Source organism: Aliamphritea ceti (assembly GCF_024347215.1).
Taxonomy (GTDB): domain Bacteria; phylum Pseudomonadota; class Gammaproteobacteria; order Pseudomonadales; family Balneatricaceae; genus Amphritea; species Amphritea ceti.
In genome coordinates, this window is record NZ_AP025282.1 from 1,727,488 (window position 1) to 1,842,830 (window position 115,343).

The window sequence follows — 115,343 nt, forward strand, 5'->3', positions numbered from 1 at the left end:
ATGCCTGTCAATCCGGTTACCGGGATATGCAGCTGGCCAGTTCGTACAATGAGGATTACCACATCTTCCAGACCACTAAGGAAGAAGAAGTGATCCGCGCGATGCGCAATGGAGTATATGGTGCGGGTATTGCGGTTGAGTGTTCCAAAGGTGAAGCGTCTGCCGGTCAGGAAGAATTGAACGTTAAATATGATAAAGCTTTGACGACTGCGGATCAGCATTCAATTGTTAAGAATGCCTGTAAAGAAATCGCCTGGCAGCACGGTAAAGCTGTGACTTTCATGGCGAAGTGGCATAACGATGCGGCGGGCAGCTCTTCCCATGTGCATCAGTCTTTGTGGAGTAATGACGGACAGCCACTGTTTCTTGATGAAAGCCGCCCACACGGTATGTCTGAGCTGATGTGTCATTACCTGGCAGGCTTGCTTGCCCATGCCGATGATGTGACCTGCTTACTGGCACCTTATGTAAATTCTTATAAGCGTTTCCAGGAAGGTACGTTTGCACCGACTAAAGCAGTCTGGAGCCTGGATAACCGTACGGCGGGCTTCCGTTTGTGTGGTGAAGGTACAAAGGCAATCCGGATTGAGTGCCGTATTGGTGGTGCTGATCTTAACCCATATATGGCGCTTGCCGGACAACTGGCGGCGGGCATTGCAGGTGTCGAGCAAAAAATGGAACTGGAACCTGAATTTGTTGGTGATGCCTATGCAGGCGAGAATGCCAGACAAGTGCCAAATACCTTGCGCGCTGCAGCTGAAAAGATGAACGAATCTACTATGCTGCGGGAAGCTTTCGGTGATGATGTGGTTGATCACTATGTGCATGCTGCCCGCTGGGAACAGAAAGAGCACGATAAGCGTGTGACCGACTGGGAAGTGTCCCGCGGATTTGAACGGGCTTAATCTGAACAGATAACCGGTTTGTTGTCGCTGCTGCCTGTGAAGGGCTTTTTAGAAAAGCCTTTAGCTGAACGTTATAAAAAGCGTCGTGCTAAAAAAAGGGGCATTCGATCTTCAGGCAGTCTGTTCTTAGGGGAGCAACAAGGCTGTTATGCAGGTTGTGGCGACACTTGTGTTGAGAATCCAGACTGTAGATGCTTTTTTGAAACTGCTTTTTCGAAGCTTATGCTCAGAAGACGTGTTTAAAAAACTTTCAATAAAAGCCATTAATACAAGCCATCTGACAAGCGCTTTGTCTGAGATGACAGAGTCATAAATTTGAGTAAATGATGATGAACAAAATCCAAAGTGTTTCGCCGGTTGATGGCAGTGTTTATGCTGAACGCCCGGTTATGGATACGGATCAGGTTGCCGCTTTATTTGCGCGTAGCAAGCTGGCACAGAATAGTTGGGCACAGCTAAGCGTTGCTGAGCGTTGTACCTACTGTACCGCTGCGGTTGATGCGATGGTTGCTATGACTGACCGAATTGCAGAAGAGCTGGCATGGCAAATGGGACGCCCAATCAGCCAGGGCGCTGGTGAAGTGCGTGGTCTGGAAGAGCGGGCCCGTTACATGATCTCTGTTGCAGAAGAGTCATTAAGCCCTGTTGATCCGGGTGATAAGCCTGGGTTTGCCCGTAAAATCAGCCGGGAACCGCTGGGCGTCATTATGACCATTGCGCCCTGGAATTTCCCTTTCATGACGGCGCTGAATTCAGTGATTCCTGCGCTGTTGGCCGGTAATGCTGTCGTGCTTAAGCATGCCGCCAATACATTGTTAGTTGCTGAACGTATTCAGGATGCTTTTGATCAGGCGGGTCTGCCGGAAGGCGTTTTTCAGCATATCGTGCTGGATCATAGTGCCACTAGCGAACTGATTAGTTCTGGCAATGTGGATATGGTGTGCTTCACCGGTTCAGTTGGTGGTGGTAAAGCGATGGAACAAGCCGCTGCCGGGCAGTTTATTCCGCTGGGGCTGGAACTGGGCGGTAAAGATCCTGCGTATGTACGTGCTGATGCCAATTTGCCTTATGCCATTGAGAATCTGGCAGATGGCGCTTTCTTTAACAGTGGCCAGTCTTGCTGCAGTATCGAGCGAATCTATGTGCACGAGAGTATTCATGACCAGCTGGTGGCAGGTCTTGCCGCAGCAGGTCAGGCTTATGTGTTGGGCAATCCTCTGGAAACCACCACTAATCTGGGGCCGATGATTAAGCCAGCCGCTGCCGATTTTGTCCGTCAGCAAATTACAGATGCCGTAACTGCCGGTGCTCAGAAGCATGTGGATACCAGCCAGTTTGAATTGGATCAGCCGGGCTCTGCTTACATGGCGCCACAGGTATTGTCGAATGTTACCCATGAAATGTCGGTCATGACAGATGAGAGTTTTGGCCCGGTTGTCGGTGTCATTAAAGTGTCTGGTGATGACGAAGCGATAGCTTTGATGAATGATTCTGAGTTTGGCCTGACTGCCGGTATCTGGACGGAAGATCTGGCTGCGGCGGAACGTATCGCACCACAACTGGAAACCGGCACTGTGTTTATGAACCGTTGTGATTACCTGGATCCGGCGCTGGCATGGACCGGCGTTAAAGATACCGGCCGCGGTTGCTCACTTTCGACACTGGGTTTTGATGCACTGACCCGGCCTAAGAGCTTCCATTTCAAAACGTCTACAGATTAACGGCGGGTGACCAATGAAATCATTTGATTACATTATTGTCGGCGCCGGTTCGGCCGGTTGCGTCGTTGCAAACCGCCTGACGGCGGATCCTTCGGTCAGTGTTTGTCTTATAGAAGCCGGCGGCAGTGACAAAAGTCCTCTGGTGAAAATCCCGGCCGGTATCTTTGGGCTGTATGGCAATAAGAAGTATGACTATACCTTTGAAGGAGTGCCGCAGCGCCATCTGAATAATCGCACTATGATGGTTAACCGGGGTAAGGCCCTGGGGGGCTCCAGCGCAATTAACAGTATGGTGTATATCCGTGGTAACCAGAATGATTATGACGGTTGGGAAAGCCGGGGTTGTAAAGGTTGGTCCTATGCGGATGTATTACCGGTTTTTAAAAAGCTGGAAGCGAATCAGAATGGCCAGAGTCGCGACTTTCATGGCACAGATGGCGAGCTGCATGTCACCAAACCGCAGGACCCAAATCCGGTTGGGCGGGTATTTGTTAAAGCGGGGCTAGCGGCAGGATTGCAGGAAAATACCGACTTTAATGCTGACACTCAGCTGGGGCTGGGTATTTATGATGTAAAGCAACGTAGTGGTCAGCGTGAAAGCAGTTATACAGCATTTGTTGAGCCAGTGCTGTCGCGACCTAACCTGAGCATTATGACGCATACCGAAGTGCTATCGTTACGTATCGACGGCGATAAGGTAACCGGGCTGGATGCTGAAGTTAACGGTGCAGCTGAACAGATTCAGGCTAACAGAGAAGTCATTCTTTGCGCCGGAACTATCGTTTCACCACGTATTTTGCTGGCGTCAGGGATTGGTGATCAGGCTCAGCTGCAAGCGCTGGGTATTGAGTGTAAGCAGCACGTACCTGGAGTAGGGGAAAATCTGCAGGATCATGTGGACAGCATGGTAACAGTACGTTCAGCAAAATCCGACACTATAGGTATCTCTGCCGCAACGTTGTTACCTCATATTATTCCGGCTCCGTTTAAATACTGGTTAAACCGTAAAGGCTGGTGGACCACTAACTACGTGGAAGCGGGTGGTTTTGCTAAAACCCGTCTGGCGGAAGAAGCTGAGCCGGGTTCAGCCGATGCTGATCCGGATATACAGTTTCACTTTACGCCGTTGTATCGCAGTCATCGGGGCAAAAAGTTTGAATATGGCCATGGTTATTCGGTCTTTACCTGTGTATTGCGTCCGCGCAGTGCCGGTACGGTAAAGCTGGCAAATGATGGTACCCGTCGTAACGTTCTTATTGATCATAATTTCTTTGCAGATGAACGTGATCAGAAGGTGCTGGTAGAAGGGGTTAAGAAAGCACGGGAGATTCTGGCATCCCCTGAATTTGATCATTTACGGGGTGAAGAAATGGCGCCCGGAAAACATATCCAGACCGATGAAGAAATACTCGAATACCTGCGAGACACCACCACTACGGTTTATCATCCGGTTGGTACCTGCAAGATGGGAATCGATGAGATGGCAGTGGTTAATCCTGAAACTTTAAAGGTAAAAGGTATGCAGAACCTGCGGGTTATGGATGCTTCGGTAATGCCAACGCTGATCAGTGGTAATACATCGGCACCTTCGATGTTAGTGGGTGAGAAAGGTGCTCAGATGATTCTTAGCGAAAACGCTTAAATACGATTAAGTTTTACAACCGCGTAGGCATAAGCCCTCGTTTGATCTGGAGTTGTTGCCGGATCAGCGAGGGCTTTTTATTGGCTAGAGTTTTTCGGTGTGGTTGGGTTTATTACTTAGCAGATGTGACCTGCTTGATGCTACTGACTAAGCGGTCGAAGTAAGGATTCCAGGTAAGTCGGGCGTGGACCTTATCTGCTTCCTGATAACCCCAGTTGGAATACCAGAGGTCATTGCTGTCTGGGCAGAGCTTCTCTGCGGCTTCGGTCTGGCCGTTTTCACAGATTCTGTGGCTGCCGTTGCGGCCGTAGAAGGGGTTATTGGCGGCAAATAAAAGTGACATATGTGAGAAGTTGCTGATCTGCAGCTGGGGCAACCGACTGGTCAGTACTTCAATACGGGAATCCGTAGTTTCAGTCGTTTCACCAAACCAGAACAGTTTACTGGCCGGATTATTGAAGCGCTGTTCAAACAGGCTTTTTACTGCTTCTGAATCCACTACGCTGTCATCGGCGCTCAGGGCGATGAGTACCGGTTTATCATAAGTATTCTCTACAAGTTGCTGCCGTACTTGCCGGGTTGTGTAGTAATACTGGGTTGCGCCGTTGGTGGTCAGTGAGCCGTAGCGGGTGTAATTGCCGTCCGATGATTCCTGGTCCAGCCAGTCACTCAACAGGTTTACCACGGGTAATAAATGGGTCATGGCGGACTCCGGCACAATTGCCGGGGAGAACAACAACAGGCCGCTGATGTCATCATTACTCAGTGCCTCTGAGGTCACCAGATTAGCACCGGTTGAGAAACCGCCCAGCCAGACTTCACCGACCTGTTGTTGTAATAGCCGGGTATGGTGGCTGACCGCTTCCTGCCATTCATCGGAGTCCGCCAGCATCAAATCTGCAGGCCTGCTGCCGTGTCCGGGTAATAATAGTGTACGTACCAGAAATCCTTGTTTACTCAGTTCTGCGCCAATATCACGGAAGAAGAAGGGCGAGTCACCTAAACCATGTACCAGTAAAACAGCTTTTTGAGGTGGCTGGCCATCTGCCGGAGGCAGTTCATAGGGCATGTTGGCGTTCAGCTCTGCCTGCTTATCCGCCGAAACAAATACTCGTTGTTGTTCCAGCCAGGTGCGGGTATCGCTCAGGTAGCTCTGAAAGTCTGATTGGCGGTGTTCTGGCAGCGCTGCTGACGCAGTATGTAAAGGGTTTTGATTACTCACCTGACTACAGCTTATAAGAAGCAACAGTGTGGTAAGCAAGGTGATCGATTTTAGCATTGTCGTATCCGGGATTAAGTACCTCCCTTTGTACACTATATGAAGTAAAAGGATTGTTAAGAAAGGTTAACTGCCACAACCAATATCTGCATAACTACATATTATTCTGGTGATTATAGATCGTGTATTAATACGCTATTTTATTCATAGCAGATCATATGTTACTGAATGGTTGAAATTAGCGGGTAGTGCGTCCGGCTCTCTTGATTTGTTACTACAGGTATATTGTCAGTTTACTTTTAAGATCATTGTTAGCTAATAGTACTGCAGTTAAGCTGATTTCATTAGATTTAACAGGCACGGCTACAGGTATTAGAGGTGAGATATCATGCGAGCGAAACATATAGTAAGCGCTAATGCTGAAACACAAACCACTCCCAAAGGTGAAACGACAGTGTTTCTGGCAACAGCAGAAGATACTAATGGGAGGGTTTCAGTTTTTGATAGCCAGCTACCTAAAGGTAACAGCGCCCCCTGGCATTATCACGAGACTGATGATGAAATTTTCTATGTAGTATCAGGTGAAGTTGAGTTTGGAATTAATGATGACGAGGTTATTGCCCGGGCGGGGGATCTTGTCATCGCAGGCCCAAAGGTGCTGCGTCGTTTTAAAGCTTTGACTGACAGTCATTTGGTAGTCATTAATGCTCCTGGTGGACCTTCTGAACGTTTTTTACGTGATATATCAGGCTTGCAGGGCGTGGTAACAGAAGAAGATAACCAGCGTTTTATTGTTGAATACGGGATTCACATTGTTGATAAAGAATAAGTGATAGCCAGAGTCCGTGATGAGTCGTGTAGTTACTGATCTCTGAAGCAATAAAAAAGGCCGCTATATATGCGGCCTTTCTCATTTAGTTGCTAACTTACCAGCGTTAGCATGTCGCATGGATTACGCGGAATATTGCTCTTCGTAATCGGTGTCATCCTCATCATCCGGCATAACTTCAGCGGATTCTTCGGCAGGCTTGGTCGTGCCTTTTTTGTTAGTTTGAATATCGCGAATTTTGGCAAGTTGTTTATCGATCTTGCTACTTAGCGCATCCAGAGCCGCGTACAGATTTTCGTGGCTGGCTTTGGCGAACAGATCTTTGCCTGTGGCATGGACAGTAGCTTCTACTACTTCCTCTTTGCCGTTTGATTTTTCAATAGTGACTTGCGCGCTGGTAATAACGTTGTAGCGCTTTTGACTTTCGTGTAACCAACTTTCTATCTTTTCCCGTGTAGAGTCTGAAACTTTGTCGTTGCGATTAGTGATGTTTATATTCATATATAACCCTTACTGCAAAAAACTCGGACACTTCTTCACCTGTTACAGAGACATCCTTTCTGACAGGCTCACTTACAGAATGCTCCGATTAAAAATAATTGCAATAGGACCAGTGGTCAAAATGTGTAATTTTTCTTACAAAACAACGCAGATCAAGGAAATGGATGGTTTCAAATGTAAAAAATAATTAACAGAGGAACTCTCGGTATTAGGCTGGGTCAACATATGATTAGACCTTTCGTTGAGCGTTTATTCTGGGTGAAATTAGTCTGGAAGAACACGTATTGATAGTAAGCAGTCAGGTATAGAAAAAGTATTCTGTCAGAATTTCTTCGCAATACTTTCAATTCTGTTTGGCATGCCTCTGCCGTTATTCCACCAGCGGTTAGGGTTTTCGTTCTCAGGGTTATAGGCGGCCCGGCTGGCCCAGTCTTCCCGTAGAAAAATTACCGGTTCTTCGTAGTGATGAACCTGATGGATGACATCCATTACCTGTTCGAGAATGTCTGTATCCCGTTCAATTGAGATTTTGAGTTCCACCATTGGATAGGTTTCGGTGCTACCAGCTTTATACCCTGTTGCATGGGTTGTCGTTGTCGAGCCTTCTTCAGGTTGTGAGGTTTCCATCGCCTGAGCTGAAATACTCGCGTTACGCTGATAGCGGCCATAACTTAACGGATAAACTGTCATAACCGCGTCGAGAATCTTATCAACATCCTCGATTGGAGTTTGAATCTCAAGTGTCCATACTGGCGTAAAGCGACCTGATTTTGCTTTGTATTCTTCTAAACCCATCATTCGTTTTGCCTACTAATTTACCGGTTGGTTCCTACTATTGCCTTCCTACTTTACTTAACCAGGCAAGAGCAGAGCAAGGCTGTATATAGCTGCTCTGCTTGTTATATACGGGGGGCGCGAATACATTTTTTGTTGAAACGGGTTTAGCTATTAGGAATTCATGCGGTTACTTATAAGCGCCGGAAGCATAGTGCAATTCATAGCTATGGCTATAGATTTCCAGAATATTACCGAATGGATCCTCCATATAAATCATTCGATAAGGTTTTTCATTGGGAAAGTAATACCTCGGTTTAGCCATACGTTTTTTGCCTCCAGCCAGCACAATTTTTTCTGCCAGTCCTTCAACATCAGGGTCCTGAACGCAGAAGTGAAAAATGCCTGTTTTCCAATATTCAAAATTGTTTTCAGGACTTTTCTGATTCTTAAACTGAAATAATTCCACGCCTATCCGGTCACCTGTAGAAAGGTGTGCGATCCTGAATGTTCCCCAGCCTGGTCCGAAAACATCGGTGCACATTTCGCCGATTGCGCTGTCATCTTCTGTGATCTCGGTTGGTTCCATAATTAAATACCAGCCCAGCACTTCGGTATAAAATTTCACAGCAGCGTCGAGATCCGGAACGGAAATTCCAATATGGGAAAATGTCCGGGGATAAGGGGATGGCAGACTCATGATACTGACTCCAAATATTAATTTTGAAAGCAGTCTATAAAGTCACTGTGTTAATATGAAATTATCATTGGTGATTGAATTGATAATAAAACGTTATGATAAATCCTGTCTATTTACGTACTTTCATGCGTCTGGTTAAAACCAGTCATTTCACCCGAACCGCGCAACAGCTCAACATGACACAGCCTGGTGTTAGTCAGCATATTAAAAAGCTGGAGGCACAGCTGGGTAAGGCACTGCTTAGCCGACAGGGTAAAGGGTTCGAATTAACTGCAGCGGGGGATATCCTTTATCAGTACGGAATAACACAGGCAGAAGCCGAATCCGAATTACTGAATTCAATCGGTGAAGATGATAGTTATTCAGGTGACTGTAAACTGACGTGCTCCGGTTCAATGTCAATGTTGTTGTATCCACAGCTGCTTAACTTTCAACAGCAATATCCTGATCTTAGTATTAGCATTGAAGCAGCGCCGAATGCAGCGATCATCGAGCTAATCAGAGCAAATAAGTCTGATATAGGTCTGATGACTCAGCCTGTAAATGATCCCACACTGAAGCAGGAGCTGGTTGGAGAAGATTCTCTATGCCTGGTGCTGCCCAAAGATGCGAAATCAGGTTGGCAAGATTTGATGGCGTTAGGCTTCATTAATCACCCGGATGGGCATCACTATGCTATTCAGCTTTTAGAAGCGAATTATACGGACGAATATCAGGGCATGAGACACATATCCCAGTCAGGTTATATCAATCAGCTAAGCCAGATTTTGTTACCGGTATCACAGGGGCTAGGCTTCACGGTTATACCTCAGTCATCTCTTGAGGCGTTTCCTTATCCGGATAAAATCTGCTGTGCCAGACTGTCCACGCCTGTGAATGAAAGTGTTTATCTTGTGACAAAAAAGCATCGCGAATTACCTAAACGGTATAATCTGATTCGTACGCAGATCAAAGCGTTGATTCGTTAGCAGCGGTAAGAGCTTTTGATAAACAGACTTGAGATTAAATGAGTGATTCATCTCAGAATGCTGTTGTTTTAACAGTTAAAATTCTTAACAGCAGAATACTGCCTATGGCACTATATCTGTGTGTAATCAGTCTTCAGGAATAGATCAATGGCAAAGGATTCTTCACGGGGAGTATCGACCTCGGCACTGGCCCGGGCGCTGGATAAAACCAGCAAGCAGATGTTTGCTGAACTGGCGGCTTTAGGCTGGATTCGTCGTGAGGATGATCAGTGGCAGTTAACCAAGAAAGGCGAATTTGAAAAGGGCCGTTATCATAACAGTGATAAGTTTGGCACTTATATCGTATGGCCTGACTCAGTGCTGGAGCACCCGGCGCTGGTTAAATTTGAAGCCCGCTTACTGAGCCACAATGATCTTGCTGATCACTTCAGTTATGACGCCACGATGATGCTGAGGTTATTTGCCGAGCTAGCATGGATTAAGCCGCATTTGCATGGCTGGCAGGTAACCGCTGCCGGCAAGTTACAGGGTGGATCACAGCATGAAGATAAGGATTCAGGTGTACCACAGGTGTTGTGGCAGAAAACACTGCAAACTAACTCTGTGCTTGAGCAACGCTTAAGAGTAGCGCTGGGAGGAGACACAACAACCGATGATCAGGAAGCCGTTCGAACACTGGATGGTCGCTGGGTGGCTGATAAAGGTGCAGCACTGATTGCTAACTGGTTATATCTGGCAAATATACGCTTTACTACTCATATGAGCATTCCGGAATTACCGGATCAGTATGCTGATTTCTTTCTGCCGGAAGCAGGCTTATATCTGGAATACTGGTCAGAATCGCTTACCGCCCATCAGCTGGCGCAAAAAATGACCCGTAAAAACCATTACGCAGCTCAACAGTTAAATATCGCTGACTTACGTAATGATGATCTGTCCCATCTGGATAAACATCTGACAAAGTTGCTTCTACAGCAGGGAATTGCGCTGTAAAAGGCTGTTTTTGCCTGCGACTAAGGTCGAATTTTTTCAGATCTGTTTTGTAATAATCTTTTGTTTAACAATGTCTTAGGTGTTATCCCCTGATAGGGGTATACCCTGATTTGTTGGTGTCGCGGGATAATATGCTGGTGACCGGGCATTAGCCCACAACGGCCCTAAGCCATAACGACAATAACAAAAGGATCACCGACGTGAAGAGAAGAGATCTGCTAAAAGTGGCTGCCACTGGTATGGCAGCAGCCCCATTGGCGATGGCAACCGGTTCTGCCCAGGCAGGAGATAAAGTTCGCCTGCGTATGCAAACTTTGTATGGCACAGAAACCGATGACCTTTATAAAGCGTTTGCGGATGACGTGAAAACCAGCTCGAACAAAAGCGTTCGTATCAGCCGTTTCCGTGGCGGTGAATTAGTTTCTAATGATCAGATGCTTGAAGCTGTTTCTAAAGGCACACTGGATATGTGTCAGGGCTATGGTGGTTACTGGGCTGGCCAGCTGGATATTGCCAAGATTGAATCTGGTATACCGGGTGCCTGGACGAGTTTCGATGAAGCTATGTATCTACACAAAGCAAAAGGTCTGACGGATCTGATTGCTGAAGCCTATGCGGAGAAAGGCGTACATTATTTTGGGCCAGTTTTTGGCGGGCCTTATGATTTGCTGACGACTAAGCCGGTAAACAGTCTGGCTGATCTGAAGAATATGAAGATTCGTGCTACTGCGACGGTGGCATCTGTCCTTGAAAAATTTGATATTCCTACCGTATATCTGCCGAGTCAGGAGCTTTATGTCGCTCTGACAACCGGTGCTATTGATGGTGTGATTTATGGCGGTTCTCTGGAATATAAAGCACTTAAACTGCATGAAGCGGCGAAACATTACACTTACCTGAACATGATCAATCCAGGCTATGCTGATGGCATGTTGATCAATAAAGCGAAGTGGGATTCCCTGAGTGATGACCAGCGTAAAGTGCTTGAACTAGCCTATGCCAAGCATGCTACTAATATGCATGCCTGGAATGTGAACGGCTGCATGGATGTGAACGGTGAAGGTATTTTTGAATTTGCTTCGTTGCCTGCTGAAGACTCCAATGCTCTGACCGCTGCTGCTATGTCTGTTTGGAAAGATGAAGCAAAGAAATCTGAGCGCAACAGTAAAGCAATTGCGGCATTAACGGCGACTGCTCAGGCGGCTGGCCGGGTGTAAGTCTGGGTGGCAACAATAAGACGTACTGGCAGGAAATGAACGCAGGAAGCGAAAGGATTAGCAGACGCTAAAAGATGCACAAAGGATTGTGATAGCCGCAGGGATGCGGCTTTTTTGCGTCTGTTATGCCTGCTTATTCTTTTTGCATACCTTAGGCCACTGGCCCGTGTTAAGCCGGAGCAGTTGCAGCATATCATCGAAAACCAGATGCGCGCCGGCATCGCTTAAGGCTTGCGGGTCGATATGTTCAGCGTAACCAAATACCGTCATACCGGCATTAATGCCACCCTGTACGCCCGGAACACTGTCTTCAATGACAAGGCATTTTGCCGGGTCTGTAACTCCCATAGATTTAGCAGCATGCAGAAATATATCCGGGTGGGGTTTGCCTTGCTTAACATCGGAAGTGCTGAATAACTTTCCGTCAAGGAAGGGCAACAGGCCGGTTTTTCCCAGTGTGATGTGCATTTTTTTATAGGAACCGCCTGAGGCAACACAATAGGGTAGCTGTAACCTTTCAAGCACGTTTCGGGTGCCAGATATTGCTGTTACAGAGCGGCGCAGAGCCGTTTCTATTTCCTGTCGGTAACGTTGCTGTAAGTTGGTTGGTGGTGGGTGTCCGAGCATATCTGTGACAATCTGCACACACTGTTCGGAGGAGCGGCCTACAAAGGTGCTGAACATTTCCTGCAGGCTTAAATTCAGCCCGCAGCTGTCCCGCAGGATTTCTGCGAACACTTCATTGGCAATACGCTCGCTGTCTACCAGTACTCCGTCACAATCAAAGATGACCAGCTCAAAAGTATTCATATTTTGTTCCTGTCGATTGCTGCAAGTTATTGAATACACACTACATGTTTGAATCACCCGGCTATATAAGGTTCCGGGACAGCGGTATTTATTATTGGGGATTCAGTGGGGCAGGTGAGGGCGGCATAAAAATGGCTGAAGGCAGCATAAAAAAGGCCGCGATGATCGCGGCCTTTGGATAGTCTTCAAACAGTATCAGTTACTTCTTGCTGATACGGTCTTCCCAGAATTTAGCATTCTTGATGCCCAGTTTCTTAGGATCGAAAGTGTATTCAGTTACACCGGCTTTACGCTGTGCTTCATAATCTTTCAGGGCTTTAATCGCAGGGCGAGCCATGAAGAAGATGATCAGGATACCGACGATGTTCAGCCAGGCCATCATGCCTACACCTACGTCACCCATACCCCATGCCAGGTTGGCAGTTTTTACAGAACCGTAGAAAGTTGCCGCCATGATAACAATCTTCAGCAACATGCTCAGACCAGGAATGTGTAATGTGCGCTGGATGTAAGCAATGTTGGTTTCGGCAATATAGTAATACGCCAGAATCGTTGTGAACGAGAAGAAGAACAGTGCAAAAGCAACGAACGGGCTACCGATACCTGGCAGAACGCTTTCAATAGCGGTCTGAGTATAGGCAGGGCTGTTAGCTGCAATATCTGCTGCCAGGTTCTGAACCAGGAAGGCATCGCCGGCACCGTGAACGTTGTACGCACCTGTGATCAGAATCATCAGCGCAGTAGCAGTACATACGAACAGAGTATCGATGTATACAGAGAAAGCCTGTACCAGACCTTGCTGAGCAGGGTGCTCAACTTCAGCGGCAGCAGCAGCGTGAGGGCCTGTACCCTGACCAGCTTCGTTGGAGTAAACACCACGCTTAACACCCCAGCCGATAGCAGCACCCATACCAGCCATTGGTGTGAAGGCATCTTCAAAGATCATACCGAAAATGCTTGGCAGCATGTCTACGTTCAACAGCACAATAACGGTAGCAATGATGATATATGCCAGTGCCATGAAAGGAACGACTACCTGAGTAAAGCTGGCAATACGCTTAACGCCACCGAAGATGATGAAGCCAAGAACCAGAACAACAGCAGTACCGGTTAGGATCTTAGCGAAGCTCAGAGTACCGATAGCAGTTTCGATCATCGCACCAGAACCGAAAGAGGTTTCGATAGCGTTGCCGATACTGTTGGACTGAACACCCGGCAGGAATACACCACATGCCAGGATAGTAGCGATAGCAAAGATCCATGCGTACCACTTCTGCCCCATCGCTTTTTCGATGTAGTAAGCCGGACCACCACGGTATTCGCCGTCCTGCTCTTCTTTGTAAATCTGTGCCAGAGTTGATTCTGCATAAGCAGTAGCAGCGCCCAGAAAAGCTACAACCCACATCCAGAATATTGCACCAGGACCACCGAAACCGATCGCTGCAGCAACACCTGCAATGTTACCGGTACCAACACGGCCAGACAGGGAAACTGCCAGTGCCTGGAAAGAAGAGATACCCTTATCAGAGCTCTTACCGGAAAATAGTAAGCGCCACATTTCGCGGACCAGGCGAACCTGTACGAAGCGGGTCATGATGGAATAAAAAAGACCGGCACCCAGGCAAAGGTAAATCAGCGCCGGGCTCCAGATAATGCCGTTCATAAAATCGACAAATTCTTGCATTGAGACAAAACTCCAATATTTATTATTACTGGCCAGGAGGCTGTATTCGCGGTCAGGGCACTTGACGGCAAACGCCGAAAACTGGCGGAGAAAACCGCGGCCATTCTAACGCTTGTATTGTGGAGGTTTTATCCGAAAGAAGTTTTTATACGGTCTTATTGACTATATATAACTGTTTTTTAAGTCTTTATTACTAAAGTGATGAGTTTTTGAGCGAGGCTTGTCTGAGAAAGGTTAAAAGTAAGATCAGACGGAAGTCTATATAGCGGACAAAGAGGTGTATTTAGGATTTAGATTATAAAGTGCTTATATATCAAAGAGGAAGCAGCCTTCGTGGGATTAGATTTCACTATTTGAAAAAATGAGGCGTCAAATGTAACAAACCCGAAGCAGGCAATTAGCCTGCTTCGGGCTTGAGGACATCTTTCTTTCAGAGATCAGTCGTGTGCAGATTACTGATCAGTTAATCGCCAGACGTACTTTTTCTGCAACTTCAGGGCTTACCCACTTGGTCCAGATCTCTTCATGTTTCTCGAGGAAGTAGATCGCGCCGTCGGCACCGTCTGCCTGATTATCGCTCATATATACCAGTACTTTACCTACCTCGTCCGAGGTGTAGGCACGTTTGTTGATATATTCCATCACATCAGGGTTCTCGCCTGCGAAGCCGGTAGTCACAATCGTGTTAACTGTTGTCGGTGTGAAATTAGTACGCTCAGGCGTGTCACACTCTTCTTTAGCGATACAGCTGTTCCAGTGTTCATCGTTGATTTCAGCATCGGTAGTCAGACGCTTCAGTTCGTATTTGCTCAGCACTGAAGATGGCTGCCAGTAATAACCGAACCAGCCTTCTTCACGGTCATAAGATTTAGCAATAGTGCCATCCAGACCCGCAGCTGAACCAGGGTCCAGGGCGATGAAGCCAGCTTTTTCAAAGTTGTAGGCGCTAGGCTTAGTCAGGTTTGTATTGGCAATCTGGCACGTCCAGCCAGATGGGCAGTTTACAAAGGTACCTTTGCCTGGGTTTTCTTTATTCGGGAATAGTTCTGGGTGAGCCAGTACATCATCTATGCTGTTAATTTCCGGGTAATCATCAGCGATGCTTTTAGATACATACCAACCGTCAGCAGCATCTGCAATCAATTTAGTTGCAACGATAACCTGACCATTTTCTTCAGCGGTCTGCAGGCGCTCACGTACGGCGTTAGACCAGAATTCCGGCGCAATATGCGGACGGCCTTTTGATTCCATTGATGCCAGAGTTGTAGCTGTTGCACCTGGTGCCAGGTCGACACTGCAGCCATAGCCTTCTTCCAGAATGATTTTATCCAGGTTGGCAGCGAATTCTGCTGATGCCCAATCCATTTCTGCGACGACAATGTCTCCGCATTCTGCCATTGCCATTCCGGATGCCAGGGCGAGGGTGACAGCAGCCACTGATTGCTTCAATAGGGTCATAAGTACTCCGTTGCTTTTTTTATCATTATGCTTTTGCGACCTGCAGTGGTTTTCGAACTGAAAGATCGAATCTGCAGGCAGTATTACAAAGCTATCAGTACTATTTCGTCAGAATGCGTATAGGTTTTGACTTATTCCGACTGGCTGATGCCGTGTGATGAGCCCTAGTATTAGGGATTAAGTGAGCTAGCCGCTTGAACAATTCCGCTGCTTTGTTCTACCTGAGCGCCATATTTTGCAGTTTATTTAATGTTGCTTAACGTATTGAAGTTACGGTAAAAAATTATCTTATGGACTGTTGTTTATTTTCTGACGGGCAGTGCATAACGATGGGGCTTCTCAGCTGCGCATTAGATTGTGGAATATCTGAATGAGTATTCGGCAGATGTGTCAGGGGATAATTGAAGCTATTGCCAGGCTGTACTAGATTTTCAGTAACTTATGAATTTGGAAACAACTATGTCTGACCGTAATACATTGAGTATTACCGATATAAGCGGTTTGGTAATTTTACTGTTACTTTCGGTCAGCAGTTTATCGGGCTGTCGCTTTGGCTGGCTACCCTTGCAGGAAAAACCACCAGAGCAAGTTGCGACAACTGCGACTATCAGCAGCGCTGAATATTACTACCGGCTGGGATTAAAACACACCCGTGATGGTGAAGAGCAAGACTTGGTAGCGGCTCGTGATGCATTTCGACAGGCTGCAGAAAAAGGTCATGTGGAGTCACAGTATTTACTGGCGCTGGCGTATTTTAATGGTCAGGAGGGCAATGCCAGTCAGTCGCAAGGTTTTTACTGGCTGGAGCAAGCTGCGCAGGGAGGGCAGGCTGAAGCTCAGTTTCGCCTGGGGGGCAGGTATCTGAATGGCATTGGAGTAGCTGGGGAAGAATCCTGGGGAGTTCAGTGGATTGCCCGAGCTGCTGATCAGGGTCATGCACAGGCTCAATATCAGTTAGGTGTAGCTTATGCAGCAGGGTTGGGCTGGTCAGCAGATTTGGTGGAAGCATGGTCTTGGCTGGCGTTGGCCGAGCGTAACGGAGAAAAGTCTGCTGCTGTTTTATTGTCAAAGATAGAATCACGTTTATCTGTCGGACAATTAGCGGAGGCTAAAGTATTACGCAATAAATGGCGCCGTGTGAGTAAAGAGAATAGTTTACCCCGGGCTCAGGTCCGGTTTATTCAGCATAGTCTGAATCAGCTGGGATTTGCTGCAGGTAACGCTGATGGTTGGGTTGGACCTGTTACAAGGCAGGCCATCGGTAATTTTCGTCAAAGCTATAATGTGAGTGGTACAGGTAGCCGCATAAATACTGGGTTATTAAAAAGTTTGCGTCAGGCATTGCTGAATGGATAGTAAAAGGCGAAATGTTTGACGTATAGAGATACTGGCCAGCGGTTGACTGGCTATGTGTTTAACTCTGGTTATCTGAAGCAGTTCCGGCTAATAAGCTATCTAACTGGCAGGTATGGGATCATCAGGAGTTATATCTGAATCTATATCCGAGCTTATACCAGTGCTTGTACCAGAGCCGTTATCAATCGTTTCCGGCGGGTTTTTAATCGTATCAACTACTGCATTCGGTGATGTAATACCCAGCAGGTTATTAACGGCATCTAGCATTTTATTCTCATCGTCCAGAGATTTATTGCTGGCACCTTCCAGAGTTGTCTCGGCAGCCCGTGCGAGGGTGTCGATAGAAGCTGGGTCAGTTATGCCATCATCAGGAAGATCTCTGGCAATATCTGCCAGTTCCTGCTGCAGCGCTTTACGTTGTTGGTTGGTTAAATCAGGATCATCCAGTTGGTCAAGAATACCATCTATGTCCGCCGCTTCCTGTTCCGTCAGAGATGTTGCCAGGGCAAGTCTTTCATACGTAGCAATTTGGCCTACCCGTGAATGAGCTGCTGCATTTTTTCTGGCAGTTGCCGATGCATGTGCAGCATTAAGGCTACCTTTTAGCTTATCCGCAGAGCTTTTGTTTTTAGCGGATGCAGGGGTAAGGCTTTTAGTATTTCCATTCAGGCCTTTGCCATTCTCGGCGCTTTTGCCATTGTTGCTTCCGCCATTGTTTCCTCCAGTACCATTGCCTCCTCCGTTGCCACCACTGTTTCCGCCGCCGTTACCATTTTTTGCAAAGGCCTGGCTGTGAGTATCAATATTGGGAAGCTGGTCCAATGCCAGTGGCGTGAAGATCAGAGCAGAAGCGAGCATTATCTGACCGAAGAGTAGTTGCTTTACCGGTAGTTGCATTGCCGGTTCCTCTTTAAATTCTATCGGGGGACTTTAAGTTTAGCAGTGCAGAGGAAGAATGGAGCGTGCATAAAAAAGGCAGCTCAGGGAATGAGCTGCCAACGTAGGAGAGATAAATCTCTACTTTCAACGATCGGTTGGGTTTAGTTGTTAACGTTCAACAAATGCCCGTTCAATAACATAGTGACCCTGTTCACCCTGGCGTGCTTCATGGAAGCCCATGCTTTCGAGGATCTTACAGGTATCCTTGAGCATGCTTGGGCTACCGCAAAGCATGAAGCGGTCGTGTTCCGGATCCAGATCAGGTAAGCCCAGATCTTTGGTTAATTTGCCAACAACCATGAGATCAGTCAGGCGGCCGTTGTTACGGAATTTCTCCCGGGTAACAGTCGGGTAGTAGCGTAGCTTTTCTGACACCATCTCACCCAGAAACTCATCCTGTGGTAATTCGTTTTCAATGACATCTGTATACGCCAGTTCTGACAGGTAACGTACACCGTGCGTCAGGATGACCTGGTCATATGCATCGTAGATCTCCGGATCTTTAATAATGCTCATGAAAGGTGCTAAACCTGTACCGGTACTGATCAGGTAAAGGCGCTTGCCTGGCAGCAGGTTGTCATTAATCAGTGTGCCGGTAGGCTTACGGCTAACCAGAATCTGGTCACCCACATTGATATTCTGCAGCTTAGATGTCAGTGGGCCGTCCTGTACTTTAATGCTGAAAAATTCCAGACGGTCTTCATGGTTTGCGCTGGCAATACTATAAGCACGCATCAGTGGACGGCCTTCATGTTCCAGACCAATCATCACGAAATGACCGTTCTTGAAGCGAAAGCCAGGATCACGGCTGGTCGTGAAGCTGAACAAAGTATCGTTCCAGTGATGAACGCTGAGGACTTCTTCGGTTGCTATGTTTGCCATTGCTGATTCCTATATAAGATGTTTCACAAGTGCTGCGCTGATTTGCGCTCATGACCTGGTGTGAATTATCTATAATTAAAAGTTATAAAAATCGTATTCCTTATTTCTTGTTAACGATAGTATGCCTGTCTATGATATTGGTAAAGACGATAATTCAGAAAACTTATATCGGTAAAACCGCATATGAAATATACCTTACGTCAGCTGGAAGTATTTTTGGCCGTTGCTCACTTTGACAACATTACAAAGGCAGCACAGAGTCTGGCAATGTCACAGTCGGCTGTGAGCGGCGCATTGCGGGACCTCGAGCAACAATTTGATATGCAATTGTTTGACCGTGTGGGCAAACGTTTACAGATCAACGAACTCGGCCGGGCACTACGTCCAAGAGTAGAAGCTCTTCTGGAACGTGCCAAATCATTACAGCAGGAAATGGAACAGCATCAGGCTGTAGGTGAGTTGAGAATCGGCGCGACCCTGACGATTGGTAATTATTTAGCCGTAGGGTTAATGGCCCAGTATATGGCCGAGCATCCGCAGGCGCGGCTGGATTTACAGGTAGCTAACACCACCACGATTACTAAACGGCTGGTGAATTTTGATATTGATATTGGCCTGATCGAGGGTGAGGTACAGCATCCGGAGTTAGAAATATTGCCCTGGCAAAATGATGAGCTGGTGGTGTTCTGTGCTGCCGGTAATCCCCTGGCGCAAAAGATTCGTATGAGTGATACGGATTTACTACAGGCAAACTGGATTCTCAGGGAGCAGGGCTCAGGTACCCGACAGACTTTTGACCGGGCGATGCATGGTTTGCTGCCGGAGCTGAAAGTAACGCTGGAACTTGAGCATATTGAAGCGATAAAAGGTGCAGTAGCAGCAGGTTTAGGTTTGGGATGTTTATCGCGCATTGCATTACAGGAAGATTTTGCGCAGGGCAGGCTGGTACCGTTACAGGTAGCAGGCAGAGATCTGAACCGGCGTTTGTATCTGATGTTGCACCGGCATAAGTATATCAGTGCGGGGATTGAACACTGGATGCAGCTATGTCGGCGCCAATAGCCAAGTTACATTAAGCGATTAACCACAGAGATCACTGATATAAAAAAACCGGTAATAGTGCCGGTTTTATTTATCGTGTTTGAACTACATCAGTTCATTACGCCTTAGCGTTACGTGCCTGCTGTTCTTTACGTAGTTGTTCTTTTTGCTCACGACGCTGAGCGATAGTTTCCAGTGCATCGGCACCCAGGTGTGCTTCACCACGGGTTTCAGCCAGTTGCATTTGCTTTTGACGTTCAATGAAACGTTCACGCTGAGACGGGTCTTGCTTATCATAACATTGGTGACAGCTGACGCCCTGCATGTATTTGTCGCTTTGCTTGTCTTCTTCTGTAATAGGTAAACGACAAGCGTGACACTGATCGTAGACACCTTTTTCCAGCTGGTGGTTTACGGTGATGCGGTTATCGAAAACAAAGCATTCACCCTGCCACATGGTTTCTTCTTCAGGCACTTCTTCAAGGTACTTCAGAATGCCACCTTCAAGATGGTAAACCTCATCAAAACCCTGTTCTTTCAGGTAAGCGGTGGATTTTTCGCAGCGAATACCACCAGTACAGAACATGGCAACTTTCTTGTTCTTTTCCGGATCAAGATTGTCTTTAACGTACTTAGGGAATTCACGGAAGGTTTCTGTTTCCGGATTGATAGCGCCTTCGAAAGTGCCAACCTGTACTTCGTAATCGTTACGGGTGTCGACCAGAATAACGTCAGGGTCAGAAATCAGAGCATTCCAGTCCTGTGGCTTAACGTAGGTACCAACCACTTGCTTTGGATCGATACCTTCAACGCCCATGGTGACGATTTCTTTCTTCAGTTTTACCTTAGTGCGGTAGAACGGATTGGACTCATCGAAAGATTCTTTATAGACAGTATCAGCTAGTCGCGGGTCGTTTTTTAACCAGGCTAAGAGTGCATCAATACCTTCCCGGCTGCCGGCAACTGTTCCGTTTATACCTTCTTTGGCAAGTAATAAGGTACCGCGGATACCATTGTCTTCCAGTAACAGGCGAAGCGGTTCACGGATTTCCTGGTAATCTTCCAGAGTGGCGAATTTGTAGAGCGCACATACAACAACTTGTGACATGATTTTCCTCTGCGGGCCGGAGCGTAAATCCGGAGCATTTATGTAGTGTATAACCAGTGCCTGGCAGGTGACTGCCATTAAGCACAGGTTTGTCCGAAACGAACTGGGCGGCATTCTAATCAAAAAGTCTGCGACTGTAAAAGCACCTCTTTCCATTTATCTTCTGTTCAGTCTGGAGTGTCTATACTGTGGCATTTTCTTCAATATTTGTTTAGATCATATGTATTTATTCAGATGATGTTTTGGTGCAAATGGAATAGCTTGATACCATGCGCGACATTCCAGGGGATTCACTTAAAGAATGAGTGTTTAGATGCAGGTATTAGTAGTAGATGACTCCGCTTTAGTGCGGGACATAGTTACCAGCATTGTTGTGGAAGCAGGTTACCCGCAACCGTTACTGGCTAAAGATGCCCGTGAAGCGCGGATGCATATCAAACGATCAGTCGTCGATCTGATCTTAATGGATATTCAGTTGCCGGGTATTGATGGCTTACAGCTGACCCGTCAGATTCGTCGTAATCTTAAAGATGATCACTGGATTCCGATTATTTTTCTGACAATTAAAGATGATGCTGATTATCTCTCTGAAGCCATTGATGCCGGTGGCGATGATTATCTTGTAAAACCGGTTAATAAAGTTGTGTTACTGGCGAAGATACATGCGATGTCGCGTATCTCGAAAATGAAAGCAGCACTGGACGAAACCAACTTACAGCTCAGTAGGCTAACTCAGATTGACTCCCTCACAAATACCATTAACCGACGGGGCTTTGATGATGCGCTAAAGCATGCCTGGCGTTTGCATCGTCGTAATAATGAAGAATTGTGTTTGTTGTTTCTGGATATAGATGGTTTCAAAATCTACAACGACAGCTATGGCCATCAGCAGGGCGACCGCTGTTTACGGCAGGTATCTGAGTTATTTAAAAGCTGCCTGCGTAATGAAAGTGATTTACTGGCACGTTATGGCGGTGAAGAATTCGTTATTCTTTTACCTAATACACCATTACGTGCCGCAGAAAAATTGGCACAGAAAGTCCTGAATAGATTACAACAAGAGAATATCAGCCATCCGAATTCTGATACTGCGCCGTATATTACAGTCAGTATTGGTATCAGTACTACGCGTGATGGTGCAGTTACAGGCCAAAAATTACTTAGCCAGGCTGACCGGAGCTTATATATGGCTAAATCAAACGGCCGTAATCAGTTATGCTGCTATGAAGATATTGAGCAGTTAATGGTGGATTCTGATACATGAGCAAGGCAGGGCTAATTGCAGCTGTAATTGAACGGTTGGAAGCTGATCTGGAGGTTTGTCAGCAGGCGGCTAACGAAGCACATCAGGCAGCGACCCATGAAGAGAGCGTTGCAGAAAATCAGTACGACACGCTGGGGCTGGAAGCTTCTTATCTGGCCGAAGGGCAGTCACGCAGAGTGTCTGAAATCCAGCATGAAATGGCAGCCTGGCGAGGTATACCTGAAGCGGAAGTGTATGAAGATGACCCAGTTATTTCGGGCTGTTTGATAGTACTCGAAGCGCTGGACTCAGGAGAGCAGCGGGTATTATTACTTGGGCCGGCTGCTGGCGGGATGAAATTGGCATTTGCTGAGCTGAGCGTCACAGTGGTGACACCTGAAGCACCGCTTGGCGCGCAACTGATTGGTAAGTTCGTCGGGGATTGCGTAATGATAGCCGCTACTGAGTTTGAAATAATTGAGATTCAATAAGAGCTGATTATTCCTTGCAAGCCAGCGTATAATGCCGCCAGTAAATAGCTCAGAATTTAGGATAAATAATGAAAATCACTAAAGATACGGTTGTACAGTTCCATTACAACCTAACCGCTGCTGATGACAGCGTGCAGGAAAGCAGCCGTGAAGGTAACCCGATGGCTTATCTGCATGGTCATGACAATATGATTAGCGGTTTGGAAGCGGCGCTGAATGACCGTGAAACAGGTGATATCTTTTCTGTGACGCTGGCACCTGAAGATGCCTATGGCAAGTTTCTGCCAAATTGCGAACAGATTATTCCGAAGAAACATTTGCAAGGTAAGAAGAACTGGCGTCCGGGCATGGTAGCAACAGTGCAAACAGATAAAGGTCTGCGTCAGGTATCTATCGTAAAGGTTGGTATGTCTAAAGTAACGGTTGATAACAATCATCCGCTGGCGGGTAAAACACTGACGTTTGAAGTTGAAGTGATGGATGTACGTGAAGCAACAACAGAAGAAGTTTCCCATGGCCATGCCCATGGTGTAGGCGGCCATCAGCACTGATAACTCTCGATGCATAGTTGAAAACAGCGCCTGATGGCGCTGTTTTTGTATCTGGGCTGGTAACGTTAACGAGGGTATAGCACTGTGTATCAAAGTGCCCGTTGCTGGTGCCACTGTTGTGTAGCGTTGATATCCAGGTCGCTGATGATCTGCTCGGCAGTTAATAACTGCAAGCTCTGGTAGTCAGGCTGACCGGTTATTTCTGTCTGCACTGATGCATGGCTGTTATCAGCGCGGCGGTATTCAAAATAGACAAAACAGGTTTGGCTGCCGTTACGTTTACCCGGGGTAAACCAGACTGCCAGATTGCATTGTTGTGCCGGATGCCAACATAAAACAGGTTCACAGGCGGCTAGCTCATGATCTGCATTAAGCTGAGATGGTCGTGCTGAATAAATATGTGCTTCAAACATGGATCTGCTCCCATTTTCATGAGAACTGACGTGTGCGGGGTACTTACCTGATTCTTTGTCGGTATGACCACATCGCCCGGAAATTCCGGGTTACCACCTTGCCCAGGTTGGCAGGTTGGCGAGGACGTCAGCCCTTCTCTTGATGTAACAATTATGTGGCGGTAAATGTAGGGTATTTTTAGCCAGGTTGCAACGATAAGTTGGTTATAAAAGCAGCAGGTTTTTATGGCTTGCTGAATTAAGAAGCGGGGCTTTATGCCAATGTAGAAACTGTTCCGGTAACTCAGACCGGAACAGTTAGTTATGCATTTGAATGTTAAATACTGTACTTAAGTTTTAAGCATCAAAGTGAATGACGCTACGAATGCTCTTGCCCTGGTGCATCAGATCAAAGGCTTCATTGATTTTTTCCAGCCCCATTGTGTGGGTTATGAAGTCATCCAGCCGGAATTCACCCTGCAGGTAACGCTCGACGTAATCTGGTAATTCTGAACGGCCTTTTACACCACCGAATGCTGATCCGCGCCATACGCGTCCTGTTACCAGTTGGAACGGACGGGTTGATATTTCCTGGCCAGCGCCGGCAACGCCAATGATGACGGATTCGCCCCAGCCTTTATGGCAGCATTCAAGTGCAGAGCGCATTACCTGAGTATTGCCTATACACTCGAATGAGTAATCTACGCCGCCGTCGGTCATTTCAACAATCAGGTCCTGAATAGATTGCTCATGTTCCTTCGGATTAATACAGTCAGTTGCACCCAGTTTACGCGCCAGTTCGAACTTAGAGGTATTGATATCAATCGCGATGATGCGGCTGGCTTTGGCCATAGTTGCACCAATAATCGCTGATAACCCGATGCCTCCCAGACCGAACACAGCAACAGTGGCGCCGGCTTCCACTTTTGCTGTGTTGATCACTGCGCCCATGCCGGTAGTAACGCCGCAACCTAACAGACAGATTTCTTCCAGTGGCGCTTCAGGGTTTACTTTAGCCAGCGAGATTTCAGGTAAAACTGTGTATTCAGAAAAGGTCGAACAACCCATGTAATGATAGATAGGCTGGCCATCCTTATAAAAGCGGGTGGTACCATCTGGCATCAGACCTTTACCCTGAGTTTCACGTATTTTCTGACAAAGATTGGTCTTGCCTGACAGACAATATTTACATTCACCGCACTCTGGTGTGTACAGGGGAATGACGTGATCACCAATAGCAACACTGGTGACGCCTTCGCCAATCGCTGTAACAATACCGCCGCCTTCATGGCCAAGTACCACCGGGAAAATACCTTCAGGGTCGTCACCGGAAAGGGTGAAAGCATCGGTATGACAAACGCCACTGGCAATCACCTTTACCAGCACTTCGCCTGCCTGCGGCGGCATAACATCTATTTCTTCAATACTTAATGGTTGGTTGGGGCCCCAGGCAACGGCGGCTTTAGATTTGATCATGGTGTCAGACATAAGAATAGCTCTTGATTATTAAATGATGTGATCATTTTAATTGTTTCTTATTGAGTGATAATCTGGCTATTTGTTAAATAACTTTTACTAGTTGGTAATAATGAGTAACTGGGAAGGCGTATCTGAATTTGTTGCTGTGGCAGAGCAGGGCAGTTTTACCCTGGCTTCACAGCAGCTGGGAATATCTACAGCACAGGTAAGCCGACAGGTAACTGCACTGGAAAAGCGCCTGGCGACCAAACTGTTCTACCGGACAACCCGTAAAGTATCGCTGACGGAAGCCGGTGAAGTTTATTATCAGCATTGCCGTCAGGTATTAGATGGGCTGGAAGAAGCTGAGCGGGCGTTGAGTCATTTGCAAAGTACGCCCCGTGGAAAGCTTAAGATCACAGCGCCGACTACCTATGGGGAAAGTAAGATTACTCCCTTACTGAATAACTTCATGATTCGTTATCCTGAGTTAGAAGTGCATTGCCGGCTGAGTAATCAGAAGGTGGATTTGGTTGAAGCTGGGTTTGATTTGGCGATACGGCTGGGGCAGTTAGAAGATTCAAGTATGATGGCGAAACGTCTGGCAACCCGGAAGTTACACGTCTGTGCAGCGCCTGAATATATAAATAAATACGGCGAGCCGGATAACCCTGAACAATTGGCTGAATATAACTGCTTGCAGGGAAACCTGGGGTACTGGCGTTTTGCAGACAATGGCCTTGAGAAAAATGTCCGGGTAACAGGTAGCCTGCATTGTAACAGCGGTCAGGTATTACTAGATGCCGCGCTGAAAGGTTTGGGGCTTGTTCAGTTACCGGATTATTACGTTCAGCGCTTTATGGAGCAGGGCTTGTTGAAAGAATTACTCATCAAGTATCAGCCTGCTGATGAAGGTATCTGGGCGTTGTATCCACATAACCGCCACCTATCCCCTAAGGTGAGGGTTCTGGTTGATTACCTCAGCGAAAAATTGGGCTGATATTCAAAAGGATTAAAAGATATCTGCATCCCAGTGGGGCATAGTTCTGCCAAGTTTTTCACTGGCGAAATCCAGAAATGCCCGTACTTTAGCGGGCATATAGTGACGTTCAGGATAAACCGCATACATGGTTTTAGCTGGCATGTGGTAATCCGTAAATAGCTGAATAAGTTTACCTTCCCGAATATATTCGCCCGCCGCGAAAGAGGGCAGGCGGCCAATTCCTGCACCCAGCAAAATTGCTGCTAACAAAGCCTCACTGTTGTTTACTTTATAGTTACCTGAAACTTTCACTTGAAGAGCAGATAGCGTCTGTAATGGTGCTTTTTCAGGCGTAAATTCCCAGTGGCTGGCTTCGGCGGAATAGCTATATAGCAGGCAGTTTTCATCCGCCAGGTCGGCCGGCGACTCCAGTTGGGTCTGGAACTTATAATCCGGTGCGGCACAAATAACGCTGCGTAACGGGGCAAGTTTGCGGGCAATCAGCGTCGAGTCAGGCAACTGTGTTGCTCTGATCGACAGATCAAACCCCTGTTCAATTATATTCAGGGTGTTGTCGTCCAGTACCAGGTCTACATGCACCTGAGGGTAACGTTGCAGAAATTCCGGAATCAGTGGCGCGATATGTAAGCGTCCGAATGACATGGGGGCGTTAATGCGCAATAAGCCTCTGGGCTCTCCCTGTAGCTCACTGACAGCATCTTCTGCCTGCTGTGCTGCCCGGGTTGCCTGTAATGAATACTCATAATAACGCTCACCCGCTTCCGTCAGGCTCAGTTTACGTGTTGTACGGTGGATCAGGCGCATGCCTAATTGTGCTTCTAGCTGAGTGATGCGCTTACTGACGGCGGATTTCGATATGTTCAGTTCACGGGCAGCAGCAGAAAAACTCGCGTTTTGTGCCACGGCGACAAAAATGGGAATCGCGTTGAAGTTTTCCATATGTTGTTGCGCCTGAGGATCTATTGTTGAATTTAACTCAACTAAGAGTCTATTTTTACCTATATTGTTTGTCAATTGTCAGGCTATTAGAGTGGGTTACAGCATTCTTAAGTCTGAAAGGAGTAAGCAAAATGGTGCGCTTTGAACATGCCAATCTTGTCGTTAAAGAGATTCAGCCAACGCTGGATTTTCTGTTAACGGCATTTCCTGAGTGGCAGCTACGGGGTAGCGGTCAGGGGAAATGGGGAACCACCGAAAGACACTGGGTTCATGTAGGGGATGATGAGTATTACATAACCCTGAATGACAGTGCGGAAGGAGATATTCGTGAGATAGGTGGCATTCAGCCGGGGCTGGCGCATCTTGGCTTTGTAGTCGATGACCTGGAAGCACTGGTTGAGCGTTTATGGCAACAGGGATATACCATCGATATTCTTGGTATGCAGCATCCTTACCGAAAAACGGTTTACTACACAGACCCTGCAGGCTTTCAGTTTGAATTTTTAGAATACTGCAGTGACCAGCCCGAACAACGCAATCAGTACGGCGGAGAAACCGGTTCATTCAAATTCAATGTACGTTCATTACAGGGAGAGTCAGCATGATGAATACAGAAAAGGCTGATGCAGCAGTTCAGGCACTTTATAAAGCCGTTGACCGTAAAGATGCGAATTATCTGGCTGAAGTATTGGGGGATGAGGTACGTTTTCAACTGGGTAACTTTCCGACAGTGGCGGGCAAGGCTGAAGTGCTGGATGCCAATCGGGGATTTTTCAACAGTATTGAATCGATGCGCCATAGACTGGACAAAACCTGGCAAGTGGGTGAAGAGACCATTTGCTGCGGCGAAGTGAATTATGTGCGGCTGGATAAAACAACATATCAGGCACGTTTTGCTACTGTGCTGCGTTGGCATGAAGGTCTGATTGAAGACTATCAGGTGTATGCTGATATATCTGAGCTATAAGTTACGCACCGGGCTATAAGTCAGATCTTGGGTTAAAAACTGATACGCCGGACAATTGTCCGGCGTACGATATGAATGCAGTGCCGAAATGACCAGCAATATTAGGTGCTATTCGAGCGTGCTGAGTACCAGTTTTATTTCACTGCGAACCGCTTCAATCTGAGTGACTACCGTACTTGTCGCAGTCTGATCGTATTCAATTTTGTCCCATTTTTCTGACCAGGTGTCTTTTAGTTCAAGTGCTTCTTCTTTTACGCTGTCTTTGGTCAGCATACTTAAGTCTGCAATCAGGCCTACTTTGACCCAACCTTTACGCGGATTGCCGGCGACCTGATCCTGATCATAATGCAGTGCGTAAATTTGCTGTTCCAGGTTAGAAAGCTCCAGCAGTATCTCGAAGCACGCAGTACGGATGTTGCTATTTTCTTCAGTTACTTCCATCCGCCAGACGTTATAGCTGAAGCCCAGCAGGGCAAACAGCATGCTGAATATGGCTGTCATCTGATAGATTTTAAACTTGTGTGCTTCCATCATAATTCCCGAATACTCTGCCTGTGTTTGATGCTTTGTTGTCTGCTCTGTGTATCTGAATCTATTATCGCTTAACCGTTAGTTAAGGCTTTAAGGTCAGGGTATCGCCCCGTTGCGTTAACTCCAGATGCTTTAAAAAACTCATACCCAGCAATACGGTTTCATCGTCCATATAAGGGTTAATGTTAGCTCTTACATTGCTCTGCGTAATACTGCCCAGGCTGATGGAATCTAAAGTAGTTATCTGGATATCTATTGTACCGTTAGCGGTCTGCACTTTGCCCCATGCCTGTCCCTGTAAACCAATTTTGTCAGCCAGTGATTCAGGTATGCTGACATTTGTGGCCCCTGTATCTAGCAGAAAAATAACCGGCTGCTGATTAATAAGCCCTGGCGCGACGTAATGCCCCTGTCTGTTACGGGTAAGTACAACGGATTTGCCTGCTTGTTGCTGGCTGTGTAGCTCTTTATTGGGGTTATATTGTGATTCCAGCACATTATCAAACAGCAGATAGAGGACGCCCAGCAGGCATATCCAGCTGAGATAGAAAAAGGACTTTGCCAGTCCTCTGCGAGGCGCATCCTGTTGGTTCATTGTCATTCCGTCGAGTGATTGTGACTATACAGTGGCTTTCATCTTACTATAGCTCGTGAAGCCCGCAACTGTTTGATAGTTAAAGGCGGAGTTAAGTTCAAAACGGGAGTAAGCTGAAAATTCCTCTGATATGCAAAGGGGCTGTTGCATCCTGACCGAAGGCTGTTATACTGCGCGCCGTACCTCAATCGAGGTGGCCATTTACCCAGCGACTATGGGTGAAACTGGTCTGTTATGGCGGTCCTATTGGTCCTCCCGCAATGATAAGTCGTGAATCTGGTCAGACCCGGAAGGGAGCAGCCACAGCGATGGGTTCATGTGCCGGGATGTGGCTGGTGGGACCGCCCCCAATTACCTTAATTGGTTGTTTTCCTTAGGATTATCTCTGTTATACACGCAAGTGGTACAAACAGGTGGTACATCCAGATGCCTAAAGCTCCTTCCTATTTGTTGTTTTCCAGACATTCCGTTTGGTATTTTCGCGTGGCTATTGCTCAGAAAGTAAGTTTTTAGTTTGAGTGTTCTTCTAATCTCATAAACGTTGTAACGAGATGAGATATTTTTTCTGGAGCATCTTCAGGACTATAGTGACCTACATTTCGTAAACGATGTACTTCTCCATTTGGAAAGGCTTGCTGAAACAAGGGGATAAAGTATTTTGAAGAGAGGGTACGGTCTGCTTCTCCCCAAATTGCTAGAGCGGGCTTCTTCGCCAGATTTTTTAGAGTTGTTGAATCAGGTTTTTCAAATTCATGTTTGCCTAAAGCAAACCCTTTTGCCCATCCAATAGCGCCTAAAGTATGCTCTGGTTTAATAAACGCAGCTCTATATGCATTTAACCAAGTGTCTGAAATTATTTCATTTCTTTCGAATCCATTAAGTTTCAGTGTCGAAAGTATATTGTAATCTAACTGACTTAATACTTGCTCGAGTACACCTTCGTTTTCAGCTTTCAATATCCACTGAAACCAAGGGGATTCAGAAGCATTCGCTATGATTTTTTCCATAAGGTCGGGTTGCCCTAAAGGAGTGGGGCCGTTTATCGATACTATTCGCTTAATCCTTTCCGGATGTCTAATTGCCAGGCCCATTCCTACCGGACCACCAAAATCATGCATAACTAATGTAATGTTACGTAAGTCTAATTTGAGAACCAGTTTCTCAATATTATTAATATGATCCTGTAGCCAGTAAGTTCTATCATCAGGTACATCGCTTTTACCGAATCCCATATGGTCTACAGCAACAACACGATTTCTTTCTTTCCAAAATGAAATTTGATGGCGAAAAAGGTAACCCCAAGTAGGCTCACCATGTAACAAAAGCATCGTATCAGGCCCTGTACCTTCATCGATATAATGCATCCGAAAACCTGAAATATCGGAGTACCTTGCACGAAATGGCCAAGTCCCATCGAAAGTTTCATCTTCGAGTGTCGTGTTTTTATTGGTAATCATGAGTTTTTCGCCTCTGGTATTTTGTGCATGAGCGTCCAAAGTAGTTGTTAATAGCAATAGCTTCAGGATGAATACACATGTTGTTTTGAGTGTTAAAAGCCGATCCATTTCAACCTCCCGATTGATTGATTTTTAATCTAATATATGTGTCTTTTTTGTTCTGATAAACTCATCAATACAAGAAACATTTATGTGTAAAACGCAAAGGTAAAAGGTATGGATAGCATATTAGGTATGCGGACATTTATACGGGTGGTTGATACTGGAGGGTTTTCTTCTGCTGCACGCCAGGCGGGTATAGCCCCGTCGTCAGTGTCACGGCAAATAAATGAATTAGAGAAGGCTTTAGGGGTGCAGTTGTTTCAGCGGACGACCCGAAAACTAAGTCTGACGGAAGCAGGGTATGTTTACTACGAAAGAGCTTGCCGTATTCTTACCGACATTGATGAGACTCTTCTGGCGGTCTCTCAAACTGAAGATCCATCAGGGGTATTAAAAATAACAATGCCAACAGGCATAGGAAAAGCACTCATTATTTCAGCGTTACCTAAGTTCATGAAACAATATCCAGACATCAAAATTGTAATGTCCATGTCTGATCAGTTAACAAATATTGTAGAGCAGGGTGTTGATGTTGCTATCCGAATTGGGCAATTAAATGATTCTAGTCTTAAGGCTAGAAAGATTGGCGAAAGTCGCAGAATCGTATGTGCTAGCCCTGAATATCTTGAGCGGGAGGGCATGCCTAAACACCCTAAAGATCTTGAAAAGCATAACTGCCTCACCTTTCGTAATTATCCCGGTCAAAGTGTGTGGGAATTTAGAAAAGCGAACAATATACAAGAGGTAAAAGTCTCTGGGAATTTCTTCGCTCATAATGCGGATGCTTTAATTGCAGCTGCTATTTCAGGATTAGGTTTGATTTTACTTCCAAGCTGGAATGTAGAGTTAGAATTACATCAGCAACATCTCAGACAAGTTTTACCTGAATATAAAACAGAGCCTCATTTTAGCCCTGTTTGGGCATTGCATTCACATCAAAGAAAGACGCCACCTAAAATTAGTGTTTTTATAGATTTTTTAATCGCTCACTTATCTGAAAATAAGATACCTTTCTAAGTTATTGCTTCAAAAAGCTTATTCAAGCCTGCTGCCAGTCCTGGCTTGTTGAATAAGCACATGATTATTTTTGCACGGTATAGCTGCATGTCAGCCAGATTCAATTGCAGTTTCTAACTGCAGATTAGTCGTCAGCGATATAGAAGCTAATGGTGACTTGCCGGTTTTCGGCAGACTTATGCCAAGGGTGGTCTTCGATGTGCTGGTGGATACGCTTAAGTAATTCAGTGATTCCAGCAGTTGGATGTACTTTGGGCAATATTGCGCGGCCAGAGCCGCGCCTTGAAAACTTAAGAATTAACTATTCTTTGTCCAGGAGAATTGTACAAATGGCTTATCCAATGGTGTATCTGCGAAATGGTTGACGTAATTACTCATCACTTTTTGAGCCATACCTAGTGTGATTTCCAGTAGTTGTTGCTGGGCGTAGCCTGCTTCATAAAATGTTGTTATCTCCTCTTCAGACAACCTGCCACGTTTTCGTAGCATAGCCAGCGTCGTATCCTGGAGTGCCTGTAGTTTTGTTGTCGGCATTGGGGCACCGTTTCTTAGGGCATCAGTTAGAGCAGGATCCACTTTCATCATGTGGGCAATGCCAGTGTGAGCGGGAACACAGTAGTGGCATTCATGCTCGACATTGATGGTCTGCCAGACCACGGTTAATTCTTCGGCATCAAACGAGGTGGCTTGAAATAGCTCATGTAATAGTTGGTAGCTTTTTAGTAGTACAGGGGATTCGGCCATTACCGCGTGAAGGCCCGGGATCATGCCGAAAGCTTGCAGAGATTTCTCCAGTAGCGGTTTACTCTGTTCTGGGGCTGATTCAAGGGTATGAAAGGTAAAAGTACTCATGGTCTCTCCGGTTTAACACCTAATTTCAGGGCTTACAGGTTGTAAGTTTTATTACCTTAGCTGGCTTTGAACGATCGTTCAAGATATTCTTGAACGAATGTTCAAGAGTGTTTAGAGAATCGCAATATGGTAGTAACTACAAAATATGATCGTCAGGATGCAATTGAGAGGGCGACAGATCTGTTTTGGGAAAAGGGCTTTCATGCAACGTCCATGCGTAATATTCAGCAAGCTATCGATATGCGCCCAGGAAGTATCTATGCCAGCTTCGGTAGCAAGGATGGTCTGTTTAAAGAGACTTTGCAGTATTACGCTCATAATACCCAGGAACGGATACAAGCTTATGTAGAGGCGGCAGAGTCGCCGCTTAAAGGGCTAAAACTGTTTATTCAAGATTCTGTTATTGGCTGTCAAGAGTCGACACCAAGTGGTATGTGCATGCTTGTTAAAACTGTCTCAGAACTGACTCAGGACAATGCTGATTTATTAGCCGAGGCAAAATTGCTGATTAGAGAGATTGAAGCAACTTTTGCTGAAGTACTAGTACAGGCTCAAGCATGCGGAGAGTTGGATCAGGCTGGAGTTCCAGAGCGAATGGCGCGCTACCTGCAAGTGCACCTTATGGGGCTACGTGCTTACGTTCGGGCTAACGATGGTGACGACCAGATAAGCGAACTGATCGATGATATGTTTGAGAATTTAGGCTAATGAACCCAGATTAAGGTCTTTCTTCTCGTTCATCGATCTATTTCTATTGCTCGTGTAATTATTCGCATCAAATTCAGAAGTTTTTTGGTTCTATTCAACGGACTAGTAAGTGGTGGTAATTATGCGTTCGAATGGCTTTATCGAGTGATATCCCTTGGTGCTGATGTAAGGTAATTATTCGTAACTCAATGTTTCTTGAACAGATGGATAATACTTGAAGTGGAGAGTTAGTTCATTGTCATGAAATGATCAAAGATCAAAATTTGCTGCTCTTATCCGGAGAAAGCATACAGTTTCATATGCAGTTTTTAATGGCTTTTTATCGGCCTGCTTCGTTCATTTAGTGATGATCAGGTGTAAAAGTCTCGGATAACTACGCAACTAATAATAGGATTTCTGAAGGGCCTCATGGCAACAGTTCCGGATGAGGAGTACCACTTAAGCTGCTCAGAAAAGCGATAATCAAACGCACATTCTTAGTTGAGATTTCCAGGCCGAGCTGGTGACGCCCCATCAGAGTAACAGCTTGCTCCAGTGTCTCGATGGAGCCGTCATGGAAGTAGGGTGGGCTGTCTGCGACATTGCGTAAAGAAGGCACCCGGAACACCTGGCGATCATGTTCTTCTCCTGTGCTGTTGTAGCGACCGAGGTCACTTAATGTATTCTTCGCATTGTTGTAATTGTAAGGGTTGATAACACCTATTTTTTGTAACAAGTTCCCGCCAACTTTCTTACCCTGATGGCATGACACACAGCCGTAGCGTTTAAATAATTCATAGCCGAGTACCGCATCTTTACTGATAGCTTGCTGATTGCCCTGCAGATAGGCGTCGAAGGGTGATGGTGTTGTTAAGGCCAGTTCATATTGCGCAATGGCAACAGCTATGTTGGTTTGGGTGATCCCGTCGGGGTATAGCTGCGTAAATTGCCTGACATAATGAGGTTGATTCTTTAGCCGTTTAACCAGTTTAGGCCAACTCAATCCCATGATGTTTTCTTTGAACATCAGGTTACTGATTTGTTTTTCGACCGATGAAATCTGACCTTCCCAGCCAAGTGGGTAGTTATTAGAAAGGTTGAATATAGAGCTAGGGTTGTAACGGCTGAAGCTGCCGTCATTTTGTTGGGCTTTTGCCTGGGGAATGCTGCCGCCATGATCAAACCGGTGACAACTTGCACATGACATACTTTGTTTTGCTGAAAGCATCTTATCGAAAAACAGTTGTTTGCCTAACAGCATCTCAGCATTGATTTCTGCTGGCCATTTAACAACAGTGATCGGTTCCTGCGCATACAGCTTCGCAACTAAACTTAGCTGTAAAATTAGTATCCATATCAGAGGAATCCAGATGACTCTATGAGATAGCAGATTTCGTTTCATTATGATCAAAAATTACCCTACGAACGCTTATCGCCAGCTTAAGTTTGTGTATCAGTAATTGCCACTGTTCAGGTAACCAAGTTGGTAAATTTGCTTGAGAAGTTATGTTCAGCTTTTCTGATTACGCAGTTACTGTTGCGAAGATATCTCAATTTATCCGGCCTTAGCAGGCAGATTCAGTGCCCGAAACCTTGTATGTTGGGTTAGCTGTAAATGAAATGAGAGTTGGTGAACATTAGGTATGTGTAGACGGGTATGTTCTTAAGTATCAGTTTTATTCCTGCAGCCATTCACAGGATTCTTCAAACATTTCTTCAAGCATATAGCTTATTGAGGTTTTTACCGGTTTAGCTGCCCCTATGACCGACAATTGAAAGCTATGTCCCTGGCGCAGGAATACATGGGCAGTTGGATAGGCTTTGGATAGCCTGCGTTTCATTTCTGTATCCAGCTTTTCAAAACCACCATCAGGCAGATACATTTTGTTTACTGTCATTTCTATAAGCATGACAAATCTCCGGGCGATACAAAATTACTGTTTATTTATACACTGTATGTATAAACAGTTCAATATTGTCGTGGTACATGAGTTTAGAGTAAGCACCGAGAACTTAGTGGCAGGCTTCACCATATCAATGTGTTTAAGTTCGGAGTTTCCAGCTGTGCTGGTGTAATTCGAAGTAGCGTAGAGGGAGGGCTGAAAGCGATGGCCCGCAAGGGGGGGGCAGTGTTGGGTTTTATGTGTCCGGGTGTGTCTGGCTTTTAGAACCAAGAACAGTCAGCTTCTGTTCTTGGTTTTTGGCATTCTTTCCAACTAGCACAAACGGGTAACATGACAGTGCAAGTAATGTGTTGTTCTAACTCAGGCAGCGATCTCGGCTAATGAGCATACCCGGTTACGGCCCTCATTTTTTGCCCGGTATAGCTGCATATCAGCCAGATCCAGCTGTTTTTCTAACTGCTTATCAGAATAGTCGTCAGCAATACCAAAGCTCATGGTTACTTGCAGGTTTTCGGCAATCTCATGCCAGGGATGATCTTCGATGTGCTGGCGTATGCGATTAATTATTTCAGATGCTTTATGCGGACCGGTATTTGGCAGGGCCAGTACTATTTCTTCACCGCCATAGCGGGCGAGAAGGTCAGTGGCGCGGATTTCTCTCTGGAGAATTTCAGCGATTTTCTGGAGGACCGCATCACCGGTTGCGTGGGAGTAGTTATCGTTGATTTTTTTGAAGTGATCAACATCCCCAAGAACCAGGGTAAAAGGCGCCTGATGGCTGATAGCTGCTGCCTGTGTTGAACTGGCCTCTTCATTGAAAAAACGTCGGTTATACAGGCCTGTCAGTTCATCCCGGATGCTCAGTTCTTTCATTTTCTCGGCTTGCCTGGCAATAAGGGCCCGGGATTCTTCCAGTTGTCTGTAGGTTTTAACCAGTTGATCATTCATGCTGTTGAATGATTGGGAAAGCTGGCCGATTTCGTCTCTGGAGTTCACCGGTACCTGTTGTTCGAGATGACCTTCAGCCATCCGGTTAACTGCACTTGTAAGGTGCTGCAATGAGTTGGCCATTCGGTTGGCACCCCAAATACCTAAGGGGAGTATCGCTGCTAAGGCTGCAAATATTGAAAACAGCAGGGTTTCTTCAAGCGCATGAATAAACTGCTTCTCATTGTCTGACAGAGGGAGTTCACCATCAGCGATAGCGTAGGCAACGGTTTGGTTATTCATCTGAATGCTTTCAGGTTCATCCAGATCTTTGATGTTGACTGAGTCGCCAATCCTGAACCCTGCACCGGGAATAATGACGTGGCCATTTTGGTCAAAGAGAGCAACTTCTATTGGATGTGGAGATATTCCGGCGGCTTGCTCTGCAAGTTGATTGTCAGGTGAAGCAGAGAATGCGCGGGCATCTGCAGCAGTACCCCAGGAGTTTTGTTCCTGGATGTAATGCGAAATTGATTGTTGGTAGGCCACTGCTTGTTTTCGTAATGCACCTTCCAGCATTTCATGCTTAACCATGTGAGGTGTGGCAAACATTACAGTCGCGCCGACCAGGAGGCAGGTGAGTGTAAGAGCACTGATGAGTTTGAAGCGAATAGACAGCATAACTACCTGCTTTAATCAGATGATTTCAAACGATTTAAGCAGTTCAGTGGCAGCTTAACCATTCAAAACCTAACACAATGGGGAGTTGGAGCAGGGGCAAAATACTAAATGATTATGCCTTTCTTACTGCAACTCCGGTTACTGGTGCTATTACTTAGCGTCTAACTGAGGGATTAATGAGAAATTCCAGTACTGGGATTCCTGTTGCGTCTCAGGTTCGCTGATTGTGCCGGCTGTACCATAGAAATCCAGATCAGACTGAAAAGCTGTTTTCTGCCCGCCATCGTTAGGGAAGGTGCTTTCAGCGATCATTTCCTGCATATATTGCAAAATCTGATCGTCTTTCAGGTCGGGTAGCAACGCGTATTTGTTGCGTTGCTGAAGCACAAAAGCTGGATTGCTGTTTAGGGCCTGCCATACAGACAGCAACTCAGCGGTGAGTGTTTTCAATTCATTTTGATGGGTCTTAAGAAATGTTTCGTGGGCATATAAGGCCTCATCCGATGCGTTAATGTTGGGAATTGGCAATACCTGAAAGGGTGAGTCGGGCATCGATAACAGTCTGTTCTTGCGCTCGGTATCGACCACAGTGGCGTGAATCCGGCCATTCAACATGGCGTTAGTACGCACGCCAGACCCTGGCAGGTAAATCATTTTGCTGTATTTGATACCGTGCTTTTGCGCCATCATGTTGACGAGTGCTTCAGTTCCGGAGCCTTCGCCGTGGGAATACATTTCCACACCATCGAGCTCGCTCCAGCTTTTGTAATAGCGGGTATCGATAACCGGATGGAAGCGCAGCATGCTCAGCTGATAAAACATCCGGATAGGGGCTTTGTCTTGTTGGATTTTTTGGTACGGAGTACCCATGCCTACGTCGGCATGCTGGTTAACTATACTGCGAAGTGCCATGCCTTCAGAGAGCATGTAACTGACTTTGACATCTATGCCTTTCTCTTTGGTTCGTTCGATGGCAATAAGGGCGGGCAGCATATCAACACCAGGCAGATCATTGAGTGCGACCCGGATTGTGTTCTTTTCTGGTGCAGCCTGAACAAAGAATCCTGTCAGTAAAAATGACAGTACGAACAACCTAGTTATTTTCAACATCGTATATTTCTCTGGTAGAAGCTTATCCGTTAAGGATATTACAAAAAGAGTATATACTGCACGTCGAGCCAAGGTATTCTAGGCTTTTAAGCACATCTTATATTTGTTACCGAGGGGTAAGGGCTAAGTGAGTACTTCTCTTCAGCGCAAATTTGTATTGCCGATTTCTGTTGGGGCAATTTTGCTGATCATTTGCGCTGCGGTAACCACGCATCTTGGATTATTGCCGGACCTGCGGTCGCAACTTCATAAACGCGCCGAGCTGATGTTAACCACTATTCGTGCAGCATCAGAAATCAACCCACAATACCAGGACCTGCGTCTGGCGCTGGAAGAGATTACCTTACAGACATCCGGGGTTTACGGTATTACGTTGGCGACGCTGAATCCGACGATTATCTGGGCTTCCAGTACTCACCCGGATGCAGAGCTGAATAAGCATACCGCTGACATGCTAGCTCTACTGGAGAGTAGTGCTGAACAGCATTTATTTGGCGATTTTATTCAGAAAAATGGCGATGTCATCGTTGTTTCTCCCTTACGCTTATTTAAAAAGACACCGGCTCAGGAACTGGAGAGCTTTGCTGATCTGGTTTTGCCTACAGGGGTTGAGGTATCCAGTGCCTATACACTTCAGTCTGATGATTATGAAGGTATTTTGTATTTACGCTTTAACTGGGCGGAAGTTGAAGAGTTAGCCTACAAAGACCTGGTTAACGATGTGCTTGCTATAACAGCCGCTATTGTATTGATGCTAGTACTTTCAACTGTGACTGTTTATCAGGTAATTCTTAAACCGCTGAACCTTATTGCGCAGACAATTCGCTCGCAAAATACAGGTGAAACAGACGCCCGTACCAAGCAACTGACTGATGATGAAATAGGTGTATTAGGTCAGTCGATTAATGAAATGCTGGATGCGCTGAATGCACGGGATAAGCTGCTAAAGGCTGTCGTGAATCACCTGCCTGTCGGATTTGCACTGAATGATATCGATGGCAAAAGCCTTATCCGGAACGAAGCTTATAAAACTTCTTATCAGTCACCTTCGCTGAATGAAGAGGTCCGGGGAAGTGTTCTGGACAAGCAGGCGAGGTTGCAACAGCAGGTGATCTCTGTCGGTGAAGCTGCCAGATATGAAGAGCAACTGCAGAGCGCTGATTCAGATCGTCATTATGAAACAACAGTGTTCCCTGTATTCAATAGCAAAGAGGATATTGAATGGGTAGGGACGCTCTGTTTCGATATTACCGAAAAGAAAGAACGTGAGCTGAAACTGACTCAGCTCTACAAAGCGGTTGAATCGGTGAAAAGTGGCATTGTTATTTGCCTCTATGAAGATCCGGGTTTCCCTATTATTTATGTGAATCAGGCTGTTACAGAACTGACTGGCTATGAGCCACTGGAGTTATTGGGTAAGAACCCAAGGGTTTTCGGTTCCAGCAGCGCAGACCGGGCCAGCCTGGATAAGATCAGTCATGCGATAAAAACCAAAACGCCTTGTACTGTTGTTATTCAAAATATTCGTAAAGATGGCACGCCGTTCTGGAATGAATTCACGCTGTCGGTGATTACCGATAATAACGGCAAAGCGACCCATCTCGTCGGTGTTCAGAATGATGTGACTGAGCGCATCAATGCGGCCAGAAAAATTGAGCATCTGGCGTATTTTGATCCGTTAACAAATATCCCTAACCGGAATCTGTTTAATGACCGTCTGACACAGGCACTGGCAGAAGCAAACAGGGAAAATAAGCATGTAGCTGTCCTGTATGTGGACCTGGATGGCTTCAAAGCTGCTAATGACACTTTTGGACACAATATTGGTGATCAGCTGCTTAAAGAAGTTAGCTTGCGGATGAAGCAATGCATTAGGGATGAGGATTCTCTGGCGCGTATGGGCGGCGATGAATTCACGATTCTGATACCTAACCTCAGTCCAGAAGAAGAGCTGGTTAACCTGCCGAAAGTGGTTAACCGTATAAGAGAGCAGCTCAGTACACCGTTTGAAATTGCCAGTAATATTATCCATATTTCCGGCAGTGTCGGGATTAGCCTTTATCCGAAAGATGGGCGTACTGCCGAAGAGCTGTTGATCAGTGCTGACCATGCCATGTATTACGCGAAAGAAAGCGGCAAGAATACTTTCCGTTTCTTCCAGCCAGAAATGAATCGGGTGATTGAAAAGCAGCAGATTCTTGAGTCTTCATTGCGGGAAGCTGTACATGGCAAAGCTTTCTGTCTGCATTATCAGCCTCAGGTAAATTTGAAAACAGGCGCAGTTGAAGCTGAGGCGCTGATTCGTTGTGAGCATCCGGCTCTGGCTGATTTATCTCCGTCGGTCTTTATTCCTGTGGCTGAGCAATGCGGTTTAATTGATGAAATCGGTGTTTGGGTCATAGAACAGGCGTGTGCTGATTTAGCCGGTTTCATTGAGGATGGTTCCAAAATCAATACCGTCTCAATTAATATTTCGCCGCATCAGTTTAAGCGACATAACCTTACCGAAGTGATTCAGCGTTGCCTGAAACAATATCAGCTTGCCCCCTCCGGGCTGGTCGTGGAAATTACCGAGAATGTGATTCTCGATGATTATAATACCGCCCGTGAACATCTGAATGAGTTGCGGGATTTAGGCGTCAGTATTGCTATTGATGACTTTGGTACAGGCTATTCTTCTCTGACCTATCTGAAGCAGCTACCTATTGATACTTTAAAGATTGATCAGCACTTTGTTCAGGGCTTGCCTGAAAACTCAGATGATGTACATATCGTTAAAGCGATTGCCGGGCTGGCGAAGGGCATGGGACTTAACTTGTTAGCCGAAGGTGTGGAGACTGAAGCGCAACTGGCCTTTATTCAGGATCAGCTGGATTGTTATCTGGTGCAGGGTTTCATTATTTCTCAACCACTTGATAAAGCCAGTCTTAAAGCATCAGACTTCTATTTATAATCTTCTGATCGTTTCAGTATTACCTTTATCACTGGCTTCAGCTCATCCTGTCTGAGCAGGGATGAGCTTGGTCAGGCTGTAGGTTTGTTAATAGTAACGCCTGCCTGTTCAGCCATTAGCCGTCATAAATGTCTTGTCGTTGTAGCTTTCTAAATGCAGCTTTTCTTTGATGTCGTCACGGATTTCCGGGCTATCGATAGAGAACAGGCTGCACTGCTGCAAAGCCTGCTTCATGCTGACACCGTCATCAATTTTTTCTAACACGGCATGGGAACAAAATGGCCGGTGATCTAAACCACCTGAGATTGCCATTGTCAGCCCGGGGAGCAGATCAATACGGGTGCGATTGGCAGGGTAATAAATACGTTGCCCCCAGTTATTCAGCGTCAGGGTTTCAATATCGGTAAAGACTAAGCGGTCACGAATTGCCTGAACGAAACCATGGTAGCGAACATTAAAGTGACGGGTTTTGTCTTTGTCTTTGTAGGGTAGGCGCTCGATAGATTTAGTCAGGGTGACGTTATCTTTCTCGTAAACACTGATCAGAGCCCGTAAGACTTTGCCTGGGTTAGATGGTGAGCAGTAATAGTCATGATAGAGGCCATGATAAGGCTTGAGGATTTCCTGGGACTTATCTGAGCTTTGCATTGCACTGTTGAACAGCTCCTGCAGTGGCTGAGCACCGGTATCCGGTTGCGCGACACGAGGCTTATGGTTTACCAGTTGCTTGAATTCTTCGGGTGGCAAAAACAGCTCGTCTTCTTCGAGCCCAAAAAAATCATTAATTTTACGCAAACTGCTAAGCGAAGGGCTACTTTGTCCACCGAGGTATTTATTGAATTGCTGGCGGTTGATCTTGGCCAGCTTAGTTACCTGGGATATTGAAGAATAGTATGAGCACAAGGTACGTAAATTAACTGCCAGATTATTTGTCACTAAGCCTGCCTCTGCTAAAAAATTTTCGCCAGTGTTGCCTACAGATCTCTTCCTGATTATCGCGATACAACGAAAAGATCTAACTAAACTCGTTAAAAACTAGCGTCATCTAGCGTCATGTTACAAATGAATCTCCCTCGCGTCAAATAGCGTCAGTTATTTGCCATTCGCGAATATCTGGCTCAAAAAACAGCGGATATACTCAGTCAAATAGTCCTTAAGTCGTAACAGTTATCTATGGCTTATGCTGATGAATATTCATAATAATAAAAAGGTTTTACCGCTATGCGTATAGCTGTCGCCAGCTTCCAGCACGAAACGAATACGTTCTCGCCACGGCCTACTGAGTTTGCTGATTATCTGCAGGTAGATAGCTGGCCGGGTCTGTTACTGGGAGATGAGGTCTGTGAAGTACTGGCTGGTCTGAATATTGCCAGCGAAGGTTTTATGCAGGCAGCGCGGCAACGTGGCCACAGCATCGTGCCGGTTAACTGGTGTTCCGCGGAACCCGGCGGCAAGGTAACCGATTTAACCTTTGAAAAAATTATGCAATTGCTGCTCGATGGCCTGCATCAGGCTGGGCCATTAGATGCAATCTTTCTTGATCTGCATGGCGCTATGGTTAGCGAAAGCTATGATGACGGCGAAGGCGAAGTCTTGCGACGTATCCGGGCAGTGTTTGGCAATGACTTACCGATCGTTGCCAGCCTGGATTTTCATGCCAACCTCAGTGAAGCTTTTGTCGAACAGATTAATGGTATGGCGGTATACCGGACGTATCCTCATCTGGATATGGCTGAGACGGGTGCCCGATGCGTCAATTTGCTGGAGCAACAACAAAACCAGCAGTTAGGCTGTAAAGCCTTTATTCAAATCCCTTATTTAATTCCTTTATCTTCGCAGCATACAGGCTCTGCGCCGAATGTTGCCTTGTTCGCCAAACTGGCTGAGCTGGAAGCCTTAGAGGGCATCAGCAATATCGAGTTTGCGATGGGTTTCCCTCCGGCAGACATCCCGGACAGTGGCGCAAGTATCACTGTATTTGGCAGTAATCAGCAGCAGGTTGATGCGGTATGTCAGCGCTTTTATGCAGAGGTGATGCAAGCTGAAGCGCTGTTTACCGACAATCTTATGACAACGTCTCAGGCACTGAATCTGGCCCGCAGCTTACAGAGTTCAACACCAGTGGTGTTAGCCGATGTTCAGGACAACTCAGGCGCAGGGGCCAGTTCAGATACGACTGGCGTACTGGCAGATTTAGTGGCTGGGGAAGCACAGAAAACTGTAATTGCTGTACTGGCTGACGCCAGCGCAGCAGAGGCTGCTCACCGGGCTGGTGTCGGAGCGACTGTTGAGCTGGCTCTGGGAGGCCGCAGCGGAGTGGCGGGTCTTGGCCCTTATCAAAGTCAGTTTGAAATACTGGCGATCGCCGACGGTAACTTTACCTGTATTGGTGAAATGTATATCGGCTGCGAAGTGAAGATTGGTCCGATGGCACTGTTACGTGTTGCCACCGCTAATTGCGATGTTCAGATTATTGTCAGCAGTGAGCGCTATGCCTGTACTGATCTGGCGGTGTATAGCCACTTAGGTATAGACCCGCTTGACTATGCTTTATTAGTAGTTAAAAGCACCGTGCATTATCGCGCTGCGTTTGAACCGATCAGCGAACATATTTTGTCTGTAGCTGCGCCGGGTATTCATCCTTGTCAGCTAAGCAAACTGGATTACCAGAAATTGCGCAGCCATGTACGCCTTGGACCCTCCGGGCCAACGTATATTGCCGCATCAGGCCTGTAGCGACAGAGAATCTCTGGCGTATAAGGCAACCGGGCTCTAGAAAATCAAATTAATAAATACAATAAATATGAGGAGTGTCATTCGATGGCTATAAACAAAATTCAACAGGGTCTGCGGTTGTCGCGCAGAACGCTATTGATAGCCGGGACTGCAATTGGTTTAAACCTGATGGTGCCGTTCAGCATGGCGGCGTCTGATGAAATACTGCAGAGCCGCAGTTATGTGGATATCACATCACTTGATCCGTCTAACTATCTGAACGCGGTTGATGAAGATGTTATGGGCGCGATCTATAGCAAGCTGATCTACTTCAAACCGGGTAACAAGTGGGAGTGGGAGCTTCAGGCAGCTGAGTCGATTGAACAGATTGATGCTACGCATATTAAGTTCAAGCTTAAAGAAGGCATTAAGTTCAGTAATGGTTTTGGCGAAATGACCGCCGAAGATGTGAAATTCTCCTTCGAACGTGCGGCCTTTGGTGAAAACCCTGCGGCTGCAGCCGACTGGGGCGGCGCGCTGGAAGAGGTTGAAGTAACCGGCAAATATACCGGTGTGATCGTGTTGAAGAAACCGTATCAGCCACTCTGGAACCTGGCCCTGAGCTATGCGGCAGGTAACATTATTTCGAAAAAAGCTTATGAATCAGTTGGCAGCTTCACTAATCAGCCACCAGCGAGTTCTGGCCCTTACGTTGTTAAAGAATGGCGTCCGAAGCAAAAAGTGATTCTGGAACGTAACCCTGATTACTACGGTGAACCTTCAGCGTACAAAGAGATTCATATCAACCAGATTGATGATGAAAAAACCGCTGAAATCGCCTTTGAGTCCGGCAATCTGGATGTTACCCGAATCAGTATGAGTTCAGTACAGAGCTACCGGGAAACGCCGCCAAATAACAGTCAGTTGCAAGTATTTCCGTCGCTGTTCTATGTGTGGTTAGGCATTAACTTTGAAAATCCTAAACTGCAGGACCCGCGGGTACGTCAGGCAATTCAATACGCGACGGATGTGCCATCTATTCTGCAGGCGTCTTACTTTGGTGAAGCTGAAGCGTCTACCGGTATCATCGCGCCAGGCTTACTGGGACACCGTGAGCAGTCTCTGATCCCACCGAATGCTGATATTGCCAAGGCTAAAGCCTTACTTGCCGAAGCGGGCGTGAATAATCTTGAGTTAACGCTGGATGTGTTGAACAAAGCAACTAACGTTACTACTGCGCAAATCATTCAGGCACTGTTGTCGCAAATCGGTATCAAGGTGAACATTAACCAGCATGAAGCTGGTTCGTTCTGGACCCTGGGTTCTGAGAAAGCCGGTGAGCGCTGGAAAAATATCGAGCTGATCTTAAACCGTTATTCAATGGTGCCGGATCCTTACTACGCGACGGTTAACTTCATTACTTCACAAAAAGGTAAGTGGAACTGGGAGCGTTTCTCCAGTGCTGAGTTTGATGAGTTGAATGAAGCAGCCCAGGCTGAACTGGATCTTGAGAAGCGTAATCAGATGTACCAGCGCATGCAGGATCTGATGGAACAGTCCGGTTCTTACCGCTTTATTACTCATGAAGCTGAGCCGCTGGCTATTCGGAATACAGTTGCTGCCGGGTTACGTCCTGATGGCCGTCCGCTGTATCGCCACTTCAAACCTGCTAATTAATCTGTTTTGGGCCGGTAGCTAGTGGTGGCTGGTTACCGGTTTTTTTCTAATCTGACTAATACATGTTCTCGATTAAAAGCTCTGTAATAAAAAGCTCTGTAAAAAAGCTCTGCAAATAAGAGCTCAGCAACAAACAGCCTTACGGCATGAATAATAAAAAATAACGAAGGTTAGCCTATGTGGTTATTTCTACTGAGACGCAGCGGATTAGCTGTACTGATTGTGATGTTAGCAGTCAGTGCGCTGTATCTGATGATCCACGCAATTCCTGGTGATCCCGCCAGTATCATTCTCGGCCCGCGGGCCACCGATGAAATGAAGGCAGCACTGTACATTAAGATGGGCTTAGACCAGCCGGTATATGTTCAGCTCGCCAGCTTCTTTGCCAATATTCTCCAGGGTGATCTGGGCTACGACGTATTCAGCCAGAGAGATGTAAGTGAAATAGTTTTTGAGCAACTGCCCTGGACCTTAGCACTGATTTTTAGCGCAGTGACCTGGGCGGCGTTAATCGGGATTCCGCTAGGCTGCTATTCAGCGCTGCATGCAAATACCTGGTTTGACACACTTACCGGTATTCTTTCGGTCGGTACAATCGCGATTCCTTCCTTCGTTGTGGCCATATACAGCCTGCTAATTTTTTCAGTAACTTTACAGTGGTTACCAGCCATTGGCGCCGGTGAGCAGGGCGACATCCTAAGCCAGCTGGAACATTTGATTCTGCCTGCGTTTGCAGTGGGCTTAGGATGGGTTGGGTATATCTCACGACTGGTGCGTGCTTCTATGCTGGAAGTTATGGGCAGCAACCATATTCGTACAGCAAAAGCTTTTGGCCTGCCATCCCGTTGGATTACCTTCCGCTATGCCTTGCGGTTAGCCATTTTACCGACCGTGACCTTACTCGGTGTTGGCATCGGTTACCTGTTATCCGCCTCACTATTTGCCGAAATCGTATTTGCTCGTCCGGGTATTGGTAAGCTGATTTTCGATGCCGTGAGCACCCGGAATTATCCGGTTGTGATGGGCGCAGTGCTTGTGACAACAGGCTTGTTCGTGATCGCCACAACGCTGGCGGATTTTGTTAATGCGCTGTTAGATCCGCGTATTCGTGCTGGCCGCTAGGAGGTTATATGAATCAGCTTACTCAAACTAGCGACGAACAGTCGACAGAAGTAGCCGTTGCACCGCAACCGCTGAAGGAAAAAAGCACCCTAAGCGTATTGTTGGATACCTTACGTCGGTTGGCTAAACAGCCGCTGGGTTTATTGGGCCTTATTCTGGTAAGCAGCGTAATTTTCAGCGCTTTGTTTGCGAGTGTTATTGCTCCTTATGATCCGGTTGCGCTGGATATTATGAACCGTCTGCAAGGCCCGAGCAGTGCGCACTGGTTAGGCACCGATCAACTGGGACGGGATACTTTTTCGCGGGTTTTATATGGTGGCCAGATTGCTCTGCAAGTTGCGCTTTCATCAATCGCGCTTGCCCTGGGTTTTGGTTTATTACTTGGCCTGCTTGCCGGTTTCGGACCGCGCTGGCTGGATAATCTTATTCTGACCCTATTCGATATGGTGCGCTCTTTCCCAACCATTATCTTCGCATTGGCGGTTGTTACCTTAACCGGGCCAAGCATCAGCACCATAGTGCTGGTGGTTGTGGTGACTTCGATTCCTATTTATGGCCGGGTAGTGCGTACCCAAACTCAGGCTCTGGCACAGCAGGAATTTATTCTCGCTGAGCGGGCAATGAATGCCAGCATGCCGCGTATTTTGTTCAAACATATGCTGCCTAACGTCATCGGCCAGTTACTGATTCTGGCGAGCATGGATATTCCTATCGTTATTACCATCGAGGCAGGTCTGAGCTTCTTAGGTCTGGGTATCCAGCCACCAACGCCAAGCTGGGGTTCAATCATCAACGATGGATATTCGTTTATCCGTAATACACCCTGGCCAATTATTGCTGGTGGTTTGCCGCTGATCATTACCACGCTGGGCTTTACCTTCTTAGGTGAGTCATTGCGGGATATCTTCGATCCTAAATTACGTAAGGATGTATAACCATGGCTGATAATACGATGTTAAATACAGCCGTTACGGGTCATACAGCGGCAGCACAGGACAATATAATTTCAGTAGACAACCTGAGTGTGAAGTTTGAAGTCGCAGGTGGTTTTGTTTCTGGCCTTAAAGACGTAAATGTATCTGTGCCGCGTGGTCAGATAGTTGGTGTAGTCGGCGAGAGTGGCAGCGGTAAATCAACCCTGATCTATACGCTTACGCAACTGATGGCCGACAACGCGATTGTTGCAGCTGGCAGTGCTGAAATGGATGGTGAAGACTTGCTGAAGAAGTCTCCCAAGCAAATGCAGAGTTTGCTGGGTGACGATATTGCGATGATCTTTCAGGACCCGATGACCAGCCTGAATCCGGTATTCAGTATTGAAAAACAGATGACGGATATTCAGTATCGGTTAGATCTGCCTTATCAGGAAAAACGCCAGCGGGCGATTGATGCGCTGGACCGGGTAGGTATTCCTAATCCTGAGTTAAGACTGCCACGTTACCCCCATGAGTTTTCCGGTGGCCAGCTACAGCGAATCTCAATCGCAATGGCGTTAATGGCAAAGCCTAAAGTATTGATTGCCGACGAGCCAACAACGGCGCTGGATGCCAGTTTAGAAGTACAGATCATTGAGTTGCTAAAAGAGCTGCAAACCGAGATCGGTTGTTCAATGATCTTTGTGTCCCATCATCTGGGAGTCGTCGGTACCTTATGTGATTACACCGTCGTGATGTATCACGGTGATGTGGTTGAGCAGGGGCCAACCCGTGAGGTGTTTAACAACCCTCAGCATAGCTACACCAAGCGTTTGCTGGCCTGTGATCCGGCGCGGATCAAAGAGCGAAGTAAGCGTTTGCCAACCATGAACTCAGACGGTACTGAGCAAATTGTCATACCGGAAGGTAGCTATCTGGCCAGCCAGTTAAATCGGGCTCAGTCGGAAACTAAAACAACTGCTGCCGGAGAAAACGGTGCACTGCTGCATATCGATGATCTGCGTATTCGTTTTCCGATGCAGAGCAAGCTGGCGGCAATGTTCAGTGGTAACAAAGATCCTTATCTGCATGCGGTTAAAGGCGTTAGTTTAACGCTGGATCGCGGTGAAACGCTGGCCATAGTGGGTGAGAGTGGCAGCGGTAAAACCACTGTCGCGCAGGCGATTCTTGGCCTGAATCAGCCGTGGTCCGGGGCGATTCATTTTCAGGGGCGGGATTTACTCAGTTTGTCTGCAAGGGAGCGGGGCAAAACCCGCCGCGATATCGCGATGATGTTTCAGGACCCGATCAGTTCTCTGAGCCCGCGAATGAAAATATCAGACTTGATTACTGAGCCTTTGGTGATTCATGGCCTGCCGTTTGATTCACGGGAAAAAGAAGCTCGTCGCTTACTCGAGATCGTTGGCTTGCCAGTACACTTTGCCGAGCGTTATCCACACCAGCTTAGTGGTGGTCAGGCGCGGCGTGTCGGGGTGGCCCGGGCACTGGCGCAGTCACCAAAGCTAATTGTTGCTGATGAGCCAACTGCTGGTCTGGATGTGTCCGTTCAGGGGGAGATTCTTAATCTGCTTAATCAGCTACAGGACGACTTGGGTATCGCGATTCTGATCATCACCCATAACCTCAACATAGTACGGCATGTGGCAGACCGTACTCTGATCATGAATATGGGCGACATTGTCGAGCAGGGTGCAACCGAAACCATCTTTGCTGACCCGCAACATGCGTACACCAAACAACTATTGGCCGCCAATATTCACGCCGATCCCGAGTGATGCCTGGTACTGCCAGTTAATGTGTTTTTAGCTGGCAGGTTGTGGCGAATCTCTGCGTTTTATATCGAGAATTAATGAATGTCTGATACGGCAAAAATTTATGCGGCGCGCAAAATCCTCACGCTGAATCCGGATTGCCCTGAAGCAACTCATGTGGCGGTTAGCGAAGGGAAAATACTGGCCATGGGTACTCTGGAAGAACTGTCTGCCTGGGACTTACCTATTGATGAACAGTTTGCCGATAAAGTACTGATGCCCGGGTTTGTTGAAGCTCACGGCCATGCTATGTGTGGTGAGAGCTGGCGTTATACCTATTTGGGCTTTGATGACCAGTTCGACCCTGCTGGTTATCGCTGGCCGGGGGTAGTCAATCAGCAACAGGCTATTCAGCGTTTGCAGGCTGCAGAAGCTCAGCTGACTGATCCAAATACACCGCTGATCGCCTGGCATTATGACCCGATTTTCTGGCGTAACAGAGATCAGCTGCTGGACCGTTGGGCGTTGGACCAGGTTTCTGTCACCCGGCCAATTATGGTGATGCACGCCAGTGGACACGTGATTAACGTGAACTCTACGTTACTTAGCCTGGCCAATCTGGATGACAGTGTCGAAGTAGAAGGGCTGATCAGAAATAGCCATGGGCGCTTAACCGGGGAGCTGCGTGATCTGGCTACCCAGTTTGCCGTGCTACGGGTTGTGGGTAATCCGCTAATTGGCGAAGTAGATCTGGATATCCTCCAGCAGTATGCCCGGCTGGCAACTAATGTAGGTGTGACCACTGCGAGTGAGTTATATGCCTCTCTGGATGATGAGTCACTGCAAAGCTATAAAGCTGCGGCTGGTAGCAGTGAGTTTCCGTTACGTGTGTATGCTGCACAAAATGCCGAGACTTTAAGCATAGAGCAGGGCATTGAACGGCTGCAGCTGGCGCAGGCTGCCAGTAACGACAAACTGCATTTAGGCAGCTGTAAGCTGATTGTGGATGGTTCGATTCAGAGTTTTACCGCACGGCTGGAATGGCCCGGGTATCATAATCAGGCTAGCAACGGCGCATGGAAACAGCCGCCGCAACTGATGGCGCAAATGATTCGCCAGTATCATGAAGCAGGCATTCAGCTACATATCCACGTAAATGGTGATCAGGCAACAGAGCTGGTGCTGGATATTCTGGAAGACGTATTGGCAGACAGCCCCCGTGCTGATCACCGGCATACACTGCAGCATTGCCAGATGGCCAGTGAAGCCCAGTACCGGCGAATGGGCAGGCTTGGTCTTTGCGTGAACCTGTTCTCTAACCATTTGTATTACTGGGCAGATCAGCATGCGGCACTGACCGTAGGGCCAAGCAGGGTCAAGCGAATGAATGCCGCCGCCAGCGCGCTTAAGCATGGTGTACCGCTGGCGATTCATTCAGATGCTCCGGTAACACCGTTAAATCCGTTATTTAGTGCCTGGTGCGCGGTTAGCCGTACCAGCAGAAACGGCGTGGTACATGGCGATGCGCAGAAGATAACTGTGTTGCAGGCGTTACATGCACTGACCTTGGGCGCGGCCTATACACTCAAAATGGATCATCTGGTGGGCAGTATAGAAGTGGGCAAGTTCGCTGACTTTGCGGTGCTGGATGCGGACCCGTTAGCGGTGGATGTGCAGCAGTTAAAAGATATTCAGGTCTGGGGCACGGTGCTGGCCGGTGTGCCACATCAGGCCGCGCAGAGAGTTAAGAGGTAGTCTGATGACCGAGAATAATCAGTCAGCCCGGCGGGTACCATTTACGGTTATTGGTGGCTTTCTTGGCGCGGGCAAAACCAGCCTGGTGAATCACCTGTTAGCCAATGCTGAGCAGCGTTACGCGGTATTAGTGAATGATTTTGGTGCGTTGAATATTGACGCAAAGCTCATCCAAAAACATCAGGGCGATACTATCTCTCTGGCCAATGGTTGTATCTGCTGCAGTCTGGCAGCAGGTTTCAGTAAAGGATTGGGACAAGTATTAGATAAGCTGGATAATTTTGATCACGTCATAGTTGAGGCCAGCGGCATAGCCGACCCTGCCCGTATTCAGGATATTGCCCGTATAGAGCCCAGGCTGGAAGCACGCGGGAATCTGGTAATGCTGGATGCGAAACAGTTATTACAGCAAGCGCAGGATGATCATATAGGCAGTCTTATTCATCAACAGATTGCCGCTGCAGATCTGCTACTGGTGAATAAACAGGAATTGATTACGTCGACAGAAAAACGCGCATTGCAGCACTTCCTTGAAGCACTCAGTAACGTACCGCAGTGTTTTACTGACTGGGGACAGATAACACCGGAACAGGTATTGGGATTAGTACCTTCGCCACGAAAGCTGAGGCCCTTACTCACAGAAGCGAAGAATCACGGTTTGTTTAATCAGATTCTCAGTACGGATAAGCCGCTTACCAGCACCGAGTTTACAACCTGGGTGTCCCGTTTATCGAAAGATATTTTGCGGGCTAAAGGGGTGGTACATTTCTCCGATAAACCGGGCGCATGGCTATGGCAAAAAGCTGGCGATCAGGAACGGCTTACCGGCTATACAGGTAATGTTTCGGAAAATCTGGGCTTAGGCTGTGAGCTATTACTGATAGGTAAGCGCCGGGAGACCTTGCCTGTGAGTTTTAGTGGCTAGCTGCGTGTGCGTCTGAACGATTATTCCATATCACCAGAGCAATTAATCTAAGGGTAAAAGCTAACCTCCTCTTTATAGATATGTATGCGTAAATTACTACTGGTTAAGCCCTTAGGTTAACACTTATATTCAGGGTTAAATTAACTGCCAGGCTGACGGTTAGACTGACTGTTATGAGAGTCACTAAGTTATCAAATTCAACCATCTGGACCATAGGTTTTTATGAATCTGGCTGTAAAATGAACAGCATAAATGGCGGTTAATAGAGTCAACTTTATGATTAGCCCCGGTTTGTCCGTTCATTTTTAGGAGGCTTTATGGAATATCCAGTTTATAACGACGCGTCAGAGATCGTGAGTGTTTGCCCGGAATATGCGGCACAGAACGATTACCATGCAATGTACTCCAGTGTATTTTCGGGAATTGTTACCGATCCTAAACTGATGACCATTCCGGTGGATGATCATCTGGTACATCGTGGCGACGGCGTTTTCGAAGCTTTCAAAATGGTCGATGGTAAAGTCTTCCTGCTGGATGAGCACCTGGCACGTCTGGAGCGATCTGCAGGGGATATCTTTCTCGAGCTAAGGCACAGCAAAGAAGAGATGATCGCCATCTGTAAGCAGCTTACAGAGGTCAGTGGCCTTAAAGACATTCTGTTCCGTTTATATGCATCACGTGGCCCGGGTGGTTTCACGCCTAACCCGTATGCCTCTGTGGGCCCGCAGTTATACCTGATCGCTTCCGCGTTACGTAACCCTGCACCTGAGTTGTATGAAAACGGCGCAAAAATCGGTTTCAGTCAGGTTGAGATAAAGAGCGGCGGTTTGGCGAAAGTTAAAACCTGTAACTACATCTCTAACGTGCTGATGGCGAAAGAAGCGGTGGATCAGAAGCTTAACTTCATGATCAACGTGACCGCCGACGGCTTGCTGGGTGAAGGCCCAACAGAAAACATTGCGTACCTGAATCAGGATAACGAACTGATCTACTCAAGCTTTGATCACACCTTACGCGGTACTACTTTGCTGCGCTTACAGGAGTTGTCAGGTGAGCTTCAGGCAGAAGGCCTGATCAGTGGTATGCGTGAAGCTAAGCAAAGCGCTGATGAACTGTATAACGCCAAAGAAGTGTTCATGATTGGCACCACGCTGGATGCCTTACCGGTTGTAGAAGTTGCAGGGAAAGTTGTTGGCGACGGTAAGCCTGGCCCAGTCTCTAAGTTGGCCCGTAAACTACTGAAGAAAGACCAGCAGGAAAACGGCACTGTGCTGTAAGCCTGCTAATTCCTGTTAAAAAAGCCGCTTAGTTAAGCGGCTTTTTTGTGTCTGGTATTTTTGTGAAGCTGTAAAGGCTACTAAGCTTATTAAGATGATACGGATGAATACCTTCATAGGTGCTAATGGATTTGGGGAATAGCAATGAAATTAATAATGCTGTCTATGTGTTTGTTAATGACTTTTTATGCCAGTGCAGCGCAAATCATAACTTATGATACGAAGTACAAAGGGCTGCAGGTAGGTAGAGCGACAATCGCAGATGTAATATCAGTGTTAGGTGAACCTCAAGGAAAAAAGGCGAACAGCAATAATGTTAAATATATTTTTGACGGGGTGCACATTACTATTCAGGACAGTACCGGCCGAATAAATACCATCATCATATACGATCGCCGGTATGTGGATGAGAACGGATTAAGGGTTGGCGCCTATAAACAAGATGTTGAGTATGCTTTAAATAAACGTATCAGCTCTCCAGCTATAACGGACCATAAAAACGGAATTGTTTATTGGTTCAAGAAAAACAGAGTATCCAGAATTGTGCTTGCGTATCAGTCGCTGTACAGAGAATCCCCTAAAAAACGTGTTTTCAAACCTGAAATTACTATCTAAAACATGTTGCTCTGATGCTCACATAAAATATTTTTGAGGTCAGAGTAACTTTTTTGAACGACAGAAATAGATCACTGAATCAAACTAGCTGGCCATTAAAGAGGTTTCCTGAGAGGGCTAAACAACCCGTTCCAAATACTGATGTTCTTCTAACCAGCTTCTGAGTGTTTCTATTGGCATAGGTTTAGCGATGAGAAAGCCTTGCTGAATATCACAGTCGGCCTGCCATAGGCAGCGGCTTTGTTCGGTGGTTTCTATGCCTTCTGCGACAACCTGAATGCTTTGGATGTGGCAGAGGTCGATGAGGGCTTTGGCGAGATGGCGGCGTTCTGCCTGGGTGATGCGCTCGACTAATTGTTTATCGAATTTAATGACATCTACCGGGTAGTCCACCATTTGCATCAGGCTGGTGTAGCCGGTACCAAAGTCGTCGATGGCGATCTTAAAACCCAGCTGGCGCAGGGACTCAAGCCAGCGAATAGCATTGGAGCTTTGTTCCATAGCGAAGGTTTCGGTGATCTCCAGCATGAAGTTGCCGGGTGTTACTGAATGGCTTTTGCAGAGCTCTGTTAATTTGTTAATAAAGTTTTCTGAATGCAGCTCAGCGGATGAAATGTTGATTGAAACCTGTAGTTGCTCACCAAGAATACTTTGCAGCTCTTTGTAGTCTTTAAAGGTTTGTTCGATTACCCACAGGTCGATCATTTCGAACACGCCGGTTTCTTCTGCAATGGGAATGAATACGGCGGGGGATACCTGGCCTATGTGTGGTGAGTTCCAGCGGAGCAGGGCTTCACAACCTTTTACGCGGTCAGTCTGATCGATGACCGGCATGTAATTGAGGGTTAATTCTTTATCCAGATCGATATCTTTGAGCAGAGCTTCTATTTCTTTGAGCTGACGGTCGCCTTTAGCGAGTTTGTTGGAGTAGAGCGCGAGGCGATTTTTACCGGCTTTTTTGGCCTGGTACATAGCCAGATCTGCATTGGATATCAGTTGGGTAATACTGCTGCCGTCTTGCGGAAAACTGGCGATGCCGAGACTGGCGGTAACAGCAAAATGTCCACGTTCAAAGTTGAAGCCATTGGCAAAGAGTTTTAGCACTTTGTTGCTTATCTGGGTGGCGCTGTCGCTGTCATGTTCCGGCAGCAAGATAATGAATTCGTCACCGGAGAGTCGGTACACAAAGCTCTCACCTGAATGTTTCAGATTAATGGCGATTAAGTGATTAAATTTGGCAGAAATGGATTTGAGCAGTTCGTCGCCAATTTCATGGCCATATTTATCATTCACGAATTTGAAATTATCGATGTCTATGTAGACGATACTGAAACGGGTGTTCTGTTTGTCGGCTTCGAGTAATAGTTTTTCTGCTGCTTCATGGAAGCCTACCCGGTTTGGCAGTTGCGTCAGGGCATCTATTCTTGCCTGTGAAAAACTCTCCTGAAATGCCTGATTGAGTTTTTCATATAAAGCATGGAATTTTTGTCCCAGTCTGCCGACTTCGTCAGCAGAGTGAGGGAAGTCAATGTTCTGCTTTTTCTGGGCGATAACGTCGGTTAGCTGTTGGTCTAGCTGCACGATAGGGTTCGTAATGAAGCGACGGATTAACAGCTGCAGCAGAAGGAAGGTAACGAGTATGCTCAGCGAGATGATTGTAAACAGGCGAACTTTTACCTGATTTAACAGCGATGCGAAGTAATTCTCTGAGGGTTGAATCAGCAGAAAATAGTTATTCGAAAGTTTAACAATTGCATGTAAACCTTCTGGTGGTTTCTCCAGTGGCGCGTCAATGCCGAAGTAACGTAACTCAGCCTGATATTCTGCTTTGGTTTGGGCCAGCAATGTTTCGAACTTCCCGGGGCTGATGGTCGCAATGACTCGATAAGTGCTTTCTGCTTGCAGCAGTGTTGGCGAGAGCAAGGTTTTTGAGTCAATCGCTACACCTTGCTGTATGACAGATTTTTCAGCTGTTGGCGCTTCTGTGTAGGTATGATCCCAGACTTTAACCTGTTTCTGTTTAATCATTTGCTGGGCAAGTGCCACCTGTTCAGAACGTACTTCTGCAAAGGGGTCGGTACTGTTTTCAATATACAGACTGAGGCTGTTATCAGTGTCAAATATGCTGAGAGAAGCAAAGGTCTGCTGGCCCCTCCTGACACGGCTGATAGAGGCTTCCAGATGGCTGGTAAGCATTCTCTCGCGATAAATGTTGTTAGGGTTACGTAAATATGAGGCGAGGACATTGCCTTCAATCAAAGAGGTCAGATAGGTATCGAGAAAGCTGTTATACGATGTAAAGGTGAAGCCTATCAGGCTGGCACGCTGTTCAAGGCGGTTGTTCTCAAGCTTATATAATGATTCGCATTCATGCTCATAGATTATCCAGGCTATCATCGCATAGCTCACGATGATGACGGGTAGGATCAGTAAACTAGTGCGTTTTCCCAGATTCATAGATATTTACAACAGCGTTGGTAATGCGAAGACGTAACTTTATGGTTGGATTACTGAGTTCCCGGTAGAGCTGACTTCTGTTAATGATTTCGTTAGCGGGGAAAACTTCAGGATTATCCCTGAATTTTGCAGGTAATAGCTTTTTAGCGGCGGCATTAGGTGTAGCAAAAAACAGTTCTTCAGCGTTTTTGGCAGCTATATCAGGCTGATTAATAAAATCCATAAACTTTAGGGCGAGTGCCTGGTTTTTTGACGTGCTGGTAACGGCCAGACAATCTACCCACAGCACAGTGCCTTCTTCAGGTACGGCATATTTCCAGAGATTTTCCTTGCCTGCTTTCTTGTTCATTGTGAACTGGTCGCCACCGTATACCATTCCCATGTGTAGCTGATCTGAGTTTGGGCTATTGCCCAGATAGGTAATAGGGTATTCGTATGTCAGCACGTGGGAGGCTTGTCGTCTGAGTGCTGAAAATGCCTGTTTCAGTTCACTCTCTGTTTCGCTGTTCAGAGAAAAACCCTGGGCAAAGAGAGCCGGGGCAAGCATATCAATATGATCGTTCATCATGCTGATATGGCCCTTGAGTGCTTCACTGGGCTCAAGGAGGTCTTTCCAGGATGTCGGGGCTTTTGAAATAATATCTGAACGATAGGCGATGCCCAGTGTGCCCCATAAATACGGCACAGCATAGTTGCCACATCGTTCGCGCCAGAATGGTTCTACATTAGCCAGAGAAGGCACGTTGGTTTCATCTACTTTAACCAGACGACCTTCTTTGCCGAAGCGATTGCTGACGGTTTCATCAATAACGGCAAGATCGATCTGGTTGTCTACTGAGTTGAGCAGAACTGCATCGCGGGTTTCGTCATTATCAATGAGCACGGACTCTATTCTGTGGCCTTGTTCCTGCCACTGACTTATCGCGTTTGTACCGAGATAAGCATCCCAGTTTAACAGGCGTAAAGTGTCTGCCTGAGCTGGCAAAGTGATTGCCATGATAAGTGATACAGACGTGATGCTGAGTCGCATATAGTTTCTCATGAGTTAACAGCTAGACATTAGCACCGATAACAGGCAAGTGCCCAAAAATATCTAATAAGTCGTTAGATTCATACTATCGTATTCTTGGCTTATAGCACGTAGCGGACTTCCCAAATTGAGGATAGGCCAGATATGTTCGCGAAAGTTGTTTTAGCTTGGGAAGACTGCTTAATGCAGGTGAGGGCATTCATTGAGAAGGGGGTAAAGGATAAGGAAGTAGAAGAGGGGATTTACAGGCTAAGGCTTAAACTCAGGCTATCCGCTGTGGGATAGCCCGAGAGCTGATGTTAGTTAGCCTTCTGAAGAAGGCACCGGATCAGCTTGCCTGGGTAAGGCTCTGTGTTGCAGAAAAGTTGTTCGCTACCTGGTTATAGGTTTCGGCGGATTGCTTCATAAGTGCTTTCATTCGTTCCTGGGCACTTACTTTACCGTCCTTGTTTATATCCATTGGATTATATGCGGACTTCTTTTTTGATGATCCGGTACTACTGCCGGATATGGCATCAGCACCGCCACCTCCACCACCAGAACCCCCTCCGGAACCGCCACTCATAGCTGCTCCCTGCGCGCTACTCCCTTGCGGTGGGTTTCCATATACTTTGTCTACAACGCTGTGGAAAGCATCGTCTGCTTTCGCCAGGCGCTCTATCTGTTTGTCGTTCAGTGGCTGGCCGTTAGCCTCCTTTTCTATTTCCGTGGCGATGCGGTTAAACTCTTTACCGGCGTCGGTAATTTCTTTCGCGCCTGCTGTACCGGCTTCAGATGCAGCTGAAAGCTGTTCTTTTACGCCGTTGAATATATCGTTCAGCAGTTCTTTATCGGAATACTGATTGCTGCCACTGCCTGATTGTTCAGACAGTTTTAGAGCCTCCCGGGACAGCGTAAGCTGAACAGAAGGTTTGGCAGCAACGGTTTCATTGGCTGCTGAGTTAGCAGGCAATGCCGTTTTATTCAGTGACGATAAGAGTTTCGCGTTTTCGGTATAACTGATTTGTGCCGTATTAATATTCATTTTGACAGTTCCCAAATCTGCTAACTATTAATGCACTCTTCATGAGTTTTAGTTTTGCACTATCTGCCTGGCCGTAAAGCCATGCGGATAATTCCTCATGTATAAAAGCCTTAACATGTCTGGCTTACAATCATCCCTTACAAACGCTTACAAAACGTTACTCCTGCTTACCGCAAAGGGTGCAATTTCTGCAGTTTCTAACGGGTAAGTGGTTGTGTTATTGCCATTTTATTGCTGTTGAAAAGGCATACTGTCCGGTGGGCCAGTGATTATGTGGATAGCTATAATCGTTGGACTCAAACAGCCTGATAACCACCGGTAACTTCTGTCTTAATTGTGTCCGGTTTTTGATGCGCATCTCATCTGAATAGAGATCCGCTTTTGATTCCAGATAGGCTGCAGCTGACAGGTAATGAAACTCCATCGCTTTACATTCATCATCACAGCTTGGGTCGTCGTAATGGTAATAGCCCTGGCGTTCTGCCTGTTGCCATTGTCTGAATAAAGCGCTGGGCTGGTGAACAGAGACACCGAACAACTCTGGATATACCTGCATCCATCCCGCATTAATCAGTAAGTGATGTAGTTCTTCCTGTGAGGCATCTCGCCGGTTATAGCCTGGGTTCGTTTCAGTGGCATATAAGTCCTGAAGTACTCTTCCGCTCTGAAATGCTGTTTCGAGTGCATCAAACTGTTTATCTGAGAAATCATCAGGCGCCATGACAAGCGTTGCCCGGTTTTGCTGTAATGCTTTAATCACTTTGCTTTCATCGGCCCGACCGTCAAGGTCGTTATCCAGCCATGCGGCGGCAACATTGGCGGCGTGCTGTATTTTGTCTTCAGGTGTGTCTGCTGTGGCACAAATCTGAATAGCTTCGAAAATTATGACCGACTGAGTAAGAAAGCTTGCCGGGCACTTAGCGGTGGCGTTTGCGGTTGAAACCGGAAGATAAAAGAGACTCAGGAGCAGTAAGCTATGTATTGAGTGTAAGAGTGTTTGCTGTGATATTTTGCCGTGCATGGCTGCTGTTCCTGAAGGTATCTGTTGTGGTCACCTGCAGCCGGCATTAGGTTTAGGATGCAGGTGATCATCTTACTCAGATCATTTCAGAAAAGTTGTAAGGCTTTGTAGCCGGCTGATATGTGGCATTGCTGAATAGTTAAATTGGGTATTTGAGAGTAAGTTAGTCCACTGGTACCTGATCTCTTTCATTCATGCCGTAATCCCGCAGTATGCTGGCAACCCGCAGGCGATAGTCGGCGAAGAGATGGTGCCGGCCCTGGTGCTGGGCGTCATGATGGTGCATTTCATTACGCCATCCTTTGACGGCAGCTTCATCTTCCCAGAATGACAACGAGAGAATTTTTTCGGGGTCATTCAAGCTCTGAAAACGTTCGATGGAGATAAACCCAGGCATACCGGTCAGATGCGTATACAGTTCAACGGCAATACTCAGGTATTCATCTTTGCCGCTGGTTTTAGGTGTTACTTCAAAAATTACCGCGATCATATGTTTTGTTCCTGTTGCTTGTGTTGTTCTGACTGTTGATCAGGGTGCTGATGACGAATGAATGTATCGGGAAAGTATGTGCCGGGGACCGCTTTAAGAAAGCTGCGACGTTCTTCCAAAATAAATTGATGTGTCATCGCATATTCAAAATTGTCGCGGCCGGTATTGTCAGCTTTGAGGCGATGACGGTAACTTTCGTAATCGGCCAGACTGGCAAAACTGATCAAGCCAAACGCCTGGTTATTGGTACCTTCATGTGGCATGAAATACCCCAGTAACTCACCGCCACAGTCGGGAATTATGCTGCCCCAGTTTTCTGCGTACTGTGCAAACTCCGCTACCTTTGCCGGATCGATACGATACTCAATAAAACAGGTAATGGTCATGTTTGTGAATGCTCTTATCTGGTTATGGAATGATCCTATTGATTTGGCAGTCATTTTAGGATGTTAAAAAATGCCCGCTTCGATAGCGGTCGAACTATGCTGGCATTTTCTGGGTTACACTTCGGAGCATAAAGACAGAGGGGGAATAGCTGTGCAGCCGGATATATCACAGATAGCAGCGCTGATAGGTGAAAGCGCCCGCAGTAAGATACTGACAGCGCTGATGGGTGGGCGTGCACTGACGGCTACTGAGCTAGCAATTGAAGCGGATATCATGCCGCAAACAGCCAGTAGCCATTTGGCAAAATTGTTAGCGGCCGAGTTAATTGTGGTACGTAAGCAGGGCCGGCATAAGTACTTTCAGCTTCGGGATGCACAAGTGGCTGAAGTGATTGAGAACTTGTTGAACCTGGCAGCTACTACGACACCAAGGGTAAGCACAGGCCCGGGTGACCCAGCGCTACGTCAGGCACGAATATGTTATGACCATCTTGCCGGCGAATATGGTGTGGCTCTATATGATGCACTGGTACAACAGGGCTTTATTCTGGACCGGGGTGAAGAAACCATATTAACGCCAGCGGGTAAGAACTGGTTTGAGTCCGCTGGTGTGGATTTCTCTACTTTCCTGAAGCGCAGGCCTGTATGTAAATCCTGTCTGGACTGGAGTGAGCGTCGTAATCACCTGGCGGGTTCGTTGGGTCAGTGGCTATTAGATGATGTATTGAATAGAGGTTGGGCCAGCCGCTTACCGGATTCCAGAGCGATCATATTTTCGGCGGCGGGACTTAAAGCATTCACTGCTCATTACCGGGTCACCTTTCTGGACAGTGTTGCTTAATGCGATGCTATGACGGGAGTTAGAAAAACTGTGGGGTTATAAAGCCTGTGAAGTTGTTTTCCGGCTGATTTGAGTGGAGAGAGTTTAAAGGTGCCTGCTCCTCGCGTGTCGGACCGTTATATGTCTACGTGCATGCAGGGAACAGGACTTGTGTTAGTTTTTACTTTTATCTAAGCGACTCAACGTCGGTGTCGGTTGGTTGAACGCAATGCCAGTATCAAACTGCCAGCGAAACAACATAGCGCGGCAAGTACTAATCCCAGCCGGTCGGGCTGGATATAAAAAATCATAAAGCCGGTGGCAATGTAAGCGAATGGCAGCAATTCATAAACATTCTCGGGTAAATTGAACAAGGCGTTCATTGCCCGGGTTTTTATGTGGCTGTGGCCTTTCTTTGCTTTGATACGCTGATCCCGACGGAACACAGAACGGCGTACCCAGATCATTGCACCTGCGCAGTAAAACAGTGCGCCGGATACCAGCGCCAGTGAATTATCAATCCAAAAAATTATGCCTATGGCTATCAGTAGATAAGCAATAGGTAAGGGTTCATAAATAGGTTTAGCTATGACCATGGCATCCTCCCTAATTGTCTGCGATTCTCGCTTTAGTATTCGCATATTATGATCACTGAACTGGCCTGATAACTGCCGGTTGAGCTGCTTGATATGCAATAAGCTTAGTTGGGATAGTGCTGCTGACTGGCAATATGAAGATTTTTCAGCCTGACTGAATCACCACCGTAAACAGGCAGAAGTGGTGATTCAGTGCTTAACACGTTGGAAGCTAATGACTTTAGCTGTCATGGTGTTGGGTAAGTGGCGTGCTGCAGATGTTTATTTAGTTGACGAAATTTCCTGACTACACCGGTTTGCAATGAGTTTTTTAAACAAACTTTGGCTGCTCACCAGAATAATGCCGCTCATGACCAGTACCGCACCGGATATAAAGCTTTGCTCTAGTGATTCGTCGAGAATCAGCACGCCGAATACAATGCCAAACATGGGGGTCATAAAGGAGAACACACCCAGTTGTGAAGCTACATATTCTTTAAGCAGCCAAAACCAGACCAGAAAACTTATGAAGCAAATAATGATGCCCTGGAATACCAGGCTGCCGATGGCAATTTGCGTCCACTGAACGTCTGTTCTGCCGGATATAAGTGTGGCGGCGAGCAACAGGACAAAACAGACCAATAACTGGTACATCAATGTCTGGCTGGCCGGCGTCGATGACAGTGACGAGCAGCGAATCAGGACTGTCGTCATGCCCCAGCAGAAACCTGCCAGCAGACCATACAGATCGCCGATAATCATATCGCTGGCGGCTAAGTCAGAACCTGCGTCCCGGCCGAGAAAGGTAACCGCAATACCTGAAAAGGCCAGCAGGATACCTGCCCACTGCAATAGACTCAGCCTTTCTGCAGGCAGCTTTATATGCAGGCCCAGTGCCGCGAATATAGGGGCGCTGTAAAGAAACACGGCAATGTGTGAAGCGGTTGTATAACGCAGGCCTTCTCCCACCAGAAAGAATTCAGATGAGAACAGGAATCCGGCAAGTAGTCCTGGCTTCCAGGTGTCTGCAATATTCATTTGCTCTTTACGCCAGAGCATAAACAGGCCGAGTAACACTGCTGCAATACCTGAGCGCAGGCAAATTTGCAGTACAGCTGCGATGTCATCAGAGGCCATTTTAATAGAGACCTGCTGCATACCCCAGGTCATACACAGGAGCATCATCAGACCAATGGCACGGCCATCAACGGGCAGACGGGTATTCATAATATTTTCCAAACTGGCAATAACATGGTTGTTGATTATCTGCCTGGAATTTATTATTGATATAGTGAATTAGTGACAAGTTATCCTGCATAAATGTCAGTCAGCAGATTTTGTTTATAAGGAGCAAGTCCATGGCAGAAATCGGCAGCACGCATATATACGCCACACCTTTTCCGGATGAGTTACCGGCGCCGCTGTTTTATCGGGCAGAGGATATGCTGGCGGATTCGAGTTATCCGGAGCACAGCCACACCTGGGGCGAGTTTGTGTATTCATTTTGTGGTGTGATGGAGGTAAAGCTTGCTGATGGCCACTATATGGCACCGCCACCTTATGGGGTTTGGTTGCCACCACATACTGCCCATAGGGGACAGAACCGTGATGCCACCCTGTATTGTTCGGTGTATCTGAGTGAGCCTTTTTTACAGGGTATGCCTAAGGTGCCTTGTGCGCTGGCGGTTTCACCTATGGTGCGTTCTGTTCTTGAATACTTGCGGGACAACTTTCAGGGGCTGCCTTTATCCGCGGAAGATGAGCGCTTATTGCTGGTGCTACGCGACCAGCTTGCGCGGGCCGAGTGCGCCGGTAGTTATCTGCCTGATACGAACGATCCTTTACTGAGTAAGGTTTTAAATCAGCTAGAGGCTTGCCCGGGGGATAACCGTTCGCTGGCTGAGTTGGCGAAATGGGCGAATACTACTGAACGAACTCTCATTCGCCGTTGCAAGCAGGAACTGGGTATGACGTTTACCGAGTGGCGTCAGCGTTTACGTACCATGGCAGCGTTGCCGTTACTGGCTGCCGGGCAAACGGTAGAGACAATTGCGTTTGATCTTGGCTATAGCAGCGCATCGGCGTTTATCGTGATGTTCCGCAAGCTGATGGGCATGACGCCGGATGAGTTCAGGAAAGGGCAGGAGTAAGGATATTGTTATTAATATCAGTGTGATACTGCCTTTTTGGAAGAAAAAGTGTTTAATGTCGGCAAGATAAAAACGAGGCTGAGGTATGTAAATCTTTAGCTTCAATATTTGCGGAGAAAGGGATGAACTGCGAAGTTTGCGGATTAAAGATCAGGATTAACTGGGGCAGTGGACATGTTGCTTTGTGTGAAGAACACAGCGATTGTGCTGATGAGTTAGAGCAGGCAAAGCTCGCTTATGCTGCACATTTCGCTGAGGACGATGGCACGCCTGCTTTAGCGTCTCGCTGGACGCGGTTATGTGCTGCTTTTATAGACGGAATTATTATTATGGCTGTGACTTTGCCGTTTATGTTTTATCTTGATTTTTGGGGGGTGATTGCCGAGCAGCAAGTTGTTCCTGTTGAGCTTTCGATCAAGGTAGCGCTTTTTAGTTGGGCAATGTTCTTTTTAATTCACGGGTATTTGTTAAAGAAAAAAGGCCAGACAGTCGGCAAAAACATTATGGATATTGCGATTGTTACCACTGACGGCCATAAGCCTGAGTTTTTTTCTTTAATCATCCGGCGCTATTTTCCTGTTGCTTTGGTGAGTTACATTCCTTTTATTGGGCAGTACTTATCATTGATTGATAACCTGTTTATTTTCCGGAAAGACAAGCGTTGTGTACACGATTTAATTGCCGGGACTAAGGTAATCGAAGTGCTGAATAATAAGAAAATCAGCATTGCAGAGCCTCAGGAAATTACCGGCGCTGTCAGCTGATGGGTATAACACCGGATGAATTGAGGAAAGGGCAGGGGTAAGTCTGTTTCACATGTATAAAAAAGCCGCTGTTGTAAGCGGCTTTTTTGGGTTTTTGGAACACATTTTGAGCAAACGTATTTAGCGGTTACGCTGCACGATGCCCATCATTTTGTATGTCAGCAGTGATGCGGCGAAATCGTAGGCGTGGAAGCCTTCGATTGGTGCGAACTCCATGATATCGAAGCCAATAATTTTGCGCTGTTTAGCAACTGACTCGAACAGGTTCAGGGTTTGATACCAGCCCAAACCGCCGGGTACAGGTGTGCCGGTGGATGGAAATACGGATGGGTCCATGCCGTCGATATCCAGGGTGAAGAATACCTGTTCAGGAAAGTCTTCAGGCAATTCGATGCTCTGAATATTTTGTGGGACTAATTCGTCGCCGTCCTGAAAATAGACACCGTGCTGTTCACGGATCCGCATTTCTTCTTCGCAGTAAGCACGGATACCCAGCTGATACAGAGGGATGCCCATATCCACGGCACGTTTCATTACTGATGCATGGCTCAGAGGGTCGCCTTCGTAGGCTTCGCGTAGGTCTGCATGGGCGTCGATCTGAACAATACCGAAGTCCGTAAAGCCAGCTTCCCGCAGGCCTTTTACAACGCCGTAAGTAACTGTATGTTCGCCACCAAATACCACCGGCATGGAACCGTTTTCGACAGCCTGTTTAGTGGCGGCGGCAATATTCTCTATTACCTTTTCCGGCGCTACAGTACAGTCGACGGGCTCGCTGGTGTAGATACCTTCGCTGCAGGGTTTGCTTTTACCATCCCATTCTTCCAACTGCCAGGATGCTTTCAATATTGCTGAAGGCCCTTCATTGGTGCCGCCGCCGTAGGAAACGGTTTTTTCGTAAGGAACCGGTATTACATGAAATGCGGCCTGTTGAGGGTCAGGTTGCTCGATTTCTGAACCAAGGAATATCGGGTAATCGTCCGGGTTGTAGCTCATGTCAGATGTCTCTTATATGTGTATCAGGCCAATCTTATTAGTGAAAGTCGCTTAGTCAACTTCCATTAGGAGAGCCGCTGTTTAAAGTCCTGATAGCTAAATGTTTTAACTGTTTTTAGTTCGTCAGTGTCTGAGTTCCACAGTACCAGTGCTGGTAGCTTAGTGCCGTTGAAGGTGCTGGTTTTGACCATAGTGTAGTGTGACATATCTTCAAACAGCAGTCGCTGACCGATCTCGAGTGGTGAATCGAAGCTGTAATCATTGATGATGTCGCCAGCCAGGCAGGTCAGGCCGCCAAGGCGATAGGTATGGGCTTTTTCACCATTTTCGCCAGCGTGCATGATATCCGGACGGTAAGGCATTTCCAGTGTGTCTGGCATGTGACAGGTTGCGGAGGTGTCCAGCAGTGCCTGATCCATCTGGTTATGAATGATATCCAGTACTTCACAGCAAAGAACGCCAGTACCGATTGCAACCGCTTCACCGGGTTCCAGATATACCTGAACATTGTATTTGGCTGAGAAGGCTTTGATACGGGCAACCAGAGCGTCTATCTGATATTCCGGTGCGGTAATGTGATGGCCACCGCCAAAGTTGATCCATTGCATGCTATGTAGCAGGTCGCCAAAGTGGGCTTCTACTGCATCCAGTGTTCGGGCCAAAGGTTCAAAACCCTGTTCACACAGCGTGTGGAAATGCAGCCCACTGATATTATCGAGCAGGCTGGCATCAGCTTTTATGGCTGCTTCAAGCTCATCAGCCACAATGCCTAAACGGGAGCCGGGGGCACATGGATCATAGAGCGGTACGCTGCCTTCAGAATGCTGAGGATTAATACGCAGACCAAAGTGAATGTCCGGGCGTTTAGCCAGTGCTGCCTGTATTAGTGGCTGAAAACGTTGCCACTGTCCGGTGCTGTTAAACACCATGTGATCGACAAAACCCAGTAGTTCTTTGACGTCTGCTTCACTATAGGCTGCGCTATATACATGCACTTCGTTGGGCCGACCTTCTGCCTGGTATTCCTCATGACCTAACTGGGCTTCGTGTAAGCCACTGGAGCAGGTGCCGTCCAGGTATTGAGCTGTTAGCGGGCCGAGTTCCCACATGGAAAAGGCTTTCAGGGCTGCGAGTACTTTTGCACCGCTGGCATCAGCTACTTGTCGCAGTATTTTCAGGTTACGTTCTATGGCGACCTGATCCACAACAAAGCTGGGGGAGGGCAGGCGGCTGAGGTCCAGTTTGCTGAAGTCAGTGAATTGCATAAAGATACCGGCTGTTTGTGAGAGGTTAAATCAAGATCAGCTGTGAAAAAACCGCCATGGCTGAGCCGTGGCGGTTTTATAGTTTAGCCGATGCTTATGACTTACTGATCCAGGTTGAAGTTATCCATCTCGACCACTTTCCATGGCAGGCCGTATTTGTTCATATCGTCCATGAATCCGTCCGGATCGAACTGTTCGATGTTCCATACGCCTGGTTTGATCCAGTTACCTTCAAGCATTTGCTTCGCGCCGATCATCGCCGGTACGCCTGTGGTGTAAGAGATTGCCTGGGAGTTAACTTCCTTATAGCAGCTCTCGTGATCACAGGTGTTGTAGCAGTATACGATTTTTTCTTTACCGTCTTTAATACCGCGAACAACCACGCCGATACAGGTGCGGCCTTTAGTCCGTGGGCCCAGAGTAGAAGGGTCTGGTAGTAATTTTGCCAGGAACTGAATGGGTACGATTTGCTGGCCGTTGAATTCAACAGGTTCAATACCTGTCAGGCCAACATTACCCAGTACCTCAAGGTGCTTCAGGTAGCTGTCACCAAAGCTCATCCAAAACTGTGCACGCTTCAACGTTGGGTAGTGCTTGGTCAACGACTCGAGTTCTTCGTGGTAAAGGCGATAGATGTTGTAAGTACCGACTTCTTCCGGACAGGTGAAGCTGGCTTTTTTAGACATCGGTGGCGTCGTAATGAACTCGCCATCTTCCCAGTGACGGCAGTCAGATGTTATTTCACGGATATTGATTTCCGGATTGAAGTTGGTCGCAAATGGGTAACCGTGGTCACCGCCGTTGACGTCGATGATGTCCAGTTCATGGATTTCATCGAAATAGTGCTTGGCAACATAGGCTGTAAATACGTTCGTCGCGCCCGGATCAAAACCGCTGCCCAGCAGTGCAGTCAGGCCGGCTTTTTCAAAACGTTCCTGATATGCCCACTGCCATTTATATTCGAATTTAGCAGTATCCAGTGGCTCGTAGTTAGCGGTATCCATGTAGTGAACACCAGCTTCCAGGCAGGCATCCATGATGGTCAGATCCTGATATGGCAAAGCAACGTTAATCACCAGTTCCGGTTTTTCAGCTTTAAGCAGTGCAGCCAGTTCAGGCACGTTATCAGCATCTACCTGGGCAGTACGGATTGTCTGGCCAGTCTTTTCTTTTACCTGTGCAGCAATGGTTACGCACTTGGATTCGGTACGGCTGGCCAGAATGATGTCGTCGAAAATTTCAGCGACCTGTGCGCATTTCTGAGCAACAACACCGCCGACACCGCCGGCACCAATGATCATGACTTTTGACATATTTATGATCCTTTACTGTAAGTCCTGTTGGACGTTCTGCGCCGGGATCTGTCCGGCGCTGTCATATGAATATTCAACCAGTTGGTTCTGGCTGTTTAATGTTGTTCGCGTTCGAAGTAGGTGTAGCCCTGCAGGCTTTCCCGGAACGCTTTAAGCATTTGTTGCCGCTGGGCAACATTGATGCGTTTGTCCCGCACGGCCTGCTCGGCGGTACGGCGAAATTGTTCCTGCATGTGCTTTGGGTCGTATTCGACATAGCTAAGTACGTCGGCAATGCTGTCGCCCTGGAATTCGCGGGCAAAGTCGAAACTGCCATCGCTGTTTACCTTCACGCTGACAACGTTAGTATCGCCAAACAGGTTATGCAAATCTCCCAGAGTTTCCTGATATGCACCGACCAGAAAGATGCTCAGGTAATATTCTTCACCATCCCGCAGCGGGTGTAATGGCAAGGTGTTTCGGATGCCGTTAGGGGTGGTGAAGTGGTCAATCTTGCCGTCACAGTCGCAAGTTATATCCGCTAAAATAGCTTCGCGGCTGGGCTTTTCGTCAAGCCGGTGAATTGGCATGATCGGAAATACCTGATCGATGGCCCAGATGTCTGGCAGAGACTGAAACAGGCTGAAGTTGCCATAGTAAATGTCTGACAGCAACTCAGGCAGTTTTTCCAGTTCTGGCGGTACGCGGTCGACCTGACTGAGTAATTTGGCGATTTTTTCTAATACGGCCAGGGTTATGTTTTCAGCCATTGCCCGGGCACGCAGGTCGGTTTGACCACGGCGGAACAATTCGCGAATTTCATCCCGATAGTAGAGTGCGTCGTTATAGCACTCCTGAAATTTCTGTACGTCTACCGCCTGTAAGACTGCAAAGAGGTTATGCAGTAATTCGTGGGAATCTTCCGGCAATTGTGCCGGTAACGGCGATGGTTCGTGGTTACGTACATCCAGAATATTGAACAGCAACATTGATGAGTAAGCGACAGTGGCGCGACCGGATTCGGAAACAATGACTGGGTGGCTGATATCCAGTGGGTCCAGACTTTCACGAATGGTTTCAACGATATTGACGCAGTATTCATCCAACTGATAATTCATGCTGTGGGTGCTGTTAGTACGGGCGCCTTCATAATCCACCGCCAGTCCGCCGCCCAGATCCAGATAGCCCATAGGCGCACCTTCAGCAATCAACCCAGTATAGAAACGGCAAGCTTCCAGCACACCACTGCGAATATTGCGTATATTCGGAATCTGCGAACCAAGGTGGCAATGCAGTAGTTGCAGACAGTGCAGCATGTCTGCGGACTTCAGTTCATCAATTACATCTAACAGGCCGCCGGTAGATAGGCCGAAGATCGAACGGTCGCCACTGTCTTCGTTCCAGTGACCTTCAACTACTACAGAAGACTTAATGCGTACGCCAATTAACGGGTCAATATTCAGCGCTTTACTGCGTTCCAGAATAATTGGCAGTTCGGTTGGTGTTTCTAATACGAAGAAGCAGGGAATGCCCATTTGCCGGGCATAAAGTCCCAGTTCAATGAATTCAGCATCCTTATAGCCGTTGCAGATGATCAGGCTACGGTGATCTTTGAGTTGCGACAGTGCAATGATGAGTTCAGCTTTACTGCCTGCTTCCAGCCCGTGATGGTAATGGCTGCCAAAATCAGCAATTTCTTCAATAACATGACATTGCTGATTGACCTTAATCGGGAAGACACCGCGGTATTCATTGTTATAGCCGGTATCTTTAATGGCACGGGCAAAGGCTTCATTAAGTTCTTTAATGCGCTGATCCAGAACATTCTCAATGCGCAGTACCGCGGGCATTTCCAGGCCACGTTCTTTCATACCTTCAACGATATCAAGCAGCGATACTTCTGGACGTCTACCGTTAGTGACGGTAACAATTGCTTCGCCATTATCTGCAATGTCGAAGTAGCCGGCACCCCAGTTACGTACACCGTAAAGGTCGGCACTGTTTTCGGTATTCCACGGGGATTCTGCGTTTGCGGGTGTGGAATTGGAAGCTGGAAAGTCTGAAGAAGGTGTCGCCATAATTATTCTGCAAATACCTGAAGTGTGGCACATAAACGAGGTATTGAACGGCAGTTATTAAGCCTGCGATTCAAGCTGGCATTTTCTCCGTTATTGGCGCTTTGTCAAACTTTTTCTGATGGATTGATTAATGAAAAATATCCACTAAAACAATAAGTTGAATAATGTTTCGGGTTGTTGGGTTGGTCGTGTTTTAGGATGTGCTGAATTAACAGTAAGTTAGTGATTATGATTCTGGTGGAAATACTGGATTTAACTGGCAGGTATGCGCATGCTAAAAGGCGAAGCGAATAACTTTTCAGTAGGTATATTGTTAGCTAGGCATTGCGCTTTCAGTGCTTGCTGATGGGAGTGGATAAGAGCTGTTTTTGCATTGATACATGATTACAGACGAATGATTCAGTATTGGAACAGGCGTAATCGTTGGAAAACATAATGAGCCTGGTTAGGCAGGTTTTATGTTGCTTTAAGTGTGCAGATGTTTGGGCTTAGGTCGTAATTGACGCCTATGTGTTACAAAATTTGACAGCCGATACCGTTGTTTTTTTGTATGCTGATTCAAGAAAGCTCTGCAAAGTAATTTGAATTTTGCTTATTTACGACCCGCTTAAACGGGCCTGTTTCCCGCTGTTTATGGCAGTTAGCCGCAGGTTAAAGGCTGATAATTACTGCTGGCATCATATTGCTCCAGCATCTGGTTCTAACTGGTTTTGCCGCTGGGACAGTAATTTATGTCGTATAGAGAGGCACTGGGCGATGTCGTTTTGAGTGCTTTGACATGTTGTAAGCGGTAGTTTTACAGATTGCTTAGCGGGCCAGAATTAAGTTTATAGCCCGGTTGCTGATCCGGTACTGCAGCACAAACAATAATAATTGAGTTTCCTCAGAGGAGGTGAGCATGACCTTTAATGCTAATGAGTTTGACGCCAAAGAAGTAGTAAGCAAAGACCGTAAGAATGTATGGCACCATTTGTCACAGCATAAGCCTTATGAAGAAAGCGATCCGTTGATGATCGTTAAAGGCGAAGGTATGCGCGTTTGGGATGCGAAGGGTAATGAATACCTGGATGCTGTTTCCGGTGCAGTATGGACTGTAAACGTTGGCTATGGCCGTACAGAAATTGCTGATGCTGTTCGTGACCAGTTGGTTACTATGAACTACTTCGCTCAGACTGCAGGTAATGTTCCAGCTGCTCAGTTTGCTGAAAAACTGCTCGATAAAATGCCAGGCATGAGCCGTGTTTACTATTCTAACTCTGGTTCTGAAGCGAACGAAAAGTGCTTCAAGATGGTTCGCCAGATTGCTGAGAAGAAATACGGCGGCGTTAAGCATAAGATTCTGTTCCGTGAGCGTGATTACCACGGTACAACTATTACTGCACTGAGTGCGACTGGCCAGTTTGAGCGTAAGAACCAGTACGGTCCTTTCACGCCTGGTTTTGTTGAAGTACCTCACTGCTGCGAATACCGCCCACAAGAAGGTGCGGATCTGGAAAATTACGGCGTTTGGGCTGCAAACCAGATTGAAAAAGTAATTCTGGAAGAAGGTCCTGAAACTGTAGGTGCGCTGTGTCTTGAGCCTATCACTGCTGGTGGTGGTGTTATTGAGCCGCCTGCGGGTTACTGGGATCGCGTTCAGGAAATCTGTAAAAAGTACGACATCCTGCTGCACATTGATGAAGTAGTATGTGGTCTGGGTCGTACCGGTACATGGTTCGGTTATCAGCACTATGGTATCAAACCAGACATGGTAACTATGGCGAAAGGTGTAGCTTCCGGTTATGCAGCTATTTCCTGCACAGTGACAACTGAAGCTGTATTCGACATGTTTAAAGAGCCAGAAGATCCACGTATGGATTACTTCCGTGATATTTCCACTTTCGGTGGTTGTACTGCAGGTCCTGCTGCGGCACTGGTTAACATGCAGATTATCGAAAACGAAAATCTGCTGGATAACGTTAAGATTCAGGGCGAATACCTGATCGGTCGTTTGAACGAGCTGAAAGATAAGTACGACGTTATCGGTGATGTACGTGGTAAAGGTTTGTTCTGTGGTTTCGAGATGGTTAAAGACCGTGAAACTAAAGAGCCTGTTGATGAAAGCGTTTCTGCTGCTATCGGTGCACACTGCATGGCAAATGGCGTAATCATGGGCCGTACTAACCGTTCTTTCCGTGAATACAACAACACTATCTGTATGAGCCCTGCACTGATTGCGACTCAGGCTGATATTGATGTAATTGTTGAAGCACTGGATAACGCACTGGCTGAAGTAGCACCTAACGCTTAATTCGGCTTATCCGGGAGGCTGTTCTCAGTCTCTCGGTCATATCCCAAAAATACCAGTCAGGTTTAGTTATTTAATATTTAGTGGTTTATTGCTAAGTATTTGATGATTAAGCCGCGCTGGTATTTTGTCTTGAGAAAACCGCCTCTGTCTTAGCGAACTGAGTCAGGCGTGTTATGCTTCTCATATACGCTGTTTTTACAAAAAATATAAAATAAAGAATATCTTAGCGACCAGACCAGAGAGCAACTACAGAAGTGCTCCGTGCAGTCTGGACGGCAGGTAAGGTATTGCTTAGGCGTTCTGGTGTTAATTCGTCTGAGTAAGGCTTTTCTGACGGATAGCAAAGAAGTGCATGTAAGTTAGCGAATATAAGGCAACATGAATGTTTCAGCTTTTTCATTTGACTCCAGGTAAAGGCGGCAGTTTACAGCAGCAGTTACGGGAGCAGATTGCGACAGCGATACTTAACGGCAATATTCCGGTGGATTCACCGTTGCCGTCCAGTCGTAAATTGGCACAACAGCTGAATGTCGCTCGGAATACGGTCGTCCTGGCTTACGAGCATTTGCTGGATGATGGTTATTTACTGGCGCGTGAGCGCAGCGGATATTATGTGAATCCTGATATTTTAAATGGTCAGGTGAAGCTTGATGCTCCTAATCGTCAGGAAGTCGACATTCCTGGGACACATATCGACTGGGGAAAGCGTTTTAAGCTGCGTCCCAGCGAGCAGAGTAATATTGTTAAACCCCGCGACTGGCAGAGTTATAGCTACCCGTTTATTTATGGTCAGTTTGATACCTCATTATTTCCAACAGTTAACTGGCGTGAGTGTTGCCGTGATGCAGTAAGTGGTCCTGCTATTGGTGACTGGGCGGCAGATCGTTTTGATAATGATGATCCTTTACTGGTTGAGCAGATTCGTACCCGATTGCTGCCGCGCAGAGGGGTATGGGCGTCTGCAGATCAGATTCTGGTGACAGTTGGTGCGCAACAGTCGCTGTACATGCTGGCCAAGCTGCTACTGGATGAAGAAAGCGTTATTGGTCTGGAAGAGCCGGGTTATGTAGATATTCGTAATATTGCCAGTCTTAATCCTTCGCAGGTACGACCAATTCCTGTCGATAAGGATGGCATGCAGGTGGATGAGCGGCTGACCGGCTGTGACATGGTGTACACGACGCCCAGTCACCAGTGTCCTACAACAGTGACAATGCCGATTGAACGGCGTTATGAGCTTTTGAAGCGGGCAGAGGAAGATAATTTCCTCATTATCGAAGATGATTACGAGAGTGAAACGAATTTTAAGTCTAATCCAATTCCCGCGTTGAAGAGCCTGGATAAGAATGATCGTGTTCTTTACATTGGTAGCTTATCAAAAACGCTGGCGCCGGGACTGCGGGTCGGTTACATGGTTGGCCCTGCGGAGCTTATTGAAGAAGCGCGTGCGCTGCGACGACTAATGGTGCGTCACCCTGCGGCGAATAATCAGCGTTCTGTTGCTTTGTTTCTTGAGCGGGGTTATCACGACTCTCTGATTATGAATATTATGCGTAATTATCAGACTCGCTGGCGGGCAATGGATGAAGCGCTGACGGAATATTTACCGGAGTCTCATGATCAACCGACGTTTGGCGGTTCATGTTACTGGGTAAAAGGGCCTGAAGGGCTGGACACGCTAGAGCTTCAGAAACGGGCGATGGAAGAGGGGATTCTGATAGAGTCCGGTGCGATACATTTCTTGCAAGAGCCGGTGCCGAAAAACTATTTCCGCCTGGCTTACTCCTCAATTTCTACTGATAAGATAGAGCCAGGAATTAAAAAACTGGCTGAACTGATCCATTCGATGGTCGAGTAAAATAAAAAAAACCGCTCTTGATGAGCGGTTTTTTGTTTTCTGGATAAAATTCAAGTAATTGATTTTAATCGTTTTTTTATTAAATTATTGTCTGGCACTATACTGGCGTAACTTGTAGATTAAATCTGGTTCTACTGTGTTTTGCCCTTCAATCCTAATCTGTATTACATCTTAGCTGTACTGGCAGAAACTTTCTGCGCAGTCAGAACTAGCAAAGTCTACTACCTTGTATGAACAAAAAAAGATAACGGAAGGAGTGGTGCGATGTTGATAGGTGTCCCGAAAGAGATAAAAAATCACGAATACCGTATTGGTATGGTACCTGCCAGTGTGCAGGAGCTAACCAGCCGCGGGCATCAGGTGATGGTGGAAACTCAGGGCGGTGCTGGTATCGGTTTTAGCGACGATGATTATCGTGCAGCCGGTGCAAGCATTGCGAATAGTCCTGAAGAAATTTTTGCCAGCGCTGAAATGATTGTGAAGGTGAAGGAGCCGCAGGCCGTTGAACGGAAAATGCTGCGCCCGGATCAGTTACTCTTTACTTATCTTCACCTTGCTCCGGATCCTGAGCAAACCGATGATTTGCAAGCGAGCGGGGCAACCTGCATTGCATATGAGACGGTGACCTCTGACCGTGGTGGCCTGCCGTTACTTGCGCCTATGTCTGAAGTGGCCGGACGGATGTCTATCCAGGCCGGTGCTGCCTGCCTCGAGAAGTCCAAGCAGGGACGTGGTGTGTTACTGGGTGGTGTGCCGGGTGTAGAACCGGCAAAAGTGACTATTATTGGTGGTGGCGTTGTCGGTACGAATGCTGCCCGTATGGCGATTGGTCTGGGTGCCCAGGTGGTGGTTCTGGACCGTTCTGTCGATGTTTTACGTCGTATGGTTTCTGAGTTTGGTACGGCGGTACAAACTGTATATTCCAGCAAGGCAGCTCTTGAAGAGCATGTGCTGTCGGCTGATCTGGTAATTGGCGGTGTGCTGATTCCGGGTGCGGCGGCACCAAAATTGGTTACGGCCGATATGGTGTCCCGAATGAAACGTGGTTCTGCGGTTGTGGATGTTGCAATTGACCAGGGTGGTTGTTTTGAAACGTCTCATGCAACAACTCATCAGGACCCTACTTATATTGTTGATGATGTAGTGCATTACTGTGTGGCGAATATGCCAGGCGCTGTTGCCCGCACATCGACTCTGGCTCTGAATAACGCCACTTTGCCATTTATTGTGGCACTGGCGGATCTGGGCTGGCAGGAAGCCATTCGCCGGGACAAGCACCTGGCAAATGGCCTCAACGTTCATGCTGGTAAGATCACCAGTGAAGAAGTCGCAGTGGCGTTAGGGCGTGAATATGCGCCTTTCAGCGCTTAATTGTTAACTGATGCGGCGTTAACTTCGGTTAGCGTCATTTAATATAATAAGGAATTCTAATTATGGCTCGTATGACTCCTAGTGAAGCATTTGTAGAAACCCTTGTTGCCAACGGTGTTACTGACTGTTTTGGTATCATGGGTTCTGCATTTATGGATGCAATGGATATTTTCACTCCAGCAGGTATCCGTTTGATCCCTGTAGTGCATGAGCAAGGTGCTGGCCATATGGCTGACGGTTACGCTCGTGTATCTGGTCGTCACGGTGTTTGTATCGCTCAGAACGGTCCTGGTATCACTAACTTCGTTACTGCGATCGCTGCGGCGTACTGGGCTCACTCTCCAGTTGTATGTATTACTCCTGAAACTGGTACTAACTCCCAGGGTCTGGGTGGTTTCCAGGAAGCTGAACAGCTGCCATTCTTCGAAACTATCACTAAGTACCAGGTTAGCGTTGTAAACAATGCTCGTATGGCTGAACTGACAGCTCGTTGTTTCGACCGCGCTATGCTGGAAAACGGTCCTACTCAGCTGAACATCCCACGTGATAACTTCTACGGCGACATCGACTGTGTTATCCCTGAGCCGATCCGTATCGAGCGTTCTGCTGGTGGCCCTGAGTCTCTGAAAGCTGCTGCTGAATTGCTGGCTAACGCTGAATTCCCAGTGATGGTTTCTGGTGGTGGTGTAGTAATGGGTGATGCTTTTGAACAGGCTATCGCTATTGCTGAACAACTGGAAATGCCAGTTGTAAGCAGCTACCTGCACAATGACTCTTTCCCTGCTTCTCACCGTCTGGGTACTGGTTCTCTGGGTTACCAGGGTTCTAAAGCTGCAATGCGCGTTATCGCTAAGGCTGACGTAATTCTGGCTCTGGGTACTCGTCTGGGACCATTCGGTACTTTGCCACAGCACGGCATGGATTACTGGCCAAAAGACGCTCAGATCATCCAGGTTGATTGCGATGCTAAGATGCTGGGTCTGGTTAAGAAAATCTCTATCGGTATCCACGGCGATGCAAAAGCAACTGCTAATGCACTGATGGACCTGCTGGCTGGCAAGTCTCCTAAGTGTCTGGATAACAAAGAAGAGCGTCTGAAGCTGGTTGCTGCTGAGAAAGAAGCTTGGGAAACTGAGCTGACTGAGTGGATCCACGAGAAAGATGCTTACTCTCTGGACATGATCGAAGAGCAAGCTGCCGAAGAAGGCAACTTCATGCACCCACGTCAGGTTCTGCGTGCACTTGAAGAAGCTATGCCAGCAGACGTTATGGTGTCTACCGATATCGGTAACATCAACTCTGTAGCTAACAGCTACCTGCGTTTCGAGCGTCCACGTTCTTTCTTCGCACCAATGTCTTTCGGTAACTGTGGTTACGCACTGCCTACTATCATGGGTGCTAAAGTTGCTGCTCCTGAGCGTCCAGCTGTATCTTACGCTGGTGACGGCGCATGGGGCATGTCTATGATGGAAATCATGACTTGTGTACGTGAAGATATCCCTGTTACTGCTGTTGTATTCCACAACCGTCAGTGGGGTGCAGAGAAGAAGAACCAGGTTGAATTCTACAACCGTCGTTTCGTAGCTGGTGAGCTGGAAAACCAGAGCTTTGCGGGCATCGCTAAAGCAATGGGTTCTGAAGGCGTTGTTGTAGACAAGCTGGAAGACGTAGGTCCTGCTCTGAAAGAAGCTATCCGTAAGCAGATGGAAGAGCGTATCACTACAGTAATCGAAGTTATGTGTACTCGTGAACTGGGTGATCCGTTCCGCCGTGACGCACTGGCTAAGCCAACTCGTCACCTGGACAAGTACAAAGACTTCGTATAAGTCTTAGTCCTTATCGACAGCAAACCGAAGGCCTTTGGCCTTCGGTTTTTTTATCTGGGCTGTCTGATTTAATTGCAGTTTAAAAACTGTGCAGACTTCTGTGGATAGCTTACCGTGAGGTGATTTATTCACAGCAGTTTTTCATTAAGAATATGCGCGGATACCGTAGTTGCGGACGTCGGCGAGAAGGAGTTTTTATATGACCGCATTAGAGAAAATTTTCCAGCGAGCGAGTGCCGATCCCCGTTCTATTGTACTGGCAGAAGGTAATGACCCACGTATTCTTGAGGCGGCAGTAAGTGCAACAGCGCAGGGCATTGCAGATGTAACTGTGCTGGGTGATGTGGAAGAGGTTAAGGCGCTGGCTGTCGCGAATAATCTGGATCTTACATCGATTGCTGTTCTAGACCCGAAGGCTTCTGATGCTGCTGGCCGTTATGCTGATGCGTTGTTTGAAAAACGTAAAGCCAAAGGTATGACAGAAGAGAAGGCTGCTGAATTGATTCAGGATCCTCTTTACTATGCACAGATGATGGTACACCTGGGCGATGCTGACGGCTCTGTTGCCGGCGCTGTTTACACTACTGGTGATGTGGTTCGCGGTGCGATTCAGATTATTGGTATGTCTGAAAGCAGCTCTATGGTTTCTAGCTTCTTCCTGATGATGATGTCGCAGCCGCATCACGATATTCAGGGTGGCATTGTTTTCTCTGATTGTGGATTGGTAATTGATCCGGATGCACAGCAGCTTTCACAGATCGCGATGTCTGCTGCGGCAAGTGCTCAGACAATGCTGGGTGAAGAGCCTCGAGTGGCTATGCTGTCATTTTCTACTCATGGTAGCGCCAAGCACCCTGCAGTGGATAAAGTTGCTGAGGCGACTCGCCTGGTACGTGAGCAAATGCCAGAACTGAAGCTGGACGGTGAAGTACAGTTTGATGCCGCAATTGTCCCGGCGATTGCAGAACGTAAAGTAAAAGATTCACAGGTAAACGGTCAGGCTAACGTACTGGTGTTTCCTAACCTTGAGGCTGGCAATATTGGCTATAAGATTGCAGAGCGTATTGGTAAAGCAGAAGCTATCGGACCTGTTTTGCAGGGCCTGAAAAAGCCAGCTAATGACTTATCCCGTGGCTGCAGTGCGAAAGATGTCGTTAACGTAATTGCGATTACGGTGCTGCAGGCACAAAATCTGTAACAATTATATTGCTAAAAACTTGCCTGAAAACGCCACGACAGGAATGCACCTGTCGTGGCGTTTTTGTATTAGCGCTTTAAAACAAGCGCCATCCTGCTTTGACCTTAGATTGAAAATAATTTACCGATTTGTTCTGAAAGCCAGTTTTTAATTATTATAACTAATTGTTTTTGTTGAATTTATTTTGATTTATTTCTGGTTCTAAATTTTCAAAAAATTTGGCCCTAACTTAAAGCCTGAAACACGTTTCTAATAGCTTCATCCTGAGTCGTAGTTTGGCAATTGTTGATTTGACTTTAAGTTGAAAGCTTCAGACATGACTGGTCGAAAACAATAACAAAGGGGGTCGCAATGGCTTTACAGAAATATGGTTTCATCGTTAAAAGTGCAGGCTTGGATATGTTCAAGCATCAGGGGCATCTGGCGAGTGATAACTTTAATATGTCGATGGCTGGCGTACAGGACGCTGGACAGGCCTGCTTTGTAGCACAAGAGATGCTTACCAAGGGTGTGCAGCTGATCGAATTGTGTGGTGCTTTCTCTGGCGAGGAAGCTCAGCAGATTCGTGATGCAATTGAAGATCGGATTCCGGTTGGTTACGTTCAGTACACAGAAGAAGAACGCGAACGCTTAACGCGCGAGCTGAGTTAAGTCAGAGTCCGGGCGCGGTTAAAAGTTAAAGCGTGAGGGCTGGCAGGCTACTGTATTAATAAAAGGATTTATTACTAAGCGTTATTCTAACTGCCAGTGCTTTAATTCGGCTACCGTATCCGGGCGCAATCATCATGGGTGCCCATATGAAGATCATACTTGCAGATCGCTCGCCGCTGTTTCGTTTAGGTTTAAGTCTTGCTCTGGAGCAGGCTGGAATCATTGTTGATACGTTTGAAGTAAACAGTCTCGAACAGATGACCGGCCGTTTAAACAAAATTAACGGTACTGTAGTAGTTGTCGTTGATGCTCTGTTACCAGGGTTAGAAAGTCTTAGTCAGTTAAAAATTGCTGCTGGCAATGCTGATGTGCGTTTTCTGATCATGACAAATAATCTGGATATCGTTATATCCCGCTGGGCTATTTTGAATGGCTTTCACGGTGTGATTGCTAAAACTTCAGGCATGGAAGAATATGGCAATGCAATCCGTAACGTCCTGGAAGGCCATATCTGGCGCTATGACGAAACCGCAGATCCTGATCAGTTGAGCGGACAGCAAACGCGTATTGGCTATGCTCTGCGTCGGCTTTCTGAGCAGGAGAATAATGTTCTGAGCTTGGTGCGCTGTGGTTTAAGGAATAAACAAATAGCACATCAAATGTCACTCACAGAGCACACAATTAAGTCTCATATGTCGAACATTCTTCGTAAGCTTGAGATTGAAAACCGGACGCAGCTGGTTATTGCTGTGCAGAAGATAGATATTAATCAGACACGTTTATTAACGGCCTGAAAGAGCCGTTTTTAAAACACAGCTCCTCTTTATGTTACATCAGTTGGGTAAAGAGGGAGCTGATTTCAGCTTATCCCAGATAGATTTCATTTCTTAGTAAATAAGCATCATGTTTTACCCGGTCAAACTCAGTATCAGTCAGGCTGATTGGACAGTGGGTATCTCTGCTGTTGAGTAGCAGGCTTCGGGTGTTCTTGCGTGAGGCGATTACAGTAATTTTGTGTTGTTGTACTGCTTGGGATGTTTGCTTGTGATACATGCTCAGATTCCCCTTTGTCTATGTTTCTTTGTTTGTCACAAATGCTTAACACAGCTGAAGCACTGATACAGCATAGACGGTATTCATGACTTTTCTATGACAGTTTTGTGCTTACTTATAACTTCTGGTTTTTTGGGGACGTGCATTAAAGCGAGGGGTGTTGTCAGATGTATTTACCCGTCAGCTATTGCTGGGAATCCTATAACGGACAGTTCTGATGTCAGGTGAAGTCTCGACTGGCTGCTTTTGAAAGTTAAATTAGCTGCCTGGAAGGAAGGGGAGGGAGGGCTCAACAGCAAATACCTGAGCCCTGACTAATACATCTGATAAATACAGATATATGGGATTTTTATTTGAGCAGAGTGCTTAGCTGCTTCTCAAGTGTTAGCTGATCTTTTGTGAAGTTACGAATACCTTCAGCAAGTTTTTCAGTTGCCATGGCATCTTCATTCATATTCCAGCGGAAGACTGCTTCGTTGTTAGCTTCCAGACCTCCAGCGCCAACAGGTGTTTCCGCGAATAGCTTACGGTCTAATGGCAGCTGAGTATTTGCTAGCTCTGTGATCAGAGCCGGGCTAATTGTCAGGCGGTCACAGCCAGCCAGTTGACGAATTTCTTCAGCGTTACGGAAGCTTGCTCCCATGACAATAGTATCGAAGTTGTGCTGCTTGTAATAATTAAAGATCCGGCTGACAGAAATCACTCCGGGATCGTTAGCGCCGTTTAAGTCTGTGCCTTCAGGGCTGTTGGCTTTATGCCAGTCCAGGATACGGCCGACGAAGGGGGATATTAGATAGGTACCTGCATCGGCACACGCGACTGCCTGTGCAAAGCCAAATAGCAAGGTCAGGTTACAATTGATACCTTCCTTTTCTAATTGACGGGCGGCTTCGATACCTTCCCAGGTGGATGCAATTTTGATCAGTACGCGATCGTTGCTAATACCAGCTTCGTTATAGAGCCCGATTAACTTGCGTGCTTTATCGATAGTTGCCTGGGTATTAAATGACAGGCGTGAATCTACTTCTGTTGATATCCGGCCCGGGATGTATTTAAGAATTTCACAGCCGGCCAGAACGGACAGTTTGTCGCTGGTATGTGCCAGTAGCTCTGCAGAGCTGCCACCCTGGCTTAATGCCCACTGGCTGGCTTGTGTAATGAAAGGGCGATAACTTTCGTCCTGGCTGGCTTTGAGCAGCAGCGAGGGGTTGGTTGTTGCATCCTGAGGCTTTAATTGTTCAATTGCTTTAATATCGCCAGTGTCTGCAACGATTGTGGTGAATTGTTTCAACTGATCCAGTTGGTTCTGCATATTAATAACTACCTGTCATTCTTATTTTACTAAGGCGCGCTAAGTAACAAGTTCCGCAGCCTGTTTAAGTACTTCAATGCCTGCACCGGTACGGTGGGCGTTTTCACTGATATGACGGCGGAACTGACGGCCGCCTCGCTGACCATGAAATAAACCGAGTATGTGACGTGTCATATGACCAAGATATGCACCTTGTGCCAGCTGAGCTTCAATATAAGGATAAAACTGCTCTAAGATCTCTATACGGCTTGGTATTTGCGAGCTTTGACCATAACAGAGTTGATCTACTTCAGCCATCATATATGGGTTCTGATAAGCTTCCCGGCCAAGCATTACACCATCAACCGCTTGCAGGTGTCCCTTGCTAGCTTCGAGGGTTTTAATGCCACCATTTATGAGAATTTCCAGTTCTGGAAAGGCTTGTTTAATCCGATAAACCCATTCGTATTTAAGCGGAGGAATATCACGGTTTTCTTTCGGGCTTAAGCCTTTCAGAATCGCTTTACGGGCGTGAATGATGAATGTTGTACAGCCTGATTCTTTAACTTTGGTGACAAAGTGGTGTAGCTCTTCGTAGCTGTCCATGTCATCAATGCCTAAGCGATGTTTAACTGTTACCGGAATAGAAACCGCTTGTTGCATTTCATGCAGGCATTCGGCGACCAGATCCGGATGTGCCATCAGACAGGCCCCGATCATATTATTCTGGACTCTGTCACTGGGGCAGCCAACATTCAGGTTTACTTCGTCGTAACCGTAATCTTCAGCCATTTTGGAGCACTGGGCCAGGTCTTGAGGGTTACTGCCGCCAAGTTGCAAAGCGACAGGGTGTTCTTGTGAGCTGAACTTTAAGAAACGTTCAGTATCTCCATGGATTAAAGCTCCGGTCGTTACCATCTCTGTATAAAGCACAGCGTGTTGAGAAATCAGTCGATGAAAGTAACGGCAATGACGATCAGTCCAGTCCATCATAGGCGCCACGGTAAAGCGGCGGTCGACTGTATTTTCTAGAGTGTCAGATTTGGTATTTGGCTTTAGGGCGTTATTCACTATGGGTTCTACTATGGTGTTGAATTTATTTACGATGATAGTGCTGTTTTGTATATCCAATATACATAAAGCCGCGCTTATGCCGGTTTGTAAGGACTTTTGGTAATTGTCAGCAATTCTGAAATTGCCTGAGAATTTGTATATGGCCGATCGGATATTGGTGTTAAGCGGTCAGTGCTGATTATACATAGAGAGTCGAGTAGTTTCGATAAAAAGCGGTTTTGAGGTTGTGCAGGTGCTAGGGGCTTGTGCCAACAAAACTGTTAAAAGAACTGAATATAAAAATTTATAAATAAAGTGCAGTAGGGAGGTTTGTTTGAAGACGGTGTGGGGGACACCAGCACCGCCTTCTGGCTATCAACGGAGAGAAGAACTACAGCCAGCACATTGCGAGTGTGCATATTTATTATAAGGCGAATTTAATAAGTGGACAACGCTGTTCAGTTTGGCTTGGGAGTTGTTCGTGGGTAAATGTATTAAATTAGGAGGTGGTTAAAGTTGGTAAAGTGATGTGGGTTTAAGCGTGCTAATAGTCGGGATGTTTTTAGAGGGTTAGCTTCAGGATTAAGAGCAAGCGCCAGGTCTATAAAGTGCCTGGAAAGGTGTCGCTAAGTTGTTAGCGTTTTTGGTGAAAGGCGACCCGACTCGGGGGGGAACTGGATCGCCTTTCAGGCAGTGCTCGTGGAGAGAGGATCTACTGCCTACACTGCTTTCGCAGTGCAACATCGAGTATATGGATGTTTTTGCGTTGTACAAGCAAACGATCGTTTTAATTTGTTGATTTTTATATATAAATCAGGGTTTTCGCTTAGTCTTTCTTGCCAGTTAGGTGGTTAACAGGAGAGATGACAATAGGGAATCTAAAGATGCTACAACTGAAAATTTCTGCTCTTTTTTGCTATCAGGAGTACGGTAATGGTCGCGAGGTTTGAGGTAGCTAAAAATTAGATGCAGAGTTGTAACTTTACAGTAGTAAAGGCTTGAAAGTATGTCTGAAAGTGGCCTGGCAGATGAACACAGGCCTTTCCTAGAAGAGGGGGGTTATTTTACAAATTTGTTGTAAGCAAATAGAAGAATGAAGGCCCCGACAGTAGAAGTAATGATTGTCGCAAAGTTAAATCCGCTAACTGATCCCAGACCGACAAATGAGCCTATAAAACCACCTGCAAAGGCGCCGGCAATACCAAGGACCATTGTCATAATCCAACCCATTTTATCTTCTCCTGGCATCAGCCAGCGTGCTAGTGCTCCTGCAACTAAACCCAGAATAATCCAGCTTATAATTCCCATAATTGTTCGCCTTTCTAATAAGTTATTGGCCTTTAAACCATACAAATACTGTAGACCATCATCGATTTTCCGGACTGAATCGTTGCTTAATTATGTAGTGGTAGTGTGTAGATATAGTGGGAGATCAGTCAGAGATTTGATGGTAAATAGAGTAAGCAAATCGCAAGTATTGAGTGGTTATTCGGCATTAAACAAGAGGTTGCGCTCTTCCTTAGTAAGTTCTCGCCAGATGAGTACTAAAGCGTAAACGGTTGCTGGCGTGTAATTAAGTGTTCGTAATTGCACTTAGTGAAAAGGGGGTTAGCTTTTAATTAAGGTAAGCAGTGTGCGATCTTGTTTTTTTGTGGTGCTTATTTTGGGTTGGAGAATGGTATTTTTGGTTGTTTCTTTTTTGGCTTGCTCAGTACTTATAGCGTAAGCCATATAATGAGGTTGTAGCTCACCATGTTCCTCCTGGTAGCAGAACTCACTTAATCTAAAGTGAGTCAAACCATCTGCTCTGTTCGCCAGTTTAGGTAAATGAAGTACCTTGCCTGCTTTTGGTAAATGACCAATGCGCTTTGCTGAGCCTATGAAGGTATAGCCTTCAGTAAAGAAGTTAATCGTGTAGATCGTTTCCATAACATCGTCCATACATAATTCCTTTGCCGGACAGCTCAGATACTGAACAGTTTATCCTGTGAGTCGATGAAAAATAATAATGATTCGCATGCGTGCTACCCAACTTGGGTAATATATTACTCATTCTGTGGAAGTTAAGGGGCGATCTTTTACATGGCTGCTGGGTATTAGTACCGCTTTCTGTTTGAAGTGAGTAGCTATCGGTTGCGTGTTGTACGAATCATTGAGTTGAAAGACGGCTCGGGGGACGTGAGCCGTCTCTCTGGCAATCTGCGGAGAGAACGTCTGCCAGCACGGTTACTGCTGTGCGACGCGCATTATACGAAAGGTTAATACTTAATCAAGCAAACAGGCGTTTAGTTTTTGGCGATAGGAATGGTAAATAGTTTTGTCATTGTATTAATACAGCGACAATTGTTTGGCTTGTTTTACTCTATGTGAGCTTCACAGTGCTTCTGTGTTGCTTGTAATCCACATAATTCGAACCATAGTAAATGTAAGCCGGGGTTACGAATAAGTCTGATTTTCGTTACATAAGCCTTATTAAGCTCAACGTTAAGTATCAAAGTTATCTTATTTATACGCTGATTAATACTTCCGGCAGGGAGGAGGTAGTATGAAGTATTTTTATATTCTGCTGGTTTTCGTAATAGCGGGTTGTGCCACAGTTGATAAAACTGCTGTAACGACAGAGGAGGCTGGTGAGGCTGCTGTTGTGACTGAAGTGAAGGTAGAGGCAGTAGAAACGACGCAATATGTATATTTATTTGATGTATTGCAAAAGTATCCTAAATCTGGACTGGGGATTGTTGATAACTGGGTAATTGTGAAAGTCGACAACAGTGCAGAGAAGTCTGTGTGGTCTTTTCCGCCAGTGACTCATCCTGCTTTTCCTGCTGCGGTAAAGCGGCAAATCATAGAGCAGGATGGCACTATTCAAATTAAGACCCAGATAAATTGTGATTCTGGGAAGTCTCTGTGTGATTTGCTTTTTCAAGACTTCATAGCGATGAGTGAGAAAGTGTTGGAATAAAGGCGAAATTATCATCATACACTTGCAGACGCTGTTTCAGCGTCTGTAAGTGTTTGAGTGTCAGGCTGCCTTTGGGTCTGAGCCGAAGCGGTTTTCGTTTTGATCACCTTCCAGAATATTGAAGATCAAAATAACTACAGGGCCTACAACTGGTAGTAAATACATCAGAAGCCACCATCCTGAGCGGTTGGTATCGTGTAAGCGACGTGCGCCAATAGCAAGCGATGGCAGTAGTAGTGCCAGAGCAAAAATGCCGCTTAAAATTCCGGGGATACCTAGCAGGTTATCAACCAGCCCGATAACGATGGTGAATATGATGTAAAACAGAATAAACATCCAGTATTCCTGACGTCGTGCACGGCCAGAAAAATCCGCATATTTTTTCAGAGCACCAAAAAAGTGGTTCATTTCAAATTTCCTTTTTGAATTGTACAGCGTAATAAGTTGGATGCAGGTAACTGAGAGTTGAAATTCCAGAGAAAGAGATCATCCTGAGCTGCATTTGGTGAATACACTCATGTATCGGTTGGTTCCGGCCTGTAATTCCATTTACTTGCGGTGGGGATTTTACATCGTACAAGCAGAAGAAATCTAGACAGATATTCGTGGATTATTGTGTGTCTGTTAAAAGAGCCGCAAAGGAATTGCAGCTCTGCTTATCTAAGTATCTGGGGGACATTCCTGATACTTAGTAATACAAGCGTTTGAATTATAAGGCGGTTCAAAACATGATCGCAAGTCGACGACGTTAAAAAAGTTATAGATACAGGTAGGTCGAACAGAATAGTGAGTGAGTATTGGGGAAGTGAGAGTGAAAGGCAGCTCTTGGGGGACAGTGAGCTGCCTTTCTGGCTAATTCTTTTAGGATCATCAGCCAACACGAAAGCTTCCGTGCATTGATATTATACGTGTTTGCTCAAATGTTAATCAAGGATCAGGTTTTTAATTGATTGATTTTATTAACCATAAGTTATAGCGAATCTTGCTTACGAAATAACAGTTAGTACTTATAATATAAGTTAAGATTTATTAACCGTATGAATTAATGGGATGTTGTAACAATATTTAAATAACGACTGAGCCATTTTTGTTAATTAATACGGTGTTTCAATATGAGTGACCATTTACTGTAGAGTAATGTTTCTTAATTTAGCTTTGGAAGGCAGGTGAGTTTTTTTATCTGAAGGTTGTAGTCAGATGTTTATAAGCTGCTGTAGGTTTCAATGGGCCTAAGGTCAAAGAGAAGGCGAGCAGATGTGCAAAAAATATAGCTTATGATAAAGCTATATTTCCTGTATTGATTAAATTAGCTTCACCGCTTAGAAATTTCTCGCATTAATCCACTGAGGTCCAGGCCTTGATGAGAAGCAAGTTTCTCCAGGTCTGATTGGCTGCGTGGTGGTGCTGAGCTCAGTCGCTGTGCGCGGGCTTTTTTATCGGCAACTTTTTGCTCGATTTTTGAGTGCAATTTATTCAGTTGCTCAATGCTAAGTGATGCTAGGCTGTCAAAAATGTCGGTCTTATTCATGAAAAGGCAGTAAACCTGAAATTTTCTGTGAGATTTCCTTACTGGCTTGGGACTCAAACGGTAAAGTCATACTTCTTCCGTGTAGAAGGTTACAAAACATAGAAATTTTTGTGTAACCTAAAACAAATTTTAGCACCAAAATCGTAAGTGTTTAAGTTTTGAATAGCTAAATGTTTAAAGTTCTATGGCAGATTCCAAAAAATTTGGCTGTAACCAATGACTGATAAGCTTATAATTATTTTGTTACCATCGGTTAAATTCTCTCATCCATCCCTATATAAGTCCTAATGATATGAAGCCCAGCCATAATCGCGGAATTAAACGTTTCTACTATGCCACTAAGTACTCTATGCAAGGTATTCGCGCAGCATATAAAGAAGAGCAGGCATTTCGTTATGAATTAGCCGCTATGTTGTTGTTGGTACCGGCGGCGGTGTGGGTGGCTGAGAGCGGCGTTCAGCTAGCTTTGTTGTGGGGAAGTTGTTTGCTGGTGCTGGCGTTTGAAATTGTTAATTCAGCTATAGAAGCCGTTGTGGACCGCTGGGGGCCTGAGTATCATGAGTTGGCCGGCCGGGCAAAAGATATGGGCTCTGCGGGTGTGTTTTTGATGCTGATACTGACAGCAGTAATGTGGGGCGGAGTTTTATACGATAATGGGCTGTTAGGGTAGTTAGATATCTTTATATCCGGGAGGTTTCTTTCGGGTTTAACAGCGTGATCAGAATAGCAGGCACAAAAAAACCAGCTTTTGGCTGGTTCGTTTTATATCTTGTTCAAATTTCTCTGTAGAAATTGGTGGAGCCTAGCGGGATCGAACCGCTGACCTCAACACTGCCAGTGTTGCGCTCTCCCAGCTGAGCTAAGGCCCCTTACAAGATGGCGGCTATATTAATGAGGACGTTTAAAGCTGTCAAGCACTGTGCTGTACAAATGCGCTGAATTTTCTTTAAATCCCAAGTGATTAATTTATAAATAAAAAAGCCCAGGCAAGATGCCTGGGCCTGGGATGAGGCTTTCTCGGAATTAACTAAGTGATTTAGCCAGTTCGCGGTATTCTTTTTCCCAGCGTTTGGCTTCTTTCTTCGATGGGCCGCCGACAGTATTCAGCGCATGGCGGATACGGGCGCGGCTCATGTCTGGTCCAAGAATTTGCATTGAGTCTACAACTGAGACACTGGCACTGGTACCTGCAATTGCAATGAACAGAGGGTAGAGGAAGTCGCGTACTTTAAAGCCCATTGCGTCCCCCAGTGCTTTGCACTGGCTGAACAGACGATCTTTATTCCATTGTTGCTCTGTATCCAGCATCCAGGAAGCGTATTGCAGGATTTTACGGGTATCGTCTTTTTCCAGGGACTTGTGTGAAAAGCTCTCTTCCGTAATTGGCAGCATACCTGACATCAGGAAGCCAGCAACGGGAGCCACATCGGTGAACTTCTCAACCCGGGGCTTAATCAGTGGAATAATTTGCATCAGGTATTCGGGATTAAGTGCCCATTTCTGGAACTGCAGAGCGAACTGCTCGTCGCTCAGGTCTTCCCGGATCCACAAACCGTTTAACCAGCTGAGTTTTTCCTGATCGAAGATAGGGCCGCCGAGAGATACCCGGCTGATATCAAAGTTTGCGATCATTTCTTCCAGATTGAATTTCTCGCGTTCATCAGGCATTGACCAGCCCATGCGAGCAAGATAGTTCAGTAGTGCTTCGGCCAGGTAACCCATACGCTGGTAGTAAATGATGCTGGTCGGGTTTTTACGCTTTGACAGCTTGGATTTATCAGGGTTACGCAGCAGAGGCATATGACAAAGCTTTGGCATATCCCAGCCGAAATATTTGTACAACAACTGGTGCTTAGGTGCTGAGCTGATCCATTCTTCACCCCGTAGTACGTGGGTGATTTCCATCAGATGATCATCAACGACATTTGCCAGGTGATAAGTTGGCATACCGTCAGATTTCATCAGAATCTGGCAGTCTACTTGTGACCATTCCACTTCGATAGCACCGCGAAGCATGTCGTCAAATACACAGACGCCATCTTCAGGTACCTGCATACGCACGACGTATGGTGCGTTAGTCGCTTCACGGGATGCTACTTCTTCAGCTGGTAATGCCAGATCGCTTTCTTTGAGGGCTGTTTGTAATCCCTGTTCGCGACGTTGATTACGCAATTCGTCCAGCTCTTCAGCGGTTCGGTAGCATTTGAAGGCTTTACCTTCGTCCAGCAGCTTTTGAGTGTATTGCTGATAAATTTCGCTACGTTCACTTTGGCGATATGGGCCGTGTGGGCCTGGCTTATCCGGGCCTTCGTCCCAGTCCATACCCAGCCAGCGCAGCGAGTCAAGAATTGCCTGTTCCGATTCAGGTGTACTGCGGGTCTGATCTGTATCTTCGATACGCAGGATGAATTCACCGCCATGCTGTCGGGCAAATGCCAGATTAAACAAGGCTATATAAGCGGTACCTACGTGAGGATCGCCAGTTGGAGAAGGGGCTATACGAGTGCGAACAGTCATCAGAATCCTGCTAACAAAAAATCGGGTTAAGTAAAATTGCGCGCATTATACTCCGTTGCTGATGTTGGGTACATCATGTTAGAGCCTGTTTAAGGCGATAGGTTGTTACGTATTTTGGTGCTTATTTTAGAGGGGGGGGCATCGTATCGGTGCAGTTTTAGCGCTTGAATGAATCTGGTGTGAGAAGGCTATTTATTAATTAAGGCGCTTCTCAGTACCCAGGTCGATCGCTTTTGTAGGTAATGGGCGGCTTGTAAGTGTTGTATGCACATTTTTTGCCGTTGAGTTATTAATTGGCATGTTTGGTGCTTTAGCTGGGTACGGCTAAACATTAGCTGTGCTTTCTGTGGACTTTAGCGCCTGATCAAAGAAGCTTAATTCTTTGGTCGGGCGTTTTTTTTGAAGAAGTTTAAAGAGAAGAAAAATATTAATTCAGAAGCCGGGAGCTGATAAATAAAACCGGAGACGTCTTTGCCTGTGTGTAACGCTGCGGGCGTTCAGTTTGTTGTGATGTATATATCTGTATGATCGGTTTTTAGGCAAACAACAGGTTTTTTGTTAGCGATAGGTTTTTGGTTGTGTAATTCAGTACTGAGTAAGTCAGTTGCGTTATTCGTATATTTGGCTGGGTTTTAAATAAAGTTAAGCAAAAGCATGAATAAAGCGATTATTCGTGTTCAAATTTCGCTGTTGTTAAATTTGAATAGCCGAATGAGTGAGTGATGAGTCAGTTTCAACAGCCAAAAGCGTGGATGGTAAGAGCGAGTAAGGGCGGTAGACTTGCGGAACTATTTTCAGAACGAAGTTGTGTGGCGTTAGGTTGGAACTGTCTGGGTAACTTAATTGAATATGCTGATTCAGATGCGCTTCAGCGAGCATATATCAATGCCTACGGAGATGATAAACCGGCAAAGATACGTAATGCTGTAGGTATGTTACAGCGCTTTGCAAAGCAGATTGTGAAAGGTGACTGGGTGATTACCTATATGCCAGCCAGACGTTTGTATCTACTGGGTGAGGATTTAGGTGCCTATCGGCATGTGACTGAATCTGAATGGGTGGATAAGTATGCCAATCTTCGTTCCGTTAACTGGCTTTTTACGGTACCTCGGGATGAGTTAAGCAAAACTACTCAGAATAGTTTGGGAGCAACTCTGACGTTATTTTCATTGAACGAAGCTGTGATTAATGACTTACTGGCCAACGCTCAGGCATTATCCCGTAATAATGAAGGCCAAAACGAAGATAAACAGTTGTGTTTCCCCGGTTATTAAGTGCGTTCCGGGATTAGTACTGAAATAATCTGAACTGGTAGAAGCTTACGTGATTTTCTGGCGGTTCCGGATTTTTCTTTTTCCAGTGTTTGGCTGCAAGGCGAATAAAAGCTTCACTTTGCAGGTTGTGAACCAGAACAGTTCCGGAACATACCCAGGATTTATTCAGAGCATCTTTATAATAAGAACTGAATACTGAACCACGCCGAATTAGGCGTAAAGTGCCTCGCGGTGAGTCACTGCCTCCGTAGCCTACGTCGCGTCGGTATTTATTGTACATGTTGACCGAACTTGCCACCCAGTCATCGATCTTTATTTCACCATCTTGCTCGCTGACACTGCCAATTTTGGTGAGGTTGAAGCTATTATTCCAACCGGTACGGAAACCATCGTTTTCATCCCGCTCACTTGATACATAAGGTGGCGCACCGTGAACATCAAAGGTGAGATTAACCTTTTTGCCGTTCAGGGACTGATTATCGATGTTGAAATACCCGGGATCAATGCCAATTGCAGCCATTTCAAAGGTTGTTCCCTGATGGGGGGAGGTAACATGGAAATCGACCTGAGCATCGAAATCTCCGTGATAGCTGCTGCAAGTGACAGCTGCTGCTCCAGAGTATTCGCCACCTTGTTTGATGTTGATATGAAGGCCGTCTTCCTGATATATACAGGTATCCTGATTTGCATGGCTATAGCCGGCAGTCCAAAGGTTTCGATTAATATCGCTACCTTCAAAATCATCTAACATGACCTGAGCAGGGGGCAAAAACTGTTCGCTGGTAGGTAAAGCGCCTTTCGCAATGAGGCCTGCTATGTGAGAGCTGGCTTGTTTCAGAGCTTTAACTGTATCAGGCGTAGGTGCATAGGCCTGCTGAGTAATGAGTAGCCAGTTATCACTTTTGAGCGGTTGTTTGCGTTGAATGAAGTAGCTTACAAACTCTTCAGCCCAAGCCAGTTGATAATCAGTATCAACACAGTTGGCGGCATCCAGTGTCGCGGGGCTGAGTCCGTTCATGCGAGTCAGGTCAGCAGCTAACTGACCATGATAGCCTTGTTGTCTTAATAGCTGGCAGGTTGCAATAGGGGCGATTATACAAGCGCGTTGTTCCAAGCCGAAACTGCTTAGAAGCTCTGTCAGCTTGCCTGCGAGCTCAGCCTGGTGATCATATTCAAGGTCCGGCAGGCGGATAAGAAGCTGGGTGCGCCGGCCAAATATTCTCAATACATCTTCCAGCTTACTGAGAACTACTGGCCGCTGACGGCTGGCATCCCATGGAGTATCTTCACCCTTAGCGCCGGTAGGTTGGTAATTGGTGTCTAACTCGGTTGAACGCCAGGTTTTGCCAGCATCCAGTTTCTGAATAGCGTCCAGGTCCATACTGTCAACCTGGGTTGGAATGCCGCAACTGTATTCCAGTGAGGCATTAGCTGTACAGATAAGTTGTTTATCTTTTGTTAACAGTACATCGAGGCACAGACCGTTAGCACCACCTCCAAGGCCTGCCCACAGGCTTTCCATTGTGCACGGAGGTGTAACCCAGCAGTCACCGTTGTGGGCAAAAAGGTTGATGTTTTTAATATCCATGTTTATCCCCCGATGACTGCCGATGTTTGTGCTGTCGTTTATTCTTCCTGGAATTCCGGATGCATGTCCCGGAACCATTGAATAACAGTATCCACCCGTCGGGGCTGGCTTATATCCCGGCGTGTAGTGATATAGATGGTATTCATCATTGGTGGTAGCCCGGCTTTGTCATATTCAATCAGTTCGCCGGTTTCAATATACGCTTCAACACAATGACGTGGAAAAACGCTGATGCCCAGGCCGCCTATAACCATTTTGATAGCGCCGACAATGTCGTTGATATCACCGGTGTGATACAGCGATCGGGCGGTCAGGGTTTTTTCCTCAGGCATGAAGTGTCGTGCCCAAAGATCGAAGCACACATCCATACCCGGATAGTTAATGAATCTGTGATCCATAACAGTATCTGGTTTGAGGTCATCGAGAGCATTACGTGGACTGGAAACCAATACATATTCTTCTTCGCAGAACGGAATGTAGCGAAGCGATGGATGCTCAATGCGTTCAGTTACAAAGCCAAAATCAAAACGGTCATCGATAACAGATTGAGTAACAGCTTCTGTTGGACAGAGTTCTACCTGAAGCGCTATGCCTGGAAAATCGAGGCGACGTTGTAAAAGCATTGGAAAGTGTGGACTTTGTAAACAGGATGGTGGCATTGCATAACGCACCATGCCTTCCATTGATTCCTGTCCCTGATCAAGACCGTCGTGAAACTCAGCAGTAACGTCCATGATGCGGCGGATATATTGCTGCAGCATTTTGCCGGCACTGGTGAGTTTATAAGTGTCGCTGACCTTAATGACAACATCATGCCCCAGTGTTTCGCGGATTTTGATCATATGATCAGATACCACTGAAGGGCTCTGGGCAGATTTTTTTGCTGCAACGGCATAAGAGCCATATTCAGCAACAGCCATAAAAGCTTTGAACAGTTTAGGGTCTAACTTGAGGTACTTCTGACTAGCGAAATTCATCTGTCGGATCCGTGATAACAGTTTACTTCGTCATATCCCTTACGAATTGTTATATCCCCGATATAACAATGAAGAGCGATCCATGCTAAGAACTCGCAATTATATGCTAAAAGCTTCATTGCGTACCTATCTTATTGAAAGATAAGTGTCCACGTCCGTGTGGGTGGAGAGATCCGTCGAAGCTGTGGTCTATAGAACAGTCAATCCTTTGTTGGCTTTCTGGCTAATCAGATTCCGCTGATCGCCGTTCCGTGATGGCTTTGTTCTATAGAGGCCAAGTCCAATTTGGCGCTGTGCGTAGTATCGTCCTTGTGGGCATCCGAGCCGCAATATTCATTCCTTTGTACGTTTTATCCATTTCCGCACTATGTAAAGTATGCGTCCCTGAAAGATTCCTTCTTAATACAGTGCATTCCTTGCTGTCTTAATCCTTTTAGACGTTTTTAATTCTGATTCCCTGGGAGGAATTCCACTTCCTCAACAACTCTTCCACGTGCGTACTGTCCTTTCATCGCACACTTCCCATATCCATATGGGTTTCTCTTTCCCTGCCATTCCCTGGTGTGTTAAGTCCATTTACCCGCCAAAATCCGTTTGACGTTTTCTTTCCTGAAACTATTGATTCAATTGAATCTTTAAGCCGGGCTTACCAGCAGTTGCCGGAGTCGAGAAATTTCCAGCAACTCTTCGTTGTTAATGACTCGGTCGAAAGCGGAATCCAGCAAATCTACCATGCCCTGGTTAGTTACTTTCGTTCCGTCAATATTTGCTTCGAGCTTTACACCGTGTAAGTAGTTATGACGAATATCGCCAAAATTAACATCGCTGATTTGTCCCGGTTCCAGTTCTACGCTACGGGTACCGTAGGGTATCTGGCTAACATCGCTATTTGACCTTCCCGATACATACAGGGTTACCTGAATAGGATGTTCGGTATCATTGCATATAGTCTTCACGCCATGTCTTCTCGGTTTACTGCGGTTGCTCATTCAACGCCTCAAACTTTAGCGGCTCCCTTTAGTAAAGGCCAACCGTAAGTTCAGGATTGCCAATCCGAGAAATCCGGCTGGCATTGGGTTTAAGTATCGGCTATAAAAAATGTTACTTAAAAATCAGTTAGATAGGAAAGTCTGATGGATAAGGAATTAACTAGGAAAGGCTTGGCCCATCCGAAAAGTATTCGGGTATGGCAAGGATTTCGCTCGACTGTATTAGCTGCTGACTGGCAACGTTTCAGTGAGCAGTTAGGTAAGATTTTTATTCCTGCAACCGTTCAGCAAATGCAGCCTTTAAGTCTTCAGGCATATTTTCCACTGATCTTATCTGATTCGGGTTTTGCTTTACCTGATGAATTGGCGTTGGTGGTTTATCCAACACAGGAGGCATATACGGTTGCAACAAAGGAAACCGTTGCCGGACGTGCTTATGGTGCACTGCATAGCACCGTTTTTAATTTTAATCGGGATGGGCCGATACCCCGTAGTCGCTCGTATTTTCCTACTGCCTGGTCGGGCAGCTTTGAAGATAATCAACCTGTGTACCTGATTGACCGTGAAATTGACTGGCATTCAGGTGTGATGCGCTGTCTGGTTATTAAAAGCAGAGAGCCTGCTGGAATTATCCTGCAATATGAAAGAATTGCGGCGATTGTGAATAACTGGTTGGATTCCGCTTCTGGGGACGTTGATAACGTGATTATTCAGGCTGAAGCAGGGTATTTAATGTGCTGGGAGCATTACGTACAGGCCAGTGAAGAGGGGGTGACGGGTGCTCTGATGACACAGGTGCAGGGCGTAGTAGTGATAGATACCTGGGCTGAGAAAGTGCTAGTGAAACCATTGTTTTCACTAGCGGATACCGGTGTTGAGCCAACCGCCGGGTTGCTTATGGATGTCCGTCTTGATGTTGAGAGTTGAACGATATGATTTAGCTGTTTTTATTGGCGGTGTTGCTCTCGGGCAAATGTAGGAGCAATGCCAAAATAATCTTTGTAACAATTACTGAAGTGACTGGAACTGACAAAGCCGCATGCCAGAGCTATGTCGGTAATACTGTGACTGGTTTGTAACAACAGACGCCTGGCCTGGGTGATACGCAGTTCCAGATAATATTTGCTTGGCGATGTTTCCAGGTGGTTCTGAAATAAACGTTCTGCCTGTCGTCGGGATACACCTACAAAGTTACACAATTCTTCAACACTGAGGGGTTCCTCAATATTGGCATTCATGAGTTGAATCAGCTCTCGCAGGCTTTCTGGTAATTCCGTTTTGTCTGATAGTTGAGTCAAACGATTATTACTGTTTTCTGCCAGTTGATCGCAGCTTAGTATTTCCCGGATCGCCCGGACAATGTCTTTACCTTGCAAGCGTTCAATAATTTTTAGCATCATTTCCAGGGCGCTGTTAGGCCCGGCACAGCTAATGCGGTTACTGTCGGTGACGAATATTTGGTCGCTGACATTTACCTTAGGGTATTTTTCTTTGATAAATGCATGATTTTCCGGGTGAATAGCGCATTGAATATCGTCCATTAGCCCTGCTTGAGCTAACGCGATTGCACCATTCCAGAGGCCGCCGAGAATAATCTGTGATTTATTCAGGCACTTAAGGTAATCATTAAGACCTGTGTGAATCTCAATACTGCAACGATAGCCGCCACAAATAATCAGCATGTCGTAGTGTTGCTGAGTGTCGTTTTGCAATTCAAATAAACGAGTACCTGTAGAAATTTCAATTCCCAGATCACTTTTTACCTGAGTACTTTCCAGGCCAACAGTCTGATAGCTAAACAAAGGGACGGTGCGAACTAAATTGGCTGTTACCAGTGCATCAACGGCAGCAGTAAAGGCCATCATCGAAAAGTGTTCCAGTAGAACAAAAGCTACATGCAATGGCTTTTCCGGATGAGTTTCGCCCGGCAGAAAACGACGATTTGTTTCGCGAAGCTGATTACTGAACTGGCGAGTATCTTTGGTTGTGCTCATTGGTTCCGGTGTTCTTACAGGTTAAGGCGCAGTTATAACAGTTTTCCGGAGGAAATTGTAATTTTCGCATGTGCCAGAGCTAAAACGATGGTTATTTGATCAGCCGGTCTTAGAGTCAGGCGTTAATAATATGTTTATATTCGACGGTTATTTTGTAAATAAAATGTAAATTATTGTAAATAATATTAAGCGTAACTGTTATGGATGTGAGTTTTTATTAATATTTTATCTGGATTTATAAACAAATATTGAGTGAATTAGTGTTTTTATGGATAAGGTTTACAAAGTGTTAATAAATTTGTTTTTGGCATAGGTAAGGCAGGTTTTTTAGTGATTAGAAATATTTATTTTCTCTGTGTATAAGTATTAAGGCTATTAAATTGAAGTGCATGTTAATTGAAGCTAATTATTTGAATTTCATGCTATTCAAATAGCTTTAATCATGTAAGTGATTTATTACCACGAACATATATAAGAATAATATTTATGGAGTTCCTCATGAGTAAAATGTCCAGCCTTAAAACCCTGATTGCCAGCAGTATGATGTTGGGTGCGGTTTTAACAACTTCTGCTGAAGCAGCTACAACGTTACGTATTGCCAGTCAGCATGCGCCTGATCAGTATGCGTCTGAAGTATTACGTCAGATCAAAGATGAGCTGGAAGGTGCCGGCGTTGATCTGAAAATCAAACTTTATCCGGCTGGTCAGCTGGGTTCAGGTGAGCAATTACTGGGTGAAGCGGCCCGCGGTACAATTGATATCGTACATTCATTTGTGTACAGCCATAAAGATCCTGTATTGGAAATCAATTCTCTTCCTTATCTGGTTTCTAACTACGATGAGATGGAAAAAGTCTTTAGCCCGGGCTCGAATTTTTACACGCTTTTCGACCAGCGTATGGATAAGCTGAACCTTAAATTATTAGGGATTACTGCAGAAGGTTTCATTGGTGTTATGTCTTCTTCTGAGCCAGAAAATTACCGTACAACCGGTGCCAAAGGTCAGAATATCCGTGTGTGGAGTGCTCAGTCCGCTAAATTAGCTACTCAGGATATGGGCTATAACACAACAACGATTGACTGGGGTGATGCTTTCCCGGCAATTCAGCAGGGTGTGGTTGACGGTATGATTGGTGCTACCCCAGAAGCAACCTATACCACTTTTAAAGAAGCAATCAGTAACTATGTACCTTACAACGCATTTGTAGAAAATTATGCTTACTATGCGAGTAAGAAAACCTGGGAGAAAAAGCTAAACGATGAACAGCGTAAAGTCGTTGCTGATGTGTTTGCACGTGCAGCTGCAAAGTTCGTCGACTGGAGTCGTGAGAATGATGCGGCGAACCTGAAGAAACTGGAAGAGTTTGGCGTAAAAGTTTTACCAATTACTGACGCTGAGCGAGGTGCGATTGCTGAGGAAATTCGTAGCAAAACCTGGCCAAAGCTGGAAGATCGTTTGGGTAAAGATAATCTGAATAAAATCGTTGCTGATCTGTAACGGTTCATAAGTTTAACAAGAAGGCTTGCGTTTATCTGAGTATATGCAGCCTTCTTTTTAATTTAATTATTAATTAAGGCAGGTGCTTTATGTATTTAGATATACCGCGCCCGCTTAGAAGTCTGGTTAATTTCTTACTGCAAATAAAACAATATTTTCTTGCTGCTGCCAGTTTGGTAATGGCATTTGTTTTTTTCTTTGTGGTTATTCTGCGTTACTGGTTTCAAACCGACCTGTTTGCGTATGAAGAATGGGTGTTGATGCTGGCCTTCTGGGTTTATTTTCTTGGTGGAGCGATGGGAAGTTATGAAAATACCCATGTCAAAGCTGACTTTTTATTATCCGTAATGGAAGATCCACGTAAAAAATGGCTGGTTGTTAACTTCACTATTTTTCTTGAAGTATTAATTGGTCTGGTGCTGAGTTATTGGGGTTGGCTGATGGTTGAGGAGGAAGTTGTTGCCTATCCGAGCTGGCAGCGGACAACGGGCCTTGAACTGCCATTTTTTATTCCAAAGCTGGGTATTTTTCTGGGGTTTGTTTTCATGACTTTCTATACAGCGTTGCATTTCTATAGCGGTTTGCGCGCCGGACCAAGTGAGGTTTGGGAAGACAACGAAACGCCACCACACATCTGAACAGGCAGGCTCTATGTTAATTCTTCTGACACTATTAGTGATCTGTGTCGCATTGCTGATCGGTATTCCTGTACCGTTCGCCTTTGGCCTGGCACTGATCTACATGTCGCTTACCGGAGATCATGATCCGGCAGGCTTTTTAACTTCCGGTCACTGGCGTATGAATGTGCTGGTATTACTGGCCATTCCTTTGTTCATTATGGCGGGTACGATTATGGAGCGGGGCAAAATTGCCCAGCCTCTGGTTGAGCTTGCTGAGCTGTTTGTTGGTCGTTTCAAAGGTGGTATTGCTTATACGGCAGTTGGTGCCAGTGCTGTTTTCGGCTCGATCGCCGGAAGTGCTACTGCAACGTTGACCTGCATTGGCAGCATTATGATGCCACAGCTACGCAAAGCCAATTATCCGGAAGGCTTATCTGCGGCACTGATCACTAACGCCGCGCCTTTGGGGTTACTGATTCCGCCGAGTGCTATTCAGATTATCTATGCATGGGTAACCAGGCAGTCGGTGCTGAAGTGCTTTCTGGCAACTATAGTACCTGGGCTGATTCTGGTGACTCTGCTATGCATCGTGAACTACTTCATGTTGCGTAAACATAAAGATATTAAAACTCTGCCGCCCAGCGATGATTTCGTGGGTGAAGTAACACGTAAAAGCCGTTTTGCCTTACCGGCACTGCTGATGCCATTTATGATATTGGGCGGTATCTACGGGGGGATTATGACCCCGACAGAAGCGGCAGGTATTGCTGTGGTTTATGCGATTCCGGTGGGTTTCTTTATCTATAAGGGGCTTAACAAGGCGAATTTCAAAGAAGCATTGGTGCAGTCTGCGACGACTACCGGTGTGGTAATGGTTATGTTCTTTATGGTGATGATTGTTAGTCGCCTACTTATTTTTGAAGATATTCCAGGCCTGGCTCAGGAGTTAATTTTTTCTGTATCAGAAAATCCAATAGTGGTCCTGATCATGATCAATGTAGTGATGATCCTGATAGGGATGCTGATGGATGATGTTAGCGGCGTTTTACTGGCTTCACCATTGCTGTTTCCGATTGTGGTAGAGCTGGGGGTTGATCCTATTCAGTTTGCGGCGATAGTCGGCGTAAATCTGGGGATGGGAAATATTACACCGCCTACGGCACCGTTGTTATATCTGGGTTCACGTGTAACCAATGTCCGTGTCAGTGCGATGCTGAAACCCACGCTGATTATGATTGCGTTTGCATGGATACCAACGCTGATTATCACAACTTATATACCACAGGTTTCTTTGTTCTTGCCTGAATTATTTATGGGGCGCTGAGTATACAGTTACGGCTCAAAACCCCGGTCGCTTCGGCATCGGGGTTTTTTATTGCACGATTTCAGCGTTGAGTTTTAGATGAAATGATTTCTGGTTTTGCCAGCGGCAGACCTTCACTGCTAAATAAGGGATTAGGGCGTTCAAGCCTCTTTAGTTTCCAAAGCGCTAAGCAGGTGATAGTTCGTAAACCAATTAACAAAGGCATGCCGGGATGTTTTTTCGTGGTTGTATCTTCGCTGCCTGTGCTCTCGTTGTAAATATCTCTGGCCTGAATATAGCCCCGAATTATGCCAAGTGATTGCTGTCGTTCTTTATCTGTCAGTGATATGAAACTATGTATCAGGCCAATAAAGGGCACACCAGCGGTTAGCGTATTGCCAATAGGTGTATGGCAACACTGCGTATACCAGCGATAAGTGCCTTTTGGTGTAAGTCTCAGGCAGGCAATATGTTCGTGGCCTTTGGATATATGAAGTCGGGAGGGTGGCATTTGAAATACTTCAGTACCCCCATCGGTATCCAGAACAAAGTTATCTGAAGCTTGTTCCCGGTTAGCAGAAGAATCGTCAGTGCTATCTTGAGTACAATGTTTGTGGTGAAGTATCTGAGCGAAAGCCTGGCAATCTTTGCAGTAACATACCAGGCGGTTGCCATTGGAAGGCGATGTGTTTTTAGCAATGCCTGTTACTTTTCCGCAGCGGCATTGTAACGGTATGTCGACCACATTATTTCTCTGTAATCAGGATGTTGCACCAATGCCTCTGGCCATTGTTACAGCGAGCAGTGGCATTAACAGAAGTAACAGTAATTCGGTACGAATGATTCTGATAATGTAGCGTGGCACATTGATCCGACTGGTGTTGGCGCGGCGGTTACGCAGATAAAACCAGGTGGGAATTGTTGAAAGTATGGCGATAACTGCGAACAGAAATAGTTTGATATGAAATATAAAGTTGCCTGAATAAAAGGCGTCGGGTTTGCCGACGATGAACCAGAGAAGTAAGCCACTTACCAGCATGAGCATTGCTCCTGCACCATAAATACCGTCGATAATCGCGATTTTACGTATGGCCACAGGGGTCATAGTTTTACGTAGCAAAAGGTGCTGGCTGACAAGGGCTGCAGCGAGAATAATCAGGCCTGTAAAATGCAGGTATCTGACAAGAAGCTCTTCCATTGATCGGGTCCTGTTGCCGGGTTTAGCGGCTCAGTGTAGACCGAAAATACCGGCAGGGTATAGCCCTGGTTTAGGTTTATTCAGAGCGGTTGCCAGTTTGCTGCCACGTGCTGGCTTTGTTCAATGCTGATTTGCAGTTGTTGCAGGCATTCTGCTGTGTTGAAAGATTGTGTTGGATGTGGCAACGCTATGAGTTGTTGTTCGATCTTTCTGAGTAGAGCGCCTGTAGATTTAAATCCTAGTGTTTCACAGGCTCCGGCGAGTTTATGGATATCTTGTTCTGCCAGAGCCAGGTTATTATTTTCAAGACTCTGTTGAATGGCTGGCCAGAGCTCGTTACAGCTGTTGATGAACCCGTGCATGAGTGCCTTTACTTTATCTGTTCCCAGCATCTCCTGATGCATTCGGATAACGCTCTGGTCTATAACAGGCAGAGTTGTATTGTTGGTAAGCACTTCGCCAATGACGGAAATATTATCTGTCAATGGCGTACTTGAGATATCAGTGGATGATGGTTGTGTTATTGCGCTGATAAGCTGCTCTCTGTTCACAGGTTTAGCGACGACGCAGTTTATGCCTACCGCTTTATAAGTTTGCAGGTCTTCCTGTCTGACGCTGGCTGTCAAAGCGATAATACGGGTAAGCTGGTTTTTGTATTCAGGATGGTGGCGAATCAGTTGGCTGATCTCTAATCCGCTGCGGCCGGGCAGGTGCATGTCCATCAGAATCAGATCAAAACATTGCTTTTGGCAGAGGCTGAGAGCTTGTTCGCCGTCACTGGCGATACTTATTTGATGGTTATACGGTGCTAATAAACCGATGACAACGTCCTGATTAATCTGAACGTCTTCGACCAATAAAATATCCATTTGAGAGTGTTTTTCGGTGTGCTGAAAAATAACGGCATTATCATCGGCGTTCACTGTCATGGTGTTGATGTGAGGTTCTGTTGTAACAGGTAGTTCCAATTCCAGCCAGAAGCAGCTGCCTTTGCCTGCTTCACTTTGCAAACCAATATCTGCACGCAGTTGTATGGCCAGTTCTTTACATATTGCCAGACCAAGGCCGGTACCGCCGAAGCGGCGGGTGATGCTTTCATCCGCCTGGGTGAAGCGTTCAAAGATCTTTTCTTGCAGTTGTTGAGGTATGCCAACACCTGTATCCCGGATACTGAATCGTAGAATGTGGCTTTCTGTTGTGCTGGCCAGTTGAGTGACCGTTAAATTTATCTGGCCATAGTGTGTGAATTTAATTGCGTTGGCGAGCAGGTTATTCAGAATTTGCCTCAGGCTACTGTGTGCTGCGAAATATGCGGGTGCTAAGTCTTCAGGATAGCTGAGTTGAATGTTCAGGCCTTTATCCTGGGCGCCAGGCTCAAATAGGCTAATCAGATTTTCGAGCATAGGTTGCAGTTCAAAAGGCTTTTGAACAACCTGATGGGCGCCTTCTACCAGCCGGCCGTATTCCAGTACTTGGTTAAAGGTTTCGAGAAGGGCGTCGGTGGCATCATGTAGCACCTGAACCTGTTTGTGTTGGCTGTTATCCAGCGAGGTGCTTTCCAGTAACTGAATCATACCCAGCATGCCATTCATAGGGGTGCGTATTTCATGACTGATAGTGGCCAGAAAGCGTGTTTTTGCAGCATTCGCATCTTCAGCGATTTCTTTTGCCCTGCGCAGACTTTCGGTACGCTGCTCAACCATAGTTTGTAATTGGTCACGGTTATAACGCAGTTCTTGTTGTTCCTGGTCCCGGCGTTTTCTGTCCTGTTGTATGGCCTGGTGCATATCATTCAGCGCACTTACTAACTGATCGAGTTCATCCCGGTGTTCCGGCCGGCGGCGATTAAGCGTCAGACTGTTTTCCATTTGTCCGGCGCCTATATCCCGGCTGTAATTGGCCATGGCTTCAAGGTGGCGGGTAATCTGCCGGTTAAAGATAATCAGAATCACCAGCACGATGAGAGCAACCAGTAATGTTTGGTTTAGCAGGATAGTGAAGCCTTTGGCATAGATGCGATTGTAGAGTCCCTGAGCATCAATCTGTACATCCAGTTGTCCCAGGTTCCGCTGCTGACCATTGGCGGTGGTGTGGATAAGCGAAAATATCTGCATGTGTTTACTGACAGAAGCATTAGCATCTGCTGTGTTTGTTGGTGCACGCAGTTCAACGTGGCTGATATCAGGCAGGTTTTCAATGCCCTGAAGTTGCAGCTCGATCTGTGCCTGATCTATATCCCAGAGGCTTTTAGCCAGGCTGGCCAGGTAGCTGTCACGAATCACTTCCAGTTGCTGATCAAGCACCCGGAATTCCCGTTGATAATCCAGTGTAAGCTGAACGGCAGTAGACAGGATGATGAACACAAAACTGCAGGCGCTGACGTATTGCATGATTCGATAACCCAGAGGGTGTTCTTTTGGGTAGCGAAGTAATTGTCGGATCAGTGTTGGCAGCGTGCGCATATAGATATCCGTCAGAGTGGGTTGTGCAGGTATTCGAGACTGTTACTGCGAATCATGTTGCGAATGTTGTTGTTGTCATGCAGTTTTTTTAAACGCTGATTAATATAAGGAAGATGCTGGCTCAGCTTGCCAGCTTTACTTAGCGCCAGATAATAGTATTCGCTGGCGATTTTTTCACGTAACGGCATGATGCTGTTTTCAAACCCAAGTTTACGTGTTTGCAGCATACCGCTGCGCCAGCCGATCGGCATGTAATCGATACGCTGGTTGGCCAGTTTGGTGAAGTTCTGGTGGTTGCGGGACACATATTCGATGTGGCTGTTGGTTTGTAAAAAGGCATCAAAGCGATCGCCAAAACTGTCTCCCAGTAATAGACCAACAGTTTTCCCTGGCAAGTCTTTTAGCCCCGATATGTCAGGCTGGGCATCACGATTGACGAATAAACGTACTTCGTCCGCAATAATATACTGGTCACTGAATGCCAGATAGCTTTCCCGACTTGCTATGCGGTAGGCGGCGACCACAATATCAATGTTGCCGAGTTTGGCTTCAAGTAAACAACGTTTCCAATTGGTATCTGCGATCAGCTGTACATCATAACCAAGCTCAGTAAATAGTTGCTGGGTAAGTTGCGGAGCAAGGCCTTTTAGCTTGCCTTCGCTCACCCATGAAACCGGTGGATAAAAGGGATGTCCGCACGCAGTGAGTACTTGTTTTGGTGTTTCTGCCTGGCTGGTGGTTGTCAGTAGCAGAGTTGTGAGAGCAAGGCTGGCAAGAAAGCGCTTCACGATAATTCAGCTGGTTTTGGGGTGAACAGGTAACCGGCTCCATGAACCGTGAGAATGGTTTTTGGCTGCGCGGGATCATCGCCCAGTTTACGTCGTAAACGGCCAATGAGGACATCAACGGTACGATCACTTGGCACCCATTCTCTGTTACGAATTTGTTCAAGAATCTGTTCGCGGCTCATGATCTGGCCCGCGTGATTCATCAGTGTGTTAAGTAACTGGAATTCGCCTTCAGTGAGTTGGGTAGTCTGCTGTTGATCATCGACAAGTTGCCGGCGGTCAAGATTGAGTTTCCAGCGTTCAAACGTTTTGAAACTGTTGGGTAGGGCATCGGTGGGTTTTGCTTCTGTACAATGACGTACCCGACGAATCAGGTTTTTGGTGCGGGCCAAAATTTCCCGGGGATTAAAAGGCTTAGTGACATATTCATCCGCACCGCATTCGAGACCGATAATGCGGTCAACTTCATCTTGCCGGCCAGTGACCAGGATAATACCTACTTCAGTATGTACCCGCAGTTCACGGGTGAGGGTCAGACCATCTTTTCCGGGTAGGCGTATATCCAGTAATACGACATCAATGGTTTGATCACTGAGGATAGTTTCCGCTTGCTCAGCAGTTTCTGCTTCAAAGACCTGATAACCTTCAGTTTCAAAGTAGCTGGTCAGGCATTGACGGGTGACAGGTTCGTCATCGACGACAAGAATACGGGCGTCTGAGTTCATATATTACTTCAGTATGACGGCTCATTATGGCCGGAATTGTTGTTATTTTATGTAAACCCTAGTGCCTGAAGCTTAGCTCAGGCAAGAGCTGTTTACATTTCATTTACAAGGTTTTACAACTTTATACGAATCAGTAACGAAAAAGAGGCGTCGGGAGCATAGATGATACTGCCTGAATGCAGCTGCAGGATTTTTTATTAGCGGGTTTGAAAATGAAGGGTCTTTAATCGACACGTGATGACGAGTCATCACGTGTTCATGGATGCATTAATAAAGAAGGTTATTTATATAGAGTTTATGTAATGGCCTGTTTCAGTTCTGCCAGTTTGGTGTGAACCCCTTTAAGCCCGTTCTGGTTATATGCGTTAAGAAAAGCTGAGCCGATAATCGCGATATCAGCGTGACCGAGTAGTGCTTGAATATCTTCCGCTGTTGAAATTCCAAAACCGACACCAAGTGGCAGTTCAGTATGTTGGCCAATACGGTTTAAGTATTTACCCAGCGCCTGATTTTTATCAGTGGACTCTCCGGTTACACCTGCACGGCTAACACAATAAAGCATGCCGCTGGCTTGCTTGCAGATAGTGTTAAGTCTGTCAGGCTGAGTATCCGGAGTGATAATCCAGATAGGTTCAATGCCTGCATCGGTCAGTGGGCTAATCAGCTGTTGTTGTTCTACTGCTATGTCTGGCACGATAATACCACTGATACCTTTCTGCATCAGTGTTGCCAGCTTGGGCGGGCCCGATTGCATAACAGGGTTCAGATAGCTCATCAGTAATACCCGGCTTTGTGGATATTCAGAGGCCAGTTTACTGATGTCGCTGATACATTTTTCCAACTGTGGTTTGTCGGCCAGTGCCTGATGACAGGCGTGTGTGATGGCTGGGCCATCGGCAACCGGGTCGGAGAATGGAAACTGTACTTCCAGAATCTCAACACCCTGATCTAGCAATAGCCGCATCATTGCGAGGCTGTCGTTGATGGTTGGGTAGCCATAAATCACATGGGTCATCAGTAACAATGATTTGGTGCTTCGCTGCTGACGAATATATTGGGTCAGATCGCTCATCAGCTGTTCTCCTGAGCCAGATAAGATTGAATAAAGTCGTTGAACGGTTCGTCTCGCAGAGCTTTAGCAATGTTGAAAATGTCTTTATCACCACGGCCGGATACGTTAATCACAATCTTTTGTGATGGGTCCATATCTGCTGCTTCACGTAACCCGGCAGCGATGGCATGGGATGATTCTAAAGCTGCGATAATGCCTTCATTGCTTGCCAGTTGTTGGAAGGCCTGCAGCACTTCGGTGTCACGCGCTTGTGTCATGCGCACTTTGCCCTGTTCTTCCAGGTTTGCCAGAATTGGGGATACGCCAACATAGTCCAGTCCGGCTGATATGGAATGGGTTGGCTGTAACTGGCCCTGTTCGTCCTGCAGGAATTTTGTTGCAAACCCCTGGGCGATTCCGAAACGTGCCTGGTCTGTATTAAAGCGCATAGCATGATCTCCCGGAGAATCACTTCTTCCGCCAGCTTCAACACCGACCAGTTCAACGTCATCGTTCAGGAATGGTAAGAATATGCCGCAGGCATTACTGCCGCCGCCGACACAGGCATAAATTTTATCGGGCGCTGAGCCGAATTGTTGTTGTGCCTGTTCTTTTACCTCTTCCCCAATGACTGACTGAAAGCCGCTGACCATTTCCGGATAAGGTGCGCAGCCGCAGCTGGTGCCAATCAGGTAGTAAGTATCGGCATAGTTACTGGACCAGTCCCGTAAAGCTTCATCAAGCGCATCTTTCAGGGTTGCAGAGCCTTCTTCAACCGGTATTACGGTAGCGCCAAGCTGTTTCATCCAGAAAACATTTGGGTATTGGCGTTCAATGTCATGAGCACCCATGTAAATTGTGCAGTCCAGCCCTAAGCGGGCGGATACCAGTGCGCTGGCGATACCATGTTGACCGGCACCAGTCTCTGCAATCACCCGGCGTTTGCCCATGCGCTTAGCCAGCAGCCCCTGGCCAATTACGTTATTCATTTTATGGGCGCCGCTGTGATTCAAATCTTCGCGTTTAAGGTAAATCTGTGCGCCACCAATAGCAGCAGAAAGCCGGTTGCAGTATGTCAGTGGTGTTGGTCGGCCAGAGTAGTGCTGTAGCTGATCTTTCACTTCACTGATGAAGCTCGGGTCGGACATAGCGTCCCGGTATGCTTTGAGCAGTTCCTGCTGGCTGTTAAAAAGAATCTCGGGAATATAGCTCCCCCCGTATTGACCGAATTGCCCGTCCTGATTCATCATCTTGTCGCTCTTAAGTGGTCATATACCGAAGAATGGTAAGCTGCGGTATATTGAAAATTATTTATTTAACTAAACGGTATAGTAAAAATAATAAATATTTTTACGTCCGTCAACAGTCAGATTACGTTTATTGTTTGTCTTGCGGATCAGTTAGCTGGCAGAAATGTGATTAATACGTGGAGTTTTTATGGCCCGAGGTCGTCCATCCAAAAAGCAACAGTTACTGGATACTGCCCGCTGGGTATTCGCTGAAAATGGTTATCAGGGAACCTCAATTGATCTGGTTGTTCAGCAGGCGGGAGTTTCTAAGCCCACGGTATATAACAACTTTCCTACCAAGCAGGCATTGCTACAGGCATTACTGACACAGTTAATCGATGAGTTGGAAACGGCAAGAACCGAGATTTTGAAGAGTGCTGAAGATCCAGTGAAAGCTGTTTTCAATACATACATTCGTCTGACAGCACAGCAGGAATATCTGATGATGTACCGTATTTTGTGTGGAGAGCAATATAAATTGGACGAAGCTACACGGCTGCAAATTCTGGCATTCGATCAGCAGCTTTATGATGATTGCGTTGCAGAGTTGCAGGGGGCTGAGAATGTTATACCTGCATTAGTGTTGATGTTTTGCCGTGATCAGGTACTGGGGCAGGCGCTTGTAGCATCTGGTGATGCTGAGCTACCGACTGTGGAGCAATTAGAGTGTCAATATAATGCACTGATTACGACATAGGCTAAGTCGGTTTTTGATATAAGTAAGCTTTATGCTCAGCAGAGAGGTTTATGCAGCAACCAATCATTGCGTTTCATACTGATAACGAACAGGACTGGGTTGCAGAGTTAATCTGTGGCCATAATCAGCATGTGCGGCATAATCCACCATGGACCAACCGTCCGTGGGTGCTGACGGTTACCGGGAGAGATCAATTTATTGGGTTTCCGCTGGCGTGTAAAAAATGTCAAAGGGGTGAGCCGCGAGACAATCCTTATTAGCAATATTCTATTGCGGAGGATATAAAATAAATTTATGTCGATTTGAAAAAAATATCATTGGCTGGGATCTTTGTTCTGCTGCCACAATGAGCAGCGATATAAGAGCAAATATAACAACAATAAAGTAATGCCGGTTAATGAGGTGATATCTGACCGGGATTACCTATACCAGGCATTCTGATATGAGTCATAAAGATCCCTTGCTCCAACCGTTTCAGCTGAAACATCTCACATTACGTAACCGTATTATCACCACTGCCCATGAGCCGGCTTACCCGGAAGCAGGTATGCCTAAAGATCGTTACCGGGCTTATCATGTTGAACGTGCTAAAGCTGGCGTAGCGCTAACTATGACAGCTGGTTCCGCCACTGTGTCTAAGGATAGCCCACCGGTTTTCAATAATATCCTCGCCTATAAAGACGAAGTGGTGCCTTATCTGAAAGATCTGGTAGATGAGTGTCATGAACATGGTGCTGCTGTGATGATTCAGTTGACGCATCTGGGGCGGCGAACCGGTTGGTCAAAAGGAGACTGGTTACCGGTTGTGTCGCCTTCTCATGAGCGTGAGGCTTCGCACCGGGCATTTCCCAAGCAAATGGAAGACTGGGATATTGCCCGCATTATAAAAGACTTTGCTGATGCCGCTGAACGAATGCAGGCGGCAGGTATGGATGGCATCGAAATTGAAGCCTACGGACATTTGCATGATCAGTTCTGGTCACCTCTGACAAATACACTCGATGGCCCTTATGGCGGCAACTTACAGAACAGGGTTCGTTTCACACTGGACGTGCTTGAAGCGATCCGTGACCGGGTTGGCACTGAGTTTATCGTAGGTGTGCGCTTTACGGCAGATCAGGCACAAAAAGGTGGTTTCGATTTCAATGAAGGTGTTGAAATTGCCAAGCTGTTGAAGGCTTCAGGTTATATTGATTTTCTTAATGTGATTCGGGGGCATATAGATACTGATCCCGGGTTAACGGATGTTATTCCTGTCATGGGGATGCGCAATTCACCGCATTTAGATTTTGCGGGTGAATTCCGTTCTTCTGTTGATATACCGGTATTCCACGCGGCAAAAATACCTGATGTTGCAACTGCCAGGCATGCAATTGCTGAAGGTAAATTAGATATGGTTGGCATGACACGTGCTCACCTGGCTGACCCTCATATTGTGCGCAAGATTATTGAAGGGCGGGAAGAGCAGATACGCCCGTGTGTAGGTGCAACTTACTGTCTGGATCGTATTTATCAGGCTGGTGATGCTTTTTGTATCCACAATGCAGCGACAGGCCGTGAGTTGACAATGCCGCACGATATTCCTAAGGCCAGTGTAAAGAAAAAAGTGGTAATTGTTGGTGCTGGGCCTGCGGGTATGGAAGCGGCCAGGGTTGCAGGTGAGCGGGGACATGAAGTCGTTGTGTTTGAGGCTGCTCCGCAAGCGGGCGGTCAGCTACTACTTACTGCGCAAAGTCCACGGCGGCAGGAAATGATTTCGATCATCGAGTGGCGTATGGCTGAATGTGAAAGGTTAGGGGTAGAGTTTAGATTTAATACCTGGGCTGAAGCTTTAGACATTACTGCTTTGCAACCGGATGCGGTGATCATTGCAACCGGAGGTTATCCACATACTGAGGTTTTGGAATCGGGTAATGACTTGGTGGTTTCTGCCTGGGATATTTTGTCCGGTGATGTGAAACCGCAAGGCCGTGTTCTGCTATTTGATGACGCAGGAGATCATGCGGCAATGCAGGCGGCAGAGGTGATTGCTGATAGCGGCGCGGAACTTGAGGTTATGACGCCTGATCGAGCATTTGCCCCTGAAGTTATGGCGATGAATCTGGTGCCTTACATGCGTGCGATGCAGCAGAAAGATGTGACATTCACTGTAACTTTCCGTCTGGAAAGTGTGAGCCAGGAAGGTGGAGAACTAGTGGCGCGCGTTGGCAGTGATTATGGCGGCGTAGAAAAGTACCGTCATGTTGATCAGATTGTGATTAATCATGGTACCCGTCCGTTAGATGATATTTATTTTGATCTTAAAGCTGCTTCGAAAAATACTGGGGAGGTGGTCTACCAAGATTTAATCGTCGGTACGCCCCAAACGAAAGTAAATAATTCTGAAGGTGAGTTTCAGTTATTCAGAATTGGTGATGCAGTTGCTTCACGTAACACGCATGCAGCGATTTATGACGCGCTGCGCCTGGTGAAAGATATCTAGCCTGATGGCAGTTTTCAAAATTAATAACAATAAAATAGATAACCTGCACAAGCTTTGCTTCTGCGGTTTGCTTTATAGGTGAGGAAATCCAATGACAGATTTTGTATTCAGTTCATCGAACCGCAAAATTGATCCGACACGTCGTCGTGCTGGCGTATTAAAGCCAGACGGCTCGCCAAACGAAAATAACCGGGTAGAAATTGGGCCGACAGATCTGGCTTTTAATGAATGGGAAGCGCTGGGTCTGAGGGCGCCAAATCTGGATCGAATGCGTGAGTTTCGTTTACAGCGAATAGTCGAAGCATTGAATGAAAAGGATTTGGCTGGTGTGTTGCTGTTTGATCCTCTGAATATTCGTTATGCGACTGATACGACGAATATGCAACTGTGGATTACTCATAATCATGCCAGAGCCTGTTTCGTTGCCGCCAGCGGTCATATGATCCTATGGGATTTTCATAACTGCGAACATCTGTCTGCGCATTTACCTCTGGTAAAAGAAATTCGCGGCGGAGCATCTTTCTTTTATTTTGAAACAGGTGATCGTACACAAGAGCACGCAGCGCATTTTGCAAAAGAAATTGATTCTCTGTTGCGAGAGCATGGTGGTGATAACCGGCGTTTAGCGGTCGATAAAATTGAAATAGCCGGGCTGCGGGAGCTGGATAAATGTGGCATAGATATCAGTGACGGTCAGGCGCTGATGGAGCATGCCAGAGTAATTAAAGGTGAAGATGAAGTTGATGCCATGCGGTGTTCAATTGCGTCTACCGAAATTTCAATGCAGCTGATGAAAGAAGCAACGATCCCGGGGGTAACTGAAAATGATATCTGGTCGGTATTACATGCTGAGAATATTCGTCGTGGCGGTGAATGGATTGAGTGTCGGTTGTTAGCGTCCGGACCACGTACAAATCCGTGGTTTCAGGAATGTGGGCCGCGGGTTGTACAGAGGGGGGAGTTGTTGGCTTTTGATACTGATCTGATTGGTCCTTATGGTATCTGTGCAGATTTATCCCGTACCTGGATGATCGGTGACGCTAAGCCTACAGATCAGCAAAAACACCTTTATCAGGTTGCCTATGAACACATTCAGCATAATATGCAGATATTAAAGCCGGGTATGAGTTTCCGTGAAGTAACAGAAGCTGGTTTACGCTTGCCTCCAGAGTATCGAGACCTTCGCTATGGTGTAATGATGCACGGTGTAGGGCTTTGTGACGAGTATCCATCAATTCGCTATCCGGAAGACATAGATGGTCATGGGTATGACGGTGTGCTTGAACCAGGTATGGCACTCTGTGTTGAGGCTTATGTTGGAGCTGTCGGCGGAGGAGAGGGGGTGAAGCTTGAAGATCAGATAATTATTACTGAAGACGGCTATGAAAATCTAACAAACTTCCCGTTTGAGGCTGATCTTCTTGGTTAATAGGTTCTTACTTTGTACCAGTCATGAATAGTCATGACTGGTACTTTTACTTTGCATTCTCTTCATCGGTTCCGAATGAAGTTCCTGCTTTCTTAGACGTTGCGTTTAATCAAAAAAACTTAATAAATTCATGATGTAAGGCATTAAATGATTAATGGTTTCGGCCGATAATAGTTTAAGCGCCTGTGCTGATGATTGGGTTTTTTATATGCAAAATGGGTAATTGTCAGCAGTCTAATACTAATTGATTAGGTAGGCTTGCAGGTAAGCGTTGTGACACGTAAAGAGCACTGAAATGTTAGTTTTATGGTAATGGTTTGTTTGAAAAGAAGCCTTCAAACTGAATCGAAAATTAATACATTTGTGTTTTTATAAGTTCCACCTTATGAATTCATCAGTGATCTGGTTTAGATTTGATGGTTGATTTTAATAGGTGTTTTTTTAAACGATTTACTTTGTTAATATTACACAATAAAACAAGGGCTTATTAGAATAATTCAAGCAAAGATGCTCTTAGAGTATGTGGTCATTTTGTAGTAATTGATTGATTTTAAAAGATGTGTGCCGAAGTGGCCACGCTAGAAGAGAATAAGATATTTGAAATGGCCCGCTATGTGTGGGTCGGATTTGTTTAAACAGATCTAAATAAAAAATCATTTTTTTTGTGCTTCAAAGTACTGAAGCAACCTTCTTGGTTGGCGTTTATGGAAGAACGACAAAAACCTGGTTGTGATTGCTCTGATTAGCCCGGGGGGGGCTTATGGATAAGACCAATAACGCAGTAGTAAATGTTGTCAGTGTCGAAGGTGATGTTGTTGTATTAGATGTGAATGGCAAAATGCGTGCCGTTCAGGTTAATGACCAACTGCAGCCGGGCGAAAAAGTTATCACATCAGGAAACAGTGCAGCTGTAATTTCTCTGGATGAAAACAACATCGAGCAATTACCATCAGACAGCGTTGCGCTAGTGGTAGTTGATCCGGAGACCGGCGAAGTTCACCTTAATATCCAAACCCTTCTTGAGCAGAGTCAGGATGAAAATTCTGAACTGTCTGCTATCGAACAATTAATTCTTGCTGGTGCCGACCCTACTGAATTGCTCGAAGAAACGGCAGCAGGCGGCGAAGCTGGTGGAGCAGCTCCTGCGAGTGATGGTTTTAGTGGTTTGGGAGAGGTCTTACGAACCGGTGAATCTGTCATCGCAGAATCAGGATTTGATACCGGGACTGGAAATAATGCAGATAATGATGACTTCCAGGACGATGCTCCTGTAGAGGACTTGTTGGTTGTGGATGACACACCGCCGGTGATCGTCATAGATGACGAAGACGGTGCGGTAACCGCCGCGGATAACAATGTGGTGGAAGCGACCGGCGATACGGTCACCGGCGACATTACGGTAACGGCCCAGGCGGGCGTGAGTGCGGTGGCCATTGCAGGCCAGGACATCACCAATGCGACGACAGTGAATGTCGTGATTGCAGGTACTGAAGGCACACTGACGGTGACCGATTACGATGCCGGTACCGGTGCGATCACGTACAGCTACGTGGAAGACGGTGTCACTGAAGATCACACCTCCGGTGTGATTGTTGATCAGTTCACGGTCTCTGTGACGGATCTGGCAGGCCGGATCAGCACGGATACGCTGGACATCGAGATCATCGATACGGCGCCTGTGGCGAATGATGACACAAACAGCATTACTGAAGATACGGCTAGTGTTGGCGGTAACGTCATCACGACGGGTGCCGGTGCAGACACGCTGGGCAGCGATGCGACCACCGTAACCGCGCACGGGAGTGCGAGCTACGGCAGCATTGTGATCAATGCGGACGGCAGCTACATCTATACCCTGAACAATGGTCTGGCGGCGGTGCAGGCACTGACCAATGGCACCAGCCTGACGGAGACCATCAGTTACACCCTGACGGATGCGGATGGCGACACCAGTACAGCGGATCTGGTAATCACGATAAACGGGGCGGATGACACGCCACCGGTGATCGTCATAGATGACGAAGACGGTGCGGTAACCGCCGCGGATAACAGTGTAGTGGAAGCGACCGGTAATACGGTCACCGGCGACATTACGGTAACGGCCCAGGCGGGCGTGAGTGCGGTGACCATTGCAGGTCAGGATATTACCAATGCGACGGCAGTGAATGTCGTGATTGCAGGTACTGAAGGCACACTGACGGTGACCGGTTACGATGCCGGTACCGGTGCGATCACCTACAGCTACGTGGAAGACGGTGCCACTGAAGATCATACCTCCGGTGCGATCGTTGATCAGTTTACGGTCTCTGTGACGGATCTGGCGGGCCAGACCAGCACGGATACGCTGGACATCGAGATTATCGACACGGCGCCAGTGGCGAATGCGGATACCCGCACCGTGAGTGAAGATGACACAGGCATTACCGGAAACGTTGAAACGGGTGTCAACGCGACAGCGGATACGCTGGGTGCGGACAGCGCGGACATTACCGGCGTACAGGCAGGCACCACCAGTGCAGATATCAGCAGTGGGGTAGGCAGTGGCATCGCTGGTACATACGGGACACTGACCATCGGTGCAGACGGTGCGTACACATACGTGTTGAATGCAGCGGCACAGGCCCTGAATGATGGCGACGTTGAAACCGATACGTTCAGCTACACCCTGAAAGACAGCGACGGCAGCTTCAGCACCACGACAGTGACGTTCACCGTGAACGGTGTCTCTGAAGGTGTGCCAACGGTCAGCGTGCCGAACGACGGCACCGGTGTTGCCGGCAGCGATACCAGCGTGGCGGAAGATGCGACGGTAACTGGCACGTTCAGCATTACGGCACCGGATGGCTTACAGTCAGTGACTGTCGGCACGGCGGTGATCAGCACCGCGGATCTGTTAAACAGTGGCAGCAGCAACATTACTGTGACTGGCAGCAACGGTATCTTAACGATTACCGGTTACAACGCAGGCACGGGTGTCGTGAACTACAGCTACGATCCAACCGGCACCAGCACGGATCATGACACTGATAATGATGGCACTCAGGAGAACATCCTGGAGAGCTTTGGCCTGACAGTGACCGATATCCATGGGGATACGGACACCAACAGCGCGAGCCTGGATATCCTGATCACAGACACGGCGCCAGTGGCGAATGCGGATACCCGCACCGTGAGTGAAGATGACACAGGCATTACCGGAAACGTTGAAACGGGTGTCAACGCGACAGCGGATACGCTGGGTGCGGACAGCGCGGACATTACCGGCGTACAGGCAGGCACCACCAGTGCAGATATCAGCAGTGGGGTAGGCAGTGGCATCGCTGGTACATACGGGACACTGACCATCGGTGCAGACGGTGCGTACACATACGTGTTGAATGCAGCGGCACAGGCCCTGAATGATGGCGACGTTGAAACCGATACGTTCAGCTACACCCTGAAAGACAGCGACGGCAGCTTCAGCACCACGACAGTGACGTTCACCGTGAACGGTGTCTCTGAAGGTGTGCCAACGGTCAGCGTGCCGAACGACGGCACCGGTGTTGCCGGCAGCGATACCAGCGTGGCGGAAGATGCGACGGTAACTGGCACGTTCAGCATTACGGCACCGGATGGCTTACAGTCAGTGACTGTCGGCACGGCGGTGATCAGCACC

General features: G+C 46.6%; 102 protein-coding genes, 1 tRNA gene, 1 other RNA gene and 1 riboswitch (2 of these 105 only partly in view). Of the genes, 50 read left to right on the top strand and 54 right to left on the bottom strand.

The window, feature by feature from the left end; translation table 11 throughout:
• The 3 genes from OCU49_RS07895 to OCU49_RS07905 form a co-directional block, all read left to right on the top strand.
• Nucleotides 1-905, top strand: partial view of a glutamine synthetase family protein gene (locus OCU49_RS07895; RefSeq protein WP_261844434.1) — the 3' portion only. It extends 460 nt beyond the left edge of the window; the window shows 905 of its 1,365 coding nt (coding positions 461-1,365); its start codon lies beyond the left edge, outside the window; the stop codon is at nucleotides 903-905.
• A gap of 329 nt (nucleotides 906-1,234) precedes the next feature.
• A complete protein-coding gene (locus OCU49_RS07900; RefSeq protein ID WP_261844435.1) occupies nucleotides 1,235-2,626 on the top strand; it encodes an aldehyde dehydrogenase family protein in 1,392 nt (463 codons plus the stop codon).
• 13 nt (nucleotides 2,627-2,639) lie between these two features.
• Nucleotides 2,640-4,268 (top strand): GMC family oxidoreductase, encoded by a 1,629-nt coding sequence (locus OCU49_RS07905; protein WP_261844436.1) that lies wholly within the window; start codon nucleotides 2,640-2,642, stop codon nucleotides 4,266-4,268.
• A gap of 112 nt (nucleotides 4,269-4,380) precedes the next feature.
• On the opposite strand, the gene OCU49_RS07910 is transcribed toward OCU49_RS07905, so the two are convergent.
• The gene (locus OCU49_RS07910) at nucleotides 4,381-5,547 is read right to left on the bottom strand and encodes an alpha/beta hydrolase (RefSeq protein ID WP_261844437.1); all 1,167 of its coding nucleotides are present in this window, start codon (nucleotides 5,545-5,547) and stop codon (nucleotides 4,381-4,383) included.
• A 328-nt stretch (nucleotides 5,548-5,875) separates the two neighbouring features.
• Between OCU49_RS07910 and OCU49_RS07915 the strand changes: the two genes are divergently transcribed.
• Entirely contained in the window at nucleotides 5,876-6,316 is a 441-nt protein-coding gene (locus OCU49_RS07915; protein WP_261844438.1) for a cupin domain-containing protein, read from the top strand.
• A gap of 123 nt (nucleotides 6,317-6,439) precedes the next feature.
• On the opposite strand, the gene hpf is transcribed toward OCU49_RS07915, so the two are convergent.
• The 3 genes from hpf to OCU49_RS07930 all read right to left on the bottom strand — a co-directional run bounded on the left by hpf (nucleotide 6,440) and on the right by OCU49_RS07930 (nucleotide 8,285).
• A complete protein-coding gene (gene hpf / locus OCU49_RS07920; RefSeq protein ID WP_261844439.1) occupies nucleotides 6,440-6,817 on the bottom strand; it encodes a ribosome hibernation-promoting factor, HPF/YfiA family in 378 nt (125 codons plus the stop codon).
• Nucleotides 6,818-7,138: 321 nt separating this feature from the next.
• On the bottom strand, nucleotides 7,139-7,615 hold the full coding sequence (locus tag OCU49_RS07925) for a hypothetical protein (protein WP_261844440.1): 477 nt from the start codon (nucleotides 7,613-7,615) through the stop codon (nucleotides 7,139-7,141).
• A gap of 166 nt (nucleotides 7,616-7,781) precedes the next feature.
• Entirely contained in the window at nucleotides 7,782-8,285 is a 504-nt protein-coding gene (locus tag OCU49_RS07930) for a lactoylglutathione lyase family protein (protein WP_261845211.1), read from the bottom strand.
• A gap of 101 nt (nucleotides 8,286-8,386) precedes the next feature.
• Here OCU49_RS07930 and OCU49_RS07935 point away from each other — a divergent pair, with 101 nt between their 5' ends.
• The 3 genes from OCU49_RS07935 to dctP (OCU49_RS07945) all read left to right on the top strand — a co-directional run bounded on the left by OCU49_RS07935 (nucleotide 8,387) and on the right by dctP (OCU49_RS07945) (nucleotide 11,469).
• On the top strand, nucleotides 8,387-9,259 hold the full coding sequence (locus OCU49_RS07935; protein WP_261844441.1) for a LysR family transcriptional regulator: 873 nt from the start codon (nucleotides 8,387-8,389) through the stop codon (nucleotides 9,257-9,259).
• Nucleotides 9,260-9,406: 147 nt separating this feature from the next.
• The gene (locus OCU49_RS07940) at nucleotides 9,407-10,252 is read left to right on the top strand and encodes a hypothetical protein (protein ID WP_261844442.1); all 846 of its coding nucleotides are present in this window, start codon (nucleotides 9,407-9,409) and stop codon (nucleotides 10,250-10,252) included.
• A gap of 200 nt (nucleotides 10,253-10,452) precedes the next feature.
• Complete coding sequence (gene dctP, locus OCU49_RS07945; protein ID WP_261844443.1) at nucleotides 10,453-11,469, top strand: TRAP transporter substrate-binding protein DctP; 1,017 nt, start codon at nucleotides 10,453-10,455, stop codon at nucleotides 11,467-11,469.
• Nucleotides 11,470-11,592: 123 nt separating this feature from the next.
• Here dctP (OCU49_RS07945) and OCU49_RS07950 read toward each other — a convergent pair whose 3' ends face one another.
• From OCU49_RS07950 to OCU49_RS07960, 3 genes are all read right to left on the bottom strand, one after another.
• Nucleotides 11,593-12,279: an HAD family hydrolase gene (locus OCU49_RS07950; RefSeq protein ID WP_261844444.1), complete on the bottom strand. Its 687-nt coding sequence runs from the start codon at nucleotides 12,277-12,279 to the stop codon at nucleotides 11,593-11,595.
• Nucleotides 12,280-12,478: 199 nt separating this feature from the next.
• On the bottom strand, nucleotides 12,479-13,963 hold the full coding sequence (locus OCU49_RS07955; protein ID WP_261844445.1) for an alanine/glycine:cation symporter family protein: 1,485 nt from the start codon (nucleotides 13,961-13,963) through the stop codon (nucleotides 12,479-12,481).
• 459 nt (nucleotides 13,964-14,422) lie between these two features.
• Nucleotides 14,423-15,421 carry a glycine betaine ABC transporter substrate-binding protein gene (locus OCU49_RS07960; protein ID WP_261844446.1) on the bottom strand — a complete coding sequence of 333 codons (999 nt, stop codon included), beginning with the start codon at nucleotides 15,419-15,421 and terminating at the stop codon, nucleotides 14,423-14,425.
• Between the two features lie 459 nt (nucleotides 15,422-15,880).
• On the opposite strand from OCU49_RS07960, the gene OCU49_RS07965 reads away from it, so the two are divergent.
• Complete coding sequence (locus OCU49_RS07965; protein ID WP_261844447.1) at nucleotides 15,881-16,777, top strand: SEL1-like repeat protein; 897 nt, start codon at nucleotides 15,881-15,883, stop codon at nucleotides 16,775-16,777.
• Nucleotides 16,778-16,876: 99 nt separating this feature from the next.
• Here the strand turns inward: OCU49_RS07965 and OCU49_RS07970 are convergent, their stop codons facing one another.
• Nucleotides 16,877-17,674: a hypothetical protein gene (locus OCU49_RS07970; RefSeq protein WP_261844448.1), complete on the bottom strand. Its 798-nt coding sequence runs from the start codon at nucleotides 17,672-17,674 to the stop codon at nucleotides 16,877-16,879.
• Between the two features lie 150 nt (nucleotides 17,675-17,824).
• Complete coding sequence (locus OCU49_RS07975; protein ID WP_261844449.1) at nucleotides 17,825-18,598, bottom strand: ferredoxin--NADP reductase; 774 nt, start codon at nucleotides 18,596-18,598, stop codon at nucleotides 17,825-17,827.
• A gap of 183 nt (nucleotides 18,599-18,781) precedes the next feature.
• On the opposite strand from OCU49_RS07975, the gene OCU49_RS07980 reads away from it, so the two are divergent.
• Complete coding sequence (locus tag OCU49_RS07980; protein WP_261844450.1) at nucleotides 18,782-19,660, top strand: LysR family transcriptional regulator; 879 nt, start codon at nucleotides 18,782-18,784, stop codon at nucleotides 19,658-19,660.
• A 97-nt stretch (nucleotides 19,661-19,757) separates the two neighbouring features.
• Here the strand turns inward: OCU49_RS07980 and trhO are convergent, their stop codons facing one another.
• Nucleotides 19,758-20,747 (bottom strand): oxygen-dependent tRNA uridine(34) hydroxylase TrhO, encoded by a 990-nt coding sequence (gene trhO / locus OCU49_RS07985; RefSeq protein ID WP_261844451.1) that lies wholly within the window; start codon nucleotides 20,745-20,747, stop codon nucleotides 19,758-19,760.
• A 313-nt stretch (nucleotides 20,748-21,060) separates the two neighbouring features.
• Here trhO and OCU49_RS07990 point away from each other — a divergent pair, with 313 nt between their 5' ends.
• From OCU49_RS07990 to OCU49_RS08000, 3 genes are all read left to right on the top strand, one after another.
• Nucleotides 21,061-22,011 (top strand): diguanylate cyclase domain-containing protein, encoded by a 951-nt coding sequence (locus tag OCU49_RS07990; RefSeq protein ID WP_261844452.1) that lies wholly within the window; start codon nucleotides 21,061-21,063, stop codon nucleotides 22,009-22,011.
• Nucleotides 22,008-22,481 carry a GreA/GreB family elongation factor gene (locus tag OCU49_RS07995; RefSeq protein ID WP_261844453.1) on the top strand — a complete coding sequence of 158 codons (474 nt, stop codon included), beginning with the start codon at nucleotides 22,008-22,010 and terminating at the stop codon, nucleotides 22,479-22,481. Before OCU49_RS07990 ends, OCU49_RS07995 begins: the two co-directional genes overlap by 4 nt.
• Before the next feature lie 68 nt (nucleotides 22,482-22,549).
• Nucleotides 22,550-23,032 carry an FKBP-type peptidyl-prolyl cis-trans isomerase gene (locus OCU49_RS08000; protein WP_261844454.1) on the top strand — a complete coding sequence of 161 codons (483 nt, stop codon included), beginning with the start codon at nucleotides 22,550-22,552 and terminating at the stop codon, nucleotides 23,030-23,032.
• Between the two features lie 89 nt (nucleotides 23,033-23,121).
• Here the strand turns inward: OCU49_RS08000 and OCU49_RS08005 are convergent, their stop codons facing one another.
• Nucleotides 23,122-23,445, bottom strand: a complete 324-nt coding sequence (locus OCU49_RS08005; RefSeq protein ID WP_261844455.1) for a hypothetical protein — start codon at nucleotides 23,443-23,445, stop codon at nucleotides 23,122-23,124.
• Between the two features lie 41 nt (nucleotides 23,446-23,486).
• Nucleotides 23,487-23,596, bottom strand: a riboswitch (SAM-I-IV-variant riboswitch).
• Between the two features lie 185 nt (nucleotides 23,597-23,781).
• Nucleotides 23,782-24,912, bottom strand: a complete 1,131-nt coding sequence (locus OCU49_RS08010; RefSeq protein ID WP_446680420.1) for an S-(hydroxymethyl)glutathione dehydrogenase/class III alcohol dehydrogenase — start codon at nucleotides 24,910-24,912, stop codon at nucleotides 23,782-23,784.
• Nucleotides 24,913-25,012: 100 nt separating this feature from the next.
• On the opposite strand from OCU49_RS08010, the gene OCU49_RS08015 reads away from it, so the two are divergent.
• Nucleotides 25,013-25,882 carry a LysR substrate-binding domain-containing protein gene (locus OCU49_RS08015; RefSeq protein ID WP_261844456.1) on the top strand — a complete coding sequence of 290 codons (870 nt, stop codon included), beginning with the start codon at nucleotides 25,013-25,015 and terminating at the stop codon, nucleotides 25,880-25,882.
• Nucleotides 25,883-25,894: 12 nt separating this feature from the next.
• On the opposite strand, the gene OCU49_RS08020 is transcribed toward OCU49_RS08015, so the two are convergent.
• The gene (locus OCU49_RS08020) at nucleotides 25,895-26,824 is read right to left on the bottom strand and encodes a LysR family transcriptional regulator (protein ID WP_261844457.1); all 930 of its coding nucleotides are present in this window, start codon (nucleotides 26,822-26,824) and stop codon (nucleotides 25,895-25,897) included.
• A 131-nt stretch (nucleotides 26,825-26,955) separates the two neighbouring features.
• On the opposite strand from OCU49_RS08020, the gene OCU49_RS08025 reads away from it, so the two are divergent.
• The gene (locus OCU49_RS08025; protein ID WP_261844458.1) at nucleotides 26,956-27,429 is read left to right on the top strand and encodes a VOC family protein; all 474 of its coding nucleotides are present in this window, start codon (nucleotides 26,956-26,958) and stop codon (nucleotides 27,427-27,429) included.
• Nucleotides 27,426-27,791 (top strand): nuclear transport factor 2 family protein, encoded by a 366-nt coding sequence (locus OCU49_RS08030; protein ID WP_261844459.1) that lies wholly within the window; start codon nucleotides 27,426-27,428, stop codon nucleotides 27,789-27,791. The genes OCU49_RS08025 and OCU49_RS08030 overlap by 4 nt, the downstream gene beginning before the upstream one ends.
• A gap of 108 nt (nucleotides 27,792-27,899) precedes the next feature.
• On the opposite strand, the gene OCU49_RS08035 is transcribed toward OCU49_RS08030, so the two are convergent.
• The gene (locus tag OCU49_RS08035; protein WP_261844460.1) at nucleotides 27,900-28,322 is read right to left on the bottom strand and encodes a hypothetical protein; all 423 of its coding nucleotides are present in this window, start codon (nucleotides 28,320-28,322) and stop codon (nucleotides 27,900-27,902) included.
• Between the two features lie 82 nt (nucleotides 28,323-28,404).
• A complete protein-coding gene (locus OCU49_RS08040) occupies nucleotides 28,405-28,917 on the bottom strand; it encodes a retropepsin-like aspartic protease family protein (RefSeq protein ID WP_261844461.1) in 513 nt (170 codons plus the stop codon).
• Nucleotides 28,918-29,161: 244 nt separating this feature from the next.
• Between OCU49_RS08040 and ffs the strand changes: the two genes are divergently transcribed.
• Nucleotides 29,162-29,258: signal recognition particle sRNA small type (ffs, locus tag OCU49_RS08045), an RNA gene on the top strand.
• A 168-nt stretch (nucleotides 29,259-29,426) separates the two neighbouring features.
• On the opposite strand, the gene OCU49_RS08050 is transcribed toward ffs, so the two are convergent.
• On the bottom strand, nucleotides 29,427-30,482 hold the full coding sequence (locus tag OCU49_RS08050) for an alpha/beta fold hydrolase (RefSeq protein WP_261844462.1): 1,056 nt from the start codon (nucleotides 30,480-30,482) through the stop codon (nucleotides 29,427-29,429).
• A 108-nt stretch (nucleotides 30,483-30,590) separates the two neighbouring features.
• Between OCU49_RS08050 and OCU49_RS08055 the strand changes: the two genes are divergently transcribed.
• Entirely contained in the window at nucleotides 30,591-31,493 is a 903-nt protein-coding gene (locus tag OCU49_RS08055) for a LysR family transcriptional regulator (protein WP_261844463.1), read from the top strand.
• A gap of 297 nt (nucleotides 31,494-31,790) precedes the next feature.
• Here OCU49_RS08055 and OCU49_RS08060 read toward each other — a convergent pair whose 3' ends face one another.
• A complete protein-coding gene (locus OCU49_RS08060) occupies nucleotides 31,791-32,345 on the bottom strand; it encodes a carboxymuconolactone decarboxylase family protein (RefSeq protein WP_261844464.1) in 555 nt (184 codons plus the stop codon).
• A gap of 126 nt (nucleotides 32,346-32,471) precedes the next feature.
• On the opposite strand from OCU49_RS08060, the gene OCU49_RS08065 reads away from it, so the two are divergent.
• Nucleotides 32,472-33,053 carry a TetR/AcrR family transcriptional regulator gene (locus OCU49_RS08065; RefSeq protein ID WP_261844465.1) on the top strand — a complete coding sequence of 194 codons (582 nt, stop codon included), beginning with the start codon at nucleotides 32,472-32,474 and terminating at the stop codon, nucleotides 33,051-33,053.
• A 406-nt stretch (nucleotides 33,054-33,459) separates the two neighbouring features.
• Here OCU49_RS08065 and OCU49_RS08070 read toward each other — a convergent pair whose 3' ends face one another.
• The 4 genes from OCU49_RS08070 to OCU49_RS08085 all read right to left on the bottom strand — a co-directional run bounded on the left by OCU49_RS08070 (nucleotide 33,460) and on the right by OCU49_RS08085 (nucleotide 37,654).
• Nucleotides 33,460-34,434, bottom strand: coding sequence for a cytochrome-c peroxidase (locus tag OCU49_RS08070; RefSeq protein ID WP_261844466.1), 975 nt, complete (start codon nucleotides 34,432-34,434; stop codon nucleotides 33,460-33,462).
• A 274-nt stretch (nucleotides 34,435-34,708) separates the two neighbouring features.
• Nucleotides 34,709-34,942 carry a DinI-like family protein gene (locus OCU49_RS08075; RefSeq protein WP_261844467.1) on the bottom strand — a complete coding sequence of 78 codons (234 nt, stop codon included), beginning with the start codon at nucleotides 34,940-34,942 and terminating at the stop codon, nucleotides 34,709-34,711.
• Nucleotides 34,943-35,296: 354 nt separating this feature from the next.
• Nucleotides 35,297-36,544, bottom strand: coding sequence for a GGDEF domain-containing protein (locus OCU49_RS08080; RefSeq protein WP_261844468.1), 1,248 nt, complete (start codon nucleotides 36,542-36,544; stop codon nucleotides 35,297-35,299).
• A 150-nt stretch (nucleotides 36,545-36,694) separates the two neighbouring features.
• Nucleotides 36,695-37,654 (bottom strand): ABC transporter substrate-binding protein, encoded by a 960-nt coding sequence (locus tag OCU49_RS08085; RefSeq protein ID WP_261844469.1) that lies wholly within the window; start codon nucleotides 37,652-37,654, stop codon nucleotides 36,695-36,697.
• Nucleotides 37,655-37,781: 127 nt separating this feature from the next.
• On the opposite strand from OCU49_RS08085, the gene OCU49_RS08090 reads away from it, so the two are divergent.
• Entirely contained in the window at nucleotides 37,782-40,607 is a 2,826-nt protein-coding gene (locus tag OCU49_RS08090; protein WP_261844470.1) for an EAL domain-containing protein, read from the top strand.
• A gap of 108 nt (nucleotides 40,608-40,715) precedes the next feature.
• Here the strand turns inward: OCU49_RS08090 and OCU49_RS08095 are convergent, their stop codons facing one another.
• Nucleotides 40,716-41,543: a helix-turn-helix domain-containing protein gene (locus OCU49_RS08095; RefSeq protein WP_261844471.1), complete on the bottom strand. Its 828-nt coding sequence runs from the start codon at nucleotides 41,541-41,543 to the stop codon at nucleotides 40,716-40,718.
• A gap of 285 nt (nucleotides 41,544-41,828) precedes the next feature.
• Here OCU49_RS08095 and OCU49_RS08100 point away from each other — a divergent pair, with 285 nt between their 5' ends.
• The 9 genes from OCU49_RS08100 (at nucleotide 41,829) to OCU49_RS08140 (ending at nucleotide 53,379) form a co-directional block, all read left to right on the top strand.
• The gene (locus OCU49_RS08100) at nucleotides 41,829-43,343 is read left to right on the top strand and encodes a M81 family metallopeptidase (protein ID WP_261844472.1); all 1,515 of its coding nucleotides are present in this window, start codon (nucleotides 41,829-41,831) and stop codon (nucleotides 43,341-43,343) included.
• Between the two features lie 84 nt (nucleotides 43,344-43,427).
• Nucleotides 43,428-44,999 (top strand): ABC transporter substrate-binding protein, encoded by a 1,572-nt coding sequence (locus OCU49_RS08105; RefSeq protein ID WP_261844473.1) that lies wholly within the window; start codon nucleotides 43,428-43,430, stop codon nucleotides 44,997-44,999.
• Nucleotides 45,000-45,176: 177 nt separating this feature from the next.
• Nucleotides 45,177-46,121 carry an ABC transporter permease gene (locus OCU49_RS08110; protein ID WP_261844474.1) on the top strand — a complete coding sequence of 315 codons (945 nt, stop codon included), beginning with the start codon at nucleotides 45,177-45,179 and terminating at the stop codon, nucleotides 46,119-46,121.
• Between the two features lie 8 nt (nucleotides 46,122-46,129).
• On the top strand, nucleotides 46,130-47,056 hold the full coding sequence (locus OCU49_RS08115; RefSeq protein ID WP_261844475.1) for an ABC transporter permease: 927 nt from the start codon (nucleotides 46,130-46,132) through the stop codon (nucleotides 47,054-47,056).
• Nucleotides 47,057-47,058: 2 nt separating this feature from the next.
• Complete coding sequence (locus tag OCU49_RS08120; RefSeq protein WP_261844476.1) at nucleotides 47,059-48,831, top strand: dipeptide ABC transporter ATP-binding protein; 1,773 nt, start codon at nucleotides 47,059-47,061, stop codon at nucleotides 48,829-48,831.
• 78 nt (nucleotides 48,832-48,909) lie between these two features.
• Entirely contained in the window at nucleotides 48,910-50,562 is a 1,653-nt protein-coding gene (locus OCU49_RS08125; protein ID WP_261844477.1) for an amidohydrolase, read from the top strand.
• A gap of 4 nt (nucleotides 50,563-50,566) precedes the next feature.
• Nucleotides 50,567-51,487 (top strand): CobW family GTP-binding protein, encoded by a 921-nt coding sequence (locus OCU49_RS08130; protein WP_261844478.1) that lies wholly within the window; start codon nucleotides 50,567-50,569, stop codon nucleotides 51,485-51,487.
• Nucleotides 51,488-51,804: 317 nt separating this feature from the next.
• Nucleotides 51,805-52,764, top strand: a complete 960-nt coding sequence (locus OCU49_RS08135) for an aminotransferase class IV (RefSeq protein WP_261844479.1) — start codon at nucleotides 51,805-51,807, stop codon at nucleotides 52,762-52,764.
• 144 nt (nucleotides 52,765-52,908) lie between these two features.
• A complete protein-coding gene (locus tag OCU49_RS08140; RefSeq protein WP_261844480.1) occupies nucleotides 52,909-53,379 on the top strand; it encodes a hypothetical protein in 471 nt (156 codons plus the stop codon).
• A gap of 117 nt (nucleotides 53,380-53,496) precedes the next feature.
• On the opposite strand, the gene OCU49_RS08145 is transcribed toward OCU49_RS08140, so the two are convergent.
• From OCU49_RS08145 to OCU49_RS08170, 6 genes are all read right to left on the bottom strand, one after another.
• Entirely contained in the window at nucleotides 53,497-55,836 is a 2,340-nt protein-coding gene (locus OCU49_RS08145; protein ID WP_261844481.1) for a putative bifunctional diguanylate cyclase/phosphodiesterase, read from the bottom strand.
• Nucleotides 55,814-56,866, bottom strand: a complete 1,053-nt coding sequence (locus OCU49_RS08150) for a polyamine ABC transporter substrate-binding protein (protein ID WP_261844482.1) — start codon at nucleotides 56,864-56,866, stop codon at nucleotides 55,814-55,816. Before OCU49_RS08150 ends, OCU49_RS08145 begins: the two co-directional genes overlap by 23 nt.
• 328 nt (nucleotides 56,867-57,194) lie before the next feature.
• Nucleotides 57,195-57,890 carry a hypothetical protein gene (locus OCU49_RS08155; protein WP_261844483.1) on the bottom strand — a complete coding sequence of 232 codons (696 nt, stop codon included), beginning with the start codon at nucleotides 57,888-57,890 and terminating at the stop codon, nucleotides 57,195-57,197.
• A 217-nt stretch (nucleotides 57,891-58,107) separates the two neighbouring features.
• On the bottom strand, nucleotides 58,108-58,911 hold the full coding sequence (locus tag OCU49_RS08160; RefSeq protein WP_261844484.1) for a hypothetical protein: 804 nt from the start codon (nucleotides 58,909-58,911) through the stop codon (nucleotides 58,108-58,110).
• A gap of 163 nt (nucleotides 58,912-59,074) precedes the next feature.
• Nucleotides 59,075-59,401, bottom strand: coding sequence for an antibiotic biosynthesis monooxygenase family protein (locus tag OCU49_RS08165; RefSeq protein ID WP_261844485.1), 327 nt, complete (start codon nucleotides 59,399-59,401; stop codon nucleotides 59,075-59,077).
• Nucleotides 59,398-59,787, bottom strand: a complete 390-nt coding sequence (locus OCU49_RS08170; protein WP_261844486.1) for an NIPSNAP family protein — start codon at nucleotides 59,785-59,787, stop codon at nucleotides 59,398-59,400. The genes OCU49_RS08165 and OCU49_RS08170 overlap by 4 nt, the downstream gene beginning before the upstream one ends.
• 70 nt (nucleotides 59,788-59,857) lie before the next feature.
• Between OCU49_RS08170 and OCU49_RS08175 the strand changes: the two genes are divergently transcribed.
• Nucleotides 59,858-60,628: an ArsR/SmtB family transcription factor gene (locus OCU49_RS08175; RefSeq protein WP_261844487.1), complete on the top strand. Its 771-nt coding sequence runs from the start codon at nucleotides 59,858-59,860 to the stop codon at nucleotides 60,626-60,628.
• A 179-nt stretch (nucleotides 60,629-60,807) separates the two neighbouring features.
• Here the strand turns inward: OCU49_RS08175 and OCU49_RS08180 are convergent, their stop codons facing one another.
• On the bottom strand, nucleotides 60,808-61,203 hold the full coding sequence (locus tag OCU49_RS08180; RefSeq protein ID WP_261844488.1) for a hypothetical protein: 396 nt from the start codon (nucleotides 61,201-61,203) through the stop codon (nucleotides 60,808-60,810).
• 261 nt (nucleotides 61,204-61,464) lie between these two features.
• Complete coding sequence (locus tag OCU49_RS08185; RefSeq protein ID WP_261844489.1) at nucleotides 61,465-62,409, bottom strand: DMT family transporter; 945 nt, start codon at nucleotides 62,407-62,409, stop codon at nucleotides 61,465-61,467.
• 131 nt (nucleotides 62,410-62,540) lie between these two features.
• Between OCU49_RS08185 and OCU49_RS08190 the strand changes: the two genes are divergently transcribed.
• Together OCU49_RS08190 and OCU49_RS08195 are read left to right on the top strand one after the other, a co-directional pair.
• Nucleotides 62,541-63,332 (top strand): AraC family transcriptional regulator, encoded by a 792-nt coding sequence (locus OCU49_RS08190; protein WP_261844490.1) that lies wholly within the window; start codon nucleotides 62,541-62,543, stop codon nucleotides 63,330-63,332.
• A gap of 122 nt (nucleotides 63,333-63,454) precedes the next feature.
• Complete coding sequence (locus OCU49_RS08195; RefSeq protein ID WP_261844491.1) at nucleotides 63,455-64,096, top strand: RDD family protein; 642 nt, start codon at nucleotides 63,455-63,457, stop codon at nucleotides 64,094-64,096.
• Between the two features lie 120 nt (nucleotides 64,097-64,216).
• Here the strand turns inward: OCU49_RS08195 and speB are convergent, their stop codons facing one another.
• From speB to speA, 4 genes are all read right to left on the bottom strand, one after another.
• Nucleotides 64,217-65,092 (bottom strand): agmatinase, encoded by an 876-nt coding sequence (speB, locus tag OCU49_RS08200; protein WP_261844492.1) that lies wholly within the window; start codon nucleotides 65,090-65,092, stop codon nucleotides 64,217-64,219.
• 65 nt (nucleotides 65,093-65,157) lie between these two features.
• Nucleotides 65,158-66,357 (bottom strand): carboxynorspermidine decarboxylase, encoded by a 1,200-nt coding sequence (gene nspC / locus OCU49_RS08205; RefSeq protein ID WP_261844493.1) that lies wholly within the window; start codon nucleotides 66,355-66,357, stop codon nucleotides 65,158-65,160.
• A 101-nt stretch (nucleotides 66,358-66,458) separates the two neighbouring features.
• On the bottom strand, nucleotides 66,459-67,670 hold the full coding sequence (locus tag OCU49_RS08210; RefSeq protein ID WP_261844494.1) for a saccharopine dehydrogenase family protein: 1,212 nt from the start codon (nucleotides 67,668-67,670) through the stop codon (nucleotides 66,459-66,461).
• A gap of 95 nt (nucleotides 67,671-67,765) precedes the next feature.
• Nucleotides 67,766-69,727 carry a biosynthetic arginine decarboxylase gene (speA, locus tag OCU49_RS08215; RefSeq protein ID WP_261844495.1) on the bottom strand — a complete coding sequence of 654 codons (1,962 nt, stop codon included), beginning with the start codon at nucleotides 69,725-69,727 and terminating at the stop codon, nucleotides 67,766-67,768.
• An 898-nt stretch (nucleotides 69,728-70,625) separates the two neighbouring features.
• Between speA and OCU49_RS08220 the strand changes: the two genes are divergently transcribed.
• From OCU49_RS08220 to OCU49_RS08250, 7 genes are all read left to right on the top strand, one after another.
• Complete coding sequence (locus tag OCU49_RS08220) at nucleotides 70,626-72,017, top strand: aminotransferase family protein (RefSeq protein WP_261844496.1); 1,392 nt, start codon at nucleotides 70,626-70,628, stop codon at nucleotides 72,015-72,017.
• Between the two features lie 382 nt (nucleotides 72,018-72,399).
• Nucleotides 72,400-73,875, top strand: coding sequence for a MocR-like pyridoxine biosynthesis transcription factor PdxR (gene pdxR, locus OCU49_RS08225; protein WP_261844497.1), 1,476 nt, complete (start codon nucleotides 72,400-72,402; stop codon nucleotides 73,873-73,875).
• Between the two features lie 264 nt (nucleotides 73,876-74,139).
• On the top strand, nucleotides 74,140-75,246 hold the full coding sequence (gene ald, locus OCU49_RS08230; protein ID WP_261844498.1) for an alanine dehydrogenase: 1,107 nt from the start codon (nucleotides 74,140-74,142) through the stop codon (nucleotides 75,244-75,246).
• A 62-nt stretch (nucleotides 75,247-75,308) separates the two neighbouring features.
• Entirely contained in the window at nucleotides 75,309-77,072 is a 1,764-nt protein-coding gene (gene xsc, locus OCU49_RS08235) for a sulfoacetaldehyde acetyltransferase (protein WP_261844499.1), read from the top strand.
• Nucleotides 77,073-77,271: 199 nt separating this feature from the next.
• On the top strand, nucleotides 77,272-78,270 hold the full coding sequence (gene pta / locus OCU49_RS08240) for a phosphate acetyltransferase (RefSeq protein WP_261844500.1): 999 nt from the start codon (nucleotides 77,272-77,274) through the stop codon (nucleotides 78,268-78,270).
• 351 nt (nucleotides 78,271-78,621) lie between these two features.
• Nucleotides 78,622-78,921 (top strand): DUF6506 family protein, encoded by a 300-nt coding sequence (locus OCU49_RS08245; RefSeq protein WP_261844501.1) that lies wholly within the window; start codon nucleotides 78,622-78,624, stop codon nucleotides 78,919-78,921.
• A 146-nt stretch (nucleotides 78,922-79,067) separates the two neighbouring features.
• Nucleotides 79,068-79,715, top strand: coding sequence for a LuxR family transcriptional regulator (locus OCU49_RS08250; RefSeq protein WP_261844502.1), 648 nt, complete (start codon nucleotides 79,068-79,070; stop codon nucleotides 79,713-79,715).
• Between the two features lie 70 nt (nucleotides 79,716-79,785).
• Here the strand turns inward: OCU49_RS08250 and OCU49_RS08255 are convergent, their stop codons facing one another.
• The 5 genes from OCU49_RS08255 to OCU49_RS08275 form a co-directional block, all read right to left on the bottom strand.
• The gene (locus tag OCU49_RS08255; RefSeq protein WP_261844503.1) at nucleotides 79,786-79,974 is read right to left on the bottom strand and encodes a hypothetical protein; all 189 of its coding nucleotides are present in this window, start codon (nucleotides 79,972-79,974) and stop codon (nucleotides 79,786-79,788) included.
• A gap of 349 nt (nucleotides 79,975-80,323) precedes the next feature.
• A complete protein-coding gene (gene tal / locus OCU49_RS08260; RefSeq protein WP_261844504.1) occupies nucleotides 80,324-81,286 on the bottom strand; it encodes a transaldolase in 963 nt (320 codons plus the stop codon).
• A gap of 39 nt (nucleotides 81,287-81,325) precedes the next feature.
• Complete coding sequence (gene dusA, locus OCU49_RS08265; RefSeq protein ID WP_261844505.1) at nucleotides 81,326-82,336, bottom strand: tRNA dihydrouridine(20/20a) synthase DusA; 1,011 nt, start codon at nucleotides 82,334-82,336, stop codon at nucleotides 81,326-81,328.
• A gap of 1,041 nt (nucleotides 82,337-83,377) precedes the next feature.
• Nucleotides 83,378-83,626, bottom strand: coding sequence for a GlsB/YeaQ/YmgE family stress response membrane protein (locus OCU49_RS08270; RefSeq protein WP_261844506.1), 249 nt, complete (start codon nucleotides 83,624-83,626; stop codon nucleotides 83,378-83,380).
• A 300-nt stretch (nucleotides 83,627-83,926) separates the two neighbouring features.
• Complete coding sequence (locus OCU49_RS08275; RefSeq protein WP_261844507.1) at nucleotides 83,927-84,259, bottom strand: hypothetical protein; 333 nt, start codon at nucleotides 84,257-84,259, stop codon at nucleotides 83,927-83,929.
• Nucleotides 84,260-84,863: 604 nt separating this feature from the next.
• On the opposite strand from OCU49_RS08275, the gene OCU49_RS08280 reads away from it, so the two are divergent.
• Entirely contained in the window at nucleotides 84,864-85,280 is a 417-nt protein-coding gene (locus tag OCU49_RS08280) for a hypothetical protein (protein ID WP_261844508.1), read from the top strand.
• A gap of 60 nt (nucleotides 85,281-85,340) precedes the next feature.
• Here OCU49_RS08280 and OCU49_RS08285 read toward each other — a convergent pair whose 3' ends face one another.
• The gene (locus tag OCU49_RS08285) at nucleotides 85,341-85,688 is read right to left on the bottom strand and encodes a DUF805 domain-containing protein (protein ID WP_261844509.1); all 348 of its coding nucleotides are present in this window, start codon (nucleotides 85,686-85,688) and stop codon (nucleotides 85,341-85,343) included.
• A gap of 904 nt (nucleotides 85,689-86,592) precedes the next feature.
• Nucleotides 86,593-86,808 carry a hypothetical protein gene (locus tag OCU49_RS08290; RefSeq protein WP_261844510.1) on the bottom strand — a complete coding sequence of 72 codons (216 nt, stop codon included), beginning with the start codon at nucleotides 86,806-86,808 and terminating at the stop codon, nucleotides 86,593-86,595.
• Nucleotides 86,809-87,100: 292 nt separating this feature from the next.
• On the opposite strand from OCU49_RS08290, the gene OCU49_RS08295 reads away from it, so the two are divergent.
• The gene (locus tag OCU49_RS08295) at nucleotides 87,101-87,478 is read left to right on the top strand and encodes a diacylglycerol kinase (RefSeq protein ID WP_261844511.1); all 378 of its coding nucleotides are present in this window, start codon (nucleotides 87,101-87,103) and stop codon (nucleotides 87,476-87,478) included.
• Between the two features lie 123 nt (nucleotides 87,479-87,601).
• On the opposite strand, the gene OCU49_RS08300 is transcribed toward OCU49_RS08295, so the two are convergent.
• Nucleotides 87,602-87,677 (bottom strand) — tRNA-Ala (locus OCU49_RS08300).
• A 154-nt stretch (nucleotides 87,678-87,831) separates the two neighbouring features.
• A complete protein-coding gene (gene gltX / locus OCU49_RS08305) occupies nucleotides 87,832-89,325 on the bottom strand; it encodes a glutamate--tRNA ligase (protein WP_261844512.1) in 1,494 nt (497 codons plus the stop codon).
• Between the two features lie 722 nt (nucleotides 89,326-90,047).
• Here gltX and OCU49_RS08310 point away from each other — a divergent pair.
• Complete coding sequence (locus tag OCU49_RS08310; RefSeq protein ID WP_261844513.1) at nucleotides 90,048-90,599, top strand: restriction endonuclease; 552 nt, start codon at nucleotides 90,048-90,050, stop codon at nucleotides 90,597-90,599.
• A 13-nt stretch (nucleotides 90,600-90,612) separates the two neighbouring features.
• Here the strand turns inward: OCU49_RS08310 and OCU49_RS08315 are convergent, their stop codons facing one another.
• The 3 genes from OCU49_RS08315 to OCU49_RS08325 all read right to left on the bottom strand — a co-directional run bounded on the left by OCU49_RS08315 (nucleotide 90,613) and on the right by OCU49_RS08325 (nucleotide 94,120).
• Nucleotides 90,613-92,187, bottom strand: coding sequence for a glycerophosphodiester phosphodiesterase family protein (locus tag OCU49_RS08315; protein WP_336605371.1), 1,575 nt, complete (start codon nucleotides 92,185-92,187; stop codon nucleotides 90,613-90,615).
• A 38-nt stretch (nucleotides 92,188-92,225) separates the two neighbouring features.
• Nucleotides 92,226-93,164 carry a LysR family transcriptional regulator gene (locus tag OCU49_RS08320; protein ID WP_261844515.1) on the bottom strand — a complete coding sequence of 313 codons (939 nt, stop codon included), beginning with the start codon at nucleotides 93,162-93,164 and terminating at the stop codon, nucleotides 92,226-92,228.
• A 635-nt stretch (nucleotides 93,165-93,799) separates the two neighbouring features.
• Nucleotides 93,800-94,120 (bottom strand): hypothetical protein, encoded by a 321-nt coding sequence (locus tag OCU49_RS08325; RefSeq protein ID WP_261844516.1) that lies wholly within the window; start codon nucleotides 94,118-94,120, stop codon nucleotides 93,800-93,802.
• A gap of 177 nt (nucleotides 94,121-94,297) precedes the next feature.
• On the opposite strand from OCU49_RS08325, the gene OCU49_RS08330 reads away from it, so the two are divergent.
• Nucleotides 94,298-95,080 carry a hypothetical protein gene (locus tag OCU49_RS08330; protein ID WP_261844517.1) on the top strand — a complete coding sequence of 261 codons (783 nt, stop codon included), beginning with the start codon at nucleotides 94,298-94,300 and terminating at the stop codon, nucleotides 95,078-95,080.
• Nucleotides 95,081-95,100: 20 nt separating this feature from the next.
• On the opposite strand, the gene OCU49_RS08335 is transcribed toward OCU49_RS08330, so the two are convergent.
• A complete protein-coding gene (locus OCU49_RS08335) occupies nucleotides 95,101-96,147 on the bottom strand; it encodes a GlxA family transcriptional regulator (RefSeq protein ID WP_261844518.1) in 1,047 nt (348 codons plus the stop codon).
• 498 nt (nucleotides 96,148-96,645) lie between these two features.
• On the opposite strand from OCU49_RS08335, the gene dctP (OCU49_RS08340) reads away from it, so the two are divergent.
• From dctP (OCU49_RS08340) to OCU49_RS08350, 3 genes are all read left to right on the top strand, one after another.
• The gene (gene dctP, locus OCU49_RS08340; protein ID WP_261844519.1) at nucleotides 96,646-97,644 is read left to right on the top strand and encodes a TRAP transporter substrate-binding protein DctP; all 999 of its coding nucleotides are present in this window, start codon (nucleotides 96,646-96,648) and stop codon (nucleotides 97,642-97,644) included.
• 89 nt (nucleotides 97,645-97,733) lie between these two features.
• A complete protein-coding gene (locus OCU49_RS08345) occupies nucleotides 97,734-98,282 on the top strand; it encodes a TRAP transporter small permease (RefSeq protein WP_261844520.1) in 549 nt (182 codons plus the stop codon).
• Between the two features lie 13 nt (nucleotides 98,283-98,295).
• Entirely contained in the window at nucleotides 98,296-99,588 is a 1,293-nt protein-coding gene (locus OCU49_RS08350; RefSeq protein ID WP_261844521.1) for a TRAP transporter large permease, read from the top strand.
• 61 nt (nucleotides 99,589-99,649) lie between these two features.
• On the opposite strand, the gene OCU49_RS08355 is transcribed toward OCU49_RS08350, so the two are convergent.
• The 7 genes from OCU49_RS08355 to trpB all read right to left on the bottom strand — a co-directional run bounded on the left by OCU49_RS08355 (nucleotide 99,650) and on the right by trpB (nucleotide 107,041).
• Nucleotides 99,650-100,312: a DUF6151 family protein gene (locus OCU49_RS08355; protein ID WP_261844522.1), complete on the bottom strand. Its 663-nt coding sequence runs from the start codon at nucleotides 100,310-100,312 to the stop codon at nucleotides 99,650-99,652.
• Nucleotides 100,313-100,327: 15 nt separating this feature from the next.
• Nucleotides 100,328-100,765, bottom strand: a complete 438-nt coding sequence (locus OCU49_RS08360; RefSeq protein WP_261844523.1) for a DUF2214 family protein — start codon at nucleotides 100,763-100,765, stop codon at nucleotides 100,328-100,330.
• Nucleotides 100,766-100,845: 80 nt separating this feature from the next.
• On the bottom strand, nucleotides 100,846-103,227 hold the full coding sequence (locus tag OCU49_RS08365) for an ATP-binding protein (protein WP_261844524.1): 2,382 nt from the start codon (nucleotides 103,225-103,227) through the stop codon (nucleotides 100,846-100,848).
• Nucleotides 103,228-103,238: 11 nt separating this feature from the next.
• The gene (locus OCU49_RS08370) at nucleotides 103,239-104,015 is read right to left on the bottom strand and encodes a substrate-binding periplasmic protein (RefSeq protein WP_261844525.1); all 777 of its coding nucleotides are present in this window, start codon (nucleotides 104,013-104,015) and stop codon (nucleotides 103,239-103,241) included.
• The gene (locus tag OCU49_RS08375; protein ID WP_261844526.1) at nucleotides 104,012-104,740 is read right to left on the bottom strand and encodes a response regulator; all 729 of its coding nucleotides are present in this window, start codon (nucleotides 104,738-104,740) and stop codon (nucleotides 104,012-104,014) included. The genes OCU49_RS08370 and OCU49_RS08375 overlap by 4 nt, the downstream gene beginning before the upstream one ends.
• Nucleotides 104,741-105,035: 295 nt before the next feature.
• Complete coding sequence (trpA, locus tag OCU49_RS08380; RefSeq protein ID WP_261844527.1) at nucleotides 105,036-105,812, bottom strand: tryptophan synthase subunit alpha; 777 nt, start codon at nucleotides 105,810-105,812, stop codon at nucleotides 105,036-105,038.
• Nucleotides 105,812-107,041 carry a tryptophan synthase subunit beta gene (trpB, locus tag OCU49_RS08385; RefSeq protein ID WP_261844528.1) on the bottom strand — a complete coding sequence of 410 codons (1,230 nt, stop codon included), beginning with the start codon at nucleotides 107,039-107,041 and terminating at the stop codon, nucleotides 105,812-105,814. Before trpB ends, trpA begins: the two co-directional genes overlap by 1 nt.
• Before the next feature lie 187 nt (nucleotides 107,042-107,228).
• On the opposite strand from trpB, the gene OCU49_RS08390 reads away from it, so the two are divergent.
• The 5 genes from OCU49_RS08390 to OCU49_RS08410 form a co-directional block, all read left to right on the top strand.
• Entirely contained in the window at nucleotides 107,229-107,777 is a 549-nt protein-coding gene (locus OCU49_RS08390) for a TetR/AcrR family transcriptional regulator (protein ID WP_261844529.1), read from the top strand.
• A 50-nt stretch (nucleotides 107,778-107,827) separates the two neighbouring features.
• Nucleotides 107,828-108,037, top strand: a complete 210-nt coding sequence (locus OCU49_RS08395) for a DUF3565 domain-containing protein (RefSeq protein ID WP_261844530.1) — start codon at nucleotides 107,828-107,830, stop codon at nucleotides 108,035-108,037.
• A 182-nt stretch (nucleotides 108,038-108,219) separates the two neighbouring features.
• Nucleotides 108,220-110,259, top strand: coding sequence for an NADH:flavin oxidoreductase (locus tag OCU49_RS08400; RefSeq protein WP_261844531.1), 2,040 nt, complete (start codon nucleotides 108,220-108,222; stop codon nucleotides 110,257-110,259).
• A gap of 91 nt (nucleotides 110,260-110,350) precedes the next feature.
• Complete coding sequence (gene dddP, locus OCU49_RS08405; RefSeq protein WP_261844532.1) at nucleotides 110,351-111,688, top strand: dimethylsulfonioproprionate lyase DddP; 1,338 nt, start codon at nucleotides 110,351-110,353, stop codon at nucleotides 111,686-111,688.
• 760 nt (nucleotides 111,689-112,448) lie between these two features.
• A protein-coding gene (locus OCU49_RS08410; protein ID WP_261844533.1) for a retention module-containing protein crosses the window boundary here: on the top strand, nucleotides 112,449-115,343 show its 5' end (the start). It continues 3,189 nt past the right edge of the window; the window shows 2,895 of its 6,084 coding nt (coding positions 1-2,895); its start codon is at nucleotides 112,449-112,451; its stop codon lies beyond the right edge, outside the window.

Coding starts and splice junctions, on each gene's coding strand:
- OCU49_RS07955 (WP_261844445.1), bottom strand. CDS start 13,963: ATGCAAGAATTTGTCGATTTTATGAACGGCATTATCTGGAGCCCGGCG.
- OCU49_RS08290 (WP_261844510.1), bottom strand. CDS start 86,808: ATGAATAAGACCGACATTTTTGACAGCCTAGCATCACTTAGCATTGAG.
- OCU49_RS08170 (WP_261844486.1), bottom strand. CDS start 59,787: ATGACCATTACCTGTTTTATTGAGTATCGTATCGATCCGGCAAAGGTA.
- OCU49_RS07915 (WP_261844438.1), top strand. CDS start 5,876: ATGCGAGCGAAACATATAGTAAGCGCTAATGCTGAAACACAAACCACT.
- OCU49_RS08315 (WP_336605371.1), bottom strand. CDS start 92,187: ATGGATATTAAAAACATCAACCTTTTTGCCCACAACGGTGACTGCTGG.
- OCU49_RS08250 (WP_261844502.1), top strand. CDS start 79,068: ATGAAGATCATACTTGCAGATCGCTCGCCGCTGTTTCGTTTAGGTTTA.
- OCU49_RS08060 (WP_261844464.1), bottom strand. CDS start 32,345: ATGAGTACTTTTACCTTTCATACCCTTGAATCAGCCCCAGAACAGAGT.
- OCU49_RS07910 (WP_261844437.1), bottom strand. CDS start 5,547: ATGCTAAAATCGATCACCTTGCTTACCACACTGTTGCTTCTTATAAGC.
- trpB (WP_261844528.1), bottom strand. CDS start 107,041: ATGATGAATCAGGACGGGCAATTCGGTCAATACGGGGGGAGCTATATT.
- OCU49_RS08295 (WP_261844511.1), top strand. CDS start 87,101: ATGAAGCCCAGCCATAATCGCGGAATTAAACGTTTCTACTATGCCACT.
- OCU49_RS08160 (WP_261844484.1), bottom strand. CDS start 58,911: ATGCACGGCAAAATATCACAGCAAACACTCTTACACTCAATACATAGC.
- tal (WP_261844504.1), bottom strand. CDS start 81,286: ATGCAGAACCAACTGGATCAGTTGAAACAATTCACCACAATCGTTGCA.
- pta (WP_261844500.1), top strand. CDS start 77,272: ATGACCGCATTAGAGAAAATTTTCCAGCGAGCGAGTGCCGATCCCCGT.
- OCU49_RS08130 (WP_261844478.1), top strand. CDS start 50,567: ATGACCGAGAATAATCAGTCAGCCCGGCGGGTACCATTTACGGTTATT.
- xsc (WP_261844499.1), top strand. CDS start 75,309: ATGGCTCGTATGACTCCTAGTGAAGCATTTGTAGAAACCCTTGTTGCC.
- OCU49_RS08115 (WP_261844475.1), top strand. CDS start 46,130: ATGAATCAGCTTACTCAAACTAGCGACGAACAGTCGACAGAAGTAGCC.
- ald (WP_261844498.1), top strand. CDS start 74,140: ATGTTGATAGGTGTCCCGAAAGAGATAAAAAATCACGAATACCGTATT.
- OCU49_RS08155 (WP_261844483.1), bottom strand. CDS start 57,890: ATGAATATTAATACGGCACAAATCAGTTATACCGAAAACGCGAAACTC.
- OCU49_RS08335 (WP_261844518.1), bottom strand. CDS start 96,147: ATGAGCACAACCAAAGATACTCGCCAGTTCAGTAATCAGCTTCGCGAA.
- OCU49_RS08180 (WP_261844488.1), bottom strand. CDS start 61,203: ATGGTCATAGCTAAACCTATTTATGAACCCTTACCTATTGCTTATCTA.
- OCU49_RS07940 (WP_261844442.1), top strand. CDS start 9,407: ATGGCAAAGGATTCTTCACGGGGAGTATCGACCTCGGCACTGGCCCGG.
- OCU49_RS08050 (WP_261844462.1), bottom strand. CDS start 30,482: ATGGATCGGCTTTTAACACTCAAAACAACATGTGTATTCATCCTGAAG.
- OCU49_RS08165 (WP_261844485.1), bottom strand. CDS start 59,401: ATGATCGCGGTAATTTTTGAAGTAACACCTAAAACCAGCGGCAAAGAT.
- OCU49_RS07935 (WP_261844441.1), top strand. CDS start 8,387: ATGATAAATCCTGTCTATTTACGTACTTTCATGCGTCTGGTTAAAACC.
- speA (WP_261844495.1), bottom strand. CDS start 69,727: ATGGCGACACCTTCTTCAGACTTTCCAGCTTCCAATTCCACACCCGCA.
- trhO (WP_261844451.1), bottom strand. CDS start 20,747: ATGTCACAAGTTGTTGTATGTGCGCTCTACAAATTCGCCACTCTGGAA.
- OCU49_RS07965 (WP_261844447.1), top strand. CDS start 15,881: ATGTCTGACCGTAATACATTGAGTATTACCGATATAAGCGGTTTGGTA.
- OCU49_RS07970 (WP_261844448.1), bottom strand. CDS start 17,674: ATGCAACTACCGGTAAAGCAACTACTCTTCGGTCAGATAATGCTCGCT.
- OCU49_RS07905 (WP_261844436.1), top strand. CDS start 2,640: ATGAAATCATTTGATTACATTATTGTCGGCGCCGGTTCGGCCGGTTGC.
- OCU49_RS08005 (WP_261844455.1), bottom strand. CDS start 23,445: ATGTTTGAAGCACATATTTATTCAGCACGACCATCTCAGCTTAATGCA.
- OCU49_RS07980 (WP_261844450.1), top strand. CDS start 18,782: ATGAAATATACCTTACGTCAGCTGGAAGTATTTTTGGCCGTTGCTCAC.
- OCU49_RS07960 (WP_261844446.1), bottom strand. CDS start 15,421: ATGACCCTATTGAAGCAATCAGTGGCTGCTGTCACCCTCGCCCTGGCA.
- OCU49_RS08020 (WP_261844457.1), bottom strand. CDS start 26,824: ATGGAAAACTTCAACGCGATTCCCATTTTTGTCGCCGTGGCACAAAAC.
- OCU49_RS08365 (WP_261844524.1), bottom strand. CDS start 103,227: ATGCGCACGCTGCCAACACTGATCCGACAATTACTTCGCTACCCAAAA.
- speB (WP_261844492.1), bottom strand. CDS start 65,092: ATGAGCTACAACCCGGACGATTACCCGATATTCCTTGGTTCAGAAATC.
- OCU49_RS07995 (WP_261844453.1), top strand. CDS start 22,008: ATGAGCAAGGCAGGGCTAATTGCAGCTGTAATTGAACGGTTGGAAGCT.
- OCU49_RS08125 (WP_261844477.1), top strand. CDS start 48,910: ATGTCTGATACGGCAAAAATTTATGCGGCGCGCAAAATCCTCACGCTG.
- OCU49_RS08375 (WP_261844526.1), bottom strand. CDS start 104,740: ATGAACTCAGACGCCCGTATTCTTGTCGTCGATGACGAACCTGTCACC.
- OCU49_RS08010 (WP_446680420.1), bottom strand. CDS start 24,912: ATGTCTGACACCATGATCAAATCTAAAGCCGCCGTTGCCTGGGGCCCC.
- OCU49_RS08255 (WP_261844503.1), bottom strand. CDS start 79,974: ATGTATCACAAGCAAACATCCCAAGCAGTACAACAACACAAAATTACT.
- OCU49_RS08190 (WP_261844490.1), top strand. CDS start 62,541: ATGGCAGAAATCGGCAGCACGCATATATACGCCACACCTTTTCCGGAT.
- OCU49_RS08285 (WP_261844509.1), bottom strand. CDS start 85,688: ATGAACCACTTTTTTGGTGCTCTGAAAAAATATGCGGATTTTTCTGGC.
- OCU49_RS08035 (WP_261844460.1), bottom strand. CDS start 28,322: ATGGAAGCACACAAGTTTAAAATCTATCAGATGACAGCCATATTCAGC.
- OCU49_RS08270 (WP_261844506.1), bottom strand. CDS start 83,626: ATGGGAATTATAAGCTGGATTATTCTGGGTTTAGTTGCAGGAGCACTA.
- OCU49_RS08110 (WP_261844474.1), top strand. CDS start 45,177: ATGTGGTTATTTCTACTGAGACGCAGCGGATTAGCTGTACTGATTGTG.
- OCU49_RS07990 (WP_261844452.1), top strand. CDS start 21,061: ATGCAGGTATTAGTAGTAGATGACTCCGCTTTAGTGCGGGACATAGTT.
- trpA (WP_261844527.1), bottom strand. CDS start 105,812: ATGAGCGATCTGACCCAATATATTCGTCAGCAGCGAAGCACCAAATCA.
- OCU49_RS08345 (WP_261844520.1), top strand. CDS start 97,734: ATGTATTTAGATATACCGCGCCCGCTTAGAAGTCTGGTTAATTTCTTA.
- OCU49_RS08145 (WP_261844481.1), bottom strand. CDS start 55,836: ATGAATCTGGGAAAACGCACTAGTTTACTGATCCTACCCGTCATCATC.
- OCU49_RS08280 (WP_261844508.1), top strand. CDS start 84,864: ATGAAGTATTTTTATATTCTGCTGGTTTTCGTAATAGCGGGTTGTGCC.
- dctP (WP_261844519.1), top strand. CDS start 96,646: ATGAGTAAAATGTCCAGCCTTAAAACCCTGATTGCCAGCAGTATGATG.
- OCU49_RS08085 (WP_261844469.1), bottom strand. CDS start 37,654: ATGTTGAAAATAACTAGGTTGTTCGTACTGTCATTTTTACTGACAGGA.
- OCU49_RS08330 (WP_261844517.1), top strand. CDS start 94,298: ATGGATAAGGAATTAACTAGGAAAGGCTTGGCCCATCCGAAAAGTATT.
- OCU49_RS08350 (WP_261844521.1), top strand. CDS start 98,296: ATGTTAATTCTTCTGACACTATTAGTGATCTGTGTCGCATTGCTGATC.
- OCU49_RS08175 (WP_261844487.1), top strand. CDS start 59,858: ATGCCCGCTTCGATAGCGGTCGAACTATGCTGGCATTTTCTGGGTTAC.
- nspC (WP_261844493.1), bottom strand. CDS start 66,357: ATGCAATTCACTGACTTCAGCAAACTGGACCTCAGCCGCCTGCCCTCC.
- OCU49_RS08000 (WP_261844454.1), top strand. CDS start 22,550: ATGAAAATCACTAAAGATACGGTTGTACAGTTCCATTACAACCTAACC.
- OCU49_RS08195 (WP_261844491.1), top strand. CDS start 63,455: ATGAACTGCGAAGTTTGCGGATTAAAGATCAGGATTAACTGGGGCAGT.
- OCU49_RS08015 (WP_261844456.1), top strand. CDS start 25,013: ATGAGTAACTGGGAAGGCGTATCTGAATTTGTTGCTGTGGCAGAGCAG.
- OCU49_RS08150 (WP_261844482.1), bottom strand. CDS start 56,866: ATGCGACTCAGCATCACGTCTGTATCACTTATCATGGCAATCACTTTG.
- OCU49_RS08065 (WP_261844465.1), top strand. CDS start 32,472: ATGGTAGTAACTACAAAATATGATCGTCAGGATGCAATTGAGAGGGCG.
- gltX (WP_261844512.1), bottom strand. CDS start 89,325: ATGACTGTTCGCACTCGTATAGCCCCTTCTCCAACTGGCGATCCTCAC.
- OCU49_RS08275 (WP_261844507.1), bottom strand. CDS start 84,259: ATGGACGATGTTATGGAAACGATCTACACGATTAACTTCTTTACTGAA.
- hpf (WP_261844439.1), bottom strand. CDS start 6,817: ATGAATATAAACATCACTAATCGCAACGACAAAGTTTCAGACTCTACA.
- OCU49_RS08070 (WP_261844466.1), bottom strand. CDS start 34,434: ATGAAACGAAATCTGCTATCTCATAGAGTCATCTGGATTCCTCTGATA.
- OCU49_RS08400 (WP_261844531.1), top strand. CDS start 108,220: ATGAGTCATAAAGATCCCTTGCTCCAACCGTTTCAGCTGAAACATCTC.
- OCU49_RS08135 (WP_261844479.1), top strand. CDS start 51,805: ATGGAATATCCAGTTTATAACGACGCGTCAGAGATCGTGAGTGTTTGC.
- OCU49_RS08360 (WP_261844523.1), bottom strand. CDS start 100,765: ATGGAAGAGCTTCTTGTCAGATACCTGCATTTTACAGGCCTGATTATT.
- OCU49_RS08310 (WP_261844513.1), top strand. CDS start 90,048: ATGAGTCAGTTTCAACAGCCAAAAGCGTGGATGGTAAGAGCGAGTAAG.
- OCU49_RS08185 (WP_261844489.1), bottom strand. CDS start 62,409: ATGAATACCCGTCTGCCCGTTGATGGCCGTGCCATTGGTCTGATGATG.
- OCU49_RS08025 (WP_261844458.1), top strand. CDS start 26,956: ATGGTGCGCTTTGAACATGCCAATCTTGTCGTTAAAGAGATTCAGCCA.
- OCU49_RS08080 (WP_261844468.1), bottom strand. CDS start 36,544: ATGCTGTCTATTCGCTTCAAACTCATCAGTGCTCTTACACTCACCTGC.
- OCU49_RS08220 (WP_261844496.1), top strand. CDS start 70,626: ATGACCTTTAATGCTAATGAGTTTGACGCCAAAGAAGTAGTAAGCAAA.
- OCU49_RS08040 (WP_261844461.1), bottom strand. CDS start 28,917: ATGAACCAACAGGATGCGCCTCGCAGAGGACTGGCAAAGTCCTTTTTC.
- OCU49_RS07975 (WP_261844449.1), bottom strand. CDS start 18,598: ATGGCAAACATAGCAACCGAAGAAGTCCTCAGCGTTCATCACTGGAAC.
- OCU49_RS08320 (WP_261844515.1), bottom strand. CDS start 93,164: ATGAATTTCGCTAGTCAGAAGTACCTCAAGTTAGACCCTAAACTGTTC.
- OCU49_RS08075 (WP_261844467.1), bottom strand. CDS start 34,942: ATGCTTATAGAAATGACAGTAAACAAAATGTATCTGCCTGATGGTGGT.
- OCU49_RS08245 (WP_261844501.1), top strand. CDS start 78,622: ATGGCTTTACAGAAATATGGTTTCATCGTTAAAAGTGCAGGCTTGGAT.
- pdxR (WP_261844497.1), top strand. CDS start 72,400: ATGTTTCAGCTTTTTCATTTGACTCCAGGTAAAGGCGGCAGTTTACAG.
- OCU49_RS08100 (WP_261844472.1), top strand. CDS start 41,829: ATGCGTATAGCTGTCGCCAGCTTCCAGCACGAAACGAATACGTTCTCG.
- OCU49_RS07950 (WP_261844444.1), bottom strand. CDS start 12,279: ATGAATACTTTTGAGCTGGTCATCTTTGATTGTGACGGAGTACTGGTA.
- OCU49_RS08030 (WP_261844459.1), top strand. CDS start 27,426: ATGATGAATACAGAAAAGGCTGATGCAGCAGTTCAGGCACTTTATAAA.
- OCU49_RS08395 (WP_261844530.1), top strand. CDS start 107,828: ATGCAGCAACCAATCATTGCGTTTCATACTGATAACGAACAGGACTGG.
- OCU49_RS08120 (WP_261844476.1), top strand. CDS start 47,059: ATGGCTGATAATACGATGTTAAATACAGCCGTTACGGGTCATACAGCG.
- OCU49_RS07925 (WP_261844440.1), bottom strand. CDS start 7,615: ATGATGGGTTTAGAAGAATACAAAGCAAAATCAGGTCGCTTTACGCCA.
- OCU49_RS07900 (WP_261844435.1), top strand. CDS start 1,235: ATGAACAAAATCCAAAGTGTTTCGCCGGTTGATGGCAGTGTTTATGCT.
- OCU49_RS08055 (WP_261844463.1), top strand. CDS start 30,591: ATGGATAGCATATTAGGTATGCGGACATTTATACGGGTGGTTGATACT.
- OCU49_RS08210 (WP_261844494.1), bottom strand. CDS start 67,670: ATGTCAAAAGTCATGATCATTGGTGCCGGCGGTGTCGGCGGTGTTGTT.
- dddP (WP_261844532.1), top strand. CDS start 110,351: ATGACAGATTTTGTATTCAGTTCATCGAACCGCAAAATTGATCCGACA.
- OCU49_RS08390 (WP_261844529.1), top strand. CDS start 107,229: ATGGCCCGAGGTCGTCCATCCAAAAAGCAACAGTTACTGGATACTGCC.
- OCU49_RS08140 (WP_261844480.1), top strand. CDS start 52,909: ATGAAATTAATAATGCTGTCTATGTGTTTGTTAATGACTTTTTATGCC.
- OCU49_RS08105 (WP_261844473.1), top strand. CDS start 43,428: ATGGCTATAAACAAAATTCAACAGGGTCTGCGGTTGTCGCGCAGAACG.